We start from the raw sequence: 115343 nt of genomic DNA on the forward strand, positions 1-115343 counted from the left end.
ACCCGTCGCTTGCGCCTGGACATCGCATACGACGGAACCGATTTCTCCGGGTGGGCCCGGCAGAACGGGTTACGCACGGTGTGCGGGGAGATCGAGGAGAAGCTCGGCGCCGTCCTGCGCACGCCGTTGCAACTCACGGTGGCGGGCCGCACCGACGCCGGGGTCCACGCCACCGGACAGGTGGCGCACGTCGACGTTCCGGTCGACGCCCTTCCGGACGACCCGTCTCGGCTGGTCCGCAGGCTCGCGCGGTTCCTGCCCAAGGACGTGCGGATCAAGCGGATCGCCTTTGCGCCCGAACACTTCGATGCACGGTTCTCCGCGATGCGCAGGCACTACGAGTACCGCCTGACATCGGCGGTCTACGGCGCCGATCCGCTCCGAGCCCGGGACACCGTGTCGTATCCGAAGGTTCTCGACCTCGAACTCATGCGCTCGGCGTCCGCGACGCTGCTGGGGTTGCACGACTTCGCGGCGTTCTGCAAACGCCGGGAGGGCGCCACGACTGTCCGCGATCTCCAACGTTTCGACTGGGAGCGCGACGGCGACGTGTTCACGGCTTTCGTCAGCGCCGACGCCTTCTGCTGGTCGATGGTGCGCAGTCTCGTCGGTGCTGTTCTCGCCGTGGGGGAGGGACGCCGCGACCTCGGCTGGATCGAAGGACTCCTCCAGGAGAAGTCGCGGTCGAGTTCGATCCTGGTGGCCCCGGCGCACGGACTGTCCCTGGTGCGCGTCGACTACCCGGACGACGCGGATCTGGCGGCACGCAACAAGATCACCCGGGACGTCAGGACCGCGCCGGGCGGCTGCTGCGGCGACTGACCGGAATCTGCGGCGTCGATCACCACCGCGTTAGCGCAGGCACCAGCACCTACGATGGCTCCGGAAGAGAAGGAGCCTGTTCATGACCGCAGTCGCACCCGTCCGGATCGAGATCATCATCGGATCCGTCAGAGTGGGTCGGATCGCTCCCGTCGTCGCCGCCTGGTTCGCCGAACGTGCTCGCGCCTACCCGGGACTGGACGTGGGCATCATCGATCTTGCCGACACGCCGTTGCCGCAGGATCTCGGCGCATCCCCCGTGACGGACAAATTCCGGGAGCGAGTGGGCAGAGCCGAGGGGTTCGTGGCCGTCACCTCCGAGTACAACCATGGTTACCCTGCAGCGCTGAAGACCGCGTTCGACAGCGTCAAACAAGAATGGCGCTCGAAGCCCATCGGTTTCGTGTCGTACGGCGGGTTGGCAGGCGGGCTCCGGGCAACCGAACAGCTGCGCCAGGTGGTGGCCGAATTGCACATGGTGTCGGTGCGGCAGAGCGTGAGTTTCCACCAGGTGCGCAAGCGATTCGACGACCAGGGGCAGACGACCGACGGCGCCGCCATCGACTCGGCGGACCGCATGCTGGCGCAGTTGGCGTGGTGGGCCGACGCAGTCCGTGTCCAGCGCGGGACGGTCCCGTACCCCGGCTAGTACTGGTGGACCGGCGGGTACTCGTCCACCGCGCGAGGCCGGCCGGGATGCCGTCTCGGACGAGATCGTGACCAGCATCAGTTCGATACTCGTCCCTCCGGTCGACAGAAGAATGCGGTCGCCCAGCGCATTCGGCTGGACGATCGACAAGTCCGGTTCGGCACCGGGCCACTGGCTCGGTTCTCCGTAGAGATAGATCGCGGTGACCCCGGCGCGGGGCGGCAGCGCGTTGACGCCGTCGAGCACGACGGTGTTGAACCTGTTGTCGGACTGCGGATTGTGGCCGGCGATCCGCAACCGGTCGGGTGTGGCGATGGAGTCGATCAACGACGACCACGTGTCGGGCCGATCGGTGTGGATGAGCACCCGGGCTCCGGTCGCGCCGGCGCGGAACACCAGTTGCTGGGCGAGATACAATTCGCCCGCCACGTAGACCATGCCGACGCCGGGACCTGCGATGCGGGCGGTGATTCCGTGCCCGTTGTCGTCGGAGCCGATGAGCTGGCCGCACCCCGCGGGCGGTAACTGCAGCGCACGCAGGTCCTCGACGGACATGTCGGTCAACGGCATCACGTCGTCGAGGTCCGGCATCGCGACGGGAAGATTGGACAGCAGTCCGTTCCGGTGCCTGCCCTGCATCGAGACGAGTCCGGGAATCGTGAGCGGCTCGGGCATCGTCCGGGTGGTGACCCGGCAGGCCGCGCCGACCTTCACTTGACCGTGGTGTGCGCTGGGGCGCAGCCGGATCGTCACGGTCGTGCCGAGGCTCGACGGAACCCAGAGCTTCGCGAGCAGATCTCGTGTCAGGTAGCGCGGGTCGACTCCGTAGCCGGTGTTGCACACTCCGGGCAGTGGTGCATGCTTCCACGTCTCCGTGAAGGTCTTCGGATCGACGCCGCGACTGATCTGCAGCGCTGCGGATTCGATCTCCGGTGCGGTGAGAATGCGGGCGCGGCAGCCGGAATCGGCCAGTGCACGCACGACGCGGCTTGCCGCGATCGTGATCGCGCGCGATGCGCCTTCCTCGCCGCCGCCGCGCCGCGCCACGGCGGCAACGCTCTGGGTGGCGTCGAATCGCAGGGCGAGCCAGACCATCCGGGTCTCGGTCGCCGGGAGCGGACCGATCAGCCTGTCGTACACGTCGGTGGTGGGGGAGCCGGCCGCGGCACGATAACCTTGGCTGGCGATGTCGATTCCGCTCAGCGAGATGTCGTGCTGCACGAGACGCGCGGCGAGGGCGTCGGTGGGGAGTTCGTGGGTCGTCTGGAAGCCGTCCCGAGTGACCTGCGTGAGGCTCCAACTGTTGCCGCTACCTCTCAACCGTGGGCGCTTCGGTAGTTGGGTGCGCAACGAGGCATCGGACGGCCGGTTACTTTTCCCGGCGTATCGGTTCGGGTCACCGAATCATTGACCTCACGGACCGCGACGCCTATCTGGGCAGGCCCGCATAAGAGTGTGCGGGAGCAGACTCCGGAGAGAGTGGACGCATTGCATTGTCGGGCACGATCGCAAGAGGCGTCGCTGCCTGATCAGCAAAAGATGTTGCGGGAGGGCGCCTGCTGGTGCGGTGTATCGGGTCTACAACTATCGTGTTCGGGTTTGCGGGAGCGGCGGGGCGCGGCCGGATGATCGACGACGCGGCCCTGGGCGGGTCGCGGTGGTGCGGGTCATGTGGCGAGATCGATTGCCCCGGCCCGCCTGCGGACTCCTTCCGAGGCTGAATGTCGGACGCCGGCGTTACAGTCGAGGTCCTGCGAGAGAAGGGTGATGCATCGCTGGTGGAGAGGGTTGATGGATGACGGCATGGCACGGTTGGCATCGTTGTCCGGCCGGTTCTCTCCGTCGAGGTCGAAGCAGAATCATCACCGGCTTCGGGGCGATGCCGCCGCACGGTTGGGGAAGGGGTGACCGGTGAGCATCTCGGGCGATCGCGGGTCATCTCGGAACGCGACGGTGCTCGCCGCTCATGAATTGGGCCCGGCGTGACCGGGCCGGGATCGACTGTGCCGCGGCAGTTCTCGTTCACCACCCGCGCCCACGTGGCGGTCGACGACGCGACCGGTGAGCGGATCGGCCTCGATGACGTCGACACCCGGGTGGGGTGGCTGCTCGATCTGATTGCAGGTGCTGGCGCCGAGTTGGTGTCGCGGCTGTGGCGGCCGGCGACGTTCGACGTGCTCGCCGCCGGCCGTGACCGCCAGGACCGCAGGCTGCCCGCACAGGGTCATGTCGCCGCGGCGCGGCTCGGCTGGGATCCGTTCTATCCGGACGGGGTCTATGTGCCGTCGCGGGTGACCCGGGTGGTGACCGCGCAGGTGCTGGCGACCCTGCGGACCCTGACCTACCGGGACACCGCGATCGCGGCACTGTCGACCCGATTCGACCCGGCCACCGGTCGTCTGACCGCACCCACCGAGCCGGGCGACTCTGTGCCCTCGGGTTTCGCTCGGGGTGTGCGGCGCCAGCTCGCCGCACGCGCCCGCTCCAGTGGCGGGGCACCGGCCGGCCGGTTGCGGATCACCGACCTGCAGGGACCACCGCAGATCGCGGCCATGGCCCGACTGTCGGCCGCCGATCGGCAGCTCGCGCAGCTTGCCGTCACCGTCGCAGAGCATGAGCTGGTGTTGACGGTGAAGCTGCCGACCTGTCCCGCGCCGGTGGGGCGGGCGCAGTGGCGGCGGGTGCGGCTGACCGCGGCCATCCCCGCGCACCTGTGCGGCCGGCCTGTCATCGATTGGCATCTGCCGATCCTGGTCCTCGACCGCCGGGGTCTGTTGTGGCGGTGCGCCGCCACCGAACTCGTCCCGGCAGACGACCTGGACTCGGCCGCCGTGGCGGTGGGCGTGGATTGGTCCCCGTCCACGCTCGGTGCCGCCGCCATCACCACCGACAGCCCGGAGGGGCTGGTGTCGGATTACCGGGGCTTCACCTACGACGACCGCGGCCTCGGAATCAAACTGGCGCGCCTGCAGGCCGAGGGGCAGCTGCTGCACGCCAAGGCCGCCCGGCTGACCCGGCTGGCCGCCACCGCCCCACCGGAGGTCCGCGCCCAGCTGGAGGCGAAGATCGCCGTCCTCGACGAACACCGCACCGCGGTGGGTGCCAAGCGGGGGAAGATCAACCGGGAACTCGCGTTCCACTTCGCCCGCCAGGTCACCGACTACGCCACCACCGCGGGAGCGCAGGTGATCGCGGTGGAAGATCTCAGCACCCTCGAGACCCGCGGGCATGGGCGGGTCAACAACAATCGGGCCGCGCAGTCCGCCCGCCGCCAAGCGGTCGCCGCCCTCGCGCACACCGCCGCAGCCGTTGGTATCGCGGTGGTCTCGGTGCCCGCCCGGGGATCGTCCGCATGGTGTCCGGGCTGCGACGAACCACTTGCCCGTCCCGGCGGGTACCACACCGCGTGGTGCCCGGGCTGCCGGGTCGGTGGCAACCGCGACCACCTCGCCGGGGTGAACCTGGCCAAACGCGCACTGCTCGGCAAAGGCAAGGTCACCCGCCGGCGGGGGCAGCTGCCCGCGGTCCGGGTCGCCGAACACGCGCCGGTCCGGCCATCGCGCGACAAAACCGGTCCGACCCCGAGCAGGCCCCGGCATCGCCGGGTCCGCCGCAGCCTGCCCGCCGTGACGCCGCGGTTGGGGGTGACTCCGAAACAGCATGTTCCTGCACTACAAGCGTCGGTGTGGGACACGGTCCAACCCACACCACCGCACGGTGATGCGGGTAGCCGTGACACACGTCCATCTCAGGCGCCCGCCACACCAGTGGCAGACAGTCCGAGATGTACGTAGACGCTACGTCAACGGTCTCGAAGGCGCCGTCGATATGCAGACCGCGGAAGACCAGAACGTCGCGGCCTGCTCTGATCCTCGCGTGACAGGTCGAGTGCCCCAGCATTTTGCTGGGGCACTGTCGTCTCGGACGAGGGATCGAGTGATCAGTCGGCGGGCGGTATCAGCCGGCTGAGGACGACGCTGCTCTTGGTCTGAAGTACGGCCGGCTCCGACCGCAGATTCTCCAGCGTGCGTTCCAGGTGTGCCGTGTCGGTGGTGCGGACGCGGAGGAGGGCGTTGGCATCCCCGGTGACGGTGTACGCCTCCTGAACCTCGGTGTGACGAGAAACGATCCGTGCGATTTCGACGGCCGAGGTGCGGCCGCTGCAGTACAACTCGACGAAGACCTCGACGCCGTGGCCGAGAGCACGCGGATCGAGCGCCGCATGGAATCCGGTGATCACTCCGGACTCGATCAGTCGATCGACCCGACGCTTCACGGCGGGTGCGGAGAGCCCGACCTCGGCGCCGATGGTGGCGAAGCTGGACCGCGCATTGCGCTCCAGCCGCGCAACGATCCGCCGATCGAGCCCGTCCAGACGCAATGAATCATCCATGTGATGGAACGCTAGCGCATTGATCAGGGCTTTTGGTGGGTGGATACTGATTTCACCGACACCGACCGAGGGGGAGTGGAGATGGCGCCCACTGCTGGTATCGAGTCCGAAAACCCGTACGAAGAGGCGGCAGAGGTGCGGGGCGACGCCGCCCGCGTGGCCCGGCGTGCTCACTCGCGGAGTTACCTGATGTGCCCGCCCACGTATTTCGACGTCGTCTATGCCATCAACGACTGGATGCGGCCCGAGGAACCCGTGGACCGGGATCGTGCGATGTCGCAGTGGTCGGCGCTCGCAGACACGTACCGGCGGCTCGGACACGAGGTCCTCACGATCGACCCTGTCGAGGGGCTCCCGGACATGGTGTTCGTCACCGACAGCGGACTCGTCGTCGACGGTGTCGCGCTCGGCGCCCGCTACCGGTCCGCCGAGCGGCGGGCCGAGGCCGACCACGTGTTCCGGTGGTTCCTGGACAACGGGCTGGTCAGGCCCACCCTGCCGCGGTATGTCAACGAGGGGGAGGGTGACTTCCTCGTCGTCGGCGACGTGATCCTCGCCGGAACCGGATTTCGGTCCGACCCGCAGTCACACGCCGAGGCCTCGGCCCACCTCGGCCGCCCGGTGATCACGTTGAACCTGGTGAATCCCCGCTACTACCACCTCAACACCGCGCTGGGTGTGCTCGACGACTGGACCATCGCCTACCTCCCGGCGGCGTTCTCGCCGGACAGTCGCGCTCTGCTCGAGGAGATGTATCCCGACGCGGTGATCGCGGCCGAGACGGACACCGACTGGCTCGGACTGAACCTGGTCAGCGACGGTGCCAATGTGGTGCTACCCGTGCAGGCTTCGCACCTTGCAGACCAATTGTCCGCTCGCGGGTACGAGCCCGTGCCGGTCGACTATTCGGAGTTCCTCAAATCCGGTGGCGGAATCAAGTGCAGCACTTTGGAGCTCCGCGGATTCCGCGGGCTCCGGGTCGTGGAAGATCAGGGGTGACCAGCAATGTCGGACGGTGTCGTTTCCGTGTCGGATGCCACGCGTGAACAGCTGATCAGGGCCGACGAGCACAGCGCACACAACTACGCGCCGCTGCCGGTCGTGATCGAGTCGGGCGCGGGCTCGTGGGTGAAGGGAATCGATGGCGTCGACTACCTGGATGTACTCGCCGGATACTCGGCTCTCAACTTCGGCCACGCGCACCCCACCCTCGTCCGGGTGGCACGCGAACAACTCGGCCGGCTCACCCTGACCAGCCGCGCCTTCCAGCACGATCGGTTCGCGTCCTTCTGCGAGGACCTGAGCAGGCTGTGCCAGAAGGACGCCGTGCTGCCGATGAACACGGGCGCCGAAGCCGTGGAGACCGCGCTGAAACTGGCCCGCAAATGGGGTTACGACGTCAAGGGAGTGCCGCCGGGGCGTGCCGAGGTGATCACGTGCGCCGGGAACTTCCACGGTCGCACCATCTCGATCGTCGGGTTCTCGTCCGATCCGGACGCGTACACCGGATTCGGTCCGTTCCCGGCGGGCTTCGCGTCCGTCGAATACGGGAACGCGAATGCGCTCGAGGCCGCGATCACGGAGAACACCGTGGCGGTGCTCCTCGAACCGATCCAGGGAGAGGCCGGGGTCCTGGTGCCACCGCCCGGCTACCTCGCAGCGGTCCGGGACATTTGCACTCGTCGCGGGATCCTGATGGTCGCCGACGAGATCCAGAGCGGGCTCGGGCGGACCGGCGACACGTTCGCGTGCGACCACGAGAACGTCACCCCCGATGTGTACGTCCTGGGCAAGGCACTCGGGGGTGGTCTGATACCGGTTTCCGCCGTCGTCGCCGACTGGCCGGTGATGGCGGTGATCGGCCCCGGACAACATGGGAGCACGTTCGGGGGCAACCCCCTCGCCTGCGCGGTCGGGAGCGCCGTCGTGGACCTGCTCGAGACCGGCGAGTACCAGCAGCGAAGCCGCGACCTGGGTGCCTACCTGCACAGAATGCTGTCGCAACTGCCCCCCGACCACGTCTCGGAGGTGCGTGGGCGCGGACTGTGGGCCGGTGTGCAGCTGGCCGACGGTATGCCGTCCGCTCGAACGATCTGTGAAAGACTTCTGGCACGCAGGGTCCTCGCGAAGGACGCGCACGAGGGAACGATCCGCATCGCCCCGCCGCTGGTGATCGAACGGGACGAGCTGACGTGGGCGGTCGAACAGCTCGCCGATGCGCTCGCCGAGTGAGTTTTGACCCTGGGCCTCACCGACCGGTATTGTTCTCCGTTGGCGTGCCGTGCGCCGCTGCGTCCTCGTGTCGCAGTGGCTGGCGGTTCTCGGGTCTCAACTGGCCGCCGGGAATCGCTCGACGATACGCAATGGCCAGCAGCGGATTGAACAAGACGAGGAAGTTCTGTGTCTACGTACACCCCGAAGGCCGGAGATGTGACCCGCACGTGGCACGTCATCGACGCCACTGACGTGGTGCTCGGCCGCCTTGCCGTCCAGGCAGCCAACTTGCTGCGCGGCAAGCACAAGCCCACCTTTGCACCGCACGTTGACGGCGGCGACTTCGTCGTCATCATCAACGCCGAGAAGGTTGCCATCAGCGGCAACAAGCGTGAGGGCAAGTTCCTCTACCACCACTCCGGACACCCCGGTGGTCTGAAGTCCCGCTCCGTCGGTGAGGTTCTCGACAAGAACCCCGACCGCCTCGTGGAGAAGGCCATCGTCGGCATGCTCCCCAAGAACAAGCTGGGTCGCGCCATCAGCAGCAAGCTGAAGGTCTACGCGGGCCCGAACCACCCCCACGCCGCGCAGCAGCCGGTGCCATTCGAGATCAAGCAGGTGGCCCAGTGACGGCGCCGGAGGAGCAGAACGTGTCCAACCCCGAAGAGATCACCGAGGCTGTCGAGGTCGCGGCGGACGAGTACGTGTCCGTCGAGGAGCCCGAGGTCGCCGAGGACATCGAGGCCGCTGCTGCACCGCAGGCCCCGATCGTGATCGATCGCCCCATCCAGACCGTCGGTCGTCGTAAGGAAGCGGTTGTCCGCGTCCGTCTGACCCCCGGTTCGGGCGACTTCAAGCTCAACGGCCGCACCATCGAGGACTACTTCCCGAACAAGGTGCACCAGCAGCTGATCAAGGCTCCGCTGGTGACGGTCGAGCGTGCCGAGTCCTTCGACATCGTGGCGCTGCTGCACGGTGGTGGACCGTCCGGACAGGCCGGCGCACTGCGTCTCGCCATCGCCCGCGCGCTCATCGAGGTCACCCCCGAGGACCGTCCGGCTCTCAAGAGCGCCGGCTTCCTCACGCGTGACGCCCGCGCCGTCGAGCGCAAGAAGTACGGCCTGAAGAAGGCCCGCAAGGCATCTCAGTACTCGAAGCGCTGATGTGTCGCCGAAGCCGCCCTCCGGGGTCGGCTTCGGCACCTGTTCTTCCCGAGAGCAGGCGTCCATCGTTACCGGACGCCTGCTCTCGTGCTTTATCCGAGATGTAGTGGGTTTCCTAGGTGCGAGGAGTCTGGTCTATGGGTCGATTGTTCGGGACGGATGGGGTTCGTGGTCTCGCGAATACCGAGCTGACCGCCGAGTTGGCGTTGCAGGTGGCCTCCGCCGCCGCGACGGTGCTGGCGTCGCCGGGTTCGGGGGGACGCAAGACGGCTGTGGTCGGTCGCGACCCGAGAGCCAGCGGTGAAATGCTCGAGGCGGCGGTCGTCGCGGGCCTGACGTCGGCCGGTGTCGACGTTCTGAACGTCGGGGTGCTGCCGACACCCGCGGTGGCCTACCTGACCGCGGCGCTGGACGCAGCTCTCGGTGTCATGATCTCCGCCTCGCACAATCCCATGCCCGACAACGGCATCAAGATCTTCGCGGCCGGTGGACACAAACTCGACGACGAGGTGGAAGACCGGATCGAGGCCGTCGCCGCCGGGACCACGACACGGCGGGCGCCGACCGGTGCGGGGATCGGACGTGTCCGCACGGTGCCGGATGCCGCGGAACGGTATCTGCAGCACCTGGCCACCGCACTCCCGAACAGCCTCGACGGGCTGACCGTGGTGGTGGACTGCGCGCACGGCGCGGCATCGGGCGTCGCTCCCGCCGCCTATCGGGCCGCCGGCGCCACCGTCGTCGCGATCAACGCCGAACCCGACGGACTCAATATCAACGAGAACTGCGGGTCGACTCACCTCGAAAGCCTGCAGAAGGCGGTCGTCGAGCACGGCGCCGATCTGGGGCTGGCGCACGACGGGGATGCGGATCGGTGCCTTGCCGTCGACGCCGCCGGTTCCCTCATCGACGGCGACGCCATCATGACCGTGCTCGCCCTCGGTATGCGCGACGCAGGCGAACTGGTGGACAACACCCTCGTCGCGACGGTCATGAGTAATCTCGGTCTGCACATCGCGATGCGGGAGGCCGGGATCACGCTGGTCACCACTGCCGTCGGTGATCGCTACGTCCTCGAAGGACTCCGGTCCGGTGGCTTCAGCCTGGGCGGCGAACAGTCCGGACACGTCGTGTTCCCCGCCTTCGGCACCACCGGCGACGGAGTGTTGACAGGACTGCGGCTGATGGGCCGGATGGCGGAGACCGGACAGGCGATCGCAGATCTGGCGTCGGCGATGACGGCGCTCCCGCAGGTTCTGGTGAACGTGAGGGTCGCCGACAAGCGCGCCGTCGCCGCGTCCCCGGTGGTGCTGGACGCGGTCGTGGCCGCCGAGCGCAGCCTGGGCGACAACGGCCGGGTGCTGCTGCGGCCGTCGGGAACCGAACAACTCGTCCGTGTGATGGTCGAGGCGTCGGACATCGAAGTAGCCCGTAAACTCGCCGACGAACTGGCGGGCACCGTCGCCTCCGTGTGAGTGGACAACCGCACCGATGACTGCTGCGGCGCCTCCGATGACTACTGCCCCGGGCCCATGCCCGGCCCGGGTGATTGGTGCGTCAAGGTCTGGCGGATCTCGGTTCGATCCTTTGCCCGTTGATCGAGGACACCGTCTCGGCCCGCACCGGCAGGGACGAGGAGCGGAACACTGAGGATCTCGGCGAAGAACTCGGTGATCCGCGGGAGGACGACGGCGAGTCGGCCGACGGCACGTCACACGACAAGGGCCTCGAACTGAACCTCGACGGACAGTCGTGGACCCTCGCCATGGATGCCGACGGCCAGGGAATTCATCTCGAGCTGAACGACGGACAGGGCGGGACAGCCAGGTTCGGAGTCGAGATCGGCCCAAATGGTCTGCCGCAGATCGCAGCGGGAACCGCTGCGGGCGAAGGAGACTCCGCAGATGCCGACTGCGCGCCCGCCTCGCCGACCCCGGAATCACAGGTCAGCGGTGATACCGAGGCCGCCACGGACGCGACATCCGAAGAACAGCCGACGCCCGGCCGACCGGCCGCGGACGCCGTGCCGGACCACGAGAACACACCGGCCCTTGCATCGGCCGGAGACGCCACGGCCGACCCGCAACCACAGGCGGTGTCAGTGCAGCAGGAGCCGGCTCCCGCCGCTACAGGAATCGCGGTCCGCGCCCGAATCGGCCACAGGTCCCGTGGGCGGATTCGACAGCGGCGCCGAGTTGGCCGAGGCGGGGCCACTGTGAGCCACCGAGCCGCAGAGTTGCGCGCGCAACGGGCACAGATGCGGGCCGACCTCGACATGTTCCGGGAACGGATCGACGAGCGCAGAGCCAGAGACGAGGAAGCCGCGGCGAACCGGTCCGGCCGTAGCCGGACCTAGCCTGCAGCGGCATCACCCGCTGCTGCGCCACCGGAAACACTCGACGACGACGAGTTCTATCGTCCGCGCAGCTGGCTGGTGTGACCGGAGAACTCAAATGTGCGGGAGCACACCCTCGAAGCCGGCGTCGGTGTGCTCCTCGTGCGGATCGACGAGCGTGGTGTGGGGAAGTTCGGCGTCCGCCTTCGCGAACACCTCGTACTTCTTGTCCTCGGTGAGGTGATAGAGCAGGAAGCCGGTGAGCAGCGCGCGCGTGATCTGCTGGGTCTTCCGCTCGGAACCGCCGATGCCGAGTGCACCCAGGAGGCGGCGTCCCTCGGTGAGCCCGGACTCCTTGGCGCCGTTGACGGCGCGCAGGACGTGTTCTCCGCCCCACGCCTCGGCCAGCGCCTTGGCGTTGCTGTTCATGGTGTCGATGTCGGCACCGGCGACGACGAGCCCCGGCGCTGTGATCTTGGACGCATATCTCTCGGCCTTAGGTGCGGTCGGTGCCGGGAACAGGGCGGCGACCGCCGATACGTCCCGTTGCGCGGCGGCGAGCACTGCCACACCCGCACCCATCCCGTGTCCTGCGAACGCGACGCGGTCAGGCCGCACGCTGATCTGGCCGGGACCGAGACGCACACCCACACAGATGTCGAGGGTGGCCCGCAGGTCGGTGGCGAGGCCCAGGTGAGAGGGCACGGGACCCCGCTCGCTGTTGGGGGCGGCCACGACGATTCCCCACGACGCCAGATGCTCGAGCGTCTTCCGATAGTGGTCGGCACCTGCCATCCAGCTGTGCGCGAACGCGACGGCGGGCAGGTTGAAGCCTGATTCGGGCGTGTATACGACGCCCGGCTGTCCGGCGAGTGCGAGGTCACCCCGCAGCACGCGGTGCGGTCCTCGCTTGGACAGTTCACGGGCCAGTGTCTTCGGTTTCGGCGCCACGGGGAGAACGTTATCCGATTCGCGGGCCGGCGATAGAGCCGATGGGGCCCATACTCCGACTTCGTCGCGTCGCCCGGTCCAAGTACCCTGATGAACCATGTGCGGAATCGTGGGATACGTCGGCCACCGGCAGGCTCTGACCGTTGTGGTGGAGGCCTTGCGGCGAATGGAATACCGCGGATACGACTCCGCCGGTATCGCCGTGCTCGACGGCCACGGCGGCATGGCGGTCGAGCGGAAGGCGGGTCGTCTCGCGAATCTCGAGGCCGAACTCGACGAGGTCGGGGCCGAGCACTTCACCGGGAGCACCGGGATCGGTCACACGCGGTGGGCCACGCACGGCAGGCCGACCGACCGCAACGCGCACCCGCACCGTGATGCGGGTAACACGGTTGCCGTCGTGCACAACGGCATCATCGAGAACTTCGCCCCCTTGCGGGCCGAACTCGAACACGACGGAATCGACTTCGTCAGCGACACCGACACCGAGGTCGCGGTGCACCTCGTCGCGCGGGCCTACGCCTCGGGCGAGACGGCCGGTGACTTCGTCGCGAGCGCGCTGAGCGTGCTGCGCAGGCTCGAGGGCGCGTTCACGCTCGTCTTCACGCATTCGGACCACCCGGACACCATCGTCGCGGCGCGTCGCTCGACGCCCCTCGTCATCGGTGTCGGCGAGGGAGAGACATTCCTCGGGTCCGATGTCGCGGCGTTCATCGAGCACACCCGTGACGCGGTCGAGCTGGGGCAGGACCAGGTCGTGGTGATCACCGCGGACGGGTACTCGATCCTGAACTTCGACGGATCCGAGGCGCAGGGCCGCCCGTTCCGCATCGACTGGGACCTCGCCGCCGCCGAGAAGGGCGGCCACGACTACTTCATGCTCAAGGAGATCGAAGAGCAGCCGGCCGCGGTCGCGGACACCCTCCTGGGGCATTTCGCGGACGGGAAGATCGTTCTCGACGAGCAGCGACTGTCGGATCAGGAGCTGCGCGACGTCGACAAGGTCTTCGTCGTCGCCTGCGGCAGCGCCTACCACTCGGGGCTGCTCGCTAAGTACGCCATCGAGCACTGGACCCGGCTTCCCGTCGAGGTCGAGCTCGCCAGCGAGTTCCGCTACCGCGACCCGGTCCTGGACCGGTCGACGCTGGTCGTGGCCATCTCGCAGTCAGGTGAGACAGCCGACACTCTCGAGGCCGTGCGCCACGCCAAGGACCAAAAGGCGCGGGTGCTGGCAGTGTGCAACACGAACGGCGCCCAGATTCCCCGCGAGGCCGACGCCGTCCTCTACACCCGGGCAGGTCCGGAGATCGGTGTCGCGTCGACCAAGGCGTTTCTCGCGCAGGTCACGGCGAACTACCTGGTCGGCCTGGCCCTCGCCCAGGCCCGCGGCACCAAGTACCCGGACGAGGTCGCACGCGAGTACGCCGATCTGGAGGCCATGCCCGACCTGGTGAGCCGGGTACTCCAGACGGTCGAGCCGGTGCGGGCGCTGGCTCGGGAGCTGGCGTCGTCGTCGACGGTGCTGTTCCTGGGCCGCCACGTGGGGTACCCCGTGGCGCTCGAGGGTGCGCTCAAGCTCAAGGAGCTGGCGTACATGCACGCCGAGGGCTTCGCGGCCGGCGAGCTCAAGCACGGGCCGATCGCGTTGATCGAGGACGGGTTGCCGGTGATCATCGTGATGCCGTCGCCGAAGGGGCGCGCGGTGCTGCACTCGAAGCTGCTGAGCAACATCCGGGAGATCCAGGCCCGCGGTGCGCGGACCGTCGTGATCGCGGAGGAGGGCGACGAGGCCGTGCGCCCGTTCGCCGATCACCTGATCGAGATCCCGGCGGCCCCGACGCTGCTGCAGCCGCTGCTGTCGACGGTGCCGTTGCAGGTGTTCGCGGCGGAGGTCGCGCAGACGCGCGGCTACGACGTCGACAAGCCGCGCAACCTCGCGAAGTCCGTCACCGTCGAATAACAACCACCGTAGGGGCGTGGCCGGGCCGGCTGCGCCCCTACGGGGTGACGACGACGGTGCCCGTCATCTCGGGGTGCAGCGAACACGTGTACTCGTAGGTCCCCGGTTCGGTGAACGTGTACGTGAACGTGCCGGTCTGCATCAACCGGCTCCGCAGCACACTTTTCGCGGCGCCGACACCCACCACGTCGTGGGTGACACCCCGGTCGTCGAAATTCCAGGTGACGGTATCTCCTGCCTTCACGGTGAGCGTTGCGGGCGCGTACGCCATGTTCGCGACCTGCACGACGGGTCCGGTCGGGGCCTCGGGCGCCGCGGTGTCCGGCGAACTGCACCCGGACACGACGCCCGCCATCGAAATGCTTGCGGCGAGAGCCACTCCGGCGATCCACGAGCTTCCACGTCCACGCATGACGTCGAGCGTAGTCTGACCCGGTACCGACCCTTCTCGACGAGGAGTTCCCATGCGGGGCTACTACACCGCTGACGAGGTTCGAGCTGCAGAGGCGCCGTTGCTGGCGTCTCTTCCCGACGGCGCGCTGATGCGACGCGCAGCGCATGGGCTCGCCACGGTGGTGGCGGCGGAGCTGCGAGCGCGGACCGGGGGCGTCGCGGGTCGAACGATCACGGTGCTGGTGGGGTCCGGGGACAACGGCGGGGACGCGTTGTGGGCGGCGTCGATGCTGCGGGGGCGTGGCGTCGCGGCCACCGCGGTCCTGCTGAAACCGGAGAAGGCGCACGAGGCGGGGCTGGCCGCGTTCACCGCGGCAGGCGGCCGGGTGGCCGCCCCGTCCGACGAGCTGGGCCTGCCCGATCTGGTGGTCGACGGGATCGTCGGAATCTCCGGCAGGGGGCCGCTGCGACCCGATGCTGCCGCGCTGGTCGACCGGATCGAGGCTCCGATCGTGTCGGCCGACCTGCCGAGCGGTGTGGACCCGGACACGGGTGCGGTCGACGGGCCCGCCGTGCGCGCCGCCGTCACCGTCGCATTCGGTGCCCTCAAACCGGTCCATGTGCTCGGCGCCGCGTACTGCGGCCGAGTCGAGCTCGTGGACATCGGACTGTCGCTCGGCGATGCCGGGATCACCGCCCTCGACGCCGCCGACGTCGGTGCTGCGTGGCCGGTGCCGGGGGCGGACGACGACAAGTACTCGCAGGGCGTGGTGGGGGTTGTCGCTGGCAGCGACGGCTACCCGGGTGCCGGTGTGCTGTGCACGGGCGCCGCGGTCACGGCCACGTCGGGGCTCGTTCGCTACGCCGGGCCGTGCACGCACGAGGTGCTCGCGCACGCGCCGGAGGTGATCGCGACCGCCGATCTCGGGAAGGCGGGACGTGTCCAGTCGTGGGTGGTCGGGCCGGGCATGGGAACCGACGACGCCGCCCGTCGCACGTTGCGGACGGTGCTCGACTCCGACGTGCCCGTGCTGGTCGACGCGGACGGTCTGACCCTGCTCGCCGAGGACCCGGATCTGGTGCGGTCGCGGACCGCAGCGACACTGCTGACCCCGCACGCCGGGGAGTTCGCCCGGCTGACGGGGACGGATCCGGGTCCGGACCGGGTGGCGTCGGTACGCGCTCTCGCGGCCGACTGGAACGTTCACCTGCTGCTGAAGGGGCGGGCCACGGTGATCGCGGAACCCGGTGGCCGGATCTTCGTCAACGAGGCGGGCGGGTCCTGGTCCGCCACCGCGGGGGCGGGGGACGTACTCGCCGGGATCATCGGCTCACTCATGGCCGCGGGTATCGGCCCGGCCCGGGCCGCGGCGGTGGGTGCGCGAGCGCACTCGCTGGCCGCGAACCTGGCCGCCCGAGGCGGTGGCGCGGACCTCTCCGCAGGTCGCGGAACAGCACCGATCTCCGCCGGAACGCTGCTCGCGCACCTCAGGGAGTCGATCAGAGTTCTTCGTGCGGGGGTGTCACCCGAAGAAATGCCGGCCCCATCGTGAATGGCAGGATCGAACATATGACGCTTGCTGAAGCAGTACCGGCCGACGACCACGGACACAGCGAACCCGCAGCGCCCACGCAGGCGCCGGCACCGCAGGCCGAGGCCGTCGTCGATCTGGACGCGATCGCACACAACGTCCGCATCCTGCGCGACAGCGCCCGGGACGCGGCGATGATGGCCGTCGTGAAGGCGGACGGCTACAACCACGGCGCCGTACCCGTGGCACGCGCCGCGCTGGCCGCCGGAGCGTCGGAACTGGGCGTGACGACGGTGTCGGAGGCGCTGACTCTGCGCCGCGCGGGCATCGACGCACCCGTCCTCGCCTGGCTGCACACCGTCGACGCCGATTTCGCCCCCGCGATCGCGGCCGGAGTCGAACTCGGTGTCTCCTCGCCCCGTCACCTCGCCGCGGTGGTCGCTGCCGCCCGGAGCGTCGGCACCACGGCGATCGTCACGATCAAGGTCGACACCGGACTGAACCGCAACGGGGTGGCGCCGGACGAACTGGCGCAGGTCCTCGTCGATCTGGCGCGCGCACAGGCCGAGGGCTCGGTGCGGCTGCGCGGCATCTTCTCGCATCTGGCCCACGCCGACGAGCCGCACCACGCCTGGATCGATTCCCAGCGCGATCGGCTGATCAGCGCGATCGCGGATGCCAAGCGTCAGGGACTGGTCCCCGAAGTGGTGCACCTGTCCAATTCCGCGGCCACCCTGACCCGTCCCGACCTGCGGTTTGACATGGTTCGCCCGGGAATCGCGATATATGGGTTGTCGCCCGTACCCGAACTCGGTCAGTTCGGGTTGCGCCCGGCGATGACACTGCGATCGAGGGTGGCTCTGGTGAAGAAGGTAGCGGCAGGTGAAGGCGTGTCCTACGGGCACCAGTGGGTGGCCCCACGGGATACGACGGTGGCGCTGCTGCCGTTCGGGTACGCCGACGGGCTGCCGCGCTCGCTCAGCGGCCGATTCGAGGTCCAGCTGGGCGCGCAGCGACGGCCGGGTATCGGACGCGTCTGCATGGACCAGGTGGTCGTCGATCTCGGACCGGACGGCGGCGGAGTCCGGGAGGGGGACACCGCCGTGTTCTTCGGCAACGGAGACCTCGGCGAACCCAACGCACAAGCGTGGGCCGATGAACTCGACACCATTCACTACGAGGTGGTGACAGGGGTACGCGGACGCACGGTGCGCAGTTACGTCGGCGGAACGGGCACCTAGATCATGGGGTTGTCGAAGCGGTTGGGGCTCGTCGGCGGCCTGCTGAGCGCGTTGGCGCTCGGTTCGGTCGCCGGCGTCAACGTGCTGCGCACCGCGACCCGGCCGGGCCGCGAGATCTACGGTGACGAGGACTTCACGCTGATGTCGCGGGACCGGCGCAGCGTCGTGGTCACCGAGGACGGCGTCGCGCTCGCTGTCCGCGAGGTCGGCCCCGAGGACGCGCCGGTGACGGCGGTGTTCGTGCACGGCTATTGCCTGGACATGACGTCGTGGCATTTCCAGCGCCGCCAGCTCGCCGAGCGGTGGGGCGACGACGTGCGGATGGTGTTCTACGACCAACGCGGGCACGGCGATTCGGGTGTGCCGTCCACGGCGAGCTGCACCATCGCTCAGCTGGGCGCCGATCTCGCGACCGTGATCGAGGCTAAGGCCCCCACCGGACCGGTTGTGCTCGTGGGGCATTCGATGGGCGGGATGACGGTCCTGGCCTTCGCCGGGCAGCGGCCCGAACTGGTGGCGTCGCGGGTGGTCGGTGTGGGCCTGGTGGCCACGGCCGCCGCGGGTCTCAGCGAGACCGGATTGACGCGGAACCTGCAGAACCCGGTCATCGACGGCTTCCGGATGGCCGTCCGGACCTCGCCCGAACTCGTCCAGCACGCGCGCGGCGCCGCCCGCGTGCTGATCACCCCGATTCTGCGGGCGGCGTCGTACGGCACGGACGTGAGTCCGCGGCTGCACAAGTTCTCCGACTCCATGCTGGACCGGACGTCGGTGGTGACCATCGTGAACTTTCTGCGCACACTCGAATTGCACGACGAGTCCGCGTCACTCGAGGCGATCGAGCGCACCCCGTCCGTCGTGGTGTGCGGAGACAGCGACATGATCATCCCGTTCGGCAGCTCCCGGAAACTGGCAGCGGACCTTCCGGAGTCCGAACTGGTGCGGGTACGCGGTGCCGGCCATCTGGTGCAGCTCGAATTCCCGTCCGTGGTGTCGGACGCCGTCGACCGGGTGCTGCATCGTGGCCTGAAGACGTACGAGTCGCGTGAGCAGTCCGATGTCGGCTGAAGAAGGAGTGTTGCCCGTGAGCGGGACCGTGGTGTTGCCGACGGCGGAGGACACCGAGCAGTTCGGCCGAGATCTGGCCCGGGGCCTCGTCGCCGGGGATCTCGTGGTCCTCGACGGACCCCTCGGTGCGGGGAAGACCGCACTGACGAAGGGGATCGGAGCCGGGCTCGGCGTGCAGGGGCGGGTGACTTCGCCCACATTCGTGATCGCGCGGGAGCACCGGGCGGGCACGCGGCCCGACGGGGGCACCCCGGTCGGGATGGTGCACGTGGACGCGTACCGACTGGGCGGAAGCGGCCCGCATGCGCTGGACGAACTCGACGCGCTCGACCTCGACACCGACCTGGCTGCAGCGGTTGTCGTCGTCGAATGGGGCGAGGGCATCGCGGAGCAGCTTGCCGATCGTCATCTGCGGGTACGCCTGCGCCGCGAGCCGGAGACGGACGTCCGCACCGCCCACTGGGAGTGGATTTCCTGACGGGTCGGGTGTCGGGAGCGGTTCTGACGTGCGAGTACCCTCAGTTACCGTGCTTGTTCTCGCCATCGACACGTCCACGCCTGCCGTGACCGCCGGAGTCGTCCGGGTTTCGGCCGATTCCGCATCGGTGGAGGCGGTGGACACCCTCGCGGTGCGCGTGACGGTCAATCCGCGCGCCCACGCGGAAGTGCTCACCCCGCATATCCTGGAATGCCTCACCGAGTCGGGGCACGTCGCCGCGGACCTCGACGCGGTGGTGGTCGGCGCCGGACCCGGGCCGTTCACCGGATTGCGCGTGGGGATGGCCACCGCCGCCGCGTTCGCCGACGCCCTCGGCATTCCGGCCCACGGCGTGTGCAGCCTCGACGCCATCGCCGCACAGGTGGACGGTGACCGGAATCTGCTCGTCGTCACGGATGCACGGCGGCGTGAGGTGTACTGGGCGCGCTATTCGGCAGGGGTGAGGGTGGAAGGTCCCGCGGTGGTGAAGCCGCGCGAACTCGAGCCGATGCCGTCCGAGGTGGTGGCGGGATCGCCGTCACACGTCGACTTCTTCGATCTGCCGGTCGAGCCCGTGGAAACACCGTCGCCCGCAGGACTGGTCGCGGTGGCCGCGGGGGCCCTGTTCAGTGATGCTGCCCCGGCGGCGCTCGTACCGCTCTACCTGCGGCGCCCGGACGCGGTCGAATTGGCGGACCGGAAGAAATGACTTTCCGCATCGAACCGATGGCGGCCGCCGACGCCGAACGGTGCGCGGAGCTCGAGACACTCCTCTTCGCCGGTGACGGACCCTGGAGTGCAGGCGCATTCAGGGCGGAACTGGCCGCCCCGCACGTGCACTACACCGTGGCGCGGGACGACACCGGCCACGTCGTCGGGTACGCCGGAATCGCCCTGCTGGGTGACGGTTCGCATCCTGAATCCGAGATCCACACGATCGGAACGGATCCGGCGTGTCAGCGGCGGGGGATCGGCGGGGCTCTCCTCGACGAACTCCTCCGAGTGGCCGACACCCGGGGTGGCCCGGTGTTCCTCGAAGTGCGCACCGACAACGACGCGGCGATCGCCCTCTACCGACGTGAAGGATTCGAGATCGTGGGAACCCGTAAGAAGTACTACCAACCGAGCGGTGCGGACGCCTTCACGATGCGTCGCCCCGGATCGGGTGAGGAGCCGGTGCAATGATCGTCATGGGGATCGAAAGCTCTTGTGACGAGACCGGAGTCGGCATCGTCCGGTGGAACGGTGACGGAACGTGCGAACTCCTCGCGGACGAGGTCGCATCCAGCGTCGAAGAGCATGCACGGTACGGCGGGGTGGTGCCGGAGGTCGCGTCCCGTGCGCACCTCGAGGCGATCGTCCCGACGATGCGGCGGGCCCTCGCCGTCGCCGGGATCGCCAAGCCGGACGCTCTCGCCGTCACCATCGGACCCGGTCTGGCCGGCGCCCTGCTCGTCGGTGTGGCGGCCGCGAAGGCCTATGCGGCGGCGTGGGACGTCCCGTTCTACGCGGTGAACCACCTCGGCGGTCACGTCTCGGTCGACACGCTCGAACACGGACCGATGCCGCCGTGCGTGGCGCTGCTCGTGTCCGGTGGGCACACCCACCTCCTGCACGTCGAGGATCTTGCGAAGCCCATCGTCGAACTCGGCACCACCGTGGACGACGCCGCCGGCGAAGCCTTCGACAAGGTGGCCCGCCTCCTCGGCCTCGGATTCCCCGGTGGCCCCGCTCTCGACGCCGCGGCGCAGGACGGGGACCGCAACGCCATTCCCTTCCCGCGCGGTATGACCGGGCCCCGGGACGCCCGGCACGACTTCTCGTTCTCCGGGCTGAAAACGGCTGTGGCACGGTACGTGGAGTCCAAGGAGCGGGCAGGGGAGGTGTGCTCGGTGCCGGATATCGCCGCGAGCTTCCAGGAGGCCGTGGCGGACGTGCTGACGATGAAAGCGGTGCGCGCAGCCCGCGACGTCGGTGTGGACACACTGGTTCTCGGTGGCGGTGCCACGGCCAACTCCCGTATCCGCGCACTCGCCGAGGAACGTTGCGCCGACGCCGGACTGACCCTGCGGGTACCGAAACCGCGCCTGTGCACCGACAACGGAGTGATGATCGCCTCGCTCGGCGCGCATCTGATCGCCGGCGGCGCCGCGCCGTCCCTGCTGACCGTGGCCAGCGACCCCGGACTGTCGGTGGCGACCAGTCAGGTGTTCAGCTGACCGGAATCGTGACGGTCTGCGTGGCCGGGGGAGTGAGCGCCGCACCGGGCTGAGCACCACTCGGTTGCGACGCATCGGGATTCGGAGCGACCGTGCCCGGCGCCGGGACCATCGGGAAGAGCCCCTCGGGTGTCGCGGGTGTACTGGGTTCCGCGGGAGCGGCGGGCGTCTCCGCAGGCGGCGGTGCCGCCTCGGGAACGTCGGGTGCGGGCGCGACGGGGCTCGGTTCGTTCGGCGTGGATTCCCCCGGAACCTGCGGCCACAGCGGCGGAATCGCGGGCCACTCGATGTGCGGCCACGAGGGCTGCGACGGGTTCGTTCCCGGCAGCGTCGGACGCGGCGGCGCCGTGGGCGTCGGCACCGGGGTGGTGGTGCGCGGTGTCGTGGTCTCGCTCGGCGAATCGGGCGTCTGCTCGGAGGTCCGGTCCGTCTGCGGTTCGGACGTGGGCGGCGCAACCTGATTCGGGTGGAACTCCGACGTCGGCGTCGGATCGTACGACGGAATCCGCGTGGCGGGAGGTTCGTCCGTTGTCGTGGTCGTGACCTGCTCGGTGGTCTGGAACATGTCGGTCCCCGCGGGGGAGACATTGGGATCCGGCGCGGGCGCGAGTTCCTTGACGCCGTACCCGAGAACGAGACCTCCGACCACGAGGGCGCCGACGAGTGCCCCCGACACCTTGGCAGTCGAACCGGGTCGGTTCGACTCGGTGGCCGGGTAGTCGCGGATGGCGGAGGAGACGGCGAGCAACGCCGCACCTTTCGCGGTCGCCGTGTCGGGTTCGGGCATCACGACGACCCGTGCAGCGAACGCGTCGGTGACGGCGGCGGTGATCGCGGGAATGTTCGCGCCACCACCGACGAGGGCCAGGGCGTCCGGTTGACGTGGGGAGTCGGCGACGGTGGCACGGATGAACTCCACCGCGACCCGGACAGTGGGTGCGGCGATCTCGTCGAACCTGGTGCGGCTGATCTCGATCGGGCGGATGCCCTGCAGGTCGATGTCGACGTGTGCGTTCGGCTCCGAGGACAACTGCTCCTTGGCGACGCGGCACCGCGCCGAGAGCAGGTCGCGGTCCAGGTGCCGAAGGGGATGCGGGGTGGAGAGGCTGCCGACGACGTGGTGGAAGACGAGGTCGTCGATTCCGGTGCCGCTCACACGGCTTGTGCGGTCGGTGTGCAGGACGGTGCCGTCGACCTGATCGACGACGGCGACGGACAGTCCGGACTCGCCGAAGTCGACGATCGCGACTGTGGCGTGCTGGGCGACCTCGCCGGTGTGCCGTAGGTAGGTGAGCGTTGCGGCGGTCTCGGGCACGAGATGCACGCGGTGCCGCTGCCTGCTGACGGCGCTGCGGATCGAATGCGCCTGTTCCGCCGTGCGGTACGCGACGGCGAACGCGTCGGGAGTGGTGGGGTCGGCAGGGACCTGGGTGGTCATCAGCGAGATCGACGAGCGGACCAGGTCACCGAGGTCGGTGTGCGCCTGATCGGCGGACAGGTAACGGAACTCGACGTTCTGCGAACCGTTGGAGGCCGTGGTGACGAGGGCGGAACCCACACCGGACGCACCGGTGGACATCCCCAAGGACATCCCCATCACACACCCCCTCACGTTTTCGACGCGTGACCTGCCATCTCTGTCGGAACGCCCTGTTCAGCGGGGAATCCCTGCCCGTTGAATCGGCGACTGTTATCTGAACGTTACAGAAAACAAACGGATTTCGCTTCCGACTTTCGGCCGCACAAGACGAGGATGGCGCTCGATATCCGGTCTCACCTGCACAGTTGTCCAAAGGAATCTCATGCGACGCGCCAGCGATTTTCGTAACCTCACGAGACGCGAGCGCAGACGGCTTGTGCTGCGTGCACTTCTGCGCCCGCTGGTCACGGTCCTCCTGTGCCTGGTGGTCTACTTCGCCCTGCCGTGGACCTCGTTCGGGGACATGTCGGGCGTGTTCTTCCTGGCCGGCGGTTTGCTCGTGGTCGCGGCGGTCGCGGTCTGGCAGATCCGCCGGATCGTCCAGTCCGACATACCGGCGCTCCAGGCGATCGAAGCAGTGGCCCTGATCCTGCCGATCTACCTGCTCGGGTTCGCGGCCGGCTACTGCCTGATGTCCGAAAGTGATCCGGGTTTCTTCTCCGAACCCCTCACCCGCATGGGTGCGCTGTACTTCTCGCTCACCGTCTTCTCGACCGTCGGGTTCGGCGACATCGCCGCGACGACCGATCCGTCACGAGCCGTCGTGAGTGTGCAGATCATCGGCAACCTGATCCTTCTCGGCGTCGGCATCCGCGCGGTCGTCGCGGCCGTCGGCTGGGCCCGCAGGCGCCGGGTCTAGCGACCCGACGCCAGCATCAGTTCGACGTTCCTGTCGGGTGTCCCGCCGAGCAGGTCGGGGTCGGCGTGAATGTCGTTGAACGACAACTCCCGGTACAGCGACGCCAACCCGAGCGGTGAGAGATCGGTGTGGTCGACGGCGTAGGGACTGTCGGCCTCGAACAGCGTCGTGAGCAGAGACACGGTTCCGTCGACGTTGTCGACCACCTCGATGATCCGCCCGTGCTGGGGGAAGTCGATGTGCGAGGCCGTGTTGATCTCCCAGAACGACTGCTCCGGAGTCGATCCGGGCCACGGGGTGATCCGGTTCTCGTGGGTGTGTCCGTTGACCCAGGCGAGGACGTTCGGGAATCGGTGCAGCAGATCCACCAGTCGCGAACCACGGATCCGGGGTTCCGCCGGGGCGAAGGGATCGGGGACGACGTTGTCCATGCTGCCGCTGGTGTGATGGCTGAACAGGACGAACCAGGTGTCGCTGCGTGCCTGCGTCACCGGATTGCCGGCCGTGTCGAAGTACCGGCTGCTACCGGCCACCAGAGTGTCCTCGATCCATCGGAACTGCTCCGCACCGAGCGAGCCGTCGACGAACCCCGCCCGGTTGGTGGAATCCATGCTGATGCCGACCACGCCGGGTGCGATCTCGAACGAGTAGTAGCCGATCCCGGTCTCACCGGCGTCCGGTGCGAAACCGTGGCCGACCGGTCCGGGACCGGTGTTGGCCGGGTCGAGGTGGGCGGCGATGAACTGGCGGGGCGTGAACGGGGCGCGTGAAGGGTCGGGTGTGACGACCCGCGGCGGTGTCGTGAATGCGGACAGGGCGGCGGGAATGGCGCCGGGGTCGAACCTGGTTGCGATGTCGACTGCCTTCGCCTGCTCCGGCGAGCCGGGGACCTCGAATTTCAGCGAACCGGTGTACATGGCTTCGAGCGGTGGGATACCGCTCGGGACTGTGCCTTCCACCGAGTCGTCGTGATTGCCGAAGACGCAGTACCAGGGCGTGCGCAGGCCGGGGCTCGTGACTGGAGCGATCGCCGCGCCGAGCAGACCCGGTATCTCGGGGAACCCGGCTTTCTTGTACATGTCCTGGATGGAGGACTCCGGGTTCCAGTACAGATCCGCACCCGAGTTCTGCACGCCTTCGTAGCGGTCGGGTGCGCCCGTGTTGGGGACGATGGTGCCGCCGTTGAGTGCGGTGAGGAACCAGCCGAGTTCGGCGAACTCCTTGTTGTCGGTGTTGTCGCCGGTACTCACGACCGCGTCGAAGGGGCGCTGGGTGTGCGGGCCGGACGCGAGCGCGTTGACGCGCGCGACCAGCGCGACGAGGCCCTGTGCGGTGAGTGTCTCGTGCGGGCGGAACGCGGAACCGGTGAAGGGGTGGACGTATTCGAACCGCATCGGGGACTGGGCGTCGACCAGGTGGACGTCCGTGAGCTGGACGAGGGAGGCGAGGGCGGTGCGCCGGTCCTCGCGCCCGCTGCGCGCCTCGGCGAGTTCGGTGCGGACGATCGTCGGCCACCCCGGTCCCGCGCCGAGCCTGCGGTAGCCGGAGCTGCCGAGGGGGACGGCCACCGCTTCGAGGGTGGTGCCGGCCTCGGACGTGGGAAGAGGCGCCGCGCCCGCGTACTGCAACCCCCACGGGCGTGCTCCGAATCCCACTGCCCCGATCGCCCCGAGTCCGGCAAATGTCAGGAATTTACGCCGATTGATGTCAGACACCTGAGGAACCTTAGGTGACGACCCGTGAGACAGGCCGACATTCGGCTCGGCGCGGTTTACCACCCCCTTCTCCTTGAGCGTTGGCACTCTCACGTATAGAGTGCCAAGTGGCGCCGATCGAGCTCCGGCACCCGCGACGACGGGGCTGTGTGAAGTGCCGTAAACGGAACACTCAAACAGGAGTCCGGAGAAGTCTCCGGATCCGCATACCCCAAAGTGGAGGGCTCATCGTGGCGAGCGTCAACATCAAGCCGCTCGAGGACAAGATCCTCGTCCAGGCCAACGAGGCTGAGACGACGACTGCCTCCGGCCTGGTCATTCCCGACACGGCCAAGGAGAAGCCCCAGGAGGGCACCGTCGTCGCAGTCGGCGAAGGCCGCGTCAACGAGCAGGGCAACCGCATCCCGGTCGACGTCAAGGAGGGTGACACGGTCATCTACTCCAAGTACGGCGGAACCGAGATCAAGTACGCCGGCCAGGAGTACCTGATCCTGTCGGCACGCGACGTGCTGGCTGTCGTCTCCAAGTAAGCCATACGTGATCCGCCCCGGAGTCCCCACAGGATCCCGGGGCGGAGTGCGTTCACGCGCGTAACCCTGAGATCCAGGAGAAGACAGAACACATGTCCAAGCAGATTGAGTTCAACGAGGTCGCACGCCGGTCTCTCGAGCGTGGAGTCGACAAGCTTGCCGACGCGGTCAAGGTGACCTTGGGTCCGCGTGGCCGCCACGTAGTACTGGCGAAGGCCTTCGGCGGCCCGACCGTCACCAACGACGGCGTCAGCATCGCCCGGGAAATCGAGCTCGAGGACCCGTTCGAGAACCTCGGCGCGCAGCTCGTCAAGAGCGTCGCCACCAAGACCAACGACGTTGCAGGCGACGGAACCACCACCGCGACCGTGCTGGCTCAGGCCATCGTGCGGGGCGGTCTGAAGAACATCGCCGCGGGTGCGAACCCGATGGCGCTCGGCATCGGCATCAACGCCGCGGCCGACAAGGTCGTCGAGGCACTCCTCGCCGCCGCGAAGCCGGTCGAGGGCAAGACGTCCATCGCCCAGGTCGCGACCGTGTCCTCGCGTGACGAGGAGATCGGCGAAATGGTCGGCGAGGCGCTCACCCGCGTCGGCACCGACGGCGTCGTGACGGTCGAGGAATCCTCGACCCTGGCGACCGAGCTCGTCATCACCGAGGGCGTCCAGTTCGACAAGGGCTACCTGTCGCCGTACTTCGTCACGGACCTCGATGCACAGAAGGCCGTGTACGAGGACGCTCTCGTGCTGCTGTACCGCGAGAAGATCACGTCTCTGCCCGACTTCCTGCCGCTGCTGGAGAAGGTTGCCGAGAGCGGCAAGCCCCTCCTCATCATCGCGGAGGACGTCGAGGGTGAGGTCCTCTCGACGCTCGTGGTCAACTCCATCCGGAAGACCATCAAGGCCGTCGCCGTCAAGGCGCCGTTCTTCGGTGACCGCCGGAAGGCGTTCCTCGACGACCTCGCCGTCGTCACCGGTGGCACGGTCATCAACTCCGACGTCGGCCTCACGCTGAAGGACGCCGGGCTGGACCTGCTCGGCAGCGCACGCCGCGTCGTGGTCAGCAAGGACGAGACCACGATCGTCGACGGCGCCGGAACAGACGACGACATCAAGGGTCGCGTCGCGCAGCTGCGCCGCGAAATCGAGAACACCGACTCCGACTGGGATCGCGAGAAGCTCGAAGAGCGTCTGGCGAAGCTGGCCGGTGGCGTCGCCGTCATCAAGGTCGGCGCGGCCACGGAGACGGACCTCAAGGAGCGCAAGTTCCGCGTCGAGGACGCCGTCAACGCCGCGAAGGCTGCTGTCGCCGAGGGCATCGTCCCCGGTGGCGGTTCCGCCCTCGTCCAGGCGAGCACCGAGCTGGCCGACAACCTCGGTCTGACCGGTGACGAGGCCACGGGCGTCAAGGTCGTGCGCGAAGCACTGCAGGCGCCGCTGTACTGGATCGCCAGCAATGCCGGTCTCGACGGTTCCGTCGTCACCAGCAAGGTTGCCGAGCAGCCCAAGGGCCACGGTTTCAACGCCGCGACCCTGACCTACGGCGACCTGCTCGCCGACGGTGTCGTCGACCCCGTGAAGGTCACCCGCTCCGCGGTCGTCAACGCGGCTTCGGTCGCGCGGATGATCCTCACCACGGAGAGCGCCGTAGTCGAGAAGCCTGCGGAAGAGAACGAGCAGCAGACCGGTCACGGGCACAGCCACTAGGCTCTGCCGTCGCGACCGATCGGCTTCGACTGTTCGAGCGAAGAAACCCCCGTGCGGATCACCGCGCGGGGGTTTCTTCTGTCGGCAGGCGCCGGATCAGCTCAGTTGCAGCACCGCGAACGGTTGTGACGTCGGCTGGGGTGATCCTCCGGGCGGTTCGACGGTGACGGCCAGGTTCGACATCGACCCCACGTCGTCGAGGACGATCGTCGTGGTCGGCTGCACTTCTCCGGGGGAGAGGGTTCCGGCGGGCACCGGCGCGGCCCCGGACGCCGGCATCAGCCACAGCTGGTACACGGTGTCGGCGCTGGGCGGGGCGACACCGTCCAGCACGAACACCACGGCGTCCTGCGACTTCGAGTAGTTGGCGGTCGCGGACCCACCGGCCGCGATCGCACTCGTCGACGAGTGCACGTCGGAGGCGTCGAGAACCTGCTCCGCCACGGTCGGCGCCTGACCTTCCGTGAGATGCCGAACGATCACCGTTCCGCCGGCGAGCACCCCGACGGCCGCAGCGGCGGCGACGGCGACCCGCCAGCGGCGCCTGCGGGAGCGGCGTTCGGTGAGCGATGTCGGCCCGGACGCGGATTTCCTGACCTCGTCGAGGACTCGTGTCCGCACCCGGGGCGGGGGTTCGACGGCTCCCACCGCGCTCACCACCGCGAACGCTTCGCGGATCCGCCGGACCTCGTCGGTGAACGTGGAGCGGGTGTCCTCGTCCGTGACGGCGAGATCGATGTCGAGTTCGCGGCGCTCACTGTCGTCGAGCACATCGAGTGCGTACGGGTAGGCCATGCCCACGAGTTCGTCGTTCATGTCACAGACCTCCCAGGCACCCGCGAAGTCGCGTCAGTCCGTCACGGATGCGCGTCTTCACCGTGGACAGGGCGACCCCCAGTTGGGAGGCGACCTCTCGGTAGGTGCGGCCGTCGTAGTACGCCATCGCGACGGACTCACGTTGCGTGTCCGTGAGCGAGTCCAGGCAGGCGAGCACCGATTGATGCTCGAGCCGGCGGGTCACCTCCTCGGTGACGTGGTCGAACGGCCCGGCGATGTTGGTGGTCTCGTAGAGCGCCTCGCGGTCGGTGCCCGCCTGCTCCGACCGCACGCGGTCGACCGCCCGGCGGTGCGCGAGCGTCATCAGCCAGGACAGTACGGAGCCGCGGGCCGGATCGAAGTTCGATGCGGTGCGCCACGCCTGGAGGAAGACCTCCTGCGTCGTCTCCTCCGCGTACCCGGGGTCGCGTAGGACCCGCAGAACCATGCCGTGTACTCGGGCGCTCGTCCGGTCGTAGAGTTCGGCGAACGCGTCGGCGTCCCCGTTCGCGACGCGGGCCATGGTGTCGTGGAGTTCGGTGGATTCGGTGGATTCGGTGGTTCGGGCCCTGTGTGCGCCGGCTGCATCCGCCGAGCACACGTCTTCCGCTGGAGTGTTGCCCTCGGGGTTCGTCACCGGAAGTCGTCTCGCTTCATCGAGAACCACGGTAGCGTGCACATCCACTCATCTCCTCCAGCCGGTAGGCATTCGGAGACCGCGTCGCGGTGGATGGGTGTCGAGGGTGTCGATGTGACGCGGGGAACCCCCGTGCGGCGACGAGGGTTCCCGGTGAGTGTGGTCGAGCGGTCAGACGGCTATCCGGCCGCGTCTGTGCCGGGCGTGCATTTCGCGTTCCGTCTCGGACATTCCGCCCCAGATCCCGTACGGCTCGGACACGCTCAGCGCGTGATTGCGGCACTGGGCGAGGACCGGGCAGCGTCGGCACATTTCCTTGGCGCGGGTCTCCCGCTGCGCGCGCGCCCGGCCACGCTCTCCGTCGGGATGGAAGAACATCGAGGAGTCGACCCCGCGGCACAGGCCGTGCATCTGCCAATCCCAGATATCGGCGTTCGGGCCGGGCAGGTGGTTGGGTGCAGGCATGTGGACTCCTTAGCTGCAAGCTCGCCTCGGGCGACGAGCGGACCGTAGGCTCGTAGGTACGTTCAAGCCACTAATCATTCACGTCGCTAACCGTAGAGTCGGTTGTGAAATCGCGTCAATAGTTGTTCACAGTGGCGATTTACATATCCCACGAGCTGAAAGTTAACCTGGAAAATATTTACTTTCCCGCGGTTCCGTGATTCCGTTTCGGGTTGAAAGACCCCCGGTCACGGGTGACGATGTGCGGGTGCCCCAGCCCGCGGAGCCTGACACCCAGCCCCTTTCCGGACCCCCGGACGAGGGACCCACGATCTCGGTATCTGCCCTGGCCAGAAAGCTCGGGGTCGCTCCGTCGACGCTCCGCACCTGGGACCGCAGATACGGCATCGGACCCTCCGTGCACGCGCAGGGAAGTCACCGGCGATACACGCCGCGCGACGTCGCCCGGCTCGAATGCATGCAACACGCTCTGGACGGTGGTGCAAACTCCGCAGAGGCCGCGAGATATGCGATTAACGCAATGGCTACATATTCGTCAGAAAGCGACCACCGGCCGGGTGTGAAAAATCTGGGTGACAACTCGGTGAACAGGACGAAAACAGACCCGTCGAACCTTTTGTCATCCTTTTCCGGCCTCGGCGGCGCCGAGGCGTCCGTCCGGAATTTATCGGGTGCGTTGCTGGCGCGAGACGTCGTGACAATCCGGCGGATCGTCGTGCGGGCCGTCGCGGAGCGGGGATTCGTCTCCATGTGGACGACCCTGGTCGTTCCGGTGCTCGAATGGGCGGACGAGGGGAGGAATTCGGACGCTGCGGCTGCGAGTGTCCGCGTCTTCGCCGAATGCGTCGCGGGGATTCTGTCCACGATGACGCTGGACGCGCCGATCGGCGGCGGTGGCCGTGTCCTGCTCGTGCACCTGCCGGCGGACCCGCCGGACGGGGTTTCCGCCGACCCGTACGGTCTCGAATTCCGGGCGCTGGGCGCCGCCCTGGCCACGGGCTCGGTGGACACGAGGATCGCGCTGCCCCTGTGCCGGTCGGCGCTGCTCGCTGCCGTGACCAATGCCGAGCCGGACGTGATCGTCCTGTGGTTGCCCGCCGCCGGAGGCGACCTCCCGTCTCTGCTGCGGGCGATCCGCCGCAGGCGCACGGGCCTGACGATGCTCGCGGGCGGCCCCGGATGCCGGACGCGGTCGCTGCCCCGATCGATCGCGGTGCTGGGCACGCTGGACGAGGCCGTGCACGCCGTCACCGCGGTCACCTGACCGCGGGGCGCCCGGACGATGCGATGATCTCGGCGTGCCCGACTCCAGTCTCCGTTCCGACGCCACGAATTCGTTGATCCGCGCGGCTTTCGGCCCCGATCCGGGCGGGTGCCCGCTGCCGGCGTCCGACGTTCCCGTCGAGCGCTGGATGCGAGCGGTGGCGTGGGGCGCCCGGGGGCACTACGCCCGATCCCGCGCAGAGCTGGACGCACTGACGCGGGGCGGGGTGGCCGGGCCCGCGGTCGCCTCGCTCGCCTGGAGCACGCAGGCGTCGCTGCTGAGGCAGCTCGGCTGGCACGGTGTGGCGTCCGGGTTCGACGGCCGGGCACTGGCCGTCGTCGGGACCCGTCCCGACGACGAGGACGGCGTCCTGGTTCGCGAAGCTCGGTGCGACGCGCTGACGGGGCTGGCCGCCGACGCGCTGGGGTGCGGCCGGTTGGCACTGGGCCGGCGGCTTCTCGGCAGGTGCTCCGAGCACCTGGACGAGACTGCTCCCGACGACCTGTGGCGGCAGCGCGTCCGCAGGCTCTGGGTGAGCGCGGAGTTGCTTCTCGCGGGCGGAGAGTTCGCCTCGGCGCGCCGCCACGCCGAGACCGCTGCGGAAATTTCGGAGGCCGCCGGATCTGCGCGGCACCGCGTCAAATCGGATCTGCTCCGGAGCGCGTCGATGACGGGGGAGTCCGATTCGGGTCCGGCGGCACGGCTTGCCGCGGATGTGCTCGACCGGTGCGATCGGTACGGCTTGATACCTCTGAAGTGGGCAGCTGCGATGTTGCTGAGTGGTGTGACTTCCGACTCACGTGCGGAGGCCGTGCGTACGGAGTGCGAAACCGTCATCAGGGCGCGAGGTGGGCGCTTCCGAATCTGACTCCGCTGGTCGGGCCCGTACGGCCGGGTTGCGCGCGAATCGCTGCGAATCCGGGCGAATACCGTTCGGTCCGCACCGTTACTCTTGGAGTGTTCCGCTGAGAGCGGGAGCACACCCATCGGGGGAGGTGCCACTGTAACGCCAGGATATTCAGCAACGATGACTAATACGAGCGAGGAGTTGGACTCCGCAGTCGCCGCTGCAACGCAGGGTGACCGGGCCGCTTTAGCTCTGGTCCTGGAAAACATTCGGCCCTTGGTTGTGCGTTACTGCAGAGCCAGGGTCGGTGCTGCGGAGAGGGGACAACTCTCCGCGGACGACGTGGCGCAAGAAGTGTGCCTCGCCGTGATGACGGCCTTGCCTCGCTACGAGGATCAAGGCCGGCCGTTCATGGCATTCGTCTACGGGATCGCCGCACACAAAGTTGCCGACGCGCATCGGAACTCCGCCCGTAACAAGTCGGAGCCCGTCGCCGAAGTACCGGATGTCGTAGCCAACGATGACGGACCCGAACAGAGGGCGCTGGACTCGGAAGCGAGCAGGCAGATGAACGAACTGCTGAGCACGCTGCCGGAGAAGCACCGGGAGATCCTGATCCTCCGCCTCGTGGTCGGTATGTCAGCCGAGGAGACGGCCGCGGCCGTGGGTAGTACCGCGGGAGCTGTCCGCGTGGCTCAACACCGAGCCATAGCGAAACTGAAAAAAGAAGTGACGAGGGCAGGTGAGAGGTTTGGCTAGGGGCATCAAGCGCAACGGCAATCCCGATGCCGATCTCCCAGGAGACGACGCACCGGTGAACGTCGCGGCAGTGCGCCGCGACGACGCTTTGATCGACGCGATCGCCGGCGGCGGTCCCGTCGCAACGGATTCGCCGGAGCAGTACGAGCTCGCGCTTCTGCTGACCAATTGGCGCGCCGACATCGTGGCGACGCCGATGCCGACCGGGCCGCTGCTCGACGACGTGATCGCGGCGATCGACGCCTCGGACGCCCGTTCCGCGCGCAGCGCCGCCCGCAGCAAGCTCCGCTTGTTGCGACCCATCGCAGGCGCCGCCGCAGCGATCGCGGTCGTCATGGGTGGCGCCACCATCTTCTCGTACAACGCCGCACCCGGTGATCCGCTGTGGAGCGTCAAGTCGGTCGTGTTCAGCCAGCAGGCCGATTCGACCGTCGCGCAGATCGACACCACGTCGCAGCTGCAGGAGGCCGAGCGGCTGATCGCCGCGGGCGACGCGGCGGCGGCGAAGAACCTGCTCGAGGGCGCCGCCGACCGTTCCGGCGGGGTACGTGACGCCGACATGCGCAACGAACTCGACGTGTGGCGGGCGAAGCTCGCCGCGGAGGTCGAGAAGATCGCTCCCACCACGCCGCCTGCGACGACGACGCCCGGTACCACCACCACCGGCGCGCCGACGCAGACCACCGAGTTGCCCGCCACCGTGCCGGGCACACCCGGTTCGACGACACTGCCGGGAGTCGGGCCGTTGCCGGGAACCCTGCCGACCGACCTGCAGATTCCGGGACTGCCGCCCATTCCGCTGCCACAGCTGCCCACGCTGCCGCCTCCTCCGCCCGAGACGGTGCCGTCCCCGAGCCCGGATCCCACGATCATGTTGGTTCCGACGCTGCCCTCGGACATCCCGGCGACGGAGCCGTCCACCCAGCAGCCGCCGCAGGAGCCTTCGACGGTGCCGCTGCCCACCACCACGACCCCGGTCCCGGTGTTGCCGCCCACCAGCTAGCGGTTCGGCGGCCCTCCCGCACAGACCACTGTGGCCCGACACTTCGAGTGTCGGGCCACAGTGGTCTGTATCGGGTTGTGCCGGATCAGGCGTCGAAACCGTCTCCGTGCAGAGCGTCGTTCATCGAGGCGTCCGCGTAGCCGCGGCAGTAGTCCCAGGTGACGTATGCCTCGGGTGTCGGGTCGTAGGCGGGCTCGTGCGGTCGCACGGTGCCGTCGACCAGAAGCTGAAGGAGGTTGGCACGAAGCATGTCCCAATCGTGGTAGTGATCTTGCTGGCAGTCTTCGCAGCAGACGACGAGACCGCGGATCCCTCGATGTGCCAGCAGCGCCTCGTACACGGCGAGGTCGGCCAGATCTTCCTCCACGGCGAGACGCTCGTGGGGGTCGAGTGGTTGGCCCGGTTCGATCGCGTCGAGAGCTGCGGACGGGTCGGCGGGGTCGCCGGCGAAGGGGTCCGGGGGCAGACCTGGAGGCAGTTGATCGCGCACAGCACCACGGTACGCAGGTCAGCCCGGTCTGCGCCAGCCGTTCGGCGTACGCCCAGCGTGGGTGGGCTCCGTGGTGATCGCGTCGAGCCGATATCATGGTTTGTGGAGCTGGGAATATCGATCGTCGCTCCGGCCTTTTTCCTGTATCCGTGTTCCCGAAAGTTTCCACCAGATCGAAGATCTGAATGTCCGCAGACGGCGCCACCGGCGCCGCACCTATGTTCCATGGAGGGCCCGAACCGCATGACAAGTTCAGCAGGGCATGTACACACCGGCGGTGACGACCCGAACAAGGTCGCGATGCTGGGTCTCACGTACGACGACGTCCTGCTCTTGCCGGCGGCGTCGAATGTCATCCCCGGCCAGGTCGACACGTCCAGCCAGCTGACCAGGGACATCCGGCTGCGAGTGCCGCTCGTCAGCTCCGCGATGGACACCGTCACCGAGGCGCGGATGGCTATCGCCATGGCCCGCGCCGGTGGCATGGGCGTGCTGCACCGCAACCTGTCGGTGGAGGCCCAGGCCGGGCAGGTGGAGACGGTCAAGCGGTCCGAGGCGGGAATGGTCACCGACCCGGTCACCTGCAAGCCGTCCGACACTCTCGCCGAGGTCGACGCGAAGTGCGCCCGCTTCCGGATCTCCGGACTTCCGGTCACCGACGAGGCCGGGCAGCTCGTCGGCATCATCACCAACCGCGACATGCGCTTCGAGGTCGACCAGAACCGCGCCGTGTCCGAGGTCATGACGAAGGCGCCGCTGATCACCGCCCAGGAGGGTGTCACCGCGGAGGTGGCGCTGGGTCTGCTCCGCCGCCACAAGATCGAGAAGCTGCCGATCGTGGACGGTCAGGGCAAGCTCACCGGCCTCATCACGGTCAAGGACTTCGTGAAGACCGAGCAGCACCCGGACGCCACCAAGGACCGCGACGGCCGGCTCCTCGTCGGTGCTGCCGTGGGTGTGGGTGACGAGGCGTGGAGCCGCGCAATGGCTCTCACCGACGCCGGAGTGGACGTGCTCGTCGTCGACAGCGCCCACGGTCACTCGGCCGGCGTGCTGGACATGATCTCGAAGCTCAAGGCCGAGGTCGACGAGCGCGTGCAGATCATCGGCGGCAACGTCGCCACCCGCAGCGGTGCGGCCGCTCTCATCGAGGCCGGTGTGGACGCGGTCAAGGTCGGTGTCGGCCCCGGCTCCATCTGCACCACCCGTGTCATCGCCGGTGTCGGCGCCCCGCAGATCACGGCGATCCTCGAAGCAGTCGCCGCGGCCAAACCGCACGGTGTGCCAGTGATCGCCGACGGTGGACTGCAGTTCTCCGGCGACATCGCGAAGGCCCTGGCTGCAGGCGCGTCGACGGCCATGCTCGGTTCGCTGCTCGCGGGCACCGCGGAGTCGCCGGGTGAGCTGATCCTGGTGAACGGCAAGCAGTACAAGAGCTACCGCGGAATGGGTTCCCTCGGCGCGATGCAGAGCCGTGGCGCCGCGAAGTCGTATTCCAAGGACCGCTACTTCCAGGACGACGTGCTGTCCGAGGACAAGCTGGTTCCGGAGGGCATCGAGGGCCGGGTCGCGTTCCGCGGTCCGCTGTCCCAGGTCACACATCAGCTCACGGGCGGTCTGCGGGCTGCCATGGGCTACACGGGAGCGTCGTCGATCGAGGAACTGCAGAACGCGCAGTTCGTGCAGATCACCGCTGCGGGTCTGAAGGAGAGCCACCCGCACGACATCACGATGACGGTCGAAGCTCCCAACTACACCGCTCGCTAGCAACCAGTCACGATTCACGAGAAAGGGGCGCGCGTGCGCGACCTCGTTGAGATCGGCATGGGCCGAACAGCCCGACGAACCTATGAGCTGGACGACATCGACATCGTCCCCTCCCGCCGGACCCGCTCCTCCAAGGAGGTGTCGACGTCCTGGCAGCTCGACGCATACCGGTTCGACATCCCTGTGCTGGCGCATCCGACCGACGCGCTCGTGTCGCCGTCGTTCGCGATCGAACTCGGCAAGCGTGGTGGCCTCGGGGTCATCAACGGTGAGGGTCTGTGGGGCCGGCACGCGGACGTCGAGGCGAAGCTCGCCGAGCTCGTCGCGCTGGCGGAGTCGGACGTCGACGTCGAGGCACCGATCAAGAAGCTGCAGGAACTGCACGCGGCGCCGTTGCAGCCGGGACTTCTGGCCGCTGCCGTGGCCCAGGTCCGCGACGCGGGTGTCACGACCGCGGTGCGGGTCAGCCCGCAGAACGCCCGGGCGCTCACCCCGCAGCTGCTGGAGGCGGGCATCGACCTGCTGGTCGTGCACGGCACGATCATCTCCGCTGAGCACGTCGTGCACGGCGACAGCGAGCCGCTGAACCTCAAGACGTTCATCTCCGAGCTCGACGTCCCCGTCGTCGCCGGTGGGGTGAGCGATCACCGCACCGCACTGCACCTGATGCGTACGGGCGCGGCCGGTGTGATCGTCGGATACGGCTCCACCGAGGGTGCAACGACGACCGGTGAGGTGCTGGGCATCGGTCTTCCGATGGCCACGGCCATCGCGGACGCCGCTGCGGCCCGCCGCGACTACCTGGACGAGACGGGCGGACGCTACGTCCACGTCATCGCGGACGGCGACATCACGTCCTCGGGCGACCTCGCCAAGGCGATCGCCTGTGGCGCGGACGCCGCCGTCCTGGGCGCACCGTTGGCCGTTGCGGCGGAAGCTCCCGGCGGCGGCTGGTACTGGCCGTCGGCCGCGGCGCATCCCTCGGTTCCGCGCGGCACGATGCTGCCGGTCTCGTTCGGTGCGCGTCCGTCGCTCGACCGGGTCCTCACAGGTCCGTCCGACGACCCGTTCGGTTCGTTGAACCTCGTCGGCGGTCTGCGCCGCTCGATGGCGAAGTCGGGGTACTCGGATCTGAAGGAGTTCCAGAAGGTCGGCCTGACCGTCCGCGCCTGAGGCGTCCGTTCGTCGCCGCTTCTCTCGTCGCCCAATGTCACATCGGTGCAGTTCAACTGCATTGGTGAGGCATTGGGCGACGTGCGTTTGCGGGTATCTCGACCGTTCCTGATACCTCTCGTTACAGTTAGGTGACCCTTGTGGCAGCTGTCACAACCGAGGGGTGCATACTGGCGAGTAATAACTCAGGTTTCGTTGGAGGTCGAGTGATGAGTAAGCAGCGCGCAACGGAGTACGACGTCCTCATAGTCGGGTCCGGATTCGGTGGCAGTGTCACCGCACTCCGATTGGTCGAGAAGGGCTACAAGGTCGGCATCCTCGAAGCGGGCCGTCGCTACGCCGACGCGGACTTCGCGAAGACCAGCTGGGATCTCAAGAAGTTCCTCTGGGCGCCCGCCCTCGGGTTCTTCGGCATCCAGCGCGTCCACCTGCTGCGCGACTGCCTCATCCTCGCCGGTGCCGGCGTCGGTGGCGGTTCGCTCAACTACGCGAACACGCTCTACAAGCCGCCCGCCTCCTTCTTCCAGGACAAGCAGTGGTCGCACATCACCGACTGGCACGACGAGCTCACGCCGTACTACGAGCAGGCCCGCAAGATGCTGGGCGTGGTCCAGAACCCGCACATGACCCCCGCCGACGAGATCATCAAGTCGGTCGCGGAGGACATGGGCGTGGGCGACACGTTCATCCAGACCCCGGTCGGTGTCTTCTTCGGTGAAGCGGGCAAGACCGTGCCGGACCCGTACTTCGGCGGCGTCGGCCCCGACCGCACCGGGTGCATCGAATGCGGCGAATGCATGACCGGATGCCGGCACGGCGCCAAGAACACCCTGCTCAAGAACTACTTGGGTCTCGCGGAGAAGGCGGGCGCCGAGATCATCCCGATGACCACGGTCACCGGTCTGCGCGAGGCGTCCGACGGCACCTGGGACGTCTTCACCCGGCGCAGCGGGCCGCGCAAGAACCGGAACCGCAAGACGTACACCGCCGCGAACGTCGTCCTGGCCGCGGGTACGTGGGGCACCCAGCATCTGCTGTTCGACCAGAAGGAGACGGGCGCGCTGCCCAAGATCTCCGACCGGCTGGGTGTGCTCACCCGCACCAATTCGGAGTCGATCCTCGGCGCCGCCAAGAACAAGGTGGATCCCGCGCTCGAGCTCACGAAGGGCGTCGCCATCACGTCGTCGTTCCACCCGACGTCCGACACCCACGTCGAGCCGGTGCGCTACGGCAAGGGGTCGAACTCGATGGCCCTACTGCAGACGCTGCTGACCGACGGCGGCGGCCGGCGGTGGATGACGTTCCTCAAGGAACTGGCGAAGGATCCGACAGCACTGAAGGTCCTCACCCCGTACAAGTGGAGCGAGCGCACCATCATCGCCCTGGTGATGCAGAACCTCGACAACTCCATCACCACGTACACGAAGAAGGGCCTGTTCGGTCGGCGCAAGGTCACCAGCAAGCAGGGCCACGGCCAGCCGAACCCCAGCTGGATCCCGGCAGGCAACGAGGCGACCCGCCGGATCGCGGAGAAGATCGACGGTCGCGCGGGCGGCACCTGGGGCGACGTGTTCAACATCCCGCTCACCGCGCATTTCCTCGGCGGCTGCACGATCGCGTCGGAACCGTCGAAGGGCGTCATCGACCCCTACCACCGCGTGTGGGGTTACCCGACGCTGAGCGTGGTCGACGGGTCGGCCGTGTCCGCGAACCTGGGCGTCAACCCGTCGCTGACGATCTCGGCGCAGGCCGAGCGTGCGGCCTCGCTCTGGCCGAACAAGGGCGAGAAGGACCTGCGCCCGGCGCAGGGGGAGGGATACCGGCGCCTGAACCCGGTCGCCCCGATCGCACCGGTCGTCCCGGAGGGGGCGCCCGCCGCGCTGGTGCTGCCGATCGTCGAGATCCGCAACAGCGCCGTGGTGCCCGACGCGCAGAAGCACGGCGTTGCATAGGGCGCGAGAGGGCCGGGTCATGGGGTCGCGCAGACCACAGAGCTGCGCCGATTAGACTGACCCGGTGGCAGATATCGAGCAACAGAGACCGGTCCTCGTCGTCGACTTCGGCGCGCAGTATGCGCAGCTGATCGCCCGGCGGGTGCGTGAGGCCAAGGTCTATTCCGAGGTGGTTCCGCACACCGCGACCGTCGAGGAGATCGCGGCCAAGAATCCCCTTGCCGTGGTGCTGTCGGGTGGGCCGTCGAGCGTCTATGCGGACGGTGCGCCGCAGCTCGATCCGGCGCTGTTCGATCTGGACATTCCCGTGTTCGGCATCTGCTACGGATTCCAGGCCATGGCCGGCGCACTCGGCGGGACGGTGGCACACACCGGCACCCGGGAGTACGGCCGCACCGACCTCAAGGTGCAGGGCGGTCTGCTGCACGAGGGGCTGCCGGCCAGCCAGCCCGTGTGGATGAGTCACGGCGACGCGGTCACCGAGGCCCCGGCGGGCTTCGAGGTGACAGCCACGAGCGAGGGCGCACCCGTCGCCGCGTTCGAGGACCGGGCCCGCAAGCTCGCGGGTGTGCAGTACCACCCGGAGGTGCTGCACTCGCCGCACGGTCAGCAGGTGCTCAGCCGGTTCCTCCACGAGATCGCCGGCATTCCTCCCGCATGGACGGCCGCGAACATCGCCGACGCCCTCGTCGAGCAGGTCCGCGAGCAGGTCGGCGACGGCAAGGCGATCTGCGGGCTCTCCGGCGGTGTCGACTCCGCTGTCGCGGCGGCGCTCGTGCAGCGCGCCATCGGCGACAACCTGACGTGTGTGTTCGTCGACCACGGTCTGATGCGTGCGGGCGAGCGTGCCCAGGTCGAGCAGGATTTCGTTGCCGCGACCGGCGCAAAGCTGATCACGGTCGACGCCGCCGACACCTTCATCGGTGAGCTGGCGGGCGTGTCCGACCCGGAGACCAAGCGCAAGATCATCGGCCGCGAGTTCATCCGCAGCTTCGAGGGCGCGGTCAGCGACGTGCTGGGCGAGAACGCCGCGCACGGCGACACGGTCGAATTCCTCGTGCAGGGCACGCTGTACCCGGACGTCGTGGAATCCGGCGGCGGCACCGGCACGGCCAACATCAAGAGCCACCACAACGTCGGCGGACTGCCCGAAGACCTGCAGTTCACGCTCGTGGAACCGCTCCGCCTGCTGTTCAAGGACGAGGTCCGGGCGGTGGGGCGCGAGCTGGGTCTGCCCGAGGAAATCGTGGGACGCCAGCCGTTCCCCGGTCCCGGCCTGGGCATCCGCATCATCGGCGAGGTCACGCAGGACCGGCTCGACATCCTGCGTCACGCGGATTCCATTGCGCGCGAAGAGCTGACGGCCGCCGGGCTCGACGGTCAGATCTGGCAGTGCCCCGTGGTGCTGCTCGCCGACGTCCGCAGCGTCGGGGTGCAGGGCGACGGACGCACCTACGGCCACCCGATCGTGCTCCGCCCGGTGTCCAGCGAGGACGCGATGACCGCGGACTGGACGCGACTGCCCTACGACGTTCTCGAGCGGATCTCCACCCGAATCACCAACGAGGTGCACGACGTCAACCGTGTCGTGCTGGACATCACGAGCAAGCCTCCGGGCACCATCGAGTGGGAGTGACGCACTGTGCGCGGTGAGTGAGTCCGAGGACCCGCTCACCGCGCACGTGCGCTTGCGACTCTACTTTCGCCGGTTGGGTGCGAACACGAGCACAACGCCGACCAGCACCGCGACCACCACGAACAGCCAGCGGAACTCGACGTTCGCGAGCGGTTCCAGCGAGAACGGCCCCGCAAGTGCCCAGCCGCTCACCAGGAGTGCTGCCAATCCTGCGAGGAGCAGTAGTGGCGACGGGCGCTTCCGCGTCCGGGTCTGTTCGTTGCCGTGAGTGTCGTCGATGTCATCCACGGCGCACCTCCACACTTCCGAATCGGACATCGGCGTTGAGGGTCAGGACGTGACCGTCCGTGCCGTCGACGCCACCGTCGAGACCCTCCGGGAGGCACTGCGCGTCGCCGAACTGGGTGGTGCAGTGGTTCTCGACGTTCATACCGGGCGGCAGGAGTACCACGACCTCACCGAACTGCCCGCTGACGTCGACCGTCTTGTCCTCGGTGAGAGTGACGTTCCGGAGGTCGAGCGTGAAGCTGCCGAATCCGCCGGAGTAGGCGGGCTCGATGGCGGCCGCCGTCGCCGGGTTCCAGGTCCGATCGCCCATGTTCTCGCTGTTCAGGTCGAGTGAACCGACGAGCGAGGCGAGGATCACGAAACCGATCAGCGGTCCGGCGACGACGAGAAGCCCGTAGCCCTTGCGCAGGAATCCGCCGATCAGCAGCCCCACTCCGATGACGGCGAGCGCGACCGCGCCGATGCGACCAGCGTTCAACCAGTCGGATCCGGTGGCGACCGACAACGCGGTCGCCGCCGCGGCCGCGAGGATCGCCAACCCGATCACCATCGTCGTCAGGCGGGAGTGGGTGCGGTCCGGTTGTACTGCGGGCGTGGTGGTCCTGGCCGGTTCGGGCAGATCCCATGCGAACGGGGCGACCCCGAGCGGGTCCCACGCCGGCGGTCGCGGTTCGAGCGGCGCGAACGGGGCCGAGGGTGTGTCGACCTGCGGACCGGGGGTCGGGGTCTTCTCGAACGACACCGGAACGGTTTCGCCCGCAGCAGTTTCGGGCTTCAGTGCCTCGGTGGGCGCGTCGGCCGGCTTCTCGTCCGAGGTGGGCGGCGTGCTCGGCGTGTAGGAGTCGGGAAGCTTCGTGTACGGACCGTACGCACCCGGACCGTACGCACCCGGACCGTACGTGCCGGGGCCGAACGGGTTGGCGCCGAACTGACCGGGCGAGAAACTCGTCCCGGGATACCCGGTCCCGACACCCGGGGCAACGGCTCCGGCGGGCAACGGTGGGGGTATCGGCTGCCGCTGGTACAGCAGCCACAGGCCGCCGAGCATCAACGCCATGCTGACCAGCCCGGAGCCGCCGAGCCCGACACCGAAGGGACCAACGGTGCTCAGCGCGATGGCCAGTGCGACGAGAAGGACGATGGTCTTGGTGCCCGAGTCGGAGCTGTGACCACGTCCCACCAGCGACTCCGCGGGGGAGGCCGGGTCGCCCGACTTCGTGAGGGCGAGCCAGCACGCCAGGTAGAGGAGCACGCCGGCGCCACCGAAGATGGTGGACACGACGAAGGCGACTCGTATCAGTACGGGATCGACGCCGTAGCGGTAGCCGATTCCCGCACAGACACCGGCGACGTGACCACGGCCCGGCAACCGCACCGGCCGGGTCCGCCACAGATCCTGTATCTGCTCTTGGAAGCTCCCATTGCTCATACGACCATCGTTCCGGTCGGCGCGGCGCGCGTACATCGGGAACTACCCTGATCTTTCCGGTCGGGGTGGGCCGGAACGCGTGCCGAAGTCAGGGTTGGACCCTGATGCCGTGGCCAGGGGATCGTGCCAGTATCGAACATGTGCAACCTGTGTCGAACACGTCCGCGGGCGGTGCCCAGTACGCGGGCGCCGTGACCGCACCTGCCCCGCCCGACGGCATTCCCATGCCGCGGCTCGAACGCCGGACCGGTGGTCGCATCGTCGGCGGCGTCGCGGGTGGTATCGCCGATCAGCTGGGCGTCGACGTGATGAAGGTGCGGGTCGCGTTCGCGTGTCTCGCCGCGCTCGCCGGCGCCGGCATCGTCGGCTACGGACTGTTGTGGATCTTCACGGCCGCAGGTTCCGACACCGAGAAGCCCAGTGCCTCCGAGCGACGGAGAGCGTACGGACTGATCGCGATCGGCCTTGCCGGTGCGTCCGCGTTGTCGTGGTTGTTCAGTGGCCGCGTCGGTTCGGTGATCGCGCCGATCATCGTCGTGGCGGTCGGCGCGGCTCTGGTGTGGCGCGAGTTCGATTCGGAAGGTCCGCGCACCGTCATCGGGCTGCCGCAGCGTCCGACCGTCCTCACCTGGGCGCGGGTCCTCGGTGGCGTGACGTTGATCGTGTCGGGTCTCGGTGTGGTGATCCTCGCGCAGGTCGACTTGGCTGCGCTGCGTTCGTCGTTGCTGGCTGTGGTGGTCACCCTGGTCGGCGCCGGGCTGCTGACGGTGCCCCTGTGGTTGCGACTGTGGCGCGCGCTGGGCGCGGAGCGTGCCGCCAGGATCCGCAACGACGAGCGTGAGGAGATCGCGTCACACCTGCACGATTCCGTCCTGCAGACCCTGGCGCTGATCCAGAAGCAGGCCGACCATCCTCAGGAGGTCGCGCGGCTTGCCCGGGGTCAGGAACGAGAACTGCGGAAGTGGTTGTTCGGTGGGGGAGACGCCGACCATTCGAGCCTCGCGGAGGCGTTGCGCATCATCGCGGGCGAGGTGGAGGACCACCACGGCGTCACGGTGCGGCCGGTGACGGTCGGCGATGTGGCGCTCGACGTCGAGGGCACGGGTGAGGGCCTGTCGAAGGAGAGTTTCACGGCGGTGCTCGGTGCGACGCGGGAGGCTCTGGTCAACGCGGCCAAGCATTCCGGGGAGACGGACATCAACCTGTTCGCCGAAGCCGAGCACGAACAGGTCAGTGTGTTCGTCCGGGACCGCGGCGTCGGATTCGACGTCGACGAGGTGTCCCCGGACCGTCAGGGCCTGGCGAAGTCGATCCGTGGACGGATCGAGCGGCGCGGCGGGCACGTCGACGTGCGGTCCGCACCCGGCAAGGGCACCGAGGTGCGAATCCACATGCCGCGGAACGGCCGGACGTGGGCGACACCGGCCACCGCCGAGGACACGGACACTGCCGGCGTCGAGGACGTGCCGTTCAGTCAGGGTGCGTGAGCACCACTTTCGCCGTGTCGGCGCACTGGTGCGCGGTGTCTGCTCGCATGCTGTCCCAGCGAGGGGGTAATGTTCGCCGGCGACACGACTGTGGGGGTCGTGTGCTCGCACCGTGTTGCGGCGGGGTGGGACGCGAGATGTCAAGGGGGGATTTCATGTTCGACCGTGAGGGTCTGCGCGTGCGCGAGCACGAGTTGCAGGATCAGATCGATTCGATGCTGGCCGCGCTCGACCGGCAGACGCAGGAACTGCATGCCGCTCAGCAGCAGGTGGCGCAGCTGCGGGTGAGTGGGGCGTCCACAGACGGACTGGTGCAGGTGGTGGTGAACTCGGTGGGCGGCGTGGTGGACGTGCGCCTCGCGCCGAACGCGTTCCGGCGGTCCACCCCCGAGTCGCTGGGACGTGCGATGACCGAAGCCGCCCGGCGTGCGGGCGAGGCCGCGCACACCGAGTCGGTGCGCATCATGGGATCGATCGTGGCCGCGACCGAGACCCTGCCGGATCTGCCGGACCTCGTCCCCGGCGCTCCGAGCCTGCGGGACTTCCTCCCGCGCCTCGAGCCCGAAGTCGGTGGCGTCCCGGCCGATCGGGAACCGGACCCGGACGATCCCGACGACGCGCAGTGGAATCGGCCGGTCCTGCGGGACGGGTGGCAGTGAGCGCGCAGCTGTGGGTGGACCCGGCGCATCTGCGCAGCGTCGCACCCCGATTCGACGCACTGTCGCAGCGGATGGCAGCGGTCGCCGCCACACTGCACTCGACCCTCGAGGCCGAGGGTGAATGCTGGGGCGGCGACGAGACCGGGACGACGTTCGCGAGCGGGTATCTGCCGTCCGCGGACGCGGCCGGGCAGTCGCTGGGGTTCGCCGTCGGGGCGCTGGCCGCGCTCGGATCCAGACTCGGAAGCACCGCCGACTCGTTCGATGACACCGACCGCGGCACCGCATCCAGCCTCGCCGGGCTGTTCTGATGGGCATCGAGGTTCCGGGCAGTGTCCGGTGGTTGGCGGAGAAGGTCGTCGGGGCGGACTGGCCCGACGCGGACGAAACGGCGATGGAGCGGCTCGGGCAGGGGTGGAAGGACGCCGGTGCCTCGCTCGACGACATCATCGAGGAGGCCGACGCCGCGATGCGGTCGGCCATGTCCGGGGTGAGTGGTGACGTCGACACCGCGATGGCGCAGCACTGGGCGCGGATCGGTGCGGACGGGGCACTACGCGAGTTGTCGGGGTTGCTCCACGAACTGGGCGACACCCTCGACTGGTCGGCCGATGACATCCGGGTCGCGAAACTGTCGATCATCGCGGCCCTGGTGGCACTGGCGGCCGAACTCGTCGCGGTCGCGGTGGCCAGCGCGATGACGTTCGGCGCGGCGAGCCCGGCCGCGTTCGCGGCGGAAGCGGCCACACAGGTCACCGTCCGGATGATCATCCGGCAGCTGATCACCTCGATCCTCACCCGCGCCACGACGGGCGCGGCGGCCGGCGCCGGAGCCCAGGCGGTCCTCGAGGCTGCGTTTCAGAAGTACGAGATACACGTGGGTCGGCGCGACAGCATGGATTGGGGCAACGTTGCAGAGGCGGGCGGCAAGGGTGCGGTTCGGGGAGGCGTGAAGGGGGCGGTCAACGGCGCGTTCGGGCTGAAGTTCACCGACCCTCGTTCTCAGTTCGGGGGCATGCTCGGCTCCTACGTGCAGGAGGAGACGGTCGGCGCACCGCGGTTCAGCGGCGCCGTCGTCGACGAGGTGCTGGACCGGACCGGACTCGACGACGACGTCCGGCGTGCCCGCGACGAGATCGACGGGCGTCTGCCGTGAACGGGGCCGACAGCCGGCTGCGGGTCCGGCCCGCCGGTCACCTCCGGCGTGGTGTCGCCCTGGTGCTGGACCTCGTGTTGCACGCACTCGTCGGGGCCGTGGTCGGGGTCCTCGTCTACATCGTGCAGACGGCCGGACAGTCGGTGCCGCCGAACGCGGCGGAGGGAACGGCGGGGTTCGCGGTGATACCGGCGTGGCTCGTGTTCTCGTTCGTCCACCGGACCGCGATTCAGGCGCGATTCCATGCGACGTTCGGCAAGTGGATGACGGGTCTCTGCGTCGTGCGGCCGGACGACGGAACGTGGCCGAGCTTCGGATATCTGGTGAAGGCCTGGTTCCGCAGTGCCGGTGCGGCTCTCCAATCGGATACCGCCACCGACGGGGAAGACGGGATGCCGGCGGTGGTGCGGCGACAGAGCGAATCATTCGACACGCTCTAGAGTGGGGTGACTCTACCGCCCACGCGAGGAACAGCTGCAGTGACTTTGCCTGAAACACCCCCGTACCGTGTCTTTCTCGTCGATGATCATGCCGTTTTCCGTTCCGGGGTCCGCGCCGAACTCGGCAGGGAAGCGGACATGGAGGTGGTAGGCGAGGCGGGCGGTGTCGCGGAGGCGGTGGCCGGGATCAACGCCACCTCGCCGCACGTCGTGCTGCTCGACGTCCACATGCCCGACGGCGGCGGTGTCGCCGTGCTGCGGGGCATCGAGTCGGGTCCGGTGTGCCTGGCACTGAGCGTGTCCGACGCCGCCGAGGATGTGATCGCCGTGATTCGCGCCGGGGCACGCGGGTACGTCACCAAGACGATCTCGGGCGCGGAACTGGCCGACGGCGTGCGCCGCGTCGCCGGCGGTGACGCCGTGTTCAGCCCGAGGCTCGCGGGATTCGTGCTGGACTCCTTCACCGGGCGTTCCAATGCTCCTGAGCCGCAGCTGGATCCGGAGCTGGATTCGCTGACACCGCGGGAGCTGGAAGTGCTGCGGCTGCTCGCGCGGGGGTACACGTACCGCGAGATCGCCGAGGAACTGGTGATCTCGGTGAAGACGGTCGAAACGCATGCGTCGAACGTGCTGCGGAAGACGCAGCAGTCCAACCGGAATGCGCTCACGAGGTGGGCGCACCGCCGGCGGATCGACTGACCTCCCGGGGTGTCAGGGCTGGGCGAGGAGGACGATCACGGCCACGAGCACGGCCAGGATCAGGATCGCGACCATGACACCCATGGCGATCGGCGCCCACGCCACCACCTGATCGCGGACGGTGGGGGCCGGCGAACCGGGAGCGGGTTTCGTCGGGCGCGGCGGCCACTGCAACCGGCCGAGCGGACGCGGCACGTTCTTGAGCGGGGTGCTCTGAGGCACGGCGGGCAGACCGGCCTGGGTGGAACTCACCAGCTTGCTGCGCCGGCGTGAGTCGGGCAAGGGGGTCGAACGGTGTGCCCACGCAGGGATGGTGCCGTCTGCGGAATAGACGGGCGAGCCGACGAGGTGCGCGACGTTCCCGTCCCCGGACATGGCCACCCGGGCCAGGGCGTCGCGGGCCTCGGCCATCGTCGGACGACGCGCCGGGTCGGGCTCGAGCAGGTGCAGCAGCGTGTCGGTGAGCGGTCCGGCCTTACTCGGACGGTAGATCTCGGCCTTCGCGACCCGGTGCAGGAGTGCGATGGAATCGGAGTCGATCCCGAACGGCGGCTGGCCCTCGACGACGGTGTACAGCGTGGAACCGAGCGAGAAGACGTCGCTGGCCTCGGTGGGGTCCTGACCGCGGGCGACCTCGGGGGAGAAGTACGCGGGTGTGCCGGTGATGACCCCGTTCGTGGTGTCGGCGGAGTCGCCCTTGGCGCGGGCGATGCCGAAGTCGCTGATCTTGACGGTGCCGAGTTCGCGGCCGCGGTCGGCGACGAGGATGTTGCCCGGCTTGATGTCCCGGTGCACGATCCCGGCGGCGTGGGCGGCGGTGAGCGCGTCGGCCACCTGCGCGCCGATCTGGGCGACCTCGAGCGGGGGCAGTGTGTCGGCGATGTTCATCGCCTGGGCGAGGCTGCGCGACGGCAGGTACTCCATGACCAGCCAGGGCTCGCCTGCCTCGAGCGCGACGTCGTACATCGCGATGGAATGGCTGTGGGCGAGTTTGGCGGCGTTGCGCCCTTCCCGCATGGTGCGTTCGCGGACACGACGGGCCTCGTCGGGGTCGAGTCCGGCCGTCGTGGTGACCTGTTTGATGGCGACGTCGCGGTGCAGCAGGGTGTCCCGTGCGAGCCAGACCGCGCCCATTCCACCGCCGCCCAGTTTGGACCGCAGGCGGTACCTTCCGGCCACCAGGTATTCGGGTCCGATGCCCCTTTCGCTCTGCTCCTGCTCCATCACGCGTTCAGGTTAGAGGATTGCGCGGACACGGGATGCGCGACGGTCCTGACCTGGCCGTTCGGGGTCCACTTGACGGGCCTCCACCGACCGGCTTTACTTGAAATGAGTTCGAAAATACGTTCGAACAAAGCGTCTGTTCGAGCCGCGTCTTCCCCGTGGTTGCCGACCGCTGTTGGTGCCGAGTGTCAGGGGTGTCGAGTTGGCTGAAGTGGCCGGCGAGCCGGGGTTTCCGGTGCCGGGGACTCCCGAGTTGTCCGGGCTGTCCCGGCAGGAGCGTCTGGACTACCTCCGACGACGGATGGCCGCTGTTCCCGCGCGCGGTGAATCGGTGGCGAGCCGCGCCCCGGTGGAGAGTGCGCTCCCCACGACGGGCACGTCCGCAGCGCCCGATTCCCATGCTGCCGGGGTGCTTCCGGTTCCGGCTGCGCTGGCCGAGCTCCTTCCCCGAGGCGGGCTGGTGCGCGGTTCGGTGGTGTCGGTGTCGGGTGCCACCTCGCTCCTGCTGGGTTTGGTCGCGTCCGTGACCGCGGGCGGCGGACACGTCGCGGTGATCGGACATCCCCGGCTCGGGGTGCTGGCAGCGGTCGAGATGGGGGCGCAGCTGGAACGGCTGGCCCTGATCCCCGATCCGGGCGCCGATCCGGTGGAGATCGCCGCGGTGCTCCTGGACGGAATGGATCTGGTGGTGCTCGGACTGGGTGGGGCGTCGGTGGCGCCGTCCCGGGCGCGTGCGGTGGTGGCCCGGGCCCGGAGCAAGGGGTCGACCCTGGTCGTCACGGACGGGCACTGGGACGGCGCGGAGATGCGGCTGGAAGCCCGGGTGCACGGTTACGCCGGACTGGGCAACGGATCTCAGGACCGGGGATGCGGGCGGTTGCGTTCCCTCAGCCTGGCGGTGTGCGCCCGGGGGCGGTCGTTCCAGCCGCGCACCACCCGGTTGGACGTGCGGTCGGCGCAGGGCCGGGTGGAATGGGTGAGCGCACCGGAACCGGTGGCGCCCCTCGAGGTCGCCCCCTTCCCGGCGCCGGTGGAGGTGGTGGGTCTGTGAGCCGGGTGCTGGCGTTGTGGTGCCCCGACTGGCCCGCGGTCGCGGCGGCCGCTGCCGCGGACCTCCCGCCGACTCACCCGGTGGCGGTGACGTCGGGCAATCGGGTGATCGCCTGCTCGGCACCGGCCCGCGCGGACGGGGTGCGCAGAGGCCTGCGCCGCCGCGAGGCCCAGGCCCGGTGCCCCCGGTTGCACGTGGTGACCGCCGATCCCGACCGCGACGCGCGGCTGTTCGAGGCGGTCGCCTCGGCCGTCGACGCGGTGGCGCCCGGTGTCGAGGTGCTGCGACCCGGTCTGGTGGTGCTGTCCGCTCGCGGTGTCGCCCGGTACTTCGGTTCGGAGGAAGCCGCCGCGGAGCGGTTGGTGGACCAGGTGTCGGCGGTGGGGGTGGAGTGCCAGGTCGGCATCGCCGATCAGCTGTCCACGGCCGTGATCGCCGCGCGCAGAGCAACTCTCGTGCCGCCCGGTGAGGGGACGGCCTTCCTGGCGCCGCTCCCGATGCGGGAACTGGCCGCCGAGCCGAGCCTCGCGGCACCCCATCGCGGTGAGCTGGTCGATCTGCTGCACCGGCTCGGGTTGCGCACGATCGGCAGTTTCGCCGCGCTGTCGGCGGGCGATGTGGCGTCGCGGTTCGGAACCGATGCGGTGCTGGCGCATCGCGCTGCGCGGAGTGAACCGGAGCGTCCGCCGTCGGGCCGGTCGCTGCCTCCCGACCTGGAGGTCGAGGAACGGTGCGATCCCGTCATCGAACGGGTCGACGCCGCCGCCTTCGCGGGGCGTGCGCTGGCGGAGAAGCTTCATCGCACACTGTCGGACGCCGCGGTGGCCTGCACCCGGCTGTCGATTTCGGCGAGCACCGGCAACGGTGAGCAACTGTCCCGAATCTGGAGGTGCGCGGAACCGTTGACGCCGGAGGCGACGGCGGACCGGGTGCGGTGGCAGCTGGACGGGTGGCTGACCGGGCGCAGCGAGAAGCGGCCCTCCGCCGGTATCGCCGTCCTGCGGCTCGAACCGGTGGAAGTGGTGGCCGCCGGCGCCCTGCAGCTGGGACTGTGGGGTGGGGTCGGCGACCGGGACGAGCGGGCCCGGCGGGCTCTGGTGCGGGTGCAGGGTCTGCTCGGCGGGGAAGCCGTGCAGGTGGGTGTCCTCAGCGGTGGGCGGGGCCCGGCGGAGCGCATCACGTTGCTGCCGTTGGGCGACGAGCTGATTCCGCGCAACGATCCGTCGGAGCCGTGGCCGGGCACGTTGCCGGAACCGGCGCCTGCCGCGGTGCTGACCGCGTATCCGGAGGTGTGGATGTCGGACGAGCGGGGTATGGCTGTGACGGTCACGGAACGGGGTGTGTTCAGCGCGCCTCCCGCGCGGTTGCGGTGGGGGAGCCGAGAGTGGGCGGTGTGCGGATGGGCCGGACCGTGGCCGGTGGACGAGCGGTGGTGGGACCCTCCGGCCGCCCGGACGGCGGCCCGGGCCCAGGTGCTGCTGGAAGAGTCGCGGGCGCTGCTGGTGATCTGCACGGCTGGCCGCTGGTCGGTGGAGGGAATCTATGAGTGACACGGAGCGGGACGCACCGCACCGCAGGATCGTCGTCCAGGAATTGACGAGCCTCGACGGGTTCGTCGCCGGACGGTCCGGCGAGCTGGACTTCTTCGATGCGGTGCCGGATTACGGTGAGGTGGACCGATACAACCTCCGTCTGCTCGCCGACACGGACCTCGCCCTGCTCGGGCGAAAGACGTATCAGATGTTCTCGGACTACTGGCCCACCGAACAGGCGCAGGGTGAGGTCGTGGCCGAGGCCGTCAACTCGATCCCGAAACTCGTGTTCTCCTCGACGCTGGACAGCGCCCCGTGGGGGGATCGGGAGCCGGCGCAGCTGTGGCCGGGCGACGCCGTCGAGCGGGTGCAGCACCTCCGGCAGGAGCCCGGTGGCGACATGATCGTCTGGGGGAGCATCACCCTCGCGCGGGCACTGCTCGCCGCCGAGCGGGTCGACGAAATCCAGTTGCACGTGGTGCCGATCCTGCTGGGGCACGGCCGCAGGCTCCTCGACGAGGACACCGGGATGCATGCGCTGACGTTGCTGGAGTCGAAGGGGTACGACTCCGGGGTGGTCACGTTGCGTTATCGGGTGGGGCGGGCGGCGTAACCCGCCCGGCGACCTGTCTTGCGAATCGACCGTTCGAAATGCTTTGCTGTGCAGAGGGTCGCGTGCCGGTGGCGGACAGCGTCAGGCATGGAGGCCGGCCACGGCCGCATCGTCGGGTCGTGGCATACCTCGAAAGGGTCGACTGTGACCATTTCTTTCAACCACACGATTGTCGCTGCCAAGAACAAGCAGGAGTCGGCGACATTCTTCACCACGTTGTTCGGACTGCCGGACGCCGTGCCTGCCGGACATTTTCTGGCGGTCGCCCTCGACAACGGGGTGTCTCTCGACTTCGCGGAACCGCCGGTCGAATTCCCGCCGCAGCATTATGCGTTCCTCGTCGGTGAGGACGACTTCGACCGGATCTACGGTCTGATCGTCGAGTGGGGGCTCGATCACTGGGCGGATCCGCGGCAGACGCTGCCGGGCACCATCAACACCAACGACGGCGGGCGGGGCGTCTACTTCCTCGACCCGTCCGGTCACTATCTGGAGATCATCACCCGCCCGTACGGGTCGGGCGGGTAGTCCGTGGCGGTCGCTAGTCTGGATTCTCGTGGAGACGAGCAGGACTACCCCGACGCGCGCCGGTATCGAGATCGCCTACCGGGACAGCGGCGAGTCCTCGGTGCCGGGGACGTCGGGCGTCCATCCCGTGCCGGTGGTTCTGGTGCACGGGATGGGCGGTGACGGCGGCACCTGGGACCGCTTCGCCCGCGCACTCGTCGCCCGCGGGCGCCGCGTCCTCGTCGTGGATCTGCGGGGGCACGGTCGCAGTGCCCGCGCCGCGTCGTACCTTTTCGAGGAGTTCGGCGCCGACGTGGTGGAGGTGTGCGACAACCTCGGGCTGACGCGGGTGGATCTCGTCGGGCATTCGCTCGGTGGTCATGCGGCGTCGCTCGCGGCCCAGACCCGGCCCGGGCTGGTTCGCCGGCTGGTGATCGAGGAGGCCCCGCTCCCGTTGCGTCCCGGTGACCCGGAACAGGTTTTCGCGAATCGGCTGCCGTCGCTGCCGGAACTGTGGCACGCGACGACGAGCCTGATCCGGCATCCGCGGGCCGCGTTCGCGTTCGACCGGTCGATGACGGGCTCGGCGCTCGAGCAGTTCCGCCGCCCGGATCCGTTGTGGTGGGACAGATTGCCGGACATCGAGGCCGACACGCTCATCCTGCGGGGCGGTCTGGGCGGAATGGTGGATCCGCGCAGACTCGAGTCCGCAGTGGCGGCGATACCGAACTGCCGGGTGGTGGTGTTCCGTAGCGGGCACAGCATTCACCGCGACCGTTACGACGACTTCGTGGCGGCGGTCCTGCCGTTCTTGATGAAGCTCGAGACGAGCTGACAAAAAGTCCGGAAATGTAAACCGCGACGGCGTCGACAGGACTAGCGTGGGAACCGAAGCGGGGGCTCGGAACGGGCCGGTTGTCACGATGAGCGCCCCGAAGCCGCGGGGCGTCCGACGACGTCTTCCGCACGTCCGGAAGAAGGCCAACGATGTCGACACTCACGCCTGGACGCCCCTATGCGCCCGGCAGGCAAGGGTTCAGCTCGCTCCGCGCCGGGGGCCTCAACTGGGACGCGTTCCCGTTGCGGCTGTTCACGAAGGGCAACGCCAAGTTCTGGAATCCCACGGACCTCGACTTCAGCCGGGACGCGGAGGACTGGGAGGGGCTGAACTCGGAGCAACAGCGCAACTCCACGTATCTGGTCGCACAGTTCATCGCCGGTGAGGAAGCGGTCACCGAGGACATCCAGCCGTTCATGAAGGCGATGGCCGCCGAGGGGCGTTTCGGGGACGAGATGTATCTGACGCAGTTCTGTTTCGAGGAGGCCAAGCACACCCAGGTGTTCCGGTTGTGGATGGACGCGGTGGGCCTGACACGCGACCTGCATCCCTTCGTCGCCGAGAACCCGTATTACCGGCAATTGTTCTACGAGGAGCTGCCGGGATCGCTGAAGGTGCTCGAGACCGATCCCAGTCCGGTCAATCAGGTGCGGGCCAGCGTCACCTACAACCATGTCATCGAGGGCAGTCTCGCACTCACCGGGTACTACGCCTGGCAGAAGGTGTGCACGACGCGCGGGATCCTGCCGGGCATGCAGGAACTCGTCCGCAGGATCGGCGACGACGAACGACGCCACATGGCGTGGGGGACGTTCACCTGTCGCCGGCACGTGGCCGCCGACGACAGCAACTGGGGTGTCGTCCAGGAGCGGATGGCGGAGCTGATGCCGTTGGCACTGGGCATGATCGACTGGGTCAACAAGCAATTCGAGGTCCAGCCGTACGGGCTCGACGACCAGGAGTTCATCGCGTACGCCGCGGACCGGGCGCAGCGCCGGCTGGGGGCGATCGAGTCTGCGCGGGGCCGCCCGGTCGAGGAGATCGATCTGGACTATTCACCCGAGGCCCTCGAGGAGAAGTTCGGCGAGGAGGACGCCAAGGCGATGTCCGAGGCCGCCGGCTGAGGCACGCGTCGCGGTGGGAGATGGCAGGATCGGCTCATGGCGCTCACCGCACTCGACCGCAGACTCCTCGGCTGGTCTGCAGCATTCGTGATCTCGCAGGCGAACATCATCCGGCTGCTCGGCCCGGTGGCACCCCGGCTCGCCGATATCCAGACCGCCCGGTCCGCCCGGTCCTACACGGCGATCCTCGACGGAATGTCCGCCGCCGACAGGGCGCGCTACCGCAGCCACTACTACCCGGACTTCGTCCATCCCGTGATCTACGCGGTCGCGTTGCGCACGGGCGCACGACGTCTGGCGGAGCTGACACCACTCTCGGCGAGAACGCAGAAAGTGCTGGCGGCGGCCCCGGTGATCTCTGCGGCAGGCGACTACGCCGAGAACGTCGTCGGGCTGTATCTGCTGTCTCATCGCGAGCACATCACCGACGCGACCGTGCGCACCACCAGTGCGGTCAGCGTCACCAAATGGGTGCTGGCGCTCGGGACGCTCGGATATCTGTCCCAGGGATTCGTCCGGGTCTGGGCGGGAAAGCTGTTCTCCCGCTAGATTCGGGCACATGTGTGCTGCCGAGCTCAGCGTCGAGTACTTCTCCGGGCAGGCCGAGTTCCGGGAGTGGCTCGGCGCTCATCACGACTCCTCACCGGGCATCTGGCTGAAGATGGCCAAGAAGGGGTCGGCGCATTCGTCGATCAACTACGACCAGGCTCTCGAGGTCGCGCTGTGCTACGGCTGGATCGACAGCCAGGTCCGCCGCGTCGACGACGACTTCTTCGTGCAGCGGTTCACCCCGCGGTCGTCGCGGAGTCCGTGGTCGAAGCGGAACCGGGAGTTCGCGGAGAAACTCGCCGAGGCCGGTCTCCTCGAGCCCGCGGGCGCGGCGGAGGTGGAGCGGGCCAGGGCCGACGGCCGCTGGGACCGCGCGTACGCGGGACAGAAGGCGGCGGAGATACCGCAGGACTTCCTGGACGCCCTCGCGCAGAACCCCGAGGCCGAGGCCTTCTACGCGACGCTCGACAGCCACAACCGGTACGCCGTCTACTACCGCCTGCAGGACGCCACCCGCCCGGAGACACGTGCCCGCCGCATCGAGAAGTTCGTCCAGCAGTTGTCGGAGCGCAGGAAGTTCCATGACTGATCGATTTTCGCGGCTGACACAATGGCACCGTGCCTGACACGATCACCGCCACCTGCTCCGCTCTGTCCGCGACCGACGAACCTCTCGCGGGCACCGCTGCGCATGTCACGGGCTGGGTGTGCCTGGAGTTCCCGGGTGCGTGGGGCCGGGACGTGCTCGACGGCACCGCGCTCGGACCGGATCTGGCCCGTGAGCTCGACGCCCGCGCCGACGCGGCCGGGGTGCGGGTCATGTTCATCCGCCGGCCGGGCCGCAGCACCGCGGACCCGGATCGGCGGACGGTGCTGCTGGCGCAGTCGCACCCCACGCGGTCGTGGTGCGAGCGGCTCGAGATCGCCTTTCCGGAAGACCTGCTCGACCTGGACCTCGGGCTGATCGCGGGGACCGCGCCCGGTCTGGGCACACCGGTGACGGACCCGGTCGTGCTGGTGTGCGCGCACGGGAAAAGGGATCAGTGCTGCGCCGTCCTCGGGCGGCCGGTCGCGGCCGGCCTGGCCGCGGAGTTCGGCGACGCGGTGTGGGAGTGCTCGCACACGGGTGGGCACCGGTTCGCTCCCTCGCTGATCCTGCTGCCCACGGGTTACACCTACGGCCGGTTGTCGACGCAGGAGAGTGTCGACGCGGTCCGCGCCGCCGCCCGGGGCGAGGTGTACCCGACCGGGCTGCGCGGCCGCAGTTGCTGGGACGCGCCGGGGCAGGTGGCGGAACTCGCCGTCCGCGATTTCGTGGACGCGGCCGCGGACGAGCTCACGGTGGACGCGAATTCGGTTGTCGCGCATCGCGACGGACGCCGTTGGGTGGTCGACCTGGAGCAGCGGGAGCTGCCGCCCCGGCCGGCGAGTTGCGGGGCGGCGCCGAAGCCGGTGCGACCCGTCGTCGCCACCGGAGTTCGCGCCCTCGCCCCCTGACTCGGTCACCAGTGGGTGCCGGGCACCAGCCTTCCGACCTTCCGGGCCGCGCGGCCGAGCACCGACGACGTGTGGTGCCTGGGTTCCGGTGTGTGCTGAGGTGCCGGCGCCGCGTCGTCCGTGCTCTGCCCCTTCGCCGCCGGGGAATCGGGGAACATGCGATACATTTGGTGCATCACGCGATCCTTGACGGCGGGTGCGAAGACGTGGCCGAGTTCCCCGAGGGTGCCGGTCGGGACGTCGATGCGCTTGGGGCGTTCGATCAGCGCCCGGACGACCATTGCCGCCGCCTTCTCCGGGGAGGTGATCGGTCCGATGTTGTACCGGCCGGTGGGCGCGATCATCGGCGTCTCGACGAGTGGCATGTGGATGGTGGTGAACGTGATTCCGTCCGAGAGGGTTTCGGACGCCGCGACGTCAGTGAAGCCGTCGAGGGCCGACTTGCTGGCGACGTAGGCGGCGAACCGCGGCGTCGCGCCCTGGACCCCGGCGCTGCTGATGTTGACGATGTGCCCGAACCGCCGGTCGCGCATCTGCGGGAGGAAGGCGAGGACGAGCCGGACCGCGCCGAAGTAGTTGACGGCCATGGTCCGCTCGAAATCGTGGAGCCGGTCCGTGGAGTTGTAGAGGCCCCGCCGGATCGACCGTCCGGCGTTGTTGACGAGCATGTCGACGTGATCGTGTTCGGCGAGAACGGCTTTGACGGTGTGCTCGACCGACTCGTCGTCGGTGATGTCGCAGGGGTAGCCGTAGGCGTCGCCGCCCGCCGCGCGGATCTCGGCCACCACGGCGTCGAGTTCCTCGGTGCGCCGGGCGAGGAGAATGACCTTCGCGCCCTTGCGGGCCGTCGCGATCGCGGAACTCCGGCCGATGCCGGACGACGCCCCGGTGATCACCACGTGCCTGCCCACGAGCGGTCCGGCCGGGTGGGGCCTGCGCGCTCGGTCCGGGTCGAGGTTCTCGCGCCAGTACGACCACAGCCTGTCGGCGTACGACGCGAACCGCGGGACGTCGATGCCTGTGCCGCGCAGCGCCTCCCGGGTGTCGTCGTTCACGAACACCGTGGGCAGTGTCATGTTCTCGACGAGCACGGGCGGGATGCCGAGGGCGCCGAGCACCACTTTGCGGCCCGTGTCGAGGGCCGAGTCGGGGGTGGGAGTGAGGAAGGGGCGGACGAGTCCGCCGGGTAGTCCGGCCGCGGGATGCGGTGCACCGGCGGCCTCGGCGAGCGCGGCGTAGATCTCGCGGACCGGCTGGGGGCGCGGATTGACGAGATGGAACGTCCGGCCGTCCCGTCCCGGTGCAGACATCAACTCCACGATGGCCGCGGCCACGTAGTCGACGGGGACGACGTTGGTCGATCCGATCCGCGGGACGGCCACGGGCAGGGCCGCGGGGAGTTTCGCGAGCGCCGCGATGGCGGGGAAGAGGTAGTACGGGCCGTCGATCTTGTCCATCTCGCCGGTGACCGAACTGCCGACCACCGCGGAGGGGCGGTAGATGCGCCACCGCAGGCCGTCGGCTTCCCGGACCAGCTTCTCCGCCTCGAACTTGGTGCGGTGATACGGGGTGGGGAAACCCTGCCCGAGATCGAAATCGGTTTCCCTGAACGGACCTTCGTGATCCCCCGCGACGGCGATGGACGAGACGTGGTGCAGCGTCGCATCCAATTCCCGGGCCAGTGCGATCACCGAGCGGGTGCCGTCGACGTTCGTGGTGGCCTGTTCGTCGCCCGCCGTGAGGTCGTAGATCGCGCCGAGGTGCAGGACGTGGTCGGCCGCCGGCGCCGAGGTGAGTGCGAGGCCGGGCTCGGTCAGGTCGCCGATCAGCGGATGCACGCGTTCGCCGCCCGGCATGCCGTCGACGAGCGCCTCCCACCGCGCGACGGACGCGCGCCGGACGAGGACGTGGATCTCGGCTGATTCATCGCGGTCGAGGATCAGGGGCAGCACGTGCCGACCCAGGAAGCCGGTTCCGCCGGTGACGAGGTAGGTGGCCATGACCCGAACTTACTCCAAAGTAAGATAATGCACTAGTGGCCCAGACCCACCTTGGCGTGCACCTTCTTCATCCAGGCCGGAGCCCACCAGTTGGCCTCGCCCATCAGCTTCACGAGGGACGGAACGAGGAGCATGCGAACCACCGTCGCGTCGACGAGGAGCGCGACGATCATTCCCACACCGAGGAACCGCATGATCGACAGACCGGAGATGGTGAACGCTCCGGTCACTACCACGAGCAGCAGCGCCGCGGCCGTCACGATGCGGCCCGTGCGCTCGGTGCCGAAGCGCACCGCCTCTTCCGTGGTCGCGCCTGCCTCGTGCGCCTCGACCATCCGTGACATCAGGAACACCTCGTAATCGGTCGACAGGCCGAAGACCACGGCGAGGATGAGGACCACGAACGTCGCCTCGAGCGGTGCCGGACTGACCCCGAGCAGACTCGCGCCGTGGCCCAGCTCGAAGATCCACGTGAGCACACCGAACGTGGCGGCGAGGCTCAGCCCCGCCATCGCGACCGCCTTGATCGGCAGCACCACCGAACCGAACGCCAGGAACAGCAGCACGAGCGTCGACCCCACCATGATCGCGATCATCACCGGCATCCAGTGCACGATCGCCGCGTTCCCGTCGTCGACGGTCGCCTGGCCGCCGCCGACGAGGAGTTCGGTTCCCTCGGGTGGCGTGATGGCGCGGAGACCATCGACCGCCGCGCTCTGGTCGTCGGTGGTGACACCCTCGGAGTAGACGGCCTGGACGGCGACCAGTTCGTTGCCGGACGCGACGACGGTCGCCGCCCCGATGCCCTCCACCTGGCCGGCGGCCTGGGCAACCGCGGCACCGTCGGCCGCGGTCGGGGCGGTGCCGTCGGTGCCCCGGAGAATGAGGGTGGCGCCGTTTCCGGTGGTCGGAAATTCGGTGGTGAGAGTGTCGGTGGCGATGCGGGCGGGGTCGTTCTCCGGCAGCGCCGTGTACGTGACCTCGCCGAGCGACGCGCTGAGCAGGGGCGAGGCGAGGACCAGCAGCCCCGCGACGATGCCGACCGCGATGGCGACCGGCCGCCGCATCACCCAGGTGACGACGGAGCCCCAGAACTTGCGGGCGCGAACCTCCCCACGCTGCGAAGCGTCCTTGTGCCAGGTCAGTGCGTTGATGCGATGCCCCAGGATCGCGAGCAGCGCCGGAACCGCGGTGAGCGACAGCAGCGCCGCGCTCGCGACCGCGGCCATCGCACCGAACCCCAGAGACTTGATCACGTCCTGCGGAAACACGAGCATGCCCGAGAAGGCGCACACGAGAAGCAGACCGGAGAACAGCACGGTGCGGCCCGCGGTCAGCACGGTGCGCCGGGTCGCCTCGGCGACGTCGGCGCCGGACTCGAGTTCCTCGCGGAAACGTCCGACGACGAACAGGCCGTAGTCGATCGCGAGCCCCAGGCCGAGCAGGGACGCCACGTTGATCGCGAACGAACTGACGTCGGTGAACAGGGTCAGCAGGCGCAGGGTGGCGAGGGCACTGAAGATCGAGAGCAGCCCGACGAACACCGGAACGGCCGCGGCCACCAGTCCGCCGAAGATGAAGACCAGCAACACGAGAGTGATCGGGAGCGCGATCGCCTCGGCCAGCACCAGGTCCTGTTGCAGCCGGTTGTTGAACGCCACACCCACCACCGAATTGCCCGCGAACTCGGTGTCGATGCCCTCCACCTCGAGCTTCGGCAGCAGGTCGTCGAACGTGGCGGCCGTGATCCCGGCGTCCGGGTCGACGGTGATCGCGGCCGACGCCTTGGTGCCGTCCTCCGACACCATCAGCTGCTTCTTCGCCGCGTCCGCGGTCCAGTACGACGTCACCGAGTACGTCGGCACCTCGGCGGCGAACCGGTCGAGACTCGCGGTCACCTCGGGGCCGATGTCGTCCAGGGTCTTCCCGTCGGGTGCGGTGTAGATCGCGATGATGTCCGGTGTCTGCGGACCCAGGTTGTCCTGGACGATCCGGGCCACCTCCGCGGATTCGCTACCGGGATCGGTGAACCCGCCCGAGCTGAGTTTCGCGAAGACACCGGTGCCCCACAGGCCGCTCACCAGAACGGCGACGACGGCGAGGCTCAGGACCCACCATTTGCGTGAAACAACGGTCGAGGCCCAACGTGTCATGCGTCATCTCCGGCGTGTCGGGGGCGGGCAGCTGCGACTGCCGACTGTAGTGCGGATCGGGGTGTCACCGACGGGGGTGTGATGCGGCTCCCGGCAAATCGTGCATACTCGGCATCGCACTTGCAGCCACACGCACGGGGGAAGCCGGTCCGAATCCGGCGCTGACCCGCAACGGTAGGCCACCAGATCCTTTCGGTGGCGAGCCCGATTACCCGGCGTGGGGTGTGCGACATCCTTTTCGTCGTGGTCTACGAAGCGGAGTCCTGCAGGCGCCGCACCGGCGTCTGCTGACTTCTCATTCGTGGCTCTGAGCCGCAATGAGGTTTACATGCACGGTCAGTTGTTCAGAAGTACCGGTCTGGCCGCGCTGGTGGCCGCGCTGGTGGTCGCCGGCTGTTCGCGCGGGGAGTCCGTGGGGCAGACCGCTTCCGCCGAATCCTTCGCCGAGCCGGTGTCCGTCACCAACTGCGATCGAACGGAGACGTTCGACGCCCCGCCCCAGCGCATCGTCAGCATGAACGATCACGTCACCGAGGTGCTGATCGAGATGGGGGCCGGCGACCGCATCGTCGGCACGGGGTACGGCGACGCGACCCCGCTGCCGGAGTTCGCGGACGCCTTCGGGAAGATCCCGAAACTCGCGAAGGAGTACCCGACCCGGGAGCAGATCCTCGACCTCGACCCCGACCTGGTGGTCGGCGGAATGCGGAGCGCATTCGACGAGAAGGAGGGGCGGTCGCGTGAATCCCTCGGCGACCAGGGCATTCCCACGTTCCTGTTCTCCGAGTACTGCGGGCACGGCTTCCCGGACATCGGTTTGCTGCGCGGCGACTACCAGCAGCTCGGCGAGATCCTCGGAGTCCCGGACCGGGCGCGGGCGATCACCGACCGGGTGACGTCCGGGTTGCAGGCCGTGCGCGACGAGATCGCGGGCACCGCCCCGGTTCCGACGTTCTTCTACGATTCCGGCGAGGACGTCCCGCTGACGATCGGCGGTGTGGGAGTCGGCCAGCTCATCGCGGACCACGCGGGCGCGGCCAACCTCTTCGCCGAGGGCGAGAAGCCGTATTCGAAGTCCACCTGGGAGATCATCGGTGAACGCGCCCCGGAGGCGATCGTCGTCCTCGACTACGGCACGACGAGTGCGCGGGCGAAGATCGACTTCCTGAAGTCGCACCCGATCATGTCGACGACACCCGCCGTGAAGGCCGGCCGCTTCGTGGTGGTGCCGCTCGACGACTTCTTCGAGAGCCCGCGCCTGGTGCGGTCGGTGGAGACGATCGCGCGGGCACTGCATCCGGACGTCGTCGGCGCGCGATGACCGTTACCGCAGCACGCGCGGCACCGCCGGCGCAGGCGCCGCACCCGGCCCGCGCACGCCTCGGTTTCGCGGGCCTGATGGTGGCGCTCGCGCTGACGACCCTGTTCGTCGTCGGCCTCGCGGTGTCGTTCGGTTCCGTGCGCATCCCGGTCGGCGACGTGTGGGCGATCGTCGCGCACCGCGTGGCCCCCGGCGCATTCGAGTCCTGGTGGTCACAGGCGCGGGAGTCGATCGTCCTCGACTCCCGGCTGCCGCGGGCGCTGACCGCGGCGGCCGTCGGTGCGGCGCTGGCCCTGGCAGGCGCCGTGGCGCAGGCGGTGACCCGCAATCCGCTGGCCGACCCCTATCTGCTCGGCGTGTCCTCGGGTGCCGGTTTCGGCGTGGTGGTGGTGACGGTGCTCGGGCTCGGGGTGGGAGCGCTCGGCGCGTTCACCGTCCCCGTCGCGGCGTTCCTGGGCGCGATGGTGCCGCTGTTCCTGTCGCTGGCGATCGGCGGACGGTATCCGCAGCCGACGGCCGTCATCCTCGTGGGGGTCGCGTCGGCGCAGGTGTTCTCGGCCCTCATCACGTTCTCGATCCTGGTCGTCGCGGACGAGCATCAACTGAGTTCGGTGATGCACTGGCTGGCGGGCGGTTTCGGCGACTCGCGCTGGTCGACGGCGATCTTCCCGGCCGTGGCACTCGCGACGGTCGGGGCTGCGATGATGCTGAGCGCGAGCCGAATCGACCTGCTGCAGGCGGGAGACGACGGCGCCGCCGCCCTCGGCATGCACGTGCGACGCTTCCGCGTCGTGCAGTTGCTCGGTGTGTCGATGCTGGCCGGGGCCGCCGTGTCCGTCGCAGGCGGTATCGGCTTCATCGGTCTGCTGGTGCCGCACCTTGCCGGGTACGTCGTGGGCGCCCGGGCGGTCAGGCTGCTGCCCGTCGCCGCATTCCTCGGCGCGATCGCGATGGTCGCGGCGGACACGGCCGCGCGGTCGGTCGCGCACAGCATCGAGGTCCCGGTGGGCGTCGTCACCGCGCTCGTGGGAGCGCCGATCTTCGTGTGGATGCTCTACCGGCAGTATCGGAGGGCCGAACAGTGACCGCCCTGAGCCTGCAACGTGTCCGCGCCGAACTCGGGTCGCGGGAAGTGCTGCACGGCATCGACTTCTCCGTGCGTCCCGGGGAGGTGCTGGCGTTGGTCGGGCCCAACGGTTCCGGCAAGACCACCGCGCTGCGCTGCTGCTACCGCGCGCTCACCCCGACCGGGGGCGCCGTCGTCGTCGACGGAACGGATACCGCCGATCTGGGCCGGCGGGAACTGGCCCGCACGATCGGGGCGAGCACCCAGGAGCCGCGGGTGTCCGCGGGACTGACCGTGCGCGAATCCGTTTCGCTCGGACGCATCCCGCACCGGGGCTGGTTCGAGCGGGCGACCGGCGCCGACGGTGAGATCGTCGAGACGTGCATACGTCAGGTCGGGCTGGCCGAACTCGCGGGTCGCGACGTCCAGGCACTGTCGGGTGGGGAGCGTCAACGGGTGTCGATCGCCCGGGCGCTCGCGCAGCAGCCGAGGGTCCTGCTGCTCGACGAACCCACCAACCACCTCGACCTGCGGCATCAGCTGACGGTGATGAACCTGCTGCGTGACCTCGCGTGCGACGGTCTGGCGATCGTCGTGACCATGCACGACCTCCGGCTGGCCGTCGAGTTCTGCGACACGCTGGCCGTGATGCACGATGGACGGGTGATCAGCACCGGTCCGCCCGCCGACGTGCTGGACGACACCGTGCTGGGCGGGGTGTTCGGCATCCGCGCCGTGGTGCGGTCGGCGCCGCGGCTGTCGATGGAGATCCTGGGGTTGGCCGATGGATGAGCAACTGCGGCGTGCGTACGAGCTGACCGCCCGCCGCGTCCCGATGATCGCCGACCAGATCGGGCAACCCGGGGCCTCCTCGTTCCCGGCCGTGCGCCTGACCGATCCCGGCTGGCTCGCGGACCGCGTCGCGGACACGGCGCGGCGGTGGGGCAGCGACGATCCCCGGGTCAACGGCACCCTGTGGTGGTACTCGGCCAGCTCGACACTGACCGGGATTCCGATCGCGACCGCGCTCGTCACCGGGGTCGCCGCCCGGCCTCGGCTCGTCGACGCCGTGGCATTCCTGCGGGACGACGGGTATCTCGGCGGCCTGACCGCGTCGTCGGCACTGCCGGTCACCGAGGGGCTGTCCGAGCTGGCGTCCGAGATGGCCGCGGCGCTGACGCCGATCATCGACGCTCTCGCCGCGGCGTCCGGGGTGCGGCAGGCGGCGATGTGGGCGATCACGACGGATTCGATCGCCAACCGGGCACTCGACGCGGGAACGGCGTGCGGCGATCGCGCACGCGGCAGCATCTTCGCCCGGGGGCTGGTGGACGCACTCCGCCGCGTCGGTGCGGTGCTGCCGGACCCGCGGTTCGTCGACGTCCGGGCCGGGGCACTGTCACGCCGGTTCACGCAGCGGGCGTCGTGCTGCTTGATCTACGAGACCCCCGGGTCGGGCAAGTGTGTGAGCTGCCCGAGGAGGCCGGCCGAGGACCGTCTGCGAGGTCTGGCCGCGCTCGTGACGTGAGTCCGGGTGGCCCGCGTTGACCGGTCTGCGGGTGTGATGGCAGACTGACATCATTCGAACTCCCGTTCGAATGATGCGTCTTCCCCAGCGGCATCTTCCATGGTTTCGGCACGGCACGTGCGTGACATGAAGAGGTGTGCCAGATGGGTTGGGGAAACGGTCCGCCGACGTGGTCCGAGATGGAGCGCGTCCTGTCGGGCAGGCCGGGGCGGGTCAGCCCGGAGTCGCTGTACCCGGGCGACGGCGGCGACAGCCCCGCGTGGTCGCGCAAGCGGGGTGAGTACCGGGCGGGCCCGCAGGAGCGGGCCGGCTCCACCGTTCCGTACGCCGAACTCCACGCGCATTCGGCGTTCAGTTTCCTCGACGGCGCCTCCCCGCCGGAAGAGTTGGTGGAGGAGGCCGTCCGGCTCGGTCTCGAGGCCATCGCACTCACCGACCACGACGGGTTCTACGGTGTGGTCCGGTTCGCGGAGGCGGCGAAGGAACTGAACATGCGCACCGCGTTCGGGTCCGAACTGACGTTGGACGACGCGCACCTGCTGGTGTTGGCGCGAGGCCAGGAGGGGTACCGGCGGCTCTCCCGGGAGATCGCGGCGGCGCATCTCGCGGGCGGGGAGAAGGGCAAGCTGCGCTACGACCTCGACCGTCTCACCGACGCTGCCGGGGGGCACTGGCAGATCCTGACCGGGTGCCGGAAGGGGCATGTGCGTCAGGCGCTGGCCGCCGGTGGCCCGGACGCCGCGGCCGCCCGGCTGCGGGAGCTGATCGACCGGTTCGGGGCCGACCGGGTCACGGTGGAACTCACCCATCACGGCATCGCGGAGGACGCCGAGCGCAACGCCTCCCTCGCCGAACTCGCACAGCAGCACGGACTTCCGGTGATCGCGTCCACGGCGGCGCACTTCGCGGGACCGCCGCGCCGGAGACTGGCCATGGCGATGGCCGCCGTCCGGGCCCGGCAGAGCCTCGACGACGCGGCCGGGCACCTGGCGCCCGCCGGGGGAGCGCACCTGCGGTCCGGTGAGGAGATGGCGCACCTCTTCGCCGCGTACCCGGAAGCCGTCCGCGGTGCCGCGGACCTCGGCCGGGAGTGTGCGTTCGACCTGCGGCTCATCGCGCCGCAACTGCCACCGTTCGACGTGCCCGACGGGCACACCGAGGCGAGCTGGCTGCGGCAGCTCACGATGGACGGGGCCCGACGACGTTACGGTGCGCCTGCGGACCGGCCGGAGGCCTACCGGCAGATCGAGCACGAACTGGACATCATCACCGGGCTGAACTTCCCGGGCTACTTCCTGGTGGTCCACGACATCGTGTCGTTCTGCAAGAACAACGACATTCTCTGCCAGGGAAGGGGTTCGGCGGCCAACTCCGCCGTCTGCTACGCCATCGGCATCACCAACGTGGATCCCGTCCGCAACAAGCTGTTGTTCGAACGTTTCCTCTCGCCCGAACGCGACGGCCCGCCGGACATCGACGTCGACATCGAATCCGATCGGCGGGAGGAGGCCATCCAGCACGTCTACGCCAAGTACGGACGCCAGTACGCGGCGCAGGTGGCGAACGTCATCACGTACCGCGGAAAGTCCTCGGTGCGGGACATGGCCCGGGCGCTGGGTTTCTCGCAGGGGCAGCAGGACGCGTGGAGCAAACAGGTCAGCCGCTGGGGCGGCATCGGGAAGGAGGTCGGCACCGACATTCCGCCCGCCGTCCTCGAACTGGCCGCCCAGATCGAGGGGTTTCCGCGGCACCTCGGCATCCACTCGGGCGGCATGGTGATCTGCGACCGGCCGATCGCCGACGTGTGCCCGGTGGAGTGGGCGCGTATGGAGAACCGCAGCGTTCTGCAGTGGGACAAGGACGATTGCGCGGCGGTGGGTCTGGTGAAGTTCGACATGCTGGGTCTCGGCATGCTCTCCGCGCTGCACTACATGATCGACCTCGTGGCCGAGCACAAGGGGATCGAGGTGGATCTGGCGCAGCTGGACCTCTCCGAGGAAGCCGTCTACGAGATGTTGCAGCGGGCGGACTCGGTGGGGGTGTTCCAGGTGGAGTCACGGGCCCAGATGGCCACCCTGCCGAGGCTGAAACCGCGGAATTTCTACGACCTGGTGGTGGAGGTGGCGCTCATCCGTCCCGGTCCGATCCAGGGCGGATCGGTGCACCCGTACATCCGCCGCCGCAACAAGCTCGAACCGGTGACCTACGACCACCCGTCCCTGGAGAAGGCGCTGAAGCGGACGCTGGGTGTGCCGCTGTTCCAGGAGCAGTTGATGCAGATGGCGGTCGACGTCGCGGGTTTCAGCCCGGCCGAGGCCGACCAGCTCCGCCGGGCCATGGGGTCCAAGCGGTCGCCCGAGAAGATGGAACGGCTGAGGGGGCGGCTCTACCAGGGCATGCGGGAGTTGCACGGGATCGGCGACGACGTGGCCGACCGGATCTACGAGAAGCTGTACGCCTTCGCGAATTTCGGTTTCCCCGAAAGTCATTCGCAGAGTTTCGCCGCCCTGGTGTTCTATTCATCGTGGTTCAAGCTGCATCACCCGGCGGCGTTCTGCGCCGGTCTGCTGCGGGCGCAGCCGATGGGGTTCTACTCGCCGCAGTCGCTGGTGGCCGACGCCCGCAGGCACGGGGTGCCGGTGCACGGCGCGGACATCAATGCGAGTCTCGCGCACGCCACCGTCGAGGCGGGCGGGACGGAGGTGCGTCTCGGGCTCGGGGAGGTGCGGCACATCGGGACCGCGCTGGCCGAGCGGATCGTCGAATCCCGCGGCGACGGAGGTCCGTACACGTCGTTCCTCGACCTCACCGGCCGGGTGGAACTGAGTACGGCGCAAGCCGAATCGCTGGCTACCGCAGGTGCTCTCGACAGTTTCGGGTTGTCCCGCCGGGAGGCGTTGTGGGCGGCGGGCGCCGCGGCGGGGGAGCGCCGCGACCGGCTGCCGGGGATCGGGGCATCCACCCGCGCGCCGACCCTGCCGGGGATGAGCGATCTCGAACTGGCCGCGGCGGACGTGTGGGCCACCGGGGTGTCACCGGACACGTACCCCACCCAGTTCCTGCGCCCGCAACTCGACGCGCTGGGGGTGATCCCGGCGGCGGGCCTACTCGATGTTCCCGACGGCGACCGGGTTCTGGTGGGTGGGGCGGTAACCCACCGGCAGCGCCCGGCGACGGCCGCGGGGGTCACGTTCATCAACCTCGAGGACGAGACCGGGATGGTCAACGTGGTGTGTTCGGTGGGGTTGTGGGCGAAGTACCGCAAGCTCGCCAACACGGCGCCCGCACTGCTGGTGCGCGGCAAGGTGCAGAACGCGGAGGGGGCGGTGACGGTGGTGGCGGATCGGCTGCAGCTGATGGATTTGCGGGTGTCCGCCAAATCCAGGGACTTCAGGTGAGCAGGCACCGCTAGCATTCGGACATGAGGAGATACGTCGTGTCGGTGATCGTCGTGGCTTCGCTGGCGCTCGCGGGGTGTGGTGGTTCCGGCAGTGATTCCTCCCAACCGTCGCTCGCCCCGACACCCGGGGACTCGAGCCAGATGGAAATCGGTGGCGCGGTACAGCAACCCGCGAAGGACCAGGCGCCCACCGACCGCCAGGAGATCATCACCGGTCAGGTCGCGCTCACCGCGGACGACCCGGTGGCGGTCGGCAGGCAGATCGTGGACAAGGTCGACGATCTGGGCGGACGCGTCGACCAGCTCACCGAACAGCCGGGCTCCGACGACCAGGACGCGAGCAGTTCCCTGACCATCCGGGTGCCCGCCGACTCGCTCACGCAGACGTTGGACGATCTGCGGGAACTGGGCAAGGTCACCAGCGTCAGCGTCACGAAGAGCGACGTGACGATGCAGTCGCAGGATCTCGACGCCCGGATCGGCGCGTTGACGGCCTCCGTCACCCGGCTGCAGGGGCTCATCACGTCGGCGGCGAACACCGCGGATCTGATCGAGGCCGAGAGGGCGTTGTCGGAGCGTCAGGGCGAACTGGACAGCCTCACCGCTCAGAAGCGGTCGCTGAGCGACCAGGTGGCACTGGCGACGCTCATGATCGACGTCACCGCCACGGATGCCGAGCAGCCCAGTCCCGGTCCGGACAACTTCTGGGAAGGTCTCGTGGCGGGCTGGCACGCCCTGCTGTCTGCGATCAAGGGCGGTGCCGTGGTCGTGGGGGCGCTGATTCCCTGGTTCGGTTTCGTGGCCGTCATCGCATTGGTCGTGTACGGCGCGTACCGTCTGCGCCGGATGTACAACAGGCCGGCCGGCCCACCGCCGGGCCCGGCGCCGGAACGAGAAGAGGCGAAGACGCAATGATCGAAGTCGACCTGAATGCCCTGGACGGTGCGTTGGCGTCGGGTGCCCCCGTCATCGATGTGCGCGAGGCCGACGAGTACGCCCAGGCGCGGGTGCCGGGTGTGACGCTGATTCCGCTCAGTGAGTTCGTCGCGCGCGTGGACGAGATCCCGGAAGCCGAGGTCGTCTACGTGATCTGCGGGGTGGGTGGCCGGAGCCTGCAGGCGGCGGAGTACCTGAACGCGCGGGGGATCAACGCCGTGTCGGTCGCGGGCGGGACGTCCGCGTGGATGCAGTCCGGACGCCCCGTCGAGTCGGGCGCCTGACACCCGGATCAGGGTTCGCGGTCAGCGCGCCGCGCTGAGGGCGTGCCCCGCGGAATCGTCGCGGACCGAGCGCCCACCCCGTTGCCCGGCGGCGTGGCGCACTGTGCGGACCGCGACGGTGCTCCAGATCAGGACCAGCGCGCACCACAGGGTCATGCCCGCGCCGACGATCACCACCGAGTCCAATGCGACGCCGAGCGAGTTCGCGCCCAGCGCGCACGTGCCGACGGGGAACGTGAAACTCCACCAGCCGGGCGTGAACCCCAGTCCGCGGCGAAAGGCCCTGACGGTCACGGTGACCAGCGTCACGAGGGCGAGGACGCCGAGCGCGCCGACGGTGGTCCCGTAGACCACGCCCACCGAGTGGAGCCAGGCGTGGCCGGATACCCCGCCGAGCAGATTGATCGCCGCCACCGACTGGCCGATCACGCCGAGCGGAATCCAGAGGGTGGGCACGAGTGGGGTGTCGGGGAGCCCGTTGCTCAGCAGATGGCGTCCGACGACGACGGCGACGGTCAGCGCGGCGCTCAGCGCCAGCGCGAACAGCGTGTAGCAGAGCGCCAGCATCGCGATCTGCGGCGCGCCTTCCGGGAGGTGCTTGACCAGCGCGGCACCGGTGGCGGCCGACACCATCGGCGGCACGACGGGCATCAGCCAGGACGGCACCGGAGTCACCTGGTGAGGCCGGGTCAGCCGGCGCGCCATCACCACGTAGGTGACGAGCCCGATGACGGTCCCGATCGTCCACAGGGTGGCCGACGCGGTGACGGCGACACCACCGAGAAGTGCGCGACCCGCGGATCCGGTGCCGGCGCCGACTGTCAGCACCGCCATCGACACCGCGCCGTAGAACGGGAACATCGTATGGCTGCGCGCGTCCGCGAGTGCGTCGTCGCGGCGACGGATCCAGTGCCGCACCAGTGCGGTGGTCAGCACCACGAGCAGCGTCGCGGCGATCAGCCAGAAGATCTCGGCGGCCGTCCGGGCCACCGGACCGCCTGCCGGAAATGCCGCGGCGACGACTGCGACGATGCTGGTGCCCATCACTGCGGCGAACCAATTCGGGGTCATACCTAGAGCTTGCCGACGCATCGTCGTGGCCGGTAGAAGGCTTGTCGTTGAATACCCACAAATCGCGTTTGTGGGACTAGCCTTGGGTTGTGCCGCTGTCTCCCCGAGTACCCGAACTCAGTGCCCTCGACGTCCTGCTGTCCGTCGAGCGGCTCGGAAGCATGGGGGCGGCGGGCCGTGAACACGGGCTCAGCCAGCAGGCCGTCAGCGCCCGGGTGCGTTCGGCCGAGCGTCAGTTCGGCATCAAGGTGTTCAGCCGCGGCGCCAGCGGGGTGCGGCCCACGTCGGAAGGCGCCCTCATCCTCGAATGGGCGAGTCACATCCTCGCCACGGCCGAGGAACTGGCGTCGGGAGTCGCGGCGCTGCGCGGCGAACGGCAGGCCGGGCTGACGGTGGCGGCCAGCATGACGATCGCCGAGTACCTGGTTCCCGGGTGGACCGTCGCGATGCGGCGCAAGTACCCGAACGTGGTCACCAACGTGCGGCTGCTCAACTCGTCCGAGGTGACCGCCCGGGTGCTGTCCGGTGAGGCGGATCTCGGGTTCGTCGAGGGCCCGGACATTCCGGCGGGACTGCAGGTACGGGAGATCGGCCGCGACCACCTGGTGGTCGTGGTGCCGCCCGAGCACGAATGGGTCCGCCGGTCACCGATTTCCGTGTCCGAACTCGCCGCGACGCCGATGATCCAGCGTGAGTCCGGTTCCGGGACGCGCACCACCCTGGAGAACGCGGTGCCGCAGTGCGTTCCGCCGTTGCTGGAGCTGACGTCGTGCACGGCGGTGAAGGCGGCGGTCGTGGCGGGTAACGCTCCGGCGGTGCTGTCCTCGCTGGCGGTGGCCGCCGACCTGACGGACGGCCGCCTCGCCTCCGTTCAGGTGGAGGGGTTGACGCTTCCGCGGCGGCTCTCCGCCGTCTGGGACCCGGTGCGCGGCGTTCAGGGTGCGGCGCGCGACTTCCTCGACATCGCGCTCGGTGCCAGCGCGGCCGCCGGTGTCGGGGCCGCAGTCGTCGGAGCTACAGCGCAGCCCCGCTGAATCCGTGCTGGCGCCACGCCTCGTACGTGACGAGGGCGGCGGCGTTCGACAGGTTCAGCGACCGGCGGCCGGGAAGCATGGGGATGCGGAGCCGCTCCGTCACGTGGGGATCGGCCAGCACCTCCTCCGACAGTCCGGTGGGTTCGGGACCGAACAGCAGAACGTCGCCGGGCTGGTAGGCGATGTCGGCGTACGACACGGTGGCGTGCGCGGTGAACGCGTACACCCGCGCGGGCTCCAGCGCAGCCCAGGCCGCCTCCAGGTTCTCGTGCACGGTCACCGACGCCAGGTCGTGGTAGTCGAGTCCGGCACGTTTGAGTTTCGGCTCGGACAGGTCGAATCCGAGTGGACCCACGAGGTGCAGCTCGCACCCGGTGCCTGCCACCATGCGGATGGCGTTGCCGGTGTTGGGTGGGATTCGGGGTTCGTGGAACATCACTCGGAACACCCGCACAGCTTAGGGGCACACCGCGAGGCGGCATGATGGACGCATGGATCCGGTAGAAGAGGTGGTGGGTGAGGACTACGGCGACGCACGACTCCCCGCGCAGAACTGGCGGCGGCGGCACTACACGAAATGCAACTTCCGCGACGCCGACCTGAGTGAACTCCGCACCGAGTCGGTGATCTTCACCGAATGCGATTTCACGGGCGCCGACCTCGCCGAGTCGCATCATGTGGGGACGGCGTTCCGCTCGTGCTCGTTCACCCGAACAACGCTGTGGCACAGCGAGTTCCGTAACTGCAGCTTCCTCGGGTCGGAGTTCGACAACTGCCGGCTGCGCCCGATGGTCTTCGACGAATGCGATTTCACGCTCGCGTCGCTGGGCGGCGCCGACCTGCGCGGACTCGATTTCACGGACTGCCGGTTCCGGGAAGCCAACCTCGTCCGCACGGACCTCCGGCGCGCCGTGCTCCGGTCGGCGGATCTGTTCGGCGCCCGCACCGGCGGCGCGAAATTCGACGGCGCGGACCTGCGCGGGGCCCACGTCGACGCGAACCTGTGGACGGCGGTCTCGCTGGACAAGGCGCAGATCGAACTCACCCAGGCCATCGCGTACGCGACCGCCAACGGGCTCGTGGTGGAACCGACCTGACGCGTGTATGGCGAACCTGAGAGAATGGGGCACGTGACTGCAACGATCCTCGATGGCAAGGCGACCCGCGACGAGATTTTCGAAGACCTGAAGGTGCGGGTGAGCGCCCTGAAGGACAGGGGCATCACGCCCGGTCTCGGCACCGTTCTGGTGGGGGACGACCCGGGGTCGGCCGCCTACGTGCGCGGGAAGCACAACGACTGCGCGAAGGTCGGGATCACCTCGATCCGCCGCGACCTGCCCGGCGACATCACGCAGGAGAAGCTCGACGCCACCATCGACGAGCTCAACGCCAACCCGGACTGCACCGGCTACATCGTGCAACTCCCGCTGCCGAAGCAGCTCGACGAGAACGCAGCCCTCGAGCGCATCGACCCCGACAAGGACGCCGACGGCCTGCACCCGGTCAACCTGGGCCGGCTGGTGCTGGGCAAGAAAGCGCCGCTGCCGTGCACGCCGCGCGGAATCCTGCACCTGCTGCGCCGGTACGAGGTGCCGATCGAGGGGGCGCACGTCGTCGTCGTCGGTCGCGGTGTCACCGTGGGCCGCCCGATCGGTCTGCTGTTCACCCGGCGCAGCGAGAACGCCACCGTCACCCTCTGCCACACCCGTACGCGGGATCTCGGAGCGGAGGTCCGCCGCGCCGACATCGTGATCGCGGCGGCCGGTGTTCCCGGTCTGATCACGGCCGACATGGTCAAGCCCGGTGCCGCGGTCCTCGACGTGGGTGTGAGCCGCACCGCGGACGGGCTGCGCGGCGACGTGGCGGCGGATGTCGCCGAGGTCGCCGGCTTCCTGTCCCCGAACCCCGGTGGCGTCGGGCCGCTCACCCGTGCCTTCCTGCTGACCAACGTCGTGGAGCGGGCCGAGCGTGTCGCAGCGTCTCTCGGCTGAGATGGCCGACTGGGGGCAGTTCGCGAAGAAGAATCTGCCGATGCTCGCAGTCCTCGTCGTCATCGTCGTCGCCGTCGTGTTCGTGCTCGCGGATCGGTGGCGGCGAGGCGCGTTCGTGTTCGGCGTGGCCACGCTGCTCGCGGCGGTGTTCCGGTTGATGATGCCGTCGGAGCGCGTCGGACTGCTCGCGGTGCGCAGCAAGCCTTTCGACGTGGGTGCGCTGGTGGCCGTCGGGGGCGCGATCGTGTGGCTGGCCGTGTCGATCGACCCGCTCGGAACCGACTAGCGGTCCGAGCGGGTGTCGTCCCGCACGGGGGTCAGCGTCCCGCGCGGGCCAGTTGCATCGTCTCGGAGAGCAGTTTCGCGACGGCGGCGGCCTCGGTGAGGAACCCGTCGTGGCCGTCCCGTGAGTTGAGCACCCGCAGACCGTCGCAGGTGGGGATGTCGTTGGCCAGATCCTCCTGCAGGCGGATCGGGTACAGGCGGTCGGAGTCGACGCCGCCCACGATGACGGGTGCGGTGATCGTCCCCAGCGCCGCGGCGATGCCACCGCGACCGCGGCCCACGTCGTGCCGGTTCATGGCCTCGGACAGCAGCACGTACGTGCTCGGGTCGAACCTGCCGACCAGCTTGTCGGCCTGGTGCTGCAGGTAGCTCTCGACGGAGTACCGGCCGCCGCGCCACGGGTCCTCGCCGTCCTGCGGCGAGTTCGCGAACCGGGAGTCGAGTTCGGCCTCGCTGCGGTAGGTCAGGTGCGCGATCCGGCGGGCGATGCGCAGTCCGGCCCGGGGGATCCGGCCGGTGCCGTGATAGTCGCCGCCCTGCCAGTCGGGGTCGCTGGTGATGGCCGCGATCTGAGTGGTCTGCGTGCCGATCTGGTCGGCGGTCGCGCGGGCGCCGACCGCGAGAATGAGCGCGGACGCAACCTGGTCCGGGTAGGTGACGGCCCACTCGAGGGCGCGCATTCCGCCCATCGAACCGCCGACGACGGACGCCAGCTTGTCGATGCCCAGCAGGTCGGTGAACTTCTTCTCGGCCGCGATCTGGTCGCGGATGGAGATCTCGGGGAAGCGGCTGCCCCACGGGCGCCCGTCCTCGGCGATCGAACCGGGACCGGTGGTGCCGCGGCAGCCACCGAGGACGTTGGTCGCGATGACGCACCATTCGTCGGTGTCGATCGGCGCACCGGGACCGACCATCCCGGTCCACCAGCCGGGGGAGGGGTGTTCGTCGGTGACGGGTCCGGTGACGTGGGAGTCGCCGGTGAGGGCGTGCTCGACGAGCACCACGTTGTCCCGGTTCGGGGACAGCTCACCCCATCGCTGCACGGCGAGGGACACCGACGGGATCACTGTTCCGCTCTCGAGTTCGAGCGATCCGATGTCGATGGTGCCGAGACGTCCGTCCGCCACGGGCAGGTTCTGTACAGCGCTCACGGTCAAGATGCCGCCGCCGTGAGTCCGGTCTCGATATCGGCGATGATGTCGTCGATCCCTTCGATGCCTACAGCCAGGCGGACCAGTCCGGGGGTGACGCCGCTGGCGGCCTGCTCCTCGGGGGTCAGCTGGGAGTGTGTGGTGGACGCCGGGTGGATCACCAGCGAGCGGACGTCGCCGATGTTCGCGACGTGGCTGTGCAGGGTGAGCGCGTTGACGAACTTCTTGCCGGCGTCGATGCCGCCGGCGAGTTCGAACGTCACGATGGCGCCCGCACCCCGCGGCGCGATCTGCTTCGCCCGGTCGTGCCAGGGCGAGGACGGAAGCCCGGCGTATCCGACGGACACGACCTCCGGCCGCGCCTCCAGGTACTGGGCGACGGCGGTCGCGTTGGACACGTGCCGTTCCATCCGAAGGCTCAGCGTCTCGAGACCCTGGGCGATGAGGAACGCGTTGAACGGGGAGATCGCCGAGCCGAGGTCGCGGAGCAGCTGCACGCGCGCCTTGAGGGCGAACGCAGGCGGTCCGAGTTCGGAGTAGACGACGCCGTGGTAGCTCGGGTCCGGGGTGGTGAAGTTGCCGTGGCGGCCCTGGGTCCAGTCGAACGTGCCGCCGTCGACGATGACTCCGGCGATCGCCGTGCCGTGGCCACCGAGATACTTGGTGGCGGAGTGCACCACGATGTCCGCACCGTGCTCGAGGGGGCGGATCAGGTAGGGGGTGGCCACCGTGTTGTCGACGATCAGGGGGAGCCCGTGCTGATGTGCGATCCCGGAGATGCCCGGCAGGTCGAGGACGTCGTTGCGGGGGTTGGAGATGGTCTCGCCGTAGAACGCCTTAGTGTTGTCCCGGACCGCGTCCTTCCACTGCTCGAGGTCGTCGGGGTCCTCGACGAACGAGACCTCGATGCCGAGCTTGGGCAGCGTGTAGTGGAAGAGGTTGTAGGTGCCGCCGTACAGCCGCGGGCTGGAGACGATGTGGTCGCCCGCCTCGGCGAGGTTCAGGATCGCGATCGTCTCGGCGGCCTGTCCGGAGGACAGCAGCAGGGCGGCGACGCCGCCTTCGAGGGCGGCGATGCGCTGCTCGACCGCGTCCTGGGTGGGGTTCATGATGCGGGTGTAGATGTTGCCCGGCTCGGCCAGACCGAACAGCGCGGCAGCGTGATCGGTGCTGTCGAACGTGTACGAGGTGGTCTGGTAGATCGGCAGCGCCCGCGCCTTGGTGGTCGCGTCGGACGTCTGCCCGGCGTGGATCTGCTTGGTCTCGAACGACCAGTTCTCGGTCATGTGCTGTCTACTCCAGTGGTCTGACGAGGCGCGACAGAGTTGCTGGTTCGTTCGCGCGCAGGGCTTGTCTGGGGTCTATCTACGACAACAACACATCATGAACCTCCGATGTCGGACCCGCGCTTGTCACCCGACTGTTGTGTGAATCAGGAAACCAGGTCATCACCCGGGGCACCCCACCGCGGTGGAGGGTTGCCGGCCAGCTAGCCGGGGCTCGTTGCTGGCACTCATGACCTGGAGTGAATCTTAGCGGCTGGGGTGGAACGACCGGAAACGGCACCGATTCACGGCCACTAGCAGGGAAAAGTTACCCGCGAGTAGGGACGGCCTGCGTGCCCCACGTCTTGCGCGCGTGGCGCATAGCAGTACGCTTGTCTTGTTTACGTGCGGTCTCCCAGCGGCCGCTTCGACCGTTTACGTTTGAAAAGCGAACCGTTCGCGGACCCACTCACAAAGTGCGCCCGCAACCGTGTAACCAGGGAAACTTCCTAGGAGGACGCGAAGCACCCATGTCCAAAATCAAGGTTGAGGGCACCGTCGTCGAACTCGACGGCGACGAGATGACGCGCATTATCTGGCAGTTCATCAAAGACAAACTGATCCATCCTTACCTGGATGTGAATCTCGAGTACTACGACCTCGGCATCGAATACCGGGACGAGACCGACGACCAGGTGACCATCGACGCGGCCAACGCCATCAAGAAGCACGGCGTCGGCGTCAAGTGCGCGACCATCACCCCGGACGAGGCACGCGTCGAGGAGTTCGGTCTCAAGAAGATGTGGCGGTCGCCCAACGGCACCATCCGCAACATCCTCGGTGGGACGATCTTCCGCGCGCCGATCATCATCTCCAACGTTCCGCGACTGGTTCCGGGCTGGACCAAGCCGATCATCATCGGCCGTCACGCCTTCGGCGACCAGTACCGCGCCACCGACTTCAAGGTCCCCGGCCCCGGCAAGGTGATGATCACCTACACGCCCGAGGACGGCAGCGAGCCGATCGAGCACGAGCTGGTGAACTTCCCCGAGGGTGGCGGCGTCGTCCAGGGGCAGTACAACTTCACCAAGTCCATCGAGGACTTCGCGCGTGCCTCGCTCAACTACGGCCTGCAGCAGAACTACCCGGTGTACCTGTCGACCAAGAACACCATCCTCAAGGCGTACGACGGCGCGTTCAAGGACATCTTCCAGCACGTCTACGAGACCGAGTTCAAGTCGGAGTTCGACGCGGCAGGACTCACCTACGAGCACCGACTCATCGACGACATGGTCGCGTCGGCGCTCAAGTGGGAGGGCGGCTACGTCTGGGCCTGCAAGAACTACGACGGCGACGTCCAGTCGGACACCGTCGCGCAGGGCTTCGGGTCGCTCGGCCTCATGACCTCCGTGCTGCTGACCCCGGACGGAAAGACGTGTGAGGCCGAGGCCGCACACGGCACCGTGACGCGTCACTTCCGTCAGCACCAGCAGGGCAAGCCGACGTCCACCAACCCCATCGCGTCGATCTTCGCATGGACCCGTGGACTCGAGCACCGCGGCAAGCTGGACAACACCCCCGACGTCATCGGCTTCGCCCAGAAGCTCGAAGACGTGGTCATCAAGACCGTCGAGGGTGGCCAGATGACCAAGGACCTCGCGATGCTGGTCGGCGGCGACCAGGGCTACCTGACCACCGAGGAGTTCCTCGGTGCGCTGGACATCAACCTCCAGAAGGCCATCGCCGAGCAGTAGGCATCGAGCCACAGCGCTACCGACGGGACGTCCCTCACGGGGCGTCCCGTCCGGCGTCTCCGGGCCCGGGTGAGTCATCTCACGGTCGCTCGATGCGCGAAAAGCGGAATCCGGGGAAGAGAATTTCGATGTGGGTCGTTGCGCAACGAGGCGCCGTGCGCCGCGTAGCCGTCTCCCTGCCTAGTCGAAAGTTCTTCTGTGAGCACTTCCACCCCCGTCCGCCCCGAGCACCTCGGTGTCATCGCCCAACATCCGTCCGTCCGCAAGCTCGCCATGATCGCGCTCGCGCTCGGTGGCTTCGGGATCGGGACCACCGAGTTCGTGGCGATGGGGCTGCTGCCCGAGATGGCGTCGAGCCTCGGGATCACCGAGCCGACGGCCGGGCACGTCATCTCGGCGTATGCGCTGGGTGTGGTCGTGGGCGCGCCACTCATCGCCGCGCTGACCGCGCGGGTGCCCCGTAAGACGCTGCTGATCGCGCTGATGGCGGCGTTCACGATCGGCAACGCCGCCACCGTGTTCGCGCCGAACTACGGTGTGCTGATGGCCGCGCGGTTCGTGGCGGGCCTCCCACACGGCGCCTACTTCGGTGTCGCGGCCCTCGTGGCGGCGCACCTCGCGGACCGCGGCCAGCGGGCCAGGGCGGTCGCTCTCGTGATGATGGGACTGTCGGTGGCCAACGTCGTCGGCGTTCCCGTCGCGTCGTGGCTGGGCCAGACGCTCGGCTGGCGCAGCGCCTTCGCTCTCGTGGCCGTGATCGGTGTGGCGACACTGGGCGCGATCTGGTCGTGGGTGCCCGCCCTCGCCGCCATGAGGATGTCGAATCCCCTCACCGAACTCGGTGCCCTGCGCCGCGCGCAGGTGTGGATGACGCTGATCATCGGCATGGTCGGGTTCGGCGGCATGTTCGCCGTCTACACGTACATCAGCACGACGCTCACCGACGTCGCCGGCCTGTCGCGGTCGCTGGTGCCGCTGGCCCTGATGATCTACGGGCTGGGCATGGTCGCGGGCAATCTGATCGGCGGCCGGCTCGCCGACCGGGCGCTGCTTCCCGGTCTCTTCGTATCGATGACGGCGCTCGGGGTGTTGCTCGGCATCTTCGTGATCGCCTCCCACAACCCGTACACGGCGCTGCTGCTGGTCTTCTTCGTCGGCGCGGCGGGTGCGTCGATGGTTCCCGGGTTGCAGACCCGGCTGATGGACGTCGCCGCCGACGCCCAGACCCTCGCCGCCTCGCTCAACCACGCGGCCCTCAACATCGCGAACGCGTTCGGGGCGTGGATCGGCGGTGTCGTGATCGCGGCCGGCCACGGCTACACGGCGCCCGCCGCGGTCGGTGCGCTGCTCGCCGTGGCGGGGCTCGTGGTCCTCACCGTGGCGGTCGCGATGGAACGCCGCAGCGCCCGTTCGTCTCGGTAGCCGCGCTGTCGTACGCGTCCGCTACGGTGCTTGCCGTGCCACACATCATCACCACCGTCAATGTCAACGGCGTTCGCGCCGCCGCCCGCAAGGGGCTCACCGAGTGGATCGAGCGCACGGAGGCCGACGTCGTGTGTCTGCAGGAGACGCGGGCGTCCGACGAGCAGCTCGCCGAGACGCTCGCGCCCGCTCTGGAGGGCGGATGGAACCTGGTGTCCGCGGAGCCGTCGTCGAAGGGGCGCAACGGCGTCGCCATCCTGTCCCGGAAACCTGCCGACGCCTTCCGCGTCGGCCACGGTGACGACGAGTTCGCGACCGCGGGCCGCTACCTCGAGGCAGACTTCGACGACCTGACCGTCGCGAGCCTGTACCTGCCCTCCGGGGAGGCCCAGACACCGCGGCAGGAGGAGAAGGAGCGGTTCATGGACTCCTTCGCCCGGTACCTCACCGCCACCGCAGCGGCCGCCGTCGCGGCAGGCAGGCACGTCGTGGTCTGCGGTGACTGGAACATCGCCCACACCGAACTCGACCTGAAGAACTGGAAGACCAACAAGAAGAACTCCGGTTTCCTCCCGAACGAGCGCGAGTGGCTCGGGGCACTGTTCGCCGAGGACGCGCACTGGACCGACGTGGTCCGGCAGCTCAATCCCGACGTCGCCGGGCCGTACTCCTGGTGGTCGTACCGTGGGAAGGCGTTCGACAACGACTCCGGCTGGCGCATCGACTACCAGATCGCCACCCGGGAACTGGCGGAGCGGGCCAAGCAGGCCGTCGTCGAGCGCGCCGAAACCTACGACCAGCGGTGGTCCGATCACGCGCCGGTCACCGTCCAGTACCGGTGACGGCCGGTATCTGATTCGTGTCGTCACGGCGCACGTGAAAAGATCAGTACTCATGTCGACCCCTGCAGCTCAGAAACCCACCGCGAAACCGCGGGTGCTCTCCGGCATCCAGCCCACCGCCGACTCGTTCCACCTCGGCAACTTCCTGGGTGCTCTGCAGCAGTGGGTGCCTCTGCAGGACGACTTCGACGCGTTCTACTTCATCCCCGACCTCCATGCGATCACGGTGGCGCAGGACCCGAAGGAGCTGCGCCGTCGCACGAAGATCGCGGCGGCGCAGCTGCTGGCGCTCGGAATCGACCCCGACCGCGCCACGCTGTTCGTGCAGAGCCAGGTGCCCGAGCATGCGCAGCTGGCGTGGGTTCTCAACTGCATCACCGGTTTCGGTGAAGCGAGCCGGATGACGCAGTTCAAGGACAAGTCGGCCAAACAGGGCAGTGAGAACGCGAGCGTCGGCCTGTTCACGTATCCGGTGCTGATGGCTGCCGACATCCTGCTCTACCGTCCGCAGCGCGTCCCCGTCGGCGAGGACCAGCGTCAGCATCTCGAACTGTCCCGCGATCTCGCCCAGCGGTTCAACACCCGGTTCGGGAAGGCGTTCGTCATTCCCGAGGCGCAGATCATCAAGGGCACCGCCAAGATCTACGACCTGCAGGATCCGACGTCGAAGATGAGCAAGTCCGGTCCGAGCCCCGCGGGGCTGATCAACCTTCTCGACGACCCCAAGGTGTCGGCGAAGAAGATCAAGTCCGCGGTCACCGACAACGAGCGGGAGATCCGCTACGACCCGCAGGCCAAGCCCGGTGTGAGCAACCTGCTCACCATCCAGTCCGCGCTGTCCGGCACGCCGGTCGAGACGTTGGTGGCCGGGTACGAGGGCAAAGGGTACGGCGACCTGAAGACCGATACGGCCGATGTCCTCGCCGAATTCGTGACACCGTTGAAAGCGAAGGTGGAGGGGTACCTCTCGGACGAGGCAGAACTCGATCGGATCATCGCCGCCGGTGCCCACCGCGCCCGTGAGGTGTCGTCGCAGACTCTGGCGGCCGTATACGAGAAGGTTGGGTTTCTGACACCGAAGGGATGAGCACTGTGGCTGACGAACCGAGTTTTCTCGACAGGCAGCGGGCAGCGCGCCCCTGGTTCGACCATCTGATGCGGGCCGCACAGCGGTATCAGCAGCAGAAGGGCGACTATTACGCGGCGGGGATCACGTATTTCAGTGTGCTCGCACTGATTCCGATCCTGATGGTCGCGTTCGCCATCGCCGGTTTCGTCCTCGCCGGTCAGCCGGAGTTGCTGCAGGAACTGCAGGACAGCATCACCAAGAACGTTCCCGGAAGTCTGGGTGACACGCTCAACACGGTCATCGATTCGGCGATCGCGTCCCGTGCCAGCGTGGGTGTACTCGGCCTCCTCGGTGCCGCCTACGCGGGACTCGGGTGGATGGCGAACCTGCGCGACGCGCTGACGGCGATGTGGGAGAGCCAGCGCGAGTCGAAGGGATTCGTGCGAACCAAACTGGGCGACGCGGCCGCTCTGCTCGGGCTGGGTCTGGCGATGGTGGTCTCTCTCGGATCCTCCGCGCTGAGCAGCGGCCCGGTGGCCCGCACGGTGGTCGAGGTGCTCAATCTCGACGACGTGCCCGGCGTCGACGCCGGGTTGCGCGCACTGTCGACCGTGGTGTCGCTGGTCGCGACGTGGGCGGTGTTCGCCTGGGTGATCGCCCGACTGCCCCGAGAGCCCGTGACATTCCGCAGTGCGCTCAAGGCGGCCCTGCTCGCGGCCGTGGTGTTCGAGATCTTCAAGCAGGTCGGTGCCATCTACCTCTCGGCGGTCACCGCGGGTCCCGCCGGTGTCGCGTTCGGTCCGATCATCGGTCTGCTCGTGTTCATCTACCTGACGTGCCGGATGCTGCTCTTCTCGACGGCGTGGGCCGCGACCAGCCGCGCCAGCCTTGCGCTCGCTTTCGTGCCGCCGCCGGATCCGGCCGTCATCAACCCCCGGATCGAGGTGCACGAGGGTCCGGGTGTGCGTGGGGGACTCGCACTGGTCGGTGTGGGCGCCATCGCTGCGCTCGGACTGTCCGGACTGTTCACCCGCACCAAGCGCTGAGCCGGGCGCCGGTGTTCGTCAGCGCCTGCGGGACAGCCGACGCGCGCCGAGCACGAGCATGAGCACGACGGCCGTCCCCACGATCCCCACACCCGCCCGCAGGGCGAGTGTGTTGTGGGGGTGGTCGGAACCCGACGCGACGACGGAACTCGTCGCGGCGGCCGAATCCTGTTGCGGCGGTGCGGCAAGCACCGCGGCGGAATCGGATTCGGTCGGATACAGGTCTTCGAGTGATCCCACCTGGGCGTCGCGGTCGAGGGCGAAACCGTAATCCAGCAGTCGTGCCGCCTGCTCCCACGGCCGGATCGGCTGGGCTTCGGCGCCCATCAACGTCACCATCAGGCGGCGACCGTCGTGATCGGCGCCGCCGACATACGTGTGGCGGGCGTCGTCGGTGAACCCGGTCTTGCCGCCCAGTGCGCCGTCGTAGTTGTAGAGCAGCTGATTGTCGTTGGCCAGTGCGAACGGGGGCCGGTCCTGATCGTCCGGGATCGCCGGATCCTTCGGGAAACCCGGGAACTGCACCGTCTCGGTGGAGATCAGCTCCGCGAACGTCGGGTTCTTCATCGCGGTATGGAAGATGAGTGCGAGGTCGAACGGTGAGCTGCTCATTCCGGGGCCGTCGAGCCCCGACGGGGTCGCGGTCCTCGTGTCGTGCGCGCCGAGGGTGTCGGCGAGGTGGTTCATCTTGTCGACCGTGGCGGCGTCGCCGCCGAGTTGCCGGGCGAGGAGGTGGGCGGCGTCGTTCCCCGACGCCATCACCAGGCCCTGCATCAGCTGCCGGTTCGTGTACTGACCGTTCTTGCCGATCCCGACGGCGCTGCCCTCCACCGCGGCGTCCTCGGCGGTGGCGGTCACGGTCTTGTCGAGATCCAGTTCGCTCAGCGCGACGAGAGCCAGCAGCATCTTGATCGTGCTCGCCGGCCGGTAGCGGCCGTGCGGGTCTTTCGCCGCGAGCACGTCGCCGGTGTCGATGTCCGCGACCACCCAGCCGGACGCCGCGATGTCGGCGGGTAGCGCGGGCGCGTCGTCGGGAAGGATCACCCCGCACTCGGCCAGCTTCGGCCCGCCCACCGGCTCGTCGGGCACGGACACGGCGCTGGGTGCCGGATCACCCGGCTGGGGTACCTCGGACAGGTCGATCGCAGGCGCGGGGGCCGACCTGTTGGGGCAGTTGTCGGTGTTCGGGGTGGCGAACGGTGTGGAGGTGGGGGAGGAGGGCGCTGCAGGCGGAATCGCCCCGGCAGCACTCACCGAGAGTCCGGCCAGCAGGGTTCCGGACACGACCGCGGTACACACTCGACGCCACATCATCGAAGAGGCAGCGTATGCGACGACCGGTCGACTTCCGAAAACGGACACGTGTCGACACGATTTCGTGACGTCGGCGCGACCGTTCCGGAAGGCGAACGTCGGATCAGATGAATCCCATGCCCCGGACGGCGTCGCGTTCGGATTCGAGTTCTCCGACCGACGCGTCGATCAGCTTCCGCGAGAAGTCGTCGATCTCGAGCCCGTCCACGATCTGCCAGGACCCGTCGACCGAGCGAACCGGGAACGAGCTCACCAGTCCCTCCGGCACGCCGTAGGCGCCGGTGGAGGGCAGCGCCACCGACGTCCAGTCGTCGTCGGGGGTGCCGAGCACCCAGTCGTGGACGTGGTCGATCGCGGCGTTGGCGGCGGAGGCCGCGGAGGATGCGCCGCGAGCTTCGATGATCGCGCTGCCACGGTTCGCGACCGTGGGAATGAAGTCGCCGGTGAGCCATTCGCGGTCGGCGGCGAACTCGGCACCGGACCGGTCACCGACCCGCGCATGGAAGATGTCGGGGTACTGGGTGCTCGAGTGGTTGCCCCAGATCGCGACGCGGCGGATGTCCTTCACCGCGGCGCCGGAGTGCCGTGCCAGCTGGGCGATCGCGCGGTTGTGGTCGAGCCGGGTCAGCGCCGTGAACCGTTCCGCCGGGATGTCGGGGGCGTTGTTCGCGGCGACCAGGGCGTTGGTATTGGCCGGGTTGCCCACGACCAGCACCCGGACTCCGTCCGCGGCAACCTGGTTGAGCGCGCGACCCTGCACGGTGAAGATCTGCCCGTTCGCGGCCAGGAGGTCGCCACGCTCCATGCCCTTGGACCGGGGACGTGATCCGATGAGAAGGGCGACGTCGGTGCCGTCGAAACCCCGCTTCGGGTCGTCGTGGACCTCGATGTCGCGGAGCAGCGGGAAGGCGCTGTCGTCGAGCTCCATCGCGGTGCCCTCGGCGGCGGACACGGCGGACGGAATCTCCAAGAGACGCAGCCGGATCGGGGTGTCGGGTCCGAGCATCTCGCCGGCGGCGATCCGGAACAGCGACGCGTAGCCGATGCTGCCTGCCGCTCCGGTGACCGTGACCACTGCGGGAGGGGGCGACTGCGCCATGGGTGAACCTCACTGTCCGTCGGGAGCATCTGTTCTCGACACTAGCGCGGAGATTTCACCGTGTGACCGCTCGGACAGTGAGGTTGGACACGACGCAGGGCGCCCCCGACCGGTGCGGTCGGGGGCGCCCTGGAACGTGCTCGGCAGACCTGGGGTCAGCGTGCGAAGAGCAGCGCGCGCTTGACTTCCTGGATCGCCTTCGTCACCTGGATGCCACGCGGGCACGCGTCGGTGCAGTTGAACGTGGTCCGGCAACGCCAGACGCCGTCCTTGTCGTTGAGGATGTCGAGACGCTCCGACGCACCCTCGTCACGGCTGTCGAAGATGAACCGGTGAGCGTTGACGATGGCAGCGGGACCGAAGTAGCTGCCGTCGCTCCAGTACACCGGGCACGACGTGGTGCAGCAGGCACACAGGATGCACTTGGTGGTGTCGTCGAAACGTGCCCGGTCGTGCTGCGACTGGATGCGCTCACGGGTGGGCTCGTTGCCGGTGGTGATGAGGAACGGCTTCACGGCGCGGAACGCGTCGAAGAAGGGCTCCATGTCGACGACTAGGTCCTTCTCCACCGGCAGGCCCTTGATGGGCTCGACGGTGATCGTGACCGGCTTGCCGTCCTTGGGCAGCATGTCCTTCATGAGGAGCTTGCAGGCCAGACGGTTGACGCCGTTGATCCGCATCGCGTCCGAACCACACACGCCGTGGGCGCAACTGCGACGGAACGTCAGGGTGCCGTCGAGGTAGCCCTTCACGTACAGGAGCAGGTTCAGCATGCGGTCCGTCGGCAGAGCCGGAACCTGGAAGCTGTCCCAGTGCTGGCCCTCGCCGGACTCCGGGTTCATCCGAGCGATCTTGAGGGTGACCATGACGGCGCCCTCGGGCACGGGAGGGAGATCCGACTTGTTCTCGCTCTTGTCGACTGCAGGTGCGCTCATCAGTACTTACGCTCCATCGGCTCGTAGCGGGTCTGGACTACCGGCTTGTAGTCGAGACGGATGTCGGAGAGCAGGCCGTCGCCCTCCTTGTATGCCATCGTGTGCTTCATGTACTCGGCGTCGTTGCGGTCCGGGTAGTCCTCGCGGGCGTGGCCGCCGCGCGATTCCTTGCGGTTCAGCGCGCCGACGACGGTGACCTCCGCCATTTCGAGGAGGAAGCCGAGCTCGACGGCCTCGAGCAGGTCGCTGTTGTAGCGCTTGCCCTTGTCCTGCACCGTGATGTGGTTGTAACGCTCCTTGAGTGCGCGCACATCCTCGAGGGCCTGGGTGAGGCGCTCTTCGGTACGGAACACGGAGGCGTTGTTGTCCATGGACTGCTGCAGCTCGCTGCGGATGTCCGCGACACGCTCGTGACCGTGGTCCGACAGGATGGTGGCCATCCAGTCGTCGACCATCTTCTCGGGCGCCTCGGGCATGTCGACGAACTCGCTGTTGTTGGCGTGCTCGGCGGCGGCGATGCCGGCGCGGCGTCCGAAGACGTTGATGTCGAGCAGCGAGTTGGTGCCGAGACGGTTCGCGCCGTGGACGGAGACGCAGGCGCATTCGCCGGCGGCGTACAGGCCCTGGACGATCTCGTCGTTGTTGCGCAGGACCTCACCGTTGATCCGGGTGGGGATACCGCCCATGACGTAGTGGCAGGTGGGGTACACCGGCACCGGTTCCTTGACCGGGTCCACACCGAGGTAGGTGCGGGAGAACTCCATGATGTCGGGGAGCTTCTCGTCGAGGACTTCCTCGGGGATGTGGGTCACGTCGATGTAGACGTAATCCTTGTTCGGTCCCGCGCCGCGTCCCTCGAGGACCTCGAGGACCATCGACCGCGCAACGATGTCACGGGGTGCGAGGTCCTTGATGGTGGGGGCGTAGCGCTCCATGAACCGTTCGCCGTCGGCGTTACGGAGGATGCCGCCCTCACCGCGCACGGCCTCGGAGATGAGGATGCCGAGCCCCGCGAGGCCTGTGGGATGGAACTGGTGGAACTCCATGTCCTCCAGCGGAAGGCCCTTGCGGAAGATGATGCCCATGCCGTCACCGGTGAGGGTGTGCGCGTTGGACGTCGTCTTGTACATGCGCCCCGAGCCGCCGGTGGCGAACACGATGGACTTCGCGTGGAAGACGTGGATCTCGCCGGTGGCCAGCTCGTAGGCGATGACGCCGGTGGCGACCGGGCCGTTCTCCGTCTCGGTGATCGCGATGTCGAGGGCGTAGAACTCGTTGAAGAACTCGACGTCGTGCTTGACGCAGTTCTGGTAGAGCGTCTGCAGGATCATGTGACCGGTGCGGTCCGCGGCATAACATGCGCGGCGCACGGGGGCCTTACCGTGATCGCGGGTGTGACCACCGAAACGGCGCTGGTCGATCTTGCCCTCGGGCGTGCGGTTGAACGGCAGACCCATCTTCTCGAGGTCGAGCACCGCGTCGATGGCCTCCTTGGCCATGATCTCGACGGCGTCCTGGTCGGCGAGGTAGTCGCCGCCCTTGACCGTGTCGAAGGTGTGCCACTCCCAGTTGTCTTCCTCCACGTTCGCCAGCGCGGCACACATGCCGCCCTGGGCCGCGCCGGTGTGGCTGCGGGTGGGGTAGAGCTTGGTCAGTACCGCGGTGCGGGCGCGGGGACCGGCCTCGATCGCTGCGCGCATGCCGGCGCCGCCGGCACCGACGATGACCACGTCATAACGGTGTTCCTGCATGAAATCTGTGCTCCCCTAGCTCGCCGAGATATTGGGGTCGAAGGTGAAGATGACGTACGTGCCGAGGCCCATGATCAGGATCATCGAGAGAACGAGGATCGTGGTCAGCCAGAAGCGCGTGGAGTCCTTGCGGGAGTAGTCCGCGATGACCGTGCGGAGTCCGTTTCCGCCGTGCAGCTGGGCAAGCCACAGCATGGTGAGGTCCCAGAACTGCCAGAACGGGCTGGACCAGCGGCCTGCGACGAACGCGAAGTTGATGCGGTGCACACCGTCGTCGAGCATCAGCATGATGAAGAGGTGGCCGAGCACGAGGAAGATCAGTGCGAGTCCGGAGAACCGCATGAACAGCCAGGCGTACAACTCGAAGTTGTTCTTCGAGGTCCGGCGCGGAGAGCGCGGGTTGTCCAGGCTGGCGGGACGGTCGTAGGTCTTGCCGAGACTCTTGGCTTCTGTCGTCATGTCAGTGCCCCGCAAACATGTTGTAGAAGATGCGGCCTGCGCCCGGGATCATCACCAGGAACCAGATCGCAAGGATTACCCAGAGCATCAGGCGCTGGTACTGCGGTCCCTTGGACCAGAAGTCCACCAGCATCACCCGGACGCCGTTCAGTGCGTGGTACAGCACCGCGGCGACGAGCGCGAGCTCCATGAGCCCGACGATCGGGTTCTTGTAGGTCTCGATGACACTGTCGTACGTGTCGGGATTCACACGCACCAGCGCGGTATCCAGCACGTGCACGAATAGGAAGAAGAACGTCATTACGCCTGTGATCCGGTGCAAAACCCAGGACCACATTCCGGGGTCGCCCCGGTAAAGCGACCGTGTGCGCTCCTTGGCCGGAGCGGCTTCAGTCGTAGTACTCATCGAGTGCTGTGCCTCCAACGTCATTGGTGGACGTGTCGAGTCTGCGCAGCGTTGCGGACATACCACAACTGGGGACCCGACGTGATCCTGAACCGACTTCTCTGAACTCTAAACCCAACGGAAACGGGGGAACTAATTCGAGTCGGGGTTCGTACGGCCCTTTCAAATGAAGTTAGGTTTGCCTCTCCAATGCGGATGGGCCGTACCGAGCGAATCTCTGCATCCATTCAGCCCACGTGATTGGATGGGGAACCATGGTCGAGATCGATTGGAAGCTGTTGCGCGCCAACGCGCGTGAGGTGATGGGCCAGGCCTATGCGCCCTACTCCGGGTTCGCGGTGGGAGCGGCGGCGCTGGTGGACGATGGGCGAATCGTCGTCGGATGCAATGTGGAAAATGTCTCATACGGTTTGGGGCTCTGCGCCGAGTGTGTACTGGTCGGTAACTTATTTGCGGGCGGCGGCGGGCGATTAATCGCCTTCACCTGCTGTGACGCGAGTGGCGACATACTCATGCCGTGCGGACGCTGCCGGCAGATTCTCTTCGAGCACGGCGGCCCCGGACTGCTCGTCGACCACCGGGCCGGCGTGCGCCCATTGGAACAGCTGCTGCCGGACGCTTTCGGTCCGGAGGAGAAGGGGAGAATCAGCCATGCATGACGCCTCGTCGATCATCGCCGCCAAGCGCGACGGCAGGGAACTGTCCGGTGCAGAGATCGACTGGGTGGTCGAAGCATTCACCCGGGGGGTCGTGGCCGACGAGCAGATGTCGGCGCTGGCCATGGCGATCTACTTCCGCGGGATGACGCGCGAGGAGGTGAGCCGCTGGACCACGGCGATGATCTCGTCCGGTCGACGCCTCGACTTCACCCACCTCGGGCGCCCCACCGTCGACAAGCACTCGACGGGTGGTGTGGGCGACAAGACCACGCTCCCGCTCGCACCGCTGGTCGCGGCATGCGGCGCCGCGGTGCCGCAACTGTCGGGACGCGGGCTCGGTCACACCGGCGGAACCCTCGACAAGCTCGAGTCGATCCCGGGCTGGCGCGCCGACCTCGACACCTCCGAGATGGCCGAGATCCTGTCCGATCCCGCCGTCGGAGCCGTCGTCTGCGCCGCCGGCGCAGACCTGGCGCCGGCGGACCGGCGGTTGTACGCGCTCCGCGACGTCACCGGGACGGTCGAGTCGATTCCCCTGATCGCCAGCTCGATCATGAGCAAGAAGATCGCCGAGGGCACCGGCGCGCTCGTGCTCGACGTCAAGGTCGGTTCGGGCGCGTTCATGAAGAAGCTCGACGACGCGCGGGAGCTCGCCCAGACGATGGTCGACCTCGGGAACGACGCCGGAGTGCGGACGATGGCTTTGCTCACGGCAATGGACGCGCCCCTCGGTCACACCGCGGGCAACGCACTGGAGGTGCGGGAATCGCTGGAGGTGCTGGCCGGAGGCGGCCCGTCCGACGTCGTGGAACTGACTCTCGAGCTCGCGCGAGAAATGTTGAAGGCAGCCGAAATCGACGGAGTCGACCCTGCCGACAAACTCCGCGACGGATCCGCCATGGACCGCTGGCGGAGGATGATCGCCGCCCAGGGCGGCGACCCCGACGCGCCGCTGCCGACAGCCAGGCACACCGAGGTGCTGCTCTCCGAGTCGGACGGGGTGGTGTGCGGTCTCGACGCCATGGCGGTCGGGCTCGCCGCATGGCGGCTCGGCGCGGGTCGGGCGCGACAGGGCGAGCCGGTGCAGGCGGGGGCGGGCATCGAGTTGCACGCGAAGCCGGGGGAGACGGTGTCGGTGGGCACCCCGCTCGTCACGCTGCACACCGACACGCCCGAACGGTTCGCCGCGGCGAAAGCCGTACTTTCCGAAGCCTGGACCGTCGTGGCCGACGCGCCGTCGGTGACCACGCCGCTCGTCATCGAGCGGATAGAGGATCCCTCACGCTAACGTCGACGCATGACCGCACTGGATCTGTCGGCCCTGCGCCGAGCGCCGAAGGTGTTGCTGCACGACCATCTCGACGGGGGTCTCCGGCCCGAGACGGTTCTCGAACTCGCCCGCGACTGCGGCTACGACGCGCTGCCCGCCGACACCGCGCCCGCGCTGGCCACGTGGTTCCGGGAGGCCGCCGACAGCGGTTCGCTCGAGAGATACCTCGAGACGTTCGCCCACACGGTCGCGGTCATGCAGACACCCGTCGGGCTCGAACGCGTCGCCCGTGAATGCGCCGAGGACCTCGCCGCCGACGGCGTGGTCTACGCGGAGGTCAGGTTCGCCCCGGAGCAGCACCTCGAGGAGGGGCTGACCCTGGACGAGGTGGTGGAGCAGGTCCTGCTGGGATTCGAGGCAGGGGAGTCGGCGGCGGAGGTGCGCGGCCAGAACATCCGGATCGGCGTACTGCTCACCGCGATGCGGCACGCGGCGCGGTCCCGGGAGATCGCGGAACTGGCGATCCGGTTCCGGGACCGCGGCGTCGTCGGTTTCGACATCGCCGGGGCCGAGGCCGGGAATCCGCCCAGCCGCCACCTCGACGCCTTCGAGTACATGCGGGGCAGCAATGCGCACTTCACCATTCACGCGGGTGAGGCGTTCGGTCTGCCGTCCATCCACGAGGCCATCGCGTTCTGCGGGACGGACCGCCTCGGGCACGGGGTCCGGATCACCGACGACATCACGATCGGCGACGACGGCGTCCCGGTGCTGGGCAAGCTTGCGAACTATGTGCGGGACAAGAGGATTCCCCTGGAACTGTGTCCCAGTTCCAACGTTCAGACCGGGGCCGTGGACGCGCTCGAGAATCATCCGTTCGACCTGCTTGCCCGGCTGCGGTTCCGGGTGACCGTCAACACCGACAACCGGCTGATGAGCGACACCAGCATGAGCATGGAGATGCTGCGCCTCGTCGAGACGTTCGGTTACGGCTGGACGGACCTCGAGCGCTACACCATCAACGCGATGAAATCGGCTTTCATCCCGTTCGATCAGCGGCTGCAGCTGATCGACGAGGTGATCAAGCCGGGATTCGCCGTGCTGGTGGGCTGAGCGTCCCGAATGCGGGCGCTCAGACCTTCCGCAGGCGGGCCTCGAACTCCCGCTCGAGCGTCCGCCACGCCTCCGCCTCGGCGTCGAACGGTGCGCTGGGCGCCATCCGCGTCGGATCCGGGTTGAGGACGAACGAGACGTACCAGCCCAGCGGCTCGGACGTCGCGAGTGCGGTTTCCACCGAGTCGTCGTCGGCGAAATCGGCTGCATCGGTGAACAATTCGACGGCGAGGTCGAGCTGGTCCGCGTCGACGGACTCCGGACCGGCGGCCAGGTCGTCGGCGAGACCGGGGAGAACGTACACGTTCTCGTCGGTGACCTCGACCTCGAGCGATCCGTCGACGGCCGCCACCTGGATCTCCTCGTACGTGCTCACCTGCGCGAGCGCGTGCTCGTGGTTGTCGGCAAGGTAACGGGCCAGCGCGCGTTCGGACGTGAAGACGAAGATCGCGCCGTCACGCCCGAGGAAGAGCGCGTCGTCGTCGAGGTAGCAGCGGAGCGTGAAGTAGGTCTCCCCGGACGTGATGATCTTGACGGGGTCGACACCCACCGCACCCCAGAACGAGTCGTCCTCCTCTTCGTCCTCGGTGTCGAGGTCGAGCGCGACGAACTCCTCGTCTTCCTCCGCCTCTTCGGCCACGTCGTCCACGTCGACGGTGTTCTCGTCGGCGGCCACCAGTTCGGCCTCGGCGACGGCTACCGCCTCGGCGTCCACCTCGGGGGTGGCGACGATGTTGTCGACGGCGTCGAGGACGTCATCCCAGCCCTTCGCGATGGCGGTACCGATCTGGGCCCACAGTTCCTCGCCCTCGCGGCCCTCGAACGCGCTGACGCCTGCGGGCAGCGCGCCGAGAATGGGGTTCGCGTTGAAGAACTTGGTGACCGCGTCCAGTTCGCAGACCTCACCGATGTTGCGCACCATGTTGAGCGTGTCTTCGAGTTCGCTCACGACAAGAGCCTCGGGGTCGCTCGCGGCAAGCTCCGGCACACCGATGAGATCGAAGCAGAAGTTCTCGTCGGGCTCGAGTTCGGCGGCGGACAGTCCGGACACCACACTCCACGCGGGATGCTCGACGAGATCGTTGTCGGTGTTCGTGCGGATGAAGGCAGCGAGTTCTGCCACTGATTCGAACCCGTAGAGGTCTTCCTCGTGACCAAGGAATGCTTCCCACTCGTCGTCGCCCTCACGCCACCGTGGTGCCCACAGTGTCACGAGGTCGCCGTCGGTGAGACCGAGTTCGATCGGGACGATGTCTCCAGCCATGGCGCGAAGCCTATCGACCCCGCGGCCAAAGTTGTACCCGGGCTGTGTGCGGAGCGTTTCCGGCGCCCGTCGCCGCCGTGTCGCGGCGGCCGCGACCTAGTCGGCCAAACGGGGCGAGCGGCGCGTATCGGGGCCCTACCATGACGTTCACTGTGCGTCGAGTCGTTCGAGGAGGCTGCATGTTCCGGATCGGCAATGTGACGGGAAGCCCCCGGCGGCGACGGTCGCTCGCCGCCTCGATCGCAGTGCTGGGGATATGCGCGACGACGGTCGCGTGCGGCACGTCGGACGCCTCCGGGTCGGATTCGCCGGAGTGGGGGACCGAATGGTCCAGCGCCGAACGGCTGTCGTCGACCGCTGAGCTCGACGGACCCTCGCCTGTCGCGCTGTCCATCCCTTTCGCCCCGTCCCCCGTCGCCGCGACGGACGGTCGCAACCATCTGACGTTCGAGGTCCACGTGACGAACACCGCGGCCGTTCCCTTGGTCGTGCAGCGCGTGCAGATCGACTCGGCCGACGGAGCGGACGGCGTCCTCGCGAACTACGAGGGTGCGTCGGTCGCGGCGAACATGAACCTCGTGGGTGACAACGCGACCCCGACCGATCGCCTGCAACCCGCCCAACTCGGCGTCTTCTTCGTCGACGTCGCCCTGGACGAGGCGACCCCGGTGCCGGACGGGGTGCAGGCGACGGTCTCGGTCCGCGCCCAGGGCACGCCGCCGCCCGATCAGCCGATTCCCGGCCTCGCGGGCATGGTCGACGAATCCGGTGGTCCCGTGCCTGCCACCCTCGACACGTCGGTGACCATCCCGGTCTTCGACGGAACGGTCCCGGTGATCGGCCCGCCGCTCCGCGGAGACGGATGGGCGGCGATGGAAGGCTGCTGCGCCGACAACACCCATCACCGCCGCGGTGTCTGGTCGGTCGACGGACGGCTGCTGAACTTCGAGCGGTACGCGATCGACTTCCTGGGGGTGGACCGCGAGGGTTACGCGTACCGGGGCGACAACACCAAAGAGAACTACGTCGGGTACCGGGCCGACGTGGTCGCGGTGGCCGACGCGGAGGTCGTCTCGGTTCTCGACGGCCAGGAGGAGAACGTGATCGGGGAACCGCAGCCCGAGCGCAACCTCACCGAGGCGACCGGCAACCACATCGTCCTGGACCTCGGAAACGGTGTGTACGCGTTCTACGGCCACTTCGTGCCGGGCAGCATCGCCGTGAAGGAGGGCGATCGCGCCGAGAAAGGGGCGATGCTGGGCCAACTCGGCAACAGCGGTCAGTCGACGGCGCCGCACCTGCACTTCCATCTGATGGACAACACGAATCCCGCGTTGGCCGAGAGCGTGCCGTTCGAGTTCGACGCGTTCGACCTGGCAGGGCACGCGACACTCGACGACGTCACGTATCTGCCCACACCCGAACCCCGTACCGACGAAATGCCGCTCAGCCAGACGGTCATCGACTTCGCCGGGGAATGACGGTCACACCCTCCCGAACCCGTCCTGCAAATTCGTCATCACCCGGGTGCGCTGTCCGGTGGCGAGCCGGGCGGCCTCCTGCGTGGTGCTCGTGATCATCGTCGCGAGTGTGCGGGCGTCGAGCGTCGAGATGGAGTCGTCGATCCAGAGACCGGTCAGCGTGCGTTCCCGTCTTCTGCGGCCGTAACGTGATCGGACTCACTCGACTCGGCGATACTCGCGGTAGCCGCCCTCAAGTCGTTCATCGTCATCCCCCCAGTCGGATTTGATCCGTGAATCTTTCGGGGGCAAACCAGGTCGGACAGGTCCGGGATAGCCGATCCCCTGCAACTGGAATTTTAGGATGTTAGTCTCTCAGGCATGGCGGGGAGGGTGGTGAAGCGGGCGTTCAAGTACCGCTTCTATCCGACTGCGGTGCAGGCGGAACAGCTAGCTCGGACGTTCGGATGCACCCGGTATGTCTACAACCGGGCGTTGGCCGAGCGCTCGCGTGCCTGGTCGCAGGAGCAGCGACGGGTGACCTACGCGGATACCTCGAAGATGCTCACCGGATGGAAGCGGGACACCGAAACCGAGTGGTTGTCGGAGCCCTCGAAGGGACCGCTGCAGGAGTCGCTGCGGCAATTGCAGGGCGCGTTCGACAAGTTCTGGCGCAAACAGACCCGCTACCCGCAATTCAAGAGGAAGGGCCGGTCGAAGGATTCGGCCACCTACTACTCGAACTGCTTCACCTACCGCGGCGGGCAGATCCGGTTGGCCAAGCAGTCCGAACCCCTGGACATTCGGTGGTCGAGGCCGCTACCGGAGGGGGCCGCGCCGTCGCAGGTGACGGTGTCGCGCAATACCCGTGGTCAGTACCACATCTCGATCCTCGTCGAGGACACGATCACCGAGCTCGGGCCGATAGGTCATGTGGTCGGGCTCGATGCCGGGATCACGAGCCTCTACACGCTCTCGACGGGGGAGAAGATCACCAACCCGCGTCATGAGCGCAAGGACCGTGAGCGGTTGGCGAAGGCGCAGCGGGTGCTGGCCAAGAAGGAGAAAGGATCCTGTAACCGGGCTAAGGCCCGACAAAAAGTCGCGAAGATACATGGCCGGATCGCCGATCGGCGTCGCGATTATCTGCACAAACTCTCCACTCGACTGGTGCGCGAAAACCAAGTGATCGCCATCGAGGATCTGAGTGTGCGGAACATGGTGAAGAATCGGTCGTTGTCTCGGGCGATCTCGGATGCGAGTTGGTCCGAGTTCCGGTCGATGCTCGAGTACAAGGCCGGCTGGTACGGGCGGCGGGTGGTGGCGATCGACCGGTTCTATCCGTCGTCGAAGGCCTGCTCGGTGTGTGGGGCGATCGCCTCGACGATGCCGCTGAACGTGCGGGAGTGGGCGTGCCGATGCGGCGCCGTCCATGATCGGGATGTGAACGCGGCGAAGAACATTTTGGCCGTCGGACTGACGGTGGCAGCCTGCGGAGATGGTGTGAGACCGCCCCGCACATAAAGTGTGGGGAGGCAACTGTCGGTGAAACAGGAACCTCGGGACGCGAGTCTCGAGGGGAATCTCGGTCGTTCACGGCCGAGAGGACGTCAAACCGGTCACCATATTGGACGCGCGCCGCCGGTGAGACCGATTCGGTTCCGCCCCCGATTCGCCGAGAATTGCTCTCCTGCGAAATCTAGCCCCGCGCCCCCTTATCCTTCGAGAATGAACACGCACGTCGTCGACCACCCGCTCGCAGCGGTCCTCCTGACAACGATGCGCGATGCGCGCAGCGAGAATGCCACATTTCGCGCCGCCTTGCGAAGGCTGACGCACATGTTGGTGTACGAGGCGATGCGCGAGGCTCCGGTCGAGACGTTCGACGTGGTCACTCCCATCGCGACGACTGACGGGGTGCGGCTCACTCATCCGCCGTTGCTCGTTCCCGTCCTGCGCGCCGGACTGGGCATGGTCGAGCAGGCCAGCAGCCTGATCCCGCAGGCGCGAGTCGGTTTCGTCGGGATGGCTCGGGACGAGGAGACGCATCTGCCGGTGCCATACCTCGAGTCGCTCCCCGCGGATCTGTCCGGGATCCCGGTGTACGTTCTCGACCCGATGCTCGCGACCGGCGGTTCGATGGTGCACACGATCGAGTTGCTCGTCGCCCGCGGCGCCACGGACGTCACGGCCGTGTGCGTCGTCGCGGCGCCCGAAGGTGTTGCCGCCCTCTCGGCGTCGGGTTATCCCGTGCGACTCGTCACCGCTGCGGTCGACGAGGGGCTCAACGAGGACGCGTTCATCGTGCCCGGCCTCGGCGACGCCGGGGACCGTCAGTTCGGACCGCGCTGACGCCTCGGCTACAGGGCTTCGGCGAACTCGCGCAACAGGTTCAACCGGGTTGCGGCCGTCTCGCGGGCTGAGGGTAGCGCCGATTGATCGGGCACCGGGACTATGACCTCCAGGTAGCACTTGAGCTTGGGTTCGGTTCCCGAGGGACGCACGACCATCCGAACGGTGGACCCGGCGAGGACGACGGCGTCGGTGCGGGACGGCCCCCGCAGTTCCGCCAGGTCGGTGGCCTCGACGGGTTCGCCGGCCAGTTCGGTCGGCAGTTCCGACCGCAAGCGCTGCATCATCGCGGTGATGTCCGTGAGGTCGGTGACACGTCGCGACAGCTGGTCTCCGGCGTGCAATCCGAATTCGAGCGCGTAGTCGTCCAGCCTGTCGAGGAGTGTCGTCCCCTCTGCTCGCAGGGTCGCGGCGAGATCGGCGGCCATCACCGCGGCGGAGATACCGTCCTTGTCGCGCACCGACTCCGGGTCGACGCAGTGACCGATCGCTTCCTCGTACGCGTACACGAGACCCTCGCCCGCTCGGACGAGCCACTTGAAGCCGGTGAGGGTGCGGGCGAAGCGGGCGCCGCGGGCTTCGGCGAGCTTTCCGAGGAGGTCGGACGAGACGATCGTCGTCGCGACGAGCGAATCGGCAGGGGCGGAGGCAAGGACGTGCTCGCCGAGCAGGACCCCTGTCTCGTCGCCGCGGAGCATCCGCCAGCCGTCCGGCCCGCGCACGCCGACCGCGCACCGGTCTGCGTCGGGGTCGAGGGCCAGCGCGATGTCGGCGCCGACGTCCGCGGCGAGAGCGAGGACGGCGTCCGAGGCGCCCGGCTCCTCGGGATTGGGGAATTCGACGGTCGGAAAGTCCGGGTCCGGGTGGAACTGTGCGGCGACGGTGTGGACGTCGGTGAATCCGGCGGATTTCAGTGCGGTGACCGCGGTCTCGCCGCCGACGCCGTGCATGGCGGTGATCGCGATGCGCAGGGTCCGCGACCGTCCCGTCGGCAGGGACGCGACCCGCTCGACGTAGCGGTCGAGGAGTTCCTCGGACGTCGGTGTCACCGGGGTGCGGGGCACGAGATTCGCCGGCCCGACCCGGGCGATCGATGTTTCGATCTCCTTGTCGGACGGCGAGATCAACTGGGCGCCGCCGTCGAGGTAGACCTTGTACCCGTTGTCGGCGGCGGGGTTGTGGGAGGCGGTGATCTGCACGCCGGCCGCGGCGCGGAGGCGGCGGACCGCGAACGCGACAATCGGTGTGGGGAGCGGGCGGGGGAGGAGGACGACCGAGAATCCTGCGGCCGCCAGCACTTCCGCGGCGGCGACGGCGAACTTCTCGGATCCGTGCCGCGCGTCGCGCCCGACGACGACGGTGGAGCCGCCCGGGCACCGGTCTTTCAGCCACGCGCTCAGCCCGGCCGTCGTGCGGATCACCACGGCGTGATTCATGCCGTTCGGGCCTGCCCGTACCGGCCCGCGCAGACCCGCGGTCCCGAAACTCAGCGGAGCGGCGAAGCGGTCGGCGAGCTCGTCGGCGGAGAGATTTGCGAGTTCCGCCCGGGTTTCGGGGTCGGGATCGGCGTCGATCCAGTCCGTGATCGGATCGCTCACAAGCGTTCCACCAGTTCTCGCAGGAGACCGCCCATGCGGTCGGCGGACGCTCGGCCCGCGGCGAGGACCTCCTCGTGGTTCAGGTGCTCGCCGGTGATGCCGGCCGCGAGATTCGTCACCATCGAGATCCCGAGGACGCGGGCGCCCAGTGCCCGTGCCGCGATCGTTTCGTGGACGGTGGACATGCCGACGAGGTCCGCACCGATCGTCCGCAGCATGCGGATCTCGGCGGGGGTCTCGTAGTGCGGACCCGGCAGACCGGCGTAGACGCCTTCGGTCAGCGACCCGTCGATGTCGCGGGCGAGGGCCCGCAGTTCGGGGTCGTACGCGTCGACGAGGTCCACGAACTCCGCGCCCACGAGCGGTGACCGGGCGGTGAGGTTCAGGTGATCGCTGATCAGCACGGGCTGTCCGACGGTGAAGTCCTCGCGGATTCCCCCGGCGGCGTTCGTCAGGATGACGGTCGTCGCTCCCGCGGCGATGGCCGTGCGTACCGGGTGGACGACGGACGACAGGGGATGGCCCTCGTAGGCGTGGGTGCGGCCGAGGAGGACGAGGACCCGTGTGCCGCCCACGTCCACGGAGCGGATCGTTCCGGCGTGACCCGCGGCGGACGGCGGTGTGAACCCCGGTAGATCGGCCATCGGGACGGTGCAGAGTGATTCGCCGAACCGGTCGGCGGCGGCATTCCACCCCGATCCGAGGACGACGGCGATCGAGTGTTCGGCGCAGTTCGTGTGCGCGGCGAGCGCGGCGGCCGCGGCGTCTGGCGTTCCCATGAGGCGATAGTCTTCCATTCATGCCCTATCTCGATCGCGACGGCGACGTATTCATCCTGTACCTCGGCAACGAGGGCGAGGCGGACAACGAGAACCGCTTCCATCCGGACTGGATCGACGCCACCCACGCCGCGCTGGACGAGGTGGAAGCCCACGAGGGTCCCGCCGCACTGGTCACGACCGCGACGGGCAAGTTCTTCACGAACGGCCTGGACACCACGTGGATCTTCGCCAACACGGACAAGCTCCCGGAATATCTCGACCGCGTGCACACGATCTACAGCCGCCTCCTCGCGTTCCCGATGGCCACCGTCGCCGCCGTCCAGGGGCACAGTTTCGGTGCAGGCGCGATGCTCGCCACGTCGCACGACTTCCGGTTCATGCGCGCCGACCGCGGGTTCTACTGCCTCCCCGAGGTGTCGCTGAACATGCCCTTCACCGTGGGGATGTCGGCGCTCCTGAACACTCGTCTGCCCAAGCAGGCCGCGGTCGAGGCGATGACGACGGGCCGCCGCTTCGGCGGCTCCGACGCGCTCGCCGCGGGCATCGTCGACGAGGTCGCGGACGGCGACGGCGTCCTCGCGGCCGCCGTGACACGGGCCGCTGCACTCACCGCCACCCGCGGCGCCAACCTCGCCGGGATCAAGCGCGGAATCCATCACGACGCCCTCGCCGCGCTCGCCACGGTGACGGACAAGAGCAACTTCAGCTTCGGGTGAGAGAATGAGCACGTGAATGCGGATGTCGAGGCGGCGGTCAGGTCAATCGAGACCGATCTGATCGCGCTGTCCCATTCGATCCACAGCGAACCGGAACTGGCGTTCGAGGAGTTCCGGAGCGTCGCGAAGATCACCGAACTGCTCAAACGCAGCGGGTTCGACGTGCGGTCGGGCATCGCGGACCTGCCGACGGCGTTCGACGCCACGTTCGGCAGCGGCGACCTCGTCATCGGTATCTGCGCCGAGTACGACGCGCTCCCGGAGATCGGTCACGCGTGCGGGCACAACATCATCGCGGCGTCCGCGGTCGGTGCCGGCGTCGCGCTCGCCACGGTCGCCGACCGGCTGGGGATCACGGTGCGGGTCATCGGGACGCCCGCCGAGGAGAGCGGCGGGGGGAAGATCGCCATGCTCGAGAAGGGCGTCTTCGACGATGTCGCGGCCGCCCTGATGGTGCATCCGGGTCCGATCGACATCACGGGAGCGACGTCGCTCGCGCTGGCCGACATCGCGGTCACGTTCACCGGCCGCGAAGCGCACGCGTCGGCCGCACCGGAGTTCGGGCGCAACGCCGCCGACGCCGCGACCGTCGCCCAGGTCGGGATCGGCCTGCTGCGCCAACACCTCTCGCCGGGGCAGCAGATCCACGGGATCGTCTCCGACGGCGGCACCGCGCCCAATATCGTTCCCGCACGCTCCGAAATGCTGTACTACCTGCGCGCCGAGACGGCGTGGGCGCTGTCCGAGCTGACGACACGCGCGGAGGCGTGTTTCGCGGCAGGCGCACTCGCCACCGGGTGCACGCACGAGATCCGCACGGTTTCGCCGACGTACACGGAACTGACGCCGGACCCGTGGCTGGTCGCGACGTACCGGGAGCAGATCATCGACATGGGACGGACACCGTTGCCGCTCGAGTGGGAAGGCGTCCGTCCGCTGGGCAGCACCGACATGGGCAACGTCACCAACGTCCTGCCCGGAATTCATCCCGTCATCGGCCTCGATTCGGACGGCGCGGTGACGCATCAGCCTCGGTTCGCGGCGGCGTGCATCACCGAGTCCGCCGACCGCGCCGTGATCGACGGAGCGATTGCGCTGGCTCGCACGGCAGTTCGCGCGGCGACGGACGACACACAGCGGGTGCGGTTGTTGGAAGGAGTTGATCGCCGGTGAACGCGGCAGTCGACAAATGGATTCTCGCTCACACCGACGAACTCTCCCAGTGGCGTCGACACATCCACGCCAATCCCGAACTCGCGCGACACGAATACGCGACGACGGAATTCGTGGGGACCCGGCTGGCCGCGGCCGGTCTGTCGCCCGAACTGCTGCCCGGCGGAACGGGCCTCACGTGTGATCTCGGACCGTCGAACGGTCCCCGCATCGCGTTGCGCGCCGACATCGACGCCCTTCCGTTGCAGGAACTGACCGGCGCCACGTACTCGTCGACGGTGCCGGGCGTGTCGCACGCGTGCGGCCACGACGCCCACACCACCATCCTCCTGGGAACCGGTCTGGCGCTCAGCGAGATCCCCGACCTCCCGGTGGGTGTCCGGCTGATCTTCCAGCCCGCCGAGGAGGTCATGCCCGGCGGTGCCCTCGAGGTCGTTGCCGCCGGACGGCTCGAGGGGGTGTCGAGGATCTTCGCCCTCCACTGCGATCCGCGGCTCGCGGCCGGGCGGGTCGGGGTGCGGCTCGGTGCGATCACGTCCGCGGCCGACACGATCGAGGTCGTGCTCGACTCACCGGGCGGCCACACGTCGCGTCCCCACCTGACCACCGACCTCGTGTTCGCGCTGGGCACCGTCGTGACCGGGTTGCCGGGCATGCTCAGCAGACGGATCGACCCGCGCACCGGCACCGTGATGGTGTGGGGTGCTGTGAGCGCAGGCCGGGCGCCCAACGCCATTCCGCAGACCGGCATGATGACCGGCACCGTGCGGACCGGCGATCACGAGACGTGGGAGATGCTCGAGCCACTGGTCCGGGAGATCGTCCATGGTCTGCTCGCGCCCACCGGGGTGCGTTACCAGCTGAACTACCGCCGCGGCGTTCCGCCCGTCGTCAACGACGAGGTGTCGACGCGCATGTTCGAGGACGCCATCCGCACGGTCGGCCCGGACGCCCTCGCCGACACGCCGCAGTCCGGCGGCGGCGAGGACTTCTCCTGGTATCTCGAAGAGGTTCCCGGTGCGATGGCCCGGCTCGGCGTCTGGTCGGGCGTCGGCGATCAGCTCGACATCCACCAGCCCACGTTCGATCTGGACGAGCGGGCGCTGGGCATCGGGGTGCGGGTGCTGTCGAGCCTCGTGCTGGGCTGAGGCGCGGCGTCAGGCGGTTCTATTCGGTGCCTGGTCCGACGTTGCGGCTGTTGCGGGTGCGCAGGTCGCGCACGTAGTCGGCGGGCGCCCCGGCGATCTCTGCGGCGTCGGCCATCACCCCGAGGTAGCGGGCGGACGGCAGACCGCCCTCGTACGCGTCGAGCACGTACAACCAGGCGAGCGCGGGTTCGCCCTCGGTGTCCACGCGGACGCGGATTTTGCGGTGGATGCCGAGTTCGGAGCCCTCCCATCGGTCGAGGCTGACCTCGTCCTCTTCGGGAACGTCGTAGAGCACGACGAACACCTTGGAATCGGGGTCCTCGACCACGGTGGCGAGTGCGCCCTCCCAGCCGATGTCCCCGCCACTGAACGTCAGTCGCCAGCCGTGCAGCCAGCCCGTCCCCGCCATCGGCGAGTGTGGGCAGCGCTGCAACATCTGCTCGGGATGCATGTTGGACCCGTAGGCGGCATAGATCGACACGGCGGCAAGCCTAAACGGTGGCTAGTAATCTGTTGCATGCAGTGCACGACACGACGCGCTGCGATTGCAGAAAAAGCCGGCCGGAGACCCCGGTCGACAGTTGAATTGGAGGACAGATGACCCGAATCGTGATCATTGGTGGCGGGCCTGCCGGATACGAGGCAGCGTTGGTGGCCGCACAGCACGGCGCCTCCGTCTCCTTGATCGATTCGGACGGGGTGGGCGGCGCCTGTGTTCTGTTCGACTGCGTGCCGTCCAAGACGTTCATCGCCTCCACCGGCGTGCGCACCGACATGCGGCGCGCCTCCGACCTGGGCATTGCGCTCGATCCCGAGCAGGCCACGGTCGCCCTGCCGCAGATCCACGCCCGCGTGAAGAGCCTCGCGCAGGCGCAGTCCTCCGACATCCGCACCCGCCTGCAGACGGTGGGTGTCGAACTGCTGTCGGGCACCGCCGAGATCGCCGACCCACGACTGGGCATGGCGTCCCACCAGGTGTGTGCGACTCTCGAGAACGGCGAGAAGAAGACGCTCGACGCGGACGTCGTCCTCATCGCCACGGGTGCGAGCCCCCGGGTGATCCCCGGCGCGGAGCCGGACGGCGAGCGCATCCTGACGTGGCGTGACCTCTACGACCTCGACGAGCTGCCCACGCACCTCGTCGTCGTCGGTTCCGGTGTGACCGGTGCCGAGTTCGTGTCCGCCTACACCGAGATGGGCGTCAAGGTCACACTGGTGTCCAGCCGCGACCGCGTCCTCCCCGGTGAGGACGCCGACGCCGCCCTCGTGCTCGAGGACGTCCTCGCGGAACGCGGCGTCACCCTGGTCAAGCACGCCAGGGCCGATGCCGTGAAGCGCACCGAGGACGGCATCGTCGTCGTGCTCGCCGACGGCCGGACGGTCGAGGGCAGCCACGCCCTGATGACCGTCGGTTCGGTTCCCAACACCCAGGGTCTCGGACTGGAGAAGGTCGGCATCGAGCTCGACAAGGGCGGATACCTGCGCGTGGACCGTGTGTCGCGGACGCCGGTGTCCGGGATCTACGCGGCGGGCGACTGCACCGGACTGCTGCCGCTGGCGTCCGTCGCCGCCATGCAGGGCCGCATCGCGATGTACCACGCGCTCGGTGAGGGCGTGAGCCCCATCAAGCTGAAAACCGTGGCCTCGGCTGTGTTCACCCGCCCCGAGATCGCCACCGTGGGCGTCAGCCAGGCCGCGATCGACGACGGCGAGGTGCCTGCCCGTACCGTCATGCTCCCGCTCAACACCAACCCGCGCGCCAAGATGTCCGGTCTGCGCCGCGGCTTCGTGAAGATCTTCTGCCGCCCGGCCACCGGTGTGGTCATCGGCGGTGTGGTGGTCGCCCCCAACGGGTCGGAGCTGATCCTGCCCATCGCCATCGCCGTGCAGAACAATCTCACCGTCAACGATCTCGCCGCGACGTTCTCGGTGTACCCGTCGCTGACGGGTTCGATCACCGAGGCGGCACGCCAGCTGATGCGGCACGACGACCTGGACTGATCCCGAAGTGTGGGATTCGTATTTCACATAGTGGCTCCTCCGGTGAGATAGTCGAGGCACGGTTCGAAATCATCGACCCGTGCCTCGGCGCTCTCCCGCCCCGCAGACCCAGGACGGACAGGGTGTTCCTCACCTGATCCCTGCTTTGACGTGCCTCCTGGGAGTCGACATGCCGCAATCACTTGCCCGCCGCATGGATGGTCTGCACAGCTCCGCCATCCGTGACCTTCTCACCCTCACCGCCCGGCCCGACGTGGTCAGCCTCGCAGGCGGGCTTCCCGACCCCGAATTCATTCCACGGGAACGGATCCGGAAGGAAGCCGAACTCGCGCTCACGGATCCGGCGTCCGTCCAGTACGGCGAGACCACCGGGCTGCGCCGGCTCCGCGACGTGCTCGCCGCACGGGAGGGCGCCAGGATCGGCCGGCCGCTGGGCGCCGCCGACGTCGTCGTCACCCACGGCTCGCAGCAGGCACTGAGCCTGCTCGCGCAGGTGCTGCTCGATCCCGGCGACGTCGTGATCGTCGAGGAACCCGCCTACACCGGAGCGCTCCAGGTGTTCCGGGCCGCCGAGGCCGACGTCCGGTCCGTCGCACTCGACGCCGACGGGATGGACACCGCAGCCCTGCAGGGCATGCTCGAGGACGGGCTGCGGCCCACCGTGGTCCACACGGTGAGCAACTTCCACAACCCTCGCGGCGTCGTCCTGACGCCCGGCCGCCGGGAACATCTCGCCGCACTGGCCGACCGCTACGGATTCTGGGTGATCGAGGACGACCCGTACGGCGAACTCTTCTTCGACAGACCACCGCCCGCGCCCGTCGCGGCGCTCTCGGACCGGGTGATCCGGCTGTCCAGCGCGTCGAAGATCCTGGCACCGGCGCTGCGGGTCGGGTGGCTGCACGGCGACCGGCGGGTGTGCGAGGCCGTCGAGCTGCTCAAGCAGGGCGCGGATCTCTGCGGGTCGTCGCTGACGCACCAGATCACCGCCGGACTGCTGTCGGACGAGCCGTGGCTGGACCTGCACCTGGAGACGCTGCGGGCCCGCTACGGGTCCCGGGCCCGGGCGCTCGCGGACGGCGTCACCTCGACGTTCGGCGACCGCGTCCGCGTGTCGTCGGCGGCGGGCGGGATGTTCTGCTGGACCGAGTTCACGGACGCGGACCTCGACACGGCGGCACTGCTGCAGACCGCCGTGGACCACGGTGTCGCCTTCGTCCCCGGATCAGCTTTCGGCGTCGCCGCGGAGCACCGGAGCGCTGTGCGGCTGTGCTTCGCGACCTGCTCGGAGGACGTGCTGACGGGTGCGGTGGCGAGACTGGGCGACGCGTACACCGCTCACGCCCAGTCGTAGGTCCGTTCGACCGCCTTGTTCCACTCGGCGTAGAGCCGGGTGGACTCGGCCTCGTCCATCGCGGGTTCCCACGTCCTGTCCACGGCCCAGTTCGCGCGGATGTCGTCCTCGCTCTCCCAGAAGCCGACGGCCAGCCCCGCAGCGTATGCGGCGCCCAGCGCCGTCGTCTCGTTGACGACGGGACGGATGACGGGCACGGCGAGAATGTCGGACTGGAACTGCATGAGGGTCTCGTTGACGACCATGCCGCCGTCCACTTTGAGGGAGGCGAGTTCGACGCCCGAATCGGCGCGCATCGCCTCGATCACCTCGCGGGTCTGATACGCGGTGGCCTCCAGGGCGGCCCTGGCGAGGTGGCCCTTGTTCACGAACCGGGTGAGCCCGACGATGGCCCCGCGGGCGTCGGGCCGCCAGCGTGGGGCGAACAGTCCGGAGAACGCGGGCACGAAGTAGGCGCCGCCGTTGTCCTCGACCGACTTGGCCAGATCCTCGATGTCCTTGGCGGACTCGATGATTCCCAGGTTGTCGCGCAACCACTGCACTAGTGAGCCGGTGACGGCCACGGATCCCTCGAGCGCGTAGACGGCCGGCGCGTCACCGATCTTGTAGCAGACGGTGGTCAGGAGGCCGTGCTTGCTGTGCACGGGAGTGGTCCCCGTGTTGAGCAGCAGGAAGTTCCCCGTTCCGTACGTGTTCTTCGCTTCGCCCTCCGACAGGCAGGCCTGACCGAACGTGGCGGCCTGCTGGTCGCCGAGGATTCCGGCCACCGGCACACCGGGCAGCGTCCCGTGGGGGCGTCCGACGCCGTAGATCTCGGAAGAGCTGCGGATCTCGGGCAGCATCGACATCGGGATGCCGAAATCGGCGCAGATCTCCGGATCCCAGTCGAGGGTCTCGAGATTCATCAGCAGGGTGCGGGAGGCGTTGGTGACATCCGTCACGTGGGTGCCCTCCGTGATGTGCCACAGAATCCAGCTGTCGATCGTGCCGAAGCAGAGCTCACCCGCGTCCGCCTTCTCACGGGCGCCGTCGACGTTGTCCAGAATCCACCGGACCTTCGGCCCCGAGAAATACGTGGACAGCGGCAGCCCGGTGCGCTTCTGGTACCGGCCGGAACCCTCGTCGCCGCCGAGTTCCGTGCACAGTTCGTCGGTGCGCGTGTCCTGCCAGACGATGGCGTTGTACACGGGTTCTCCGGTGTTGCGGTCCCACACCACCGCCGTCTCCCGCTGATTGGTGATGCCGATCGCGGCGATGTCGCGTTTGGTGAGATCGGCCTTCGCGAGCGCGGACGCCACCACTTCGCGGGTGTTGATCCACAGCTGTTTCGGGTCGTGCTCCACCCAGCCTGCGCGCGGAAAGAACTGCTCGTGTTCCTTCTGGGCGACGCTGACCACGGCGCCGTCGTGATCGAAGATCATGCAGCGGCTGGAGGTGGTGCCCTGGTCTATCGCGGCGATGTACTGAATCACACGCATGAAGCTACTAGCCTGGCAGAGAATCCGTCGTCATCTCACAGGAGCCCGAGTTGAGTAGTCAGCCAGGTGTGCAGTTCCTCGGTCCCCGGCAGCGTGATGCCGCATGGGACAAGCTGCAGACCGAACAGTTCGACGTCGTCGTGATCGGCGGTGGTGTGGTCGGAGCCGGTGCGGCCCTCGACGCGGCCACCCGCGGGCTGAAGGTGGCGTTGGTGGAGGCACGCGACTACGCGTCCGGGACGTCGAGTCGCTCGTCGAAGATGTTCCACGGCGGTCTGCGCTATCTCGAGCAGCTCGAGTTCGGGCTGGTCCGGGAGGCGCTCCGGGAGCGTGAGCTCTCGCTGACGACCCTCGCACCGCACCTGGTGAAGCCGCTCAAGTTCCTGTTCCCGATCACCCACCGCGTGTGGGAGCGCCCCTACATGGCGGCGGGCATCTTCCTCTACGACCGGATGGGCGGGGCCAAATCGGTTCCGGCGCAGAAGCATCTGACGCGGGCGGGTGCGCTGCGGATGGCGCCGGGGCTCAAGCGCAACTCGCTGACCGGCGGCATCCAGTACTACGACACCGTGGTCGACGACGCCCGCCACACCATGACCGTCGCCCGCACCGCCGCTCACTACGGGGCGGTCGTGCGCACGTCCACGCAGGTGGTCGGATTCCTCCGGGAGGCGGACCGGGTCTCCGGAGTGCGCGTCCGGGACTGCGAGGACGGCCGCACGGCGGACGTGAAGGCGCACGTCGTCATCAACGCCACCGGGGTGTGGACCGACGAGATCCAGGCGTTGTCGCGGCAACGCGGCCGGTTCCGCGTCCGCGCGTCGAAGGGCGTCCACATCGTGGTGCCGCGCGATCGGATCGTGAGCGACGCCGCGATCATCCTCCGCACCGAGAAGTCGGTGCTGTTCGTGATCCCGTGGGGCAGCCACTGGATCATCGGCACCACTGACACGGACTGGAATCTCGACCTCGCGCACCCGGCGGCCACCAAGGCCGACATCGACTACATCCTCGGTCACGTCAACAAGGTGCTGGTGACGTCGCTGACTCACGACGACATCGACGGCGTCTACGCGGGTCTGCGCCCACTGCTCGCGGGGGAGAGCGACGAAACGTCGAAACTCTCGCGGGAACACGCCGTCGCGCGCGTGGCGCCGGGTCTGGTCGCCATCGCGGGCGGCAAGTACACCACCTACCGGGTGATGGCCGAGGACGCCGTGGATCTCGCCGCCGACGACATTCCCGCGCGGATGGCACCGTCCATCACGGAGAAGGTGCCGCTCGTCGGTGCGGACGGCTATTTCGCGCTCGTCAATCAGACCGTCCATCTCGGAGAGATGTACGGCCTGCACCCGTACCGCGTGAAGCATCTGCTGGACCGATACGGTTCGCTGATCGACGAGGTGCTCGACCAGGCGCGCGGGAAACCGGAACTTCTCCAGCCCCTCACGGACGCGCCCGCCTACCTGCAGGTCGAGGTCGTGTACGCGGCGGCGGCCGAGGGTGCCCTGCATCTCGACGACATCCTCGCCCGGCGCACGCGCATCGCCATCGAGTACTCGCATCGGGGTGTGAACTGCGCCGAGCAGGTGGCGCAACTGGTGGCCCCGGTCCTCGGCTGGGATGCCGACGCCGTCGACCGCGAGGTGAAGACGTATCAGGCGCGGGTGGAGGCGGAGGTGCAGTCGCAGGCACAGCCGGACGACCTGTCGGCCGACGCGTTGCGGGCTGCGGCGCCCGAGTCGCGGGTCGAACTGCTCGAACCACCGGTCAGTGTGTCAGAAATACCTTGATGACCACGATGATCGTCGCAATTACGGCGAGGCCGAACGCGGCGAGGTGCGTGCCGTTCGTGACCCTTTCGCGGCGGAGACGGCTGATCACGTAGCTGATCGACCCGATACGGGCGATCATCACGATCTCGGCGATCAATTGCGCGGTTCTCGGTTCAAGCCAGCCCAGCAGGGCTGTGCAGAGGATCACGGCAGGCACCACCGCGGACGTCAGGACGGGGACGCTGTCCCGTAGTTCCCGTACGCGTTCGGTGCCGGACAGTGATCTGCCCAGCCGGAGCGTCTGGCCGACGGACTCGGCGAACACGTGGGCGAGAAACGTGGACAGGGCGGCACCGAGGACGATGGCGATGCCCAGGGTCTCCTGGGATTTGGTCACCGGAATGAGCGCGGCGAGCACCAGAATGTTGCCGTAGATGTAGGCGCTGATGCGGCTCGCCGCATGGTCGGGCGACAGCGGCTCGTCGCTGGTCAGCGGCGGGCGGTTCAAGAGCCTCGGAAGGTCCCACTCCATCCTCCGAGCATTCCACGATTCCGTCGGTCAGCGGGTGTGGACGAGCGATTTCGGGGCGTGGGTGGCGACGACTCCCGACAGGGCCATGACGACGAGGGCTGCGACAGCGATGAATTCCATGTGATCGAGCATCGTCCCGGAACCCGTGAGCGATGTGGGCGTTGTCTGTGAGCTCCCTGGGAACTCAGGCCTTCGGGCTGTAGTGCTGGGGGTCGTCGCGCCTGCCGAGCGGGGGAAGATTGCGCCGGGGCGTGTGGACGAGCGGAGCGTGCGCGGGGGCGCGTCCGGTCTCGCGATCCCAGCCTGCGCGGGCGCGCGGGTGGTAGCGGTATCGCCAGGGGACGAGACGGAAGACCGCGTCGACGGCGCGACCGACGACGGTGTGCAGGCGCTCGTCGCGCGCGGTCCAGCGATAGTCGAGGAGGTCGCGGACCGGTTGGTCGTACATGCCGACCGTCAGCCACACGAAGCCCTTCGCCACCGGGATGCGGAGGACCGCCCAGATGGGGGCGGGTAGCCACGACAGGAACGGGGGAACGCCGAGACCGGACAGGTCGAGGACGTCGCGGGTGGCCTTGTTGTCTTCGAGGACGTTGCGGCACATGTGATCCCAGTACTCCTGGAACGCCTCCCAGGTTTCCGGGACGGGGCGCATGCTCATTCCGTACAGGCGGTACCACTGGATGTGCTCGGTGAACAGGCGGCGCTTCTGGTCTTCGGTGAGGCCACCCATGAAATGGTCGCCCGTGAGGATGGTGCCCATGAAGAACGTGGCATGCGCCCAGTAGAACGTGTCGGGGTCGAGGGCGTGATACCGGCGGCCGTGTTTGTCGATTCCCTTGATGTTGTCGTGATACCCCCGCACCTGCTCCGCGGTCTGCTGGGCGCGTTCGCCGTCGAAGACGACGCCGCCGATCGGGTACAGCGACCGGTAGAGCCGCTCCCAGCGCTCGTCGAAGAAGCGGGAGTGTTCCTCGACGCCGGCGCCGAGTCCGGGATGCATGTTCTGCATCGAACCGGCCCAGACGCCCTGCAGCATTCCGCGCCAGTCGCCGAAATACTTCCAAGTCAGGGAGTCGGGGCCGAGGGGGACGGGAGCGGAGGTCGGGACGGGCGTACCGTCCGCGTTCAAGTGACTACGCACGTTGTCAGACTAGGATCTGACAACACACGTAGTCAAGGATCGGAGCGAGAAGAGTGACGCTGGAGGACCGGCGGGAAGCACGGCGGAATTCGCTGCTCCGTGCGGGCGTCGCGCTGCTCGGAGCCCCGGACGGTCCCGCGGTGAACGTGCGCGCGGTCTGCCGTGCCGCTGCGCTGACCGAACGGTACTTCTACGAGTCGTTCCGGGACCGGGACGAGTTCGTGCGCTCGGTCTACACAGCCGTGGGCGACGAGGCGCAGGCCACCCTCGTGGAGGCGGTGGCGTCCACCGAGACCGCGCGCCAACGGGCCGAAGCCGCCGTGGATGCATTCGTGAAACTCATGGTCGACGATCCCGCCATGGGACGGGTGCTGCTGCTCGCACCGTTGTCCGAACCCGCGCTGAGCAGGCGCGGCATCGACCTGATGCCCGGCTTCGTCGCACTCGTGCACGACCAGCTGTCCGCCGTCGACGACGAGGTGGAGAAACAGCTCGTCGCGGTTGGTGTGGTGGGAGCCCTCACGACGCTGTTCATCGGATATCTCGACGGAACTGTTGCCGCGTCGCGCGAGCAATTCGTCGCTCATTGCGTCACTCTGGTGGTGGAGGCAAACAAGGCCGGCCACGAGTGAGGTGCGCATGCCGTTCCAGGTATCCGTGGACGATCCGACTCGCCCGCAACCCGAGCTCCGGGTACTCGACCGCAAGTTCTTCCAACTCGTCGGGGAGTTCGTCTACGTCCACGGCGACACGGTGGTGACGGTGCCGGGATGCGCCCCCATGCCATGCCTTCTGCGCACGGATCTGGCATCGATCCCCGCGCCGCTGCAAGGCCTGCTCACCCCGTACGGCCGGCAGCTACTCCCCGCGATCATGCACGACGACCTCTGCAAACGTGCGAGTGCGCAGGGACCGGACGGAAACACGCTGCGCCGGCACGCGGACGAACTGTTCCGGCTCGCCCTGCTCGACGAGGGAGTCGGACCGTTCCGCAGCCGCATCTTCTGGGTCGGCGTCGAGGTCGGCCGGTTCTGGACGTTCACCGACGTCGCCCGGTTCCTGCTCATCGCGCACCAGGTGCTCGGAATGATGTGCTGGGTGGTGGGCGTGCCCTGGGCGACGGCGACCTCGCACTTCGGCCTGGCCGCCCTCTTTCTCGTGCTTCCGGTCGTGCTGTCGCTGTTGTGGCGCAGAGACTTTCCCGTCGCGCTACTCGGGTGCATCCTCCTGCCCGTCATCGCGCCGACATATCTGCTGACGATCGCCACGGCCGCGGTGCTGTGGGTGCCGGACGGTGCCGCGTGGTTGCTCGGCCGCAGACGGACTCGCAGGCCGCCGCCGCTCGGGCCGCCGACCACCGTCCTCCGCTAGCCCACGATCGGTGGCTGGCAGTACGTGCAGAAGAAGATCTGCTGCTGACCGAGGTCGTGGCCTTCGATCACCGTCCCGCACCGGCGGCAACGTTTCCCGGCACGCCCGTACACCCACGGCCGATGGCGGATCGAGTTGTTCTTGTCGATGTGAATCATGCGATGCGCGAGCGTGACCAGTGCGGGCAGGTCGGCCACCTCGCTCGACGGCGTGTAGGGGTGGACGCCGCGGAGGAAGCACACTTCGTTGCGGTACACGTTGCCGAGACCGGCCAGGTTGCGCTGATCGACCAGGGCGAGACCGATGGGCTGGTCGCCGGCCGCCCGGAGATTGCGGATCGCTCTGTCGGCGTCCCAGTCCGGTCCCAGCAGGTCGGGGCCGAGGTGGCCGACCGCGGACTCTTCGTCGTCCCGCCCCAGGATCTCGGTGATGCCCAGCGAGAATCCCACCGCCACCCTGTCTTCGGTGGCGAGCACGATCCGGGCCTGGTGAGTGGGACGGCGCCACTTCGTGTCCGGCGCGTAGATGTGCCACGCGCCTTCCATCTTCAGGTGGGTGTGGATCGAGTAGTCGCCGACCCGGATGAGGAGGTGCTTCCCGCGGCTGACCACCTCGTCGACGAGCTGGCCGGACAGGTCGACGGTGGCGTACCGGGGGACGCGCACGTCGCAGCGGGTCAGCACCTTGCCCTCGAGGGCGTCGCGAAGCGAGTTGGCGGTGCGCCAGACGGTGTCGCCTTCGGGCATCTCAGGCTCGCAACCGGAATCCGCGAGGGGTGGGCGAGAAACCGGCCTCGGTCAGGATCGGCGCGAAGTCGCTGCCGTGGATGGTGTCGCCGTCGACCTTCTCGACCACGATCTTGTCGATCCCGCCACGCTTGACCACACCGGCGAGTGTGACCGCCGCGGTGCGGAGCACACCGGGGTCGTCGGTGAAGGTGAGGATCGTGCGGCCGCCGCGTTCGACGAACAGGATCAATTCACCCTCCACGAGCACCACCAGGCCGCCGGCCTTGCGTCCCGGCCGGTGCGCGGGCGCGTCGTCGCTGCGTTTCGGCCAGGGGAGAGCCGCCCCGTACGGGTTCGCGGGATCGCTGGCGGCGAGAGTCACCGCGGGCAGGGTCGTGTGCCTGCCCTCGAGCGAGTCGCCGTAGCTGCGGAGTCGGTCCACCACGGGCGGAGTGGAGAACTGTGCACCGCCGAGCGACTCGACGAAATGTCCGCGCCGGCAGCGGCCGTTGTCCTCGAACGTTCCCAGGACCTTGTACATCAGCGCGAATCCGCCGGGCACGTTCTCGGTCATCACGGACCCACGCGTCACCACCCCGTACCGCTCCAGCAGGAGTTCGGCGGTGGCGCTGGCACGCAGCGTGGCATCGGATTCGGCGGCGGGGAGTATCGACCACCGTCCCCCGACCGTGGGCGGTGCGGTCCGCACCGGAACGGTCAGGCTGCGGTACGCGCGGGCGCGCGGCGGTCGTCGCGGCGACCGGTGGCTCGTGGTGGTCCTGGACGTGTCCGACAGCAGGGCACGGACCGGGGCAAGCGTGTCGTTACCGATGTGGCCCAGCCACACCAGATCCCACAATGCCGTGGCCAGCGCGGTGTCGTCGGACATCTCGAGGGTGTCCGCGAGTTGCCGGAAGAAGTACGCGCCGCCACCGGACAGCGTGTCGAGCACCTGGCGCTGGACATCGGACAGGTCCGACTCCGCGGGCGTGGTCAGCGTGAGCGGTGCGGTGTCGGCGGGGTGGAGGCACACCCACCCGTCCTTCCCGGAGATGCTGCCCGCGCCCGACCACAGCACCTCGCCGGTGGAGGTGAGTTCGTCCAGCATGGCGGGGGAGTAGTCGGCCACCCGGGACGGCAGGATCAGCGACTCGAGTGCCGAGGCGGGCACCGGGACACCGGCGAGCTGTTCCGCCACGGTCGCGACGCCGTCGATGCCGCGCAACGTGCCCCCGACGTGCTGCCAACCCGGGAGGAAGCGGCCGAGCGTCGCGGTGCTGACCGGTTCGACCTCCTGACGCGCCGCGGCCAGCGAGCGCCTGCGGAGACGCCGCAGAACCTCGGCGTCGCACCATTCGCTTCCCGTCGCGCCGGGACGGAACTCGCCCTCGACCACCCGCTTGCCCTGCGCGAGCCGCTGCAGCACGTCGCGGGCCACGGCGGAACCGAGCCCGAAACGGGCGGCGGCGTCGGTGATGGTGAACGGACCGCGGGTGCGGGCGTACCGGCTGATCAGGTCGGCCAGCGGATCGTCGACGGGTTCGATGAACGCGGCGGGAACACCGATGGGCAGCGGCACCCCGAGCCCGTCGCGCAGGCGCGCCGCATCTTCGATGGCCGTCCACCATTCGCGACCCGCGAAGGAGACGGCGAGCGCCCGCTTCGCGCGGACGAGTTCGTCGAGCCAGGGGATGGGATCGCTGGCCGACCGTGCGGCGACCTCGTCGGAGGTGAGCGGACCCAGGAGGCGCAGCAGGTCGGCGACGCCCTCGAGATCCTTCGCCTTGCGGTCGGGGAGCAGGCGCTGCAGTTCGAGTTCGGCGTGTGCGATGACGTCGGCGTCGAGCAGTTCACGCAACTCCACCCGGCCGAGCAATTCCGCCAGCAGCGTCGAATCCAGGGACAGGGCCGCCGCCCGGCGTTCGGCGAGCGGGCTGTCGCCCTCGTACATGAACTCGCCGACGTAGTTGAACAGCAGGGCGCCGGCGAACGGTGACGGCGACTGCGTCTCTACCTCGACGATGCGGATCTGGCGACGCGCCAGCCGGCGGAGCAGGTCCTTCAGGGCCGGTAGGTCGTACACGTCCTGCAGGCACTCACGGACGGTCTCGAGCAGGATCGGGAACGTCGGATACTTGCGGGCCACGTCGAGCAGCTGGGCGGACCGCTGCCGCTGCTGCCAGAGCGGTGCACGCTTTCCCGGTGTGCGGCGCGGCAGCAGCAGCGCCCGGGCCGCGCACTCACGGAACCGGGAGGCGAACAGCGCCGACCCGCCGACCTGTTCGGTGACGATGTCCTCGATCTCGTCGGTGTCGAAGGCGAAGAGGTCGGCGCCGGGCGGGGTGTCCTCCGTGTCGGGAAGGCGCACGATGATGCCGTCGTCGGACGCCGTCGCGTTCGAGTCGAGGCCGTAGCGCTCGCTCAGCCGCGCACTCACGGCCAGCGCCCACGGAGCGTGAACCCGCTGGCCGTACGGCGAGTGCAGGATTAGACGCCAGTCGCCGAGCTCGTCACGGAATCGTTCGACCACCAGGGTGCGATCGGTCGGGACCTGCCCGGTGGCGGTCTTCTGCTCGGCGACGAGCTGAACGAGATTGTTCGTGGCGTTCTCGTCGAGCCCGCCGGTGCGGCAGCGTTCCTGCACCTCGGTCTCGTGCCCGAGTGAGATCTCCCGCAGGAACTGCCCCAGCGCCTCGCCCAGTTCCGCCGGCCTGCCGAGACCGTCACCGTGCCAGAACGGTAGCCGCCCCGGCTGCCCGTACGCGGGGCTGACCAGCACCCGGTCGAACGTGATCTCCTCGATCCGCCAGCTGGTGGCCCCGAGCGCGAAGACGTCGCCGACCCGCGATTCGTACACCATCTCCTCGTCGAGTTCGCCGACGCGGGACGCCTTCTCACCGACCATGTAGACCGTGAACAGACCGCGGTCGGGGATGGCGCCGCCCGACGTGACCGCCAGCCGCTGCGCGCCGGGGCGTCCGGTGAGCGTGTTGGCCTCGCGGTCCCAGACGAGGCGGGGCCTGAGCTCGGCGAACTCGTCGGACGGATAGAGGCCCGCGAGAAGGTCGAGGGTGGACTCGTACGCCGAGCGCGGCAGCGTCGCGAAGGAGCCGCTGCGCCGGACCGTCTCGAACCAGTCGTCCACGTCGAGCGGCTCGAGTGCGGTGGCCGCCACCGTGTGCTGGGCGAGGATGTCGAGCGGGTTGGCGGGGACGGCGAGCGCCTCGATCTTGCCGGTGACCATGCGCTCGACGGTGACGGCACAGTGCACGAGGTCGGTGCGGTGCTTCGGGAACACGACACCCCGGGAGATCTCCCCGACCTGGTGTCCTGCGCGGCCGACCCGTTGCAAGCCGTTCGCCACCGACGGTGGTGCCTCGACCTGGATCACCAGATCGACCGCGCCCATGTCGATTCCGAGTTCGAGGCTGCTCGTCGCGACCACGCACCGCAGCCGCCCCGACTTCAGGTCGTCCTCGATCAGGGCCCGCTGGTCCTTGCTGACCGACCCGTGGTGGGCGCGGGCGAGCAGAGGGTCCGCGCCGAAATTGACCTCGGACGGCGTGCCGATCTGTGAGGCCGGTTTCGGGTTCTTGTCGACGGCGGTCCCGGCGCGTTCGGCGTAGATCTCGTTGAGCCGCGCGGTCAGGCGCTCCGCGAGCCGCCGGGAGTTGGCGAACACGATGGACGACCGGTGCGCGAGAACGAGGTCGACGATCTGTTCCTCGACGTGCGGCCAGATCGACCCCGCCTGCGGGGTCGCCGAGGCGGAACCCTCGGCGGGTTCGGCGAGTCCGAGTTCGGTCATGTCCTCGACCGGCACCTGCACGGTGAGGTCGAACGTCTTCGGCGACGGCGGTGCGACGATCCGGATGGGCGCCGAACCGGACAGGAACCGGCCCACCTCCTCGTGTGGCCGCACCGTCGCAGACAGCCCGATGCGCTGCGCCGGGGTGGCGAGCAGCTGGTCGAGGCGTTCGAGCGACAGGGCCAGGTGGGCGCCGCGCTTGGTGCCTGCCACCGCGTGCACCTCGTCGACGATGACGGTGTCGACCTGGGTCAGCGTCTCGCGCGCGGCGGACGTGAGCATGAGGAACAGCGACTCGGGGGTGGTGATGAGGATGTCGGGCGGATTCTTGATCAGGGCGCGCCGATCGCCCGCCGGTGTGTCGCCGGAGCGGACGCCCACCGAAATCTCCGGCGGCGTGAGCCCGAGCCGCTTGGCCGTCTGCG

General features: G+C 68.5%; 106 protein-coding genes, 2 pseudogenes and 2 riboswitches (2 of these 110 only partly in view). Of the genes and pseudogenes, 74 read left to right on the top strand and 34 right to left on the bottom strand.

The features are described 5' to 3' along the window. Together truA and RHA1_RS46465 are read left to right on the top strand one after the other, a co-directional pair. Positions 1-822 carry the 3' portion of a tRNA pseudouridine(38-40) synthase TruA gene (gene truA, locus RHA1_RS30125; RefSeq protein ID WP_011598159.1) on the top strand. 72 nt of this gene lie to the left of the window's left edge, so only the last 822 of its 894 coding nucleotides appear in the window; its start codon lies off the left edge, out of view; its stop codon occupies positions 820-822. An 82-nt stretch (positions 823-904) separates the two neighbouring features. Next, positions 905-1471 (top strand): NADPH-dependent FMN reductase, encoded by a 567-nt coding sequence (locus RHA1_RS46465; RefSeq protein WP_081437483.1) that lies wholly within the window; start codon positions 905-907, stop codon positions 1469-1471. A 645-nt stretch (positions 1472-2116) separates the two neighbouring features. Here RHA1_RS46465 and eccE read toward each other — a convergent pair. Further along, positions 2117-2821, bottom strand: a pseudogene (gene eccE / locus RHA1_RS52070) (type VII secretion protein EccE); the annotation flags it as partial. A gap of 632 nt (positions 2822-3453) precedes the next feature. On the opposite strand from eccE, the gene RHA1_RS30135 reads away from it, so the two are divergent. Continuing rightward, positions 3454-5265, top strand: coding sequence for a zinc ribbon domain-containing protein (locus RHA1_RS30135; protein WP_050787420.1), 1812 nt, complete (start codon positions 3454-3456; stop codon positions 5263-5265). A 146-nt stretch (positions 5266-5411) separates the two neighbouring features. Here the strand turns inward: RHA1_RS30135 and RHA1_RS30140 are convergent, their stop codons facing one another. Continuing rightward, on the bottom strand, positions 5412-5864 hold the full coding sequence (locus tag RHA1_RS30140) for an Lrp/AsnC family transcriptional regulator (RefSeq protein WP_009479382.1): 453 nt from the start codon (positions 5862-5864) through the stop codon (positions 5412-5414). 81 nt (positions 5865-5945) lie between these two features. Here RHA1_RS30140 and ddaH point away from each other — a divergent pair, with 81 nt between their 5' ends. The 6 genes from ddaH (at position 5946) to RHA1_RS30170 (ending at position 11597) form a co-directional block, all read left to right on the top strand. After that, positions 5946-6863 carry a dimethylargininase gene (gene ddaH / locus RHA1_RS30145; protein ID WP_011598162.1) on the top strand — a complete coding sequence of 306 codons (918 nt, stop codon included), beginning with the start codon at positions 5946-5948 and terminating at the stop codon, positions 6861-6863. Positions 6864-6869: 6 nt separating this feature from the next. Continuing rightward, complete coding sequence (gene rocD / locus RHA1_RS30150) at positions 6870-8096, top strand: ornithine--oxo-acid transaminase (RefSeq protein WP_011598163.1); 1227 nt, start codon at positions 6870-6872, stop codon at positions 8094-8096. Positions 8097-8264: 168 nt separating this feature from the next. Then, positions 8265-8708, top strand: coding sequence for a 50S ribosomal protein L13 (gene rplM / locus RHA1_RS30155; RefSeq protein ID WP_005239728.1), 444 nt, complete (start codon positions 8265-8267; stop codon positions 8706-8708). Then, on the top strand, positions 8705-9241 hold the full coding sequence (gene rpsI / locus RHA1_RS30160; protein ID WP_005239729.1) for a 30S ribosomal protein S9: 537 nt from the start codon (positions 8705-8707) through the stop codon (positions 9239-9241). The genes rplM and rpsI overlap by 4 nt, the downstream gene beginning before the upstream one ends. Positions 9242-9378: 137 nt before the next feature. Then, positions 9379-10716, top strand: coding sequence for a phosphoglucosamine mutase (gene glmM, locus RHA1_RS30165; protein ID WP_011598164.1), 1338 nt, complete (start codon positions 9379-9381; stop codon positions 10714-10716). Positions 10717-10835: 119 nt separating this feature from the next. Beyond that, on the top strand, positions 10836-11597 hold the full coding sequence (locus RHA1_RS30170) for a hypothetical protein (RefSeq protein WP_237726972.1): 762 nt from the start codon (positions 10836-10838) through the stop codon (positions 11595-11597). A gap of 93 nt (positions 11598-11690) precedes the next feature. On the opposite strand, the gene RHA1_RS30180 is transcribed toward RHA1_RS30170, so the two are convergent. Then, complete coding sequence (locus RHA1_RS30180) at positions 11691-12527, bottom strand: dienelactone hydrolase family protein (protein ID WP_009479388.1); 837 nt, start codon at positions 12525-12527, stop codon at positions 11691-11693. Between the two features lie 97 nt (positions 12528-12624). Between RHA1_RS30180 and glmS the strand changes: the two genes are divergently transcribed. Further along, entirely contained in the window at positions 12625-14487 is a 1863-nt protein-coding gene (gene glmS / locus RHA1_RS30185; RefSeq protein WP_011598168.1) for a glutamine--fructose-6-phosphate transaminase (isomerizing), read from the top strand. A 37-nt stretch (positions 14488-14524) separates the two neighbouring features. Here the strand turns inward: glmS and RHA1_RS30190 are convergent, their stop codons facing one another. Then, positions 14525-14899: a cupredoxin domain-containing protein gene (locus RHA1_RS30190; RefSeq protein ID WP_063711559.1), complete on the bottom strand. Its 375-nt coding sequence runs from the start codon at positions 14897-14899 to the stop codon at positions 14525-14527. A gap of 52 nt (positions 14900-14951) precedes the next feature. Between RHA1_RS30190 and RHA1_RS30195 the strand changes: the two genes are divergently transcribed. The 7 genes from RHA1_RS30195 to tsaD are packed head-to-tail and all read left to right on the top strand — an operon-like array spanning position 14952 to position 21418. Continuing rightward, positions 14952-16433: a bifunctional ADP-dependent NAD(P)H-hydrate dehydratase/NAD(P)H-hydrate epimerase gene (locus RHA1_RS30195; RefSeq protein ID WP_011598169.1), complete on the top strand. Its 1482-nt coding sequence runs from the start codon at positions 14952-14954 to the stop codon at positions 16431-16433. Positions 16434-16450: 17 nt separating this feature from the next. Beyond that, positions 16451-17653, top strand: a complete 1203-nt coding sequence (alr, locus tag RHA1_RS30200; protein ID WP_009479393.1) for an alanine racemase — start codon at positions 16451-16453, stop codon at positions 17651-17653. Between the two features lie 3 nt (positions 17654-17656). Beyond that, the gene (locus RHA1_RS30205; RefSeq protein ID WP_011598170.1) at positions 17657-18721 is read left to right on the top strand and encodes an alpha/beta fold hydrolase; all 1065 of its coding nucleotides are present in this window, start codon (positions 17657-17659) and stop codon (positions 18719-18721) included. After that, positions 18711-19199: a tRNA (adenosine(37)-N6)-threonylcarbamoyltransferase complex ATPase subunit type 1 TsaE gene (tsaE, locus tag RHA1_RS30210; RefSeq protein ID WP_011598171.1), complete on the top strand. Its 489-nt coding sequence runs from the start codon at positions 18711-18713 to the stop codon at positions 19197-19199. The genes RHA1_RS30205 and tsaE overlap by 11 nt, the downstream gene beginning before the upstream one ends. Positions 19200-19248: 49 nt before the next feature. Further along, a complete protein-coding gene (gene tsaB, locus RHA1_RS30215; protein WP_029539474.1) occupies positions 19249-19908 on the top strand; it encodes a tRNA (adenosine(37)-N6)-threonylcarbamoyltransferase complex dimerization subunit type 1 TsaB in 660 nt (219 codons plus the stop codon). Then, entirely contained in the window at positions 19905-20384 is a 480-nt protein-coding gene (gene rimI, locus RHA1_RS30220) for a ribosomal protein S18-alanine N-acetyltransferase (protein WP_009479397.1), read from the top strand. Before tsaB ends, rimI begins: the two co-directional genes overlap by 4 nt. Next, the gene (tsaD, locus tag RHA1_RS30225) at positions 20381-21418 is read left to right on the top strand and encodes a tRNA (adenosine(37)-N6)-threonylcarbamoyltransferase complex transferase subunit TsaD (protein ID WP_011598173.1); all 1038 of its coding nucleotides are present in this window, start codon (positions 20381-20383) and stop codon (positions 21416-21418) included. Before rimI ends, tsaD begins: the two co-directional genes overlap by 4 nt. Here the strand turns inward: tsaD and RHA1_RS30230 are convergent. Continuing rightward, positions 21411-23015, bottom strand: coding sequence for a DUF7159 family protein (locus tag RHA1_RS30230; RefSeq protein ID WP_011598174.1), 1605 nt, complete (start codon positions 23013-23015; stop codon positions 21411-21413). The two genes, tsaD and RHA1_RS30230, sit on opposite strands and share 8 nt — an antisense overlap. Before the next feature lie 205 nt (positions 23016-23220). On the opposite strand from RHA1_RS30230, the gene RHA1_RS30235 reads away from it, so the two are divergent. After that, the gene (locus RHA1_RS30235; protein WP_009479400.1) at positions 23221-23757 is read left to right on the top strand and encodes a potassium channel family protein; all 537 of its coding nucleotides are present in this window, start codon (positions 23221-23223) and stop codon (positions 23755-23757) included. Here the strand turns inward: RHA1_RS30235 and RHA1_RS30240 are convergent. After that, positions 23754-25472 carry a TIGR03767 family metallophosphoesterase gene (locus tag RHA1_RS30240; RefSeq protein WP_050787421.1) on the bottom strand — a complete coding sequence of 573 codons (1719 nt, stop codon included), beginning with the start codon at positions 25470-25472 and terminating at the stop codon, positions 23754-23756. The genes RHA1_RS30235 and RHA1_RS30240 overlap by 4 nt on opposite strands. A gap of 230 nt (positions 25473-25702) precedes the next feature. Here RHA1_RS30240 and groES point away from each other — a divergent pair, with 230 nt between their 5' ends. Together groES and groL are read left to right on the top strand one after the other, a co-directional pair. Next, positions 25703-26002, top strand: a complete 300-nt coding sequence (groES, locus tag RHA1_RS30245) for a co-chaperone GroES (protein ID WP_003940763.1) — start codon at positions 25703-25705, stop codon at positions 26000-26002. A gap of 92 nt (positions 26003-26094) precedes the next feature. After that, positions 26095-27708 carry a chaperonin GroEL gene (gene groL / locus RHA1_RS30250; protein ID WP_009479402.1) on the top strand — a complete coding sequence of 538 codons (1614 nt, stop codon included), beginning with the start codon at positions 26095-26097 and terminating at the stop codon, positions 27706-27708. Positions 27709-27804: 96 nt separating this feature from the next. Here the strand turns inward: groL and RHA1_RS30255 are convergent, their stop codons facing one another. The 3 genes from RHA1_RS30255 to RHA1_RS30265 form a co-directional block, all read right to left on the bottom strand. Next, complete coding sequence (locus RHA1_RS30255) at positions 27805-28524, bottom strand: anti-sigma factor (RefSeq protein WP_011598176.1); 720 nt, start codon at positions 28522-28524, stop codon at positions 27805-27807. A gap of 1 nt (position 28525) precedes the next feature. Beyond that, entirely contained in the window at positions 28526-29209 is a 684-nt protein-coding gene (locus tag RHA1_RS30260) for a sigma-70 family RNA polymerase sigma factor (RefSeq protein WP_011598177.1), read from the bottom strand. 123 nt (positions 29210-29332) lie between these two features. Next, positions 29333-29626, bottom strand: a complete 294-nt coding sequence (locus tag RHA1_RS30265; protein WP_005239766.1) for a WhiB family transcriptional regulator — start codon at positions 29624-29626, stop codon at positions 29333-29335. 247 nt (positions 29627-29873) lie between these two features. Here RHA1_RS30265 and RHA1_RS52075 point away from each other — a divergent pair. The 5 genes and pseudogenes from RHA1_RS52075 to RHA1_RS30285 all read left to right on the top strand — a co-directional run. Then, positions 29874-30122 (top strand): annotated as a pseudogene (locus RHA1_RS52075) (MerR family transcriptional regulator); the annotation flags it as partial. A 24-nt stretch (positions 30123-30146) separates the two neighbouring features. Continuing rightward, on the top strand, positions 30147-30890 hold the full coding sequence (locus RHA1_RS52080) for a transcriptional regulator (protein WP_518525575.1): 744 nt from the start codon (positions 30147-30149) through the stop codon (positions 30888-30890). 34 nt (positions 30891-30924) lie between these two features. Continuing rightward, positions 30925-31758, top strand: coding sequence for a hypothetical protein (locus RHA1_RS30275; protein WP_011598179.1), 834 nt, complete (start codon positions 30925-30927; stop codon positions 31756-31758). Positions 31759-31917: 159 nt separating this feature from the next. Next, entirely contained in the window at positions 31918-32496 is a 579-nt protein-coding gene (locus tag RHA1_RS30280) for a sigma-70 family RNA polymerase sigma factor (protein ID WP_005239770.1), read from the top strand. Beyond that, positions 32480-33499, top strand: coding sequence for an anti-sigma-D factor RsdA (locus tag RHA1_RS30285; protein ID WP_009479409.1), 1020 nt, complete (start codon positions 32480-32482; stop codon positions 33497-33499). The genes RHA1_RS30280 and RHA1_RS30285 overlap by 17 nt, the downstream gene beginning before the upstream one ends. An 85-nt stretch (positions 33500-33584) precedes the next feature. Here the strand turns inward: RHA1_RS30285 and RHA1_RS30290 are convergent, their stop codons facing one another. Beyond that, the gene (locus tag RHA1_RS30290) at positions 33585-33989 is read right to left on the bottom strand and encodes a DUF5319 domain-containing protein (protein ID WP_005239778.1); all 405 of its coding nucleotides are present in this window, start codon (positions 33987-33989) and stop codon (positions 33585-33587) included. Positions 33990-34232: 243 nt separating this feature from the next. Between RHA1_RS30290 and guaB the strand changes: the two genes are divergently transcribed. The 4 genes from guaB (at position 34233) to guaA (ending at position 40517) form a co-directional block, all read left to right on the top strand. Further along, on the top strand, positions 34233-35756 hold the full coding sequence (guaB, locus tag RHA1_RS30295) for an IMP dehydrogenase (protein ID WP_005570999.1): 1524 nt from the start codon (positions 34233-34235) through the stop codon (positions 35754-35756). Between the two features lie 33 nt (positions 35757-35789). After that, on the top strand, positions 35790-36929 hold the full coding sequence (locus RHA1_RS30300) for a GuaB3 family IMP dehydrogenase-related protein (protein ID WP_009479410.1): 1140 nt from the start codon (positions 35790-35792) through the stop codon (positions 36927-36929). A 209-nt stretch (positions 36930-37138) separates the two neighbouring features. Continuing rightward, the gene (locus RHA1_RS30305) at positions 37139-38881 is read left to right on the top strand and encodes a GMC family oxidoreductase N-terminal domain-containing protein (RefSeq protein WP_011598180.1); all 1743 of its coding nucleotides are present in this window, start codon (positions 37139-37141) and stop codon (positions 38879-38881) included. A gap of 64 nt (positions 38882-38945) precedes the next feature. Next, positions 38946-40517 (top strand): glutamine-hydrolyzing GMP synthase, encoded by a 1572-nt coding sequence (gene guaA / locus RHA1_RS30310; protein ID WP_009479412.1) that lies wholly within the window; start codon positions 38946-38948, stop codon positions 40515-40517. 60 nt (positions 40518-40577) lie between these two features. Here guaA and RHA1_RS30315 read toward each other — a convergent pair whose 3' ends face one another. Both RHA1_RS30315 and RHA1_RS30320 read right to left on the bottom strand, forming a co-directional pair. Further along, positions 40578-40805, bottom strand: a complete 228-nt coding sequence (locus tag RHA1_RS30315; RefSeq protein ID WP_009479413.1) for a hypothetical protein — start codon at positions 40803-40805, stop codon at positions 40578-40580. Beyond that, the gene (locus tag RHA1_RS30320) at positions 40798-42270 is read right to left on the bottom strand and encodes a PspC domain-containing protein (protein WP_011598182.1); all 1473 of its coding nucleotides are present in this window, start codon (positions 42268-42270) and stop codon (positions 40798-40800) included. Before RHA1_RS30320 ends, RHA1_RS30315 begins: the two co-directional genes overlap by 8 nt. A 68-nt stretch (positions 42271-42338) precedes the next feature. Here RHA1_RS30320 and RHA1_RS30325 point away from each other — a divergent pair, with 68 nt between their 5' ends. The 6 genes from RHA1_RS30325 to RHA1_RS30350 all read left to right on the top strand — a co-directional run bounded on the left by RHA1_RS30325 (position 42339) and on the right by RHA1_RS30350 (position 46675). Then, positions 42339-43721 carry an ATP-binding protein gene (locus RHA1_RS30325; protein WP_011598183.1) on the top strand — a complete coding sequence of 461 codons (1383 nt, stop codon included), beginning with the start codon at positions 42339-42341 and terminating at the stop codon, positions 43719-43721. Between the two features lie 155 nt (positions 43722-43876). Then, positions 43877-44380, top strand: a complete 504-nt coding sequence (locus RHA1_RS30330) for a YbaB/EbfC family nucleoid-associated protein (RefSeq protein WP_050787424.1) — start codon at positions 43877-43879, stop codon at positions 44378-44380. Further along, a complete protein-coding gene (locus RHA1_RS30335; protein WP_009479417.1) occupies positions 44377-44691 on the top strand; it encodes a WXG100 family type VII secretion target in 315 nt (104 codons plus the stop codon). Before RHA1_RS30330 ends, RHA1_RS30335 begins: the two co-directional genes overlap by 4 nt. Next, positions 44691-45536, top strand: coding sequence for a WXG100-like domain-containing protein (locus RHA1_RS30340; RefSeq protein ID WP_011598185.1), 846 nt, complete (start codon positions 44691-44693; stop codon positions 45534-45536). Before RHA1_RS30335 ends, RHA1_RS30340 begins: the two co-directional genes overlap by 1 nt. After that, positions 45533-45976 carry an RDD family protein gene (locus RHA1_RS30345; RefSeq protein WP_050787425.1) on the top strand — a complete coding sequence of 148 codons (444 nt, stop codon included), beginning with the start codon at positions 45533-45535 and terminating at the stop codon, positions 45974-45976. The genes RHA1_RS30340 and RHA1_RS30345 overlap by 4 nt, the downstream gene beginning before the upstream one ends. 39 nt (positions 45977-46015) lie before the next feature. Beyond that, positions 46016-46675 (top strand): response regulator, encoded by a 660-nt coding sequence (locus RHA1_RS30350; protein WP_009479420.1) that lies wholly within the window; start codon positions 46016-46018, stop codon positions 46673-46675. A gap of 12 nt (positions 46676-46687) precedes the next feature. Here RHA1_RS30350 and RHA1_RS30355 read toward each other — a convergent pair whose 3' ends face one another. Continuing rightward, entirely contained in the window at positions 46688-47899 is a 1212-nt protein-coding gene (locus RHA1_RS30355; protein WP_011598187.1) for a serine/threonine-protein kinase, read from the bottom strand. 211 nt (positions 47900-48110) lie between these two features. Here RHA1_RS30355 and imuA' point away from each other — a divergent pair, with 211 nt between their 5' ends. From imuA' to RHA1_RS30400, 9 genes are all read left to right on the top strand, one after another. After that, positions 48111-48950, top strand: coding sequence for a DnaE2-dependent mutagenesis accessory factor ImuA' (imuA', locus tag RHA1_RS30360; RefSeq protein ID WP_029539466.1), 840 nt, complete (start codon positions 48111-48113; stop codon positions 48948-48950). Beyond that, on the top strand, positions 48947-50500 hold the full coding sequence (locus RHA1_RS30365) for a DNA polymerase Y family protein (protein ID WP_011598189.1): 1554 nt from the start codon (positions 48947-48949) through the stop codon (positions 50498-50500). The genes imuA' and RHA1_RS30365 overlap by 4 nt, the downstream gene beginning before the upstream one ends. Next, positions 50493-51095, top strand: coding sequence for a dihydrofolate reductase family protein (locus RHA1_RS30370; RefSeq protein WP_009479425.1), 603 nt, complete (start codon positions 50493-50495; stop codon positions 51093-51095). Before RHA1_RS30365 ends, RHA1_RS30370 begins: the two co-directional genes overlap by 8 nt. Before the next feature lie 144 nt (positions 51096-51239). Beyond that, positions 51240-51623, top strand: coding sequence for a VOC family protein (locus tag RHA1_RS30375; protein WP_011598190.1), 384 nt, complete (start codon positions 51240-51242; stop codon positions 51621-51623). A gap of 28 nt (positions 51624-51651) precedes the next feature. Further along, entirely contained in the window at positions 51652-52437 is a 786-nt protein-coding gene (locus tag RHA1_RS30380) for an alpha/beta fold hydrolase (RefSeq protein ID WP_011598191.1), read from the top strand. A 152-nt stretch (positions 52438-52589) separates the two neighbouring features. Continuing rightward, entirely contained in the window at positions 52590-53564 is a 975-nt protein-coding gene (locus RHA1_RS30385; RefSeq protein ID WP_009479428.1) for a R2-like ligand-binding oxidase, read from the top strand. A 36-nt stretch (positions 53565-53600) separates the two neighbouring features. Next, the gene (locus RHA1_RS30390) at positions 53601-54113 is read left to right on the top strand and encodes a hypothetical protein (protein ID WP_011598192.1); all 513 of its coding nucleotides are present in this window, start codon (positions 53601-53603) and stop codon (positions 54111-54113) included. Between the two features lie 10 nt (positions 54114-54123). Further along, positions 54124-54702 (top strand): YdeI/OmpD-associated family protein, encoded by a 579-nt coding sequence (locus tag RHA1_RS30395; RefSeq protein ID WP_011598193.1) that lies wholly within the window; start codon positions 54124-54126, stop codon positions 54700-54702. Between the two features lie 29 nt (positions 54703-54731). After that, on the top strand, positions 54732-55610 hold the full coding sequence (locus RHA1_RS30400; RefSeq protein ID WP_011598194.1) for a ferredoxin family protein: 879 nt from the start codon (positions 54732-54734) through the stop codon (positions 55608-55610). Positions 55611-55615: 5 nt separating this feature from the next. Here RHA1_RS30400 and RHA1_RS30405 read toward each other — a convergent pair whose 3' ends face one another. Both RHA1_RS30405 and RHA1_RS30410 read right to left on the bottom strand, forming a co-directional pair. Further along, positions 55616-57610 (bottom strand): SDR family oxidoreductase, encoded by a 1995-nt coding sequence (locus tag RHA1_RS30405; protein WP_011598195.1) that lies wholly within the window; start codon positions 57608-57610, stop codon positions 55616-55618. A 32-nt stretch (positions 57611-57642) separates the two neighbouring features. Further along, on the bottom strand, positions 57643-59763 hold the full coding sequence (locus RHA1_RS30410) for an MMPL family transporter (protein ID WP_011598196.1): 2121 nt from the start codon (positions 59761-59763) through the stop codon (positions 57643-57645). Positions 59764-59865: 102 nt separating this feature from the next. Next, positions 59866-59997: riboswitch (cobalamin riboswitch) on the top strand. Positions 59998-60091: 94 nt separating this feature from the next. Here RHA1_RS30410 and RHA1_RS30415 point away from each other — a divergent pair. The 7 genes from RHA1_RS30415 to RHA1_RS30445 all read left to right on the top strand — a co-directional run bounded on the left by RHA1_RS30415 (position 60092) and on the right by RHA1_RS30445 (position 68298). After that, complete coding sequence (locus RHA1_RS30415) at positions 60092-61084, top strand: ABC transporter substrate-binding protein (protein WP_011598197.1); 993 nt, start codon at positions 60092-60094, stop codon at positions 61082-61084. After that, complete coding sequence (locus tag RHA1_RS30420) at positions 61081-62169, top strand: FecCD family ABC transporter permease (protein WP_009479435.1); 1089 nt, start codon at positions 61081-61083, stop codon at positions 62167-62169. Before RHA1_RS30415 ends, RHA1_RS30420 begins: the two co-directional genes overlap by 4 nt. Beyond that, positions 62166-62942 carry an ABC transporter ATP-binding protein gene (locus RHA1_RS30425; protein WP_009479436.1) on the top strand — a complete coding sequence of 259 codons (777 nt, stop codon included), beginning with the start codon at positions 62166-62168 and terminating at the stop codon, positions 62940-62942. Before RHA1_RS30420 ends, RHA1_RS30425 begins: the two co-directional genes overlap by 4 nt. Next, the gene (locus tag RHA1_RS30430) at positions 62935-63678 is read left to right on the top strand and encodes a (2Fe-2S)-binding protein (RefSeq protein WP_011598198.1); all 744 of its coding nucleotides are present in this window, start codon (positions 62935-62937) and stop codon (positions 63676-63678) included. Before RHA1_RS30425 ends, RHA1_RS30430 begins: the two co-directional genes overlap by 8 nt. A gap of 143 nt (positions 63679-63821) precedes the next feature. Further along, a complete protein-coding gene (locus tag RHA1_RS30435) occupies positions 63822-67076 on the top strand; it encodes an error-prone DNA polymerase (RefSeq protein WP_011598199.1) in 3255 nt (1084 codons plus the stop codon). A 23-nt stretch (positions 67077-67099) separates the two neighbouring features. After that, a complete protein-coding gene (locus RHA1_RS30440; protein WP_029539465.1) occupies positions 67100-67993 on the top strand; it encodes a DUF4349 domain-containing protein in 894 nt (297 codons plus the stop codon). Then, positions 67990-68298 carry a rhodanese-like domain-containing protein gene (locus RHA1_RS30445; protein ID WP_005257071.1) on the top strand — a complete coding sequence of 103 codons (309 nt, stop codon included), beginning with the start codon at positions 67990-67992 and terminating at the stop codon, positions 68296-68298. The genes RHA1_RS30440 and RHA1_RS30445 overlap by 4 nt, the downstream gene beginning before the upstream one ends. 21 nt (positions 68299-68319) lie before the next feature. Here the strand turns inward: RHA1_RS30445 and RHA1_RS30450 are convergent, their stop codons facing one another. Then, a complete protein-coding gene (locus RHA1_RS30450; RefSeq protein WP_041812191.1) occupies positions 68320-69369 on the bottom strand; it encodes a TDT family transporter in 1050 nt (349 codons plus the stop codon). An 89-nt stretch (positions 69370-69458) separates the two neighbouring features. Between RHA1_RS30450 and RHA1_RS30455 the strand changes: the two genes are divergently transcribed. After that, positions 69459-70403, top strand: a complete 945-nt coding sequence (locus tag RHA1_RS30455) for a LysR family transcriptional regulator (protein WP_009479441.1) — start codon at positions 69459-69461, stop codon at positions 70401-70403. On the opposite strand, the gene RHA1_RS30460 is transcribed toward RHA1_RS30455, so the two are convergent. Further along, positions 70384-70851 carry a tRNA (cytidine(34)-2'-O)-methyltransferase gene (locus tag RHA1_RS30460; RefSeq protein ID WP_025432262.1) on the bottom strand — a complete coding sequence of 156 codons (468 nt, stop codon included), beginning with the start codon at positions 70849-70851 and terminating at the stop codon, positions 70384-70386. The two genes, RHA1_RS30455 and RHA1_RS30460, sit on opposite strands and share 20 nt — an antisense overlap. Before the next feature lie 43 nt (positions 70852-70894). Here RHA1_RS30460 and RHA1_RS30465 point away from each other — a divergent pair, with 43 nt between their 5' ends. The 3 genes from RHA1_RS30465 to RHA1_RS30475 are packed head-to-tail and all read left to right on the top strand — an operon-like array spanning position 70895 to position 72680. Then, positions 70895-71500 carry a pentapeptide repeat-containing protein gene (locus RHA1_RS30465; protein WP_011598202.1) on the top strand — a complete coding sequence of 202 codons (606 nt, stop codon included), beginning with the start codon at positions 70895-70897 and terminating at the stop codon, positions 71498-71500. A gap of 33 nt (positions 71501-71533) precedes the next feature. Next, positions 71534-72394, top strand: a complete 861-nt coding sequence (locus RHA1_RS30470) for a bifunctional methylenetetrahydrofolate dehydrogenase/methenyltetrahydrofolate cyclohydrolase (protein ID WP_011598203.1) — start codon at positions 71534-71536, stop codon at positions 72392-72394. 1 nt (position 72395) lies between these two features. Beyond that, positions 72396-72680 carry a DUF3017 domain-containing protein gene (locus RHA1_RS30475; RefSeq protein ID WP_005239865.1) on the top strand — a complete coding sequence of 95 codons (285 nt, stop codon included), beginning with the start codon at positions 72396-72398 and terminating at the stop codon, positions 72678-72680. 31 nt (positions 72681-72711) lie between these two features. Here RHA1_RS30475 and metX read toward each other — a convergent pair whose 3' ends face one another. Continuing rightward, positions 72712-73836 (bottom strand): homoserine O-acetyltransferase MetX, encoded by a 1125-nt coding sequence (metX, locus tag RHA1_RS30480; RefSeq protein ID WP_043782105.1) that lies wholly within the window; start codon positions 73834-73836, stop codon positions 72712-72714. Beyond that, entirely contained in the window at positions 73833-75116 is a 1284-nt protein-coding gene (locus RHA1_RS30485; RefSeq protein WP_005257028.1) for a bifunctional o-acetylhomoserine/o-acetylserine sulfhydrylase, read from the bottom strand. Before RHA1_RS30485 ends, metX begins: the two co-directional genes overlap by 4 nt. 114 nt (positions 75117-75230) lie before the next feature. Next, a riboswitch (SAM riboswitch) is annotated at positions 75231-75351 on the bottom strand. 274 nt (positions 75352-75625) lie between these two features. Between RHA1_RS30485 and RHA1_RS30490 the strand changes: the two genes are divergently transcribed. From RHA1_RS30490 to yhjD, 5 genes are all read left to right on the top strand, one after another. After that, positions 75626-76849 (top strand): NADP-dependent isocitrate dehydrogenase, encoded by a 1224-nt coding sequence (locus tag RHA1_RS30490; protein ID WP_009479447.1) that lies wholly within the window; start codon positions 75626-75628, stop codon positions 76847-76849. Positions 76850-77047: 198 nt separating this feature from the next. Beyond that, the gene (locus tag RHA1_RS30495; protein WP_009479448.1) at positions 77048-78271 is read left to right on the top strand and encodes an MFS transporter; all 1224 of its coding nucleotides are present in this window, start codon (positions 77048-77050) and stop codon (positions 78269-78271) included. 35 nt (positions 78272-78306) lie between these two features. Further along, entirely contained in the window at positions 78307-79113 is an 807-nt protein-coding gene (locus tag RHA1_RS30500; protein ID WP_011598205.1) for an exodeoxyribonuclease III, read from the top strand. A 52-nt stretch (positions 79114-79165) separates the two neighbouring features. Then, positions 79166-80200 (top strand): tryptophan--tRNA ligase, encoded by a 1035-nt coding sequence (trpS, locus tag RHA1_RS30505; RefSeq protein ID WP_011598206.1) that lies wholly within the window; start codon positions 79166-79168, stop codon positions 80198-80200. Positions 80201-80205: 5 nt separating this feature from the next. Then, positions 80206-81228 carry an inner membrane protein YhjD gene (gene yhjD / locus RHA1_RS30510; protein WP_011598207.1) on the top strand — a complete coding sequence of 341 codons (1023 nt, stop codon included), beginning with the start codon at positions 80206-80208 and terminating at the stop codon, positions 81226-81228. Positions 81229-81246: 18 nt separating this feature from the next. On the opposite strand, the gene RHA1_RS30515 is transcribed toward yhjD, so the two are convergent. The 6 genes from RHA1_RS30515 to sdhC all read right to left on the bottom strand — a co-directional run bounded on the left by RHA1_RS30515 (position 81247) and on the right by sdhC (position 87192). Beyond that, on the bottom strand, positions 81247-82527 hold the full coding sequence (locus RHA1_RS30515) for a D-alanyl-D-alanine carboxypeptidase family protein (protein ID WP_050787426.1): 1281 nt from the start codon (positions 82525-82527) through the stop codon (positions 81247-81249). Positions 82528-82645: 118 nt separating this feature from the next. Further along, positions 82646-83641: a malate dehydrogenase gene (locus RHA1_RS30520; RefSeq protein ID WP_011598209.1), complete on the bottom strand. Its 996-nt coding sequence runs from the start codon at positions 83639-83641 to the stop codon at positions 82646-82648. A 155-nt stretch (positions 83642-83796) separates the two neighbouring features. Further along, positions 83797-84576, bottom strand: coding sequence for a succinate dehydrogenase iron-sulfur subunit (locus RHA1_RS30525; RefSeq protein WP_005256985.1), 780 nt, complete (start codon positions 84574-84576; stop codon positions 83797-83799). Continuing rightward, positions 84576-86327 (bottom strand): succinate dehydrogenase flavoprotein subunit, encoded by a 1752-nt coding sequence (gene sdhA, locus RHA1_RS30530; RefSeq protein ID WP_005564176.1) that lies wholly within the window; start codon positions 86325-86327, stop codon positions 84576-84578. The genes RHA1_RS30525 and sdhA overlap by 1 nt, the downstream gene beginning before the upstream one ends. 15 nt (positions 86328-86342) lie before the next feature. Then, the gene (locus tag RHA1_RS30535) at positions 86343-86786 is read right to left on the bottom strand and encodes a succinate dehydrogenase hydrophobic membrane anchor subunit (protein ID WP_005239887.1); all 444 of its coding nucleotides are present in this window, start codon (positions 86784-86786) and stop codon (positions 86343-86345) included. A 1-nt stretch (position 86787) separates the two neighbouring features. Continuing rightward, positions 86788-87192: a succinate dehydrogenase, cytochrome b556 subunit gene (gene sdhC / locus RHA1_RS30540; RefSeq protein ID WP_005239889.1), complete on the bottom strand. Its 405-nt coding sequence runs from the start codon at positions 87190-87192 to the stop codon at positions 86788-86790. Positions 87193-87446: 254 nt separating this feature from the next. Between sdhC and RHA1_RS30545 the strand changes: the two genes are divergently transcribed. From RHA1_RS30545 to RHA1_RS30555, 3 genes are read left to right on the top strand one after another with little or no spacing between them, the layout of a single operon-like run. Then, positions 87447-87851: a cytidine deaminase gene (locus RHA1_RS30545; protein WP_009479454.1), complete on the top strand. Its 405-nt coding sequence runs from the start codon at positions 87447-87449 to the stop codon at positions 87849-87851. Beyond that, on the top strand, positions 87844-89139 hold the full coding sequence (locus RHA1_RS30550; RefSeq protein ID WP_009479455.1) for a thymidine phosphorylase: 1296 nt from the start codon (positions 87844-87846) through the stop codon (positions 89137-89139). Before RHA1_RS30545 ends, RHA1_RS30550 begins: the two co-directional genes overlap by 8 nt. Before the next feature lie 9 nt (positions 89140-89148). After that, the gene (locus tag RHA1_RS30555; RefSeq protein WP_009479456.1) at positions 89149-90234 is read left to right on the top strand and encodes an adenosine deaminase; all 1086 of its coding nucleotides are present in this window, start codon (positions 89149-89151) and stop codon (positions 90232-90234) included. Positions 90235-90253: 19 nt separating this feature from the next. Here the strand turns inward: RHA1_RS30555 and RHA1_RS30560 are convergent, their stop codons facing one another. Further along, the gene (locus RHA1_RS30560) at positions 90254-91498 is read right to left on the bottom strand and encodes a SatS C-terminal domain-containing protein (protein ID WP_009479457.1); all 1245 of its coding nucleotides are present in this window, start codon (positions 91496-91498) and stop codon (positions 90254-90256) included. 179 nt (positions 91499-91677) lie between these two features. On the opposite strand from RHA1_RS30560, the gene RHA1_RS30565 reads away from it, so the two are divergent. From RHA1_RS30565 to upp, 3 genes are all read left to right on the top strand, one after another. Next, positions 91678-92979: a peptidoglycan DD-metalloendopeptidase family protein gene (locus RHA1_RS30565; RefSeq protein WP_011598210.1), complete on the top strand. Its 1302-nt coding sequence runs from the start codon at positions 91678-91680 to the stop codon at positions 92977-92979. A 375-nt stretch (positions 92980-93354) separates the two neighbouring features. Beyond that, the gene (locus tag RHA1_RS30575; protein ID WP_011598211.1) at positions 93355-94482 is read left to right on the top strand and encodes an RNA-guided endonuclease InsQ/TnpB family protein; all 1128 of its coding nucleotides are present in this window, start codon (positions 93355-93357) and stop codon (positions 94480-94482) included. A gap of 204 nt (positions 94483-94686) precedes the next feature. Next, positions 94687-95310, top strand: a complete 624-nt coding sequence (gene upp, locus RHA1_RS30580; protein ID WP_029539463.1) for a uracil phosphoribosyltransferase — start codon at positions 94687-94689, stop codon at positions 95308-95310. Between the two features lie 8 nt (positions 95311-95318). Here upp and RHA1_RS30585 read toward each other — a convergent pair whose 3' ends face one another. Together RHA1_RS30585 and RHA1_RS30590 are read right to left on the bottom strand one after the other, a co-directional pair. Then, positions 95319-96908: a phospho-sugar mutase gene (locus tag RHA1_RS30585; protein ID WP_011598213.1), complete on the bottom strand. Its 1590-nt coding sequence runs from the start codon at positions 96906-96908 to the stop codon at positions 95319-95321. After that, complete coding sequence (locus RHA1_RS30590) at positions 96905-97687, bottom strand: purine-nucleoside phosphorylase (RefSeq protein ID WP_029539462.1); 783 nt, start codon at positions 97685-97687, stop codon at positions 96905-96907. The genes RHA1_RS30585 and RHA1_RS30590 overlap by 4 nt, the downstream gene beginning before the upstream one ends. A 20-nt stretch (positions 97688-97707) precedes the next feature. Between RHA1_RS30590 and RHA1_RS30595 the strand changes: the two genes are divergently transcribed. The 3 genes from RHA1_RS30595 to RHA1_RS30605 are packed head-to-tail and all read left to right on the top strand — an operon-like array spanning position 97708 to position 100727. Further along, positions 97708-98406: an enoyl-CoA hydratase-related protein gene (locus RHA1_RS30595; protein WP_011598214.1), complete on the top strand. Its 699-nt coding sequence runs from the start codon at positions 97708-97710 to the stop codon at positions 98404-98406. A gap of 12 nt (positions 98407-98418) precedes the next feature. Further along, positions 98419-99579: a M20 family metallopeptidase gene (locus tag RHA1_RS30600; protein ID WP_011598215.1), complete on the top strand. Its 1161-nt coding sequence runs from the start codon at positions 98419-98421 to the stop codon at positions 99577-99579. Beyond that, positions 99576-100727, top strand: coding sequence for a M20 family metallopeptidase (locus tag RHA1_RS30605; RefSeq protein WP_011598216.1), 1152 nt, complete (start codon positions 99576-99578; stop codon positions 100725-100727). The genes RHA1_RS30600 and RHA1_RS30605 overlap by 4 nt, the downstream gene beginning before the upstream one ends. Positions 100728-100746: 19 nt before the next feature. On the opposite strand, the gene RHA1_RS30610 is transcribed toward RHA1_RS30605, so the two are convergent. Next, entirely contained in the window at positions 100747-101208 is a 462-nt protein-coding gene (locus tag RHA1_RS30610) for a gamma-glutamylcyclotransferase family protein (RefSeq protein WP_011598217.1), read from the bottom strand. Between the two features lie 116 nt (positions 101209-101324). Here RHA1_RS30610 and RHA1_RS30615 point away from each other — a divergent pair, with 116 nt between their 5' ends. Further along, positions 101325-102728, top strand: coding sequence for an NAD(P)H-quinone dehydrogenase (locus RHA1_RS30615; RefSeq protein WP_011598218.1), 1404 nt, complete (start codon positions 101325-101327; stop codon positions 102726-102728). A 169-nt stretch (positions 102729-102897) separates the two neighbouring features. Then, positions 102898-104082 (top strand): aminotransferase-like domain-containing protein, encoded by a 1185-nt coding sequence (locus RHA1_RS30620; RefSeq protein WP_011598219.1) that lies wholly within the window; start codon positions 102898-102900, stop codon positions 104080-104082. Here RHA1_RS30620 and glpK read toward each other — a convergent pair. Continuing rightward, entirely contained in the window at positions 104067-105560 is a 1494-nt protein-coding gene (gene glpK, locus RHA1_RS30625) for a glycerol kinase GlpK (protein WP_011598220.1), read from the bottom strand. The genes RHA1_RS30620 and glpK overlap by 16 nt on opposite strands. Before the next feature lie 50 nt (positions 105561-105610). Here glpK and glpD point away from each other — a divergent pair, with 50 nt between their 5' ends. After that, complete coding sequence (gene glpD, locus RHA1_RS30630) at positions 105611-107353, top strand: glycerol-3-phosphate dehydrogenase (RefSeq protein ID WP_011598221.1); 1743 nt, start codon at positions 105611-105613, stop codon at positions 107351-107353. Here glpD and RHA1_RS30635 read toward each other — a convergent pair. Together RHA1_RS30635 and RHA1_RS30640 are read right to left on the bottom strand one after the other, a co-directional pair. Further along, on the bottom strand, positions 107331-107867 hold the full coding sequence (locus tag RHA1_RS30635) for a hypothetical protein (protein WP_009479471.1): 537 nt from the start codon (positions 107865-107867) through the stop codon (positions 107331-107333). The genes glpD and RHA1_RS30635 overlap by 23 nt on opposite strands. A gap of 184 nt (positions 107868-108051) precedes the next feature. Further along, positions 108052-109011, bottom strand: a complete 960-nt coding sequence (locus tag RHA1_RS30640) for an oxygenase MpaB family protein (RefSeq protein ID WP_011598222.1) — start codon at positions 109009-109011, stop codon at positions 108052-108054. Between the two features lie 53 nt (positions 109012-109064). Between RHA1_RS30640 and RHA1_RS30645 the strand changes: the two genes are divergently transcribed. Continuing rightward, complete coding sequence (locus RHA1_RS30645; protein ID WP_011598223.1) at positions 109065-109643, top strand: TetR/AcrR family transcriptional regulator; 579 nt, start codon at positions 109065-109067, stop codon at positions 109641-109643. Between the two features lie 7 nt (positions 109644-109650). Beyond that, entirely contained in the window at positions 109651-110382 is a 732-nt protein-coding gene (locus RHA1_RS30650) for a DUF1353 domain-containing protein (RefSeq protein ID WP_011598224.1), read from the top strand. Here the strand turns inward: RHA1_RS30650 and RHA1_RS30655 are convergent. Together RHA1_RS30655 and RHA1_RS30660 are read right to left on the bottom strand one after the other, a co-directional pair. Continuing rightward, positions 110379-111128, bottom strand: a complete 750-nt coding sequence (locus RHA1_RS30655) for a DNA-formamidopyrimidine glycosylase family protein (protein ID WP_009479475.1) — start codon at positions 111126-111128, stop codon at positions 110379-110381. The genes RHA1_RS30650 and RHA1_RS30655 overlap by 4 nt on opposite strands. A 1-nt stretch (position 111129) precedes the next feature. Further along, a protein-coding gene (locus tag RHA1_RS30660; RefSeq protein ID WP_193384941.1) for an ATP-dependent helicase crosses the window boundary here: on the bottom strand, positions 111130-115343 show its 3' portion. Its footprint extends 295 nt past the window's final position; the window shows 4214 of its 4509 coding nt (coding positions 296-4509); its start codon lies off the right edge, out of view — the gene reads right to left on this strand; the stop codon is at positions 111130-111132.

The sequence above is a fragment of the Rhodococcus jostii RHA1 genome (genome assembly GCF_000014565.1).
Classification (GTDB): domain Bacteria; phylum Actinomycetota; class Actinomycetes; order Mycobacteriales; family Mycobacteriaceae; genus Rhodococcus_F; species Rhodococcus_F jostii_A.

What these genes read in the sequence shown, in the direction of transcription:
- RHA1_RS30390 (WP_011598192.1), top strand. Translation starts at nt 53,601, where the DNA reads ATGGCGCTCACCGCACTCGACCGCAGACTCCTCGGCTGGTCTGCAGCA.
- upp (WP_029539463.1), top strand. Translation starts at nt 94,687, where the DNA reads ATGAACACGCACGTCGTCGACCACCCGCTCGCAGCGGTCCTCCTGACA.
- RHA1_RS52080 (WP_518525575.1), top strand. Translation starts at nt 30,147, where the DNA reads ATGGCTACATATTCGTCAGAAAGCGACCACCGGCCGGGTGTGAAAAAT.
- tsaE (WP_011598171.1), top strand. Translation starts at nt 18,711, where the DNA reads ATGTCGGCTGAAGAAGGAGTGTTGCCCGTGAGCGGGACCGTGGTGTTG.
- RHA1_RS30655 (WP_009479475.1), bottom strand. Translation starts at nt 111,128, where the DNA reads ATGCCCGAAGGCGACACCGTCTGGCGCACCGCCAACTCGCTTCGCGAC.
- guaB (WP_005570999.1), top strand. Translation starts at nt 34,233, where the DNA reads ATGACAAGTTCAGCAGGGCATGTACACACCGGCGGTGACGACCCGAAC.
- RHA1_RS30565 (WP_011598210.1), top strand. Translation starts at nt 91,678, where the DNA reads ATGTTCCGGATCGGCAATGTGACGGGAAGCCCCCGGCGGCGACGGTCG.
- RHA1_RS30320 (WP_011598182.1), bottom strand. Translation starts at nt 42,270, where the DNA reads ATGTACGCGCGCCGCGCCGACCGGAACGATGGTCGTATGAGCAATGGG.
- glmM (WP_011598164.1), top strand. Translation starts at nt 9,379, where the DNA reads ATGGGTCGATTGTTCGGGACGGATGGGGTTCGTGGTCTCGCGAATACC.
- RHA1_RS30340 (WP_011598185.1), top strand. Translation starts at nt 44,691, where the DNA reads ATGGGCATCGAGGTTCCGGGCAGTGTCCGGTGGTTGGCGGAGAAGGTC.
- RHA1_RS30140 (WP_009479382.1), bottom strand. Translation starts at nt 5,864, where the DNA reads ATGGATGATTCATTGCGTCTGGACGGGCTCGATCGGCGGATCGTTGCG.
- rimI (WP_009479397.1), top strand. Translation starts at nt 19,905, where the DNA reads ATGACTTTCCGCATCGAACCGATGGCGGCCGCCGACGCCGAACGGTGC.
- RHA1_RS30395 (WP_011598193.1), top strand. Translation starts at nt 54,124, where the DNA reads ATGTGTGCTGCCGAGCTCAGCGTCGAGTACTTCTCCGGGCAGGCCGAG.
- RHA1_RS30635 (WP_009479471.1), bottom strand. Translation starts at nt 107,867, where the DNA reads ATGGAGTGGGACCTTCCGAGGCTCTTGAACCGCCCGCCGCTGACCAGC.
- RHA1_RS30230 (WP_011598174.1), bottom strand. Translation starts at nt 23,015, where the DNA reads ATGGGGATGTCCTTGGGGATGTCCACCGGTGCGTCCGGTGTGGGTTCC.
- sdhA (WP_005564176.1), bottom strand. Translation starts at nt 86,327, where the DNA reads ATGCAGGAACACCGTTATGACGTGGTCATCGTCGGTGCCGGCGGCGCC.
- rocD (WP_011598163.1), top strand. Translation starts at nt 6,870, where the DNA reads ATGTCGGACGGTGTCGTTTCCGTGTCGGATGCCACGCGTGAACAGCTG.
- RHA1_RS30325 (WP_011598183.1), top strand. Translation starts at nt 42,339, where the DNA reads ATGCCGTGGCCAGGGGATCGTGCCAGTATCGAACATGTGCAACCTGTG.
- RHA1_RS30410 (WP_011598196.1), bottom strand. Translation starts at nt 59,763, where the DNA reads ATGACACGTTGGGCCTCGACCGTTGTTTCACGCAAATGGTGGGTCCTG.
- RHA1_RS30485 (WP_005257028.1), bottom strand. Translation starts at nt 75,116, where the DNA reads ATGACCGAGAACTGGTCGTTCGAGACCAAGCAGATCCACGCCGGGCAG.
- RHA1_RS30595 (WP_011598214.1), top strand. Translation starts at nt 97,708, where the DNA reads ATGCCCTATCTCGATCGCGACGGCGACGTATTCATCCTGTACCTCGGC.
- ddaH (WP_011598162.1), top strand. Translation starts at nt 5,946, where the DNA reads ATGGCGCCCACTGCTGGTATCGAGTCCGAAAACCCGTACGAAGAGGCG.
- RHA1_RS30560 (WP_009479457.1), bottom strand. Translation starts at nt 91,498, where the DNA reads ATGGCTGGAGACATCGTCCCGATCGAACTCGGTCTCACCGACGGCGAC.
- RHA1_RS30330 (WP_050787424.1), top strand. Translation starts at nt 43,877, where the DNA reads ATGTTCGACCGTGAGGGTCTGCGCGTGCGCGAGCACGAGTTGCAGGAT.
- RHA1_RS30205 (WP_011598170.1), top strand. Translation starts at nt 17,657, where the DNA reads ATGGGGTTGTCGAAGCGGTTGGGGCTCGTCGGCGGCCTGCTGAGCGCG.
- RHA1_RS30435 (WP_011598199.1), top strand. Translation starts at nt 63,822, where the DNA reads ATGGGTTGGGGAAACGGTCCGCCGACGTGGTCCGAGATGGAGCGCGTC.
- tsaD (WP_011598173.1), top strand. Translation starts at nt 20,381, where the DNA reads ATGATCGTCATGGGGATCGAAAGCTCTTGTGACGAGACCGGAGTCGGC.
- RHA1_RS30355 (WP_011598187.1), bottom strand. Translation starts at nt 47,899, where the DNA reads ATGGAGCAGGAGCAGAGCGAAAGGGGCATCGGACCCGAATACCTGGTG.
- RHA1_RS30440 (WP_029539465.1), top strand. Translation starts at nt 67,100, where the DNA reads ATGAGGAGATACGTCGTGTCGGTGATCGTCGTGGCTTCGCTGGCGCTC.
- RHA1_RS30525 (WP_005256985.1), bottom strand. Translation starts at nt 84,576, where the DNA reads ATGAGCGCACCTGCAGTCGACAAGAGCGAGAACAAGTCGGATCTCCCT.
- RHA1_RS30430 (WP_011598198.1), top strand. Translation starts at nt 62,935, where the DNA reads ATGGATGAGCAACTGCGGCGTGCGTACGAGCTGACCGCCCGCCGCGTC.
- RHA1_RS30550 (WP_009479455.1), top strand. Translation starts at nt 87,844, where the DNA reads ATGCATGACGCCTCGTCGATCATCGCCGCCAAGCGCGACGGCAGGGAA.
- RHA1_RS30370 (WP_009479425.1), top strand. Translation starts at nt 50,493, where the DNA reads ATGAGTGACACGGAGCGGGACGCACCGCACCGCAGGATCGTCGTCCAG.
- glmS (WP_011598168.1), top strand. Translation starts at nt 12,625, where the DNA reads ATGTGCGGAATCGTGGGATACGTCGGCCACCGGCAGGCTCTGACCGTT.
- RHA1_RS30385 (WP_009479428.1), top strand. Translation starts at nt 52,590, where the DNA reads ATGTCGACACTCACGCCTGGACGCCCCTATGCGCCCGGCAGGCAAGGG.
- RHA1_RS30535 (WP_005239887.1), bottom strand. Translation starts at nt 86,786, where the DNA reads ATGACGACAGAAGCCAAGAGTCTCGGCAAGACCTACGACCGTCCCGCC.
- RHA1_RS30475 (WP_005239865.1), top strand. Translation starts at nt 72,396, where the DNA reads ATGGCCGACTGGGGGCAGTTCGCGAAGAAGAATCTGCCGATGCTCGCA.
- RHA1_RS30520 (WP_011598209.1), bottom strand. Translation starts at nt 83,641, where the DNA reads ATGGCGCAGTCGCCCCCTCCCGCAGTGGTCACGGTCACCGGAGCGGCA.
- RHA1_RS30420 (WP_009479435.1), top strand. Translation starts at nt 61,081, where the DNA reads ATGACCGTTACCGCAGCACGCGCGGCACCGCCGGCGCAGGCGCCGCAC.
- RHA1_RS46465 (WP_081437483.1), top strand. Translation starts at nt 905, where the DNA reads ATGACCGCAGTCGCACCCGTCCGGATCGAGATCATCATCGGATCCGTC.
- RHA1_RS30490 (WP_009479447.1), top strand. Translation starts at nt 75,626, where the DNA reads ATGTCCAAAATCAAGGTTGAGGGCACCGTCGTCGAACTCGACGGCGAC.
- RHA1_RS30235 (WP_009479400.1), top strand. Translation starts at nt 23,221, where the DNA reads ATGCGACGCGCCAGCGATTTTCGTAACCTCACGAGACGCGAGCGCAGA.
- trpS (WP_011598206.1), top strand. Translation starts at nt 79,166, where the DNA reads ATGTCGACCCCTGCAGCTCAGAAACCCACCGCGAAACCGCGGGTGCTC.
- sdhC (WP_005239889.1), bottom strand. Translation starts at nt 87,192, where the DNA reads ATGAGTACTACGACTGAAGCCGCTCCGGCCAAGGAGCGCACACGGTCG.
- RHA1_RS30465 (WP_011598202.1), top strand. Translation starts at nt 70,895, where the DNA reads ATGGATCCGGTAGAAGAGGTGGTGGGTGAGGACTACGGCGACGCACGA.
- RHA1_RS30405 (WP_011598195.1), bottom strand. Translation starts at nt 57,610, where the DNA reads ATGGCCACCTACCTCGTCACCGGCGGAACCGGCTTCCTGGGTCGGCAC.
- RHA1_RS30620 (WP_011598219.1), top strand. Translation starts at nt 102,898, where the DNA reads ATGCCGCAATCACTTGCCCGCCGCATGGATGGTCTGCACAGCTCCGCC.
- RHA1_RS30265 (WP_005239766.1), bottom strand. Translation starts at nt 29,626, where the DNA reads ATGCCTGCACCCAACCACCTGCCCGGCCCGAACGCCGATATCTGGGAT.
- RHA1_RS30280 (WP_005239770.1), top strand. Translation starts at nt 31,918, where the DNA reads ATGACTAATACGAGCGAGGAGTTGGACTCCGCAGTCGCCGCTGCAACG.
- alr (WP_009479393.1), top strand. Translation starts at nt 16,451, where the DNA reads ATGACGCTTGCTGAAGCAGTACCGGCCGACGACCACGGACACAGCGAA.
- RHA1_RS30545 (WP_009479454.1), top strand. Translation starts at nt 87,447, where the DNA reads ATGGTCGAGATCGATTGGAAGCTGTTGCGCGCCAACGCGCGTGAGGTG.
- RHA1_RS30450 (WP_041812191.1), bottom strand. Translation starts at nt 69,369, where the DNA reads ATGACCCCGAATTGGTTCGCCGCAGTGATGGGCACCAGCATCGTCGCA.
- RHA1_RS30615 (WP_011598218.1), top strand. Translation starts at nt 101,325, where the DNA reads ATGACCCGAATCGTGATCATTGGTGGCGGGCCTGCCGGATACGAGGCA.
- RHA1_RS30415 (WP_011598197.1), top strand. Translation starts at nt 60,092, where the DNA reads ATGCACGGTCAGTTGTTCAGAAGTACCGGTCTGGCCGCGCTGGTGGCC.
- RHA1_RS30650 (WP_011598224.1), top strand. Translation starts at nt 109,651, where the DNA reads ATGCCGTTCCAGGTATCCGTGGACGATCCGACTCGCCCGCAACCCGAG.
- glpK (WP_011598220.1), bottom strand. Translation starts at nt 105,560, where the DNA reads ATGCGTGTGATTCAGTACATCGCCGCGATAGACCAGGGCACCACCTCC.
- RHA1_RS30195 (WP_011598169.1), top strand. Translation starts at nt 14,952, where the DNA reads ATGCGGGGCTACTACACCGCTGACGAGGTTCGAGCTGCAGAGGCGCCG.
- RHA1_RS30305 (WP_011598180.1), top strand. Translation starts at nt 37,139, where the DNA reads ATGAGTAAGCAGCGCGCAACGGAGTACGACGTCCTCATAGTCGGGTCC.
- RHA1_RS30445 (WP_005257071.1), top strand. Translation starts at nt 67,990, where the DNA reads ATGATCGAAGTCGACCTGAATGCCCTGGACGGTGCGTTGGCGTCGGGT.
- groL (WP_009479402.1), top strand. Translation starts at nt 26,095, where the DNA reads ATGTCCAAGCAGATTGAGTTCAACGAGGTCGCACGCCGGTCTCTCGAG.
- RHA1_RS30590 (WP_029539462.1), bottom strand. Translation starts at nt 97,687, where the DNA reads ATGGGAACGCCAGACGCCGCGGCCGCCGCGCTCGCCGCGCACACGAAC.
- RHA1_RS30190 (WP_063711559.1), bottom strand. Translation starts at nt 14,899, where the DNA reads ATGCGTGGACGTGGAAGCTCGTGGATCGCCGGAGTGGCTCTCGCCGCA.
- RHA1_RS30255 (WP_011598176.1), bottom strand. Translation starts at nt 28,524, where the DNA reads ATGAACGACGAACTCGTGGGCATGGCCTACCCGTACGCACTCGATGTG.
- RHA1_RS30555 (WP_009479456.1), top strand. Translation starts at nt 89,149, where the DNA reads ATGACCGCACTGGATCTGTCGGCCCTGCGCCGAGCGCCGAAGGTGTTG.